65 protein-coding genes and 2 pseudogenes are annotated in these 89180 nt (G+C 60.4%); 25 read left to right on the forward strand and 42 right to left on the reverse strand.

What is annotated here, in order from left to right:
* Positions 1–1155 (forward strand): prenyltransferase/squalene oxidase repeat-containing protein (locus ACILSR_RS29290; protein WP_395753374.1); only part of this gene is annotated, 1155 nt, incomplete at its 5' end.
* Between the two features lie 144 nt (positions 1156–1299).
* On the opposite strand, the gene ACILSR_RS29295 is transcribed toward ACILSR_RS29290, so the two are convergent.
* Genes ACILSR_RS29295 through ACILSR_RS29305 form a run of 3 tightly spaced genes read right to left on the reverse strand, consistent with a single transcriptional unit; the run spans position 1300 to position 3660 of the window.
* The gene (locus ACILSR_RS29295; RefSeq protein WP_395753375.1) at positions 1300–2184 is read right to left on the reverse strand and encodes an N-acetylmuramoyl-L-alanine amidase-like domain-containing protein; all 885 of its coding nucleotides are present in this window, start codon (positions 2182–2184) and stop codon (positions 1300–1302) included.
* A 7-nt stretch (positions 2185–2191) separates the two neighbouring features.
* Positions 2192–2815 (reverse strand): TPM domain-containing protein, encoded by a 624-nt coding sequence (locus ACILSR_RS29300; RefSeq protein ID WP_395753376.1) that lies wholly within the window; start codon positions 2813–2815, stop codon positions 2192–2194.
* A gap of 38 nt (positions 2816–2853) precedes the next feature.
* Positions 2854–3660, reverse strand: coding sequence for an SDR family NAD(P)-dependent oxidoreductase (locus tag ACILSR_RS29305; protein ID WP_395753377.1), 807 nt, complete (start codon positions 3658–3660; stop codon positions 2854–2856).
* Positions 3661–3687: 27 nt separating this feature from the next.
* Between ACILSR_RS29305 and ACILSR_RS29310 the strand changes: the two genes are divergently transcribed.
* The gene (locus ACILSR_RS29310; protein ID WP_395753378.1) at positions 3688–4041 is read left to right on the forward strand and encodes a cupin domain-containing protein; all 354 of its coding nucleotides are present in this window, start codon (positions 3688–3690) and stop codon (positions 4039–4041) included.
* Between the two features lie 63 nt (positions 4042–4104).
* On the opposite strand, the pseudogene ACILSR_RS29315 reads toward ACILSR_RS29310, so the two are convergent.
* From ACILSR_RS29315 to ACILSR_RS29340, 6 genes and pseudogenes are all read right to left on the reverse strand, one after another.
* A pseudogene (locus tag ACILSR_RS29315) lies at positions 4105–5412 on the reverse strand (sulfatase).
* Between the two features lie 148 nt (positions 5413–5560).
* Complete coding sequence (locus ACILSR_RS29320) at positions 5561–6004, reverse strand: hypothetical protein (protein WP_395753379.1); 444 nt, start codon at positions 6002–6004, stop codon at positions 5561–5563.
* A gap of 133 nt (positions 6005–6137) precedes the next feature.
* Positions 6138–7838: a sulfatase gene (locus ACILSR_RS29325; RefSeq protein ID WP_395753380.1), complete on the reverse strand. Its 1701-nt coding sequence runs from the start codon at positions 7836–7838 to the stop codon at positions 6138–6140.
* Positions 7839–8007: 169 nt separating this feature from the next.
* Complete coding sequence (locus ACILSR_RS29330; RefSeq protein ID WP_395753381.1) at positions 8008–8430, reverse strand: hypothetical protein; 423 nt, start codon at positions 8428–8430, stop codon at positions 8008–8010.
* A gap of 64 nt (positions 8431–8494) precedes the next feature.
* A complete protein-coding gene (locus ACILSR_RS29335) occupies positions 8495–10378 on the reverse strand; it encodes a bifunctional serine/threonine-protein kinase/formylglycine-generating enzyme family protein (RefSeq protein WP_395753382.1) in 1884 nt (627 codons plus the stop codon).
* On the reverse strand, positions 10375–11085 hold the full coding sequence (locus ACILSR_RS29340) for an RNA polymerase sigma factor (RefSeq protein WP_395753383.1): 711 nt from the start codon (positions 11083–11085) through the stop codon (positions 10375–10377). The genes ACILSR_RS29335 and ACILSR_RS29340 overlap by 4 nt, the downstream gene beginning before the upstream one ends.
* Before the next feature lie 105 nt (positions 11086–11190).
* Between ACILSR_RS29340 and ACILSR_RS29345 the strand changes: the two genes are divergently transcribed.
* The 6 genes from ACILSR_RS29345 to ACILSR_RS29370 all read left to right on the forward strand — a co-directional run bounded on the left by ACILSR_RS29345 (position 11191) and on the right by ACILSR_RS29370 (position 21063).
* Entirely contained in the window at positions 11191–14019 is a 2829-nt protein-coding gene (locus ACILSR_RS29345; protein ID WP_395753384.1) for a choice-of-anchor D domain-containing protein, read from the forward strand.
* A gap of 116 nt (positions 14020–14135) precedes the next feature.
* A complete protein-coding gene (locus ACILSR_RS29350) occupies positions 14136–14633 on the forward strand; it encodes a fused DSP-PTPase phosphatase/NAD kinase-like protein (RefSeq protein WP_395753385.1) in 498 nt (165 codons plus the stop codon).
* Positions 14634–14727: 94 nt separating this feature from the next.
* Positions 14728–17157 carry a DUF1592 domain-containing protein gene (locus ACILSR_RS29355; RefSeq protein ID WP_395753386.1) on the forward strand — a complete coding sequence of 810 codons (2430 nt, stop codon included), beginning with the start codon at positions 14728–14730 and terminating at the stop codon, positions 17155–17157.
* A 20-nt stretch (positions 17158–17177) separates the two neighbouring features.
* A complete protein-coding gene (locus tag ACILSR_RS29360; RefSeq protein ID WP_395753387.1) occupies positions 17178–18554 on the forward strand; it encodes a DUF1552 domain-containing protein in 1377 nt (458 codons plus the stop codon).
* Positions 18551–19804 (forward strand): hypothetical protein, encoded by a 1254-nt coding sequence (locus tag ACILSR_RS29365; protein WP_395753388.1) that lies wholly within the window; start codon positions 18551–18553, stop codon positions 19802–19804. The genes ACILSR_RS29360 and ACILSR_RS29365 overlap by 4 nt, the downstream gene beginning before the upstream one ends.
* The gene (locus tag ACILSR_RS29370; protein WP_395753389.1) at positions 19804–21063 is read left to right on the forward strand and encodes a hypothetical protein; all 1260 of its coding nucleotides are present in this window, start codon (positions 19804–19806) and stop codon (positions 21061–21063) included. Before ACILSR_RS29365 ends, ACILSR_RS29370 begins: the two co-directional genes overlap by 1 nt.
* A 97-nt stretch (positions 21064–21160) precedes the next feature.
* On the opposite strand, the gene ACILSR_RS29375 is transcribed toward ACILSR_RS29370, so the two are convergent.
* Positions 21161–22597 (reverse strand): Gfo/Idh/MocA family oxidoreductase, encoded by a 1437-nt coding sequence (locus tag ACILSR_RS29375; protein WP_395753390.1) that lies wholly within the window; start codon positions 22595–22597, stop codon positions 21161–21163.
* 119 nt (positions 22598–22716) lie between these two features.
* Between ACILSR_RS29375 and ACILSR_RS29380 the strand changes: the two genes are divergently transcribed.
* A complete protein-coding gene (locus ACILSR_RS29380) occupies positions 22717–24549 on the forward strand; it encodes a sialidase family protein (RefSeq protein ID WP_395753391.1) in 1833 nt (610 codons plus the stop codon).
* Positions 24550–24624: 75 nt separating this feature from the next.
* Here the strand turns inward: ACILSR_RS29380 and ACILSR_RS29385 are convergent, their stop codons facing one another.
* Positions 24625–24819: a hypothetical protein gene (locus ACILSR_RS29385; protein ID WP_395753392.1), complete on the reverse strand. Its 195-nt coding sequence runs from the start codon at positions 24817–24819 to the stop codon at positions 24625–24627.
* Positions 24820–24955: 136 nt separating this feature from the next.
* Here ACILSR_RS29385 and ACILSR_RS29390 point away from each other — a divergent pair, with 136 nt between their 5' ends.
* Together ACILSR_RS29390 and ACILSR_RS29395 are read left to right on the forward strand one after the other, a co-directional pair.
* The gene (locus ACILSR_RS29390) at positions 24956–26392 is read left to right on the forward strand and encodes a PLP-dependent aminotransferase family protein (RefSeq protein WP_395753393.1); all 1437 of its coding nucleotides are present in this window, start codon (positions 24956–24958) and stop codon (positions 26390–26392) included.
* Positions 26393–26478: 86 nt separating this feature from the next.
* Positions 26479–26736, forward strand: coding sequence for a hypothetical protein (locus ACILSR_RS29395; RefSeq protein WP_395753394.1), 258 nt, complete (start codon positions 26479–26481; stop codon positions 26734–26736).
* 29 nt (positions 26737–26765) lie between these two features.
* On the opposite strand, the gene ACILSR_RS29400 is transcribed toward ACILSR_RS29395, so the two are convergent.
* Together ACILSR_RS29400 and ACILSR_RS29405 are read right to left on the reverse strand one after the other, a co-directional pair.
* A complete protein-coding gene (locus tag ACILSR_RS29400; RefSeq protein ID WP_395753395.1) occupies positions 26766–27215 on the reverse strand; it encodes a hypothetical protein in 450 nt (149 codons plus the stop codon).
* Between the two features lie 142 nt (positions 27216–27357).
* The gene (locus ACILSR_RS29405; protein WP_395753396.1) at positions 27358–29094 is read right to left on the reverse strand and encodes an ABC transporter ATP-binding protein; all 1737 of its coding nucleotides are present in this window, start codon (positions 29092–29094) and stop codon (positions 27358–27360) included.
* A gap of 70 nt (positions 29095–29164) precedes the next feature.
* On the opposite strand from ACILSR_RS29405, the gene ACILSR_RS29410 reads away from it, so the two are divergent.
* On the forward strand, positions 29165–29938 hold the full coding sequence (locus tag ACILSR_RS29410; protein ID WP_395753397.1) for an RDD family protein: 774 nt from the start codon (positions 29165–29167) through the stop codon (positions 29936–29938).
* A gap of 5 nt (positions 29939–29943) precedes the next feature.
* Here ACILSR_RS29410 and ACILSR_RS29415 read toward each other — a convergent pair whose 3' ends face one another.
* Together ACILSR_RS29415 and ACILSR_RS29420 are read right to left on the reverse strand one after the other, a co-directional pair.
* Complete coding sequence (locus ACILSR_RS29415; RefSeq protein WP_395753398.1) at positions 29944–30294, reverse strand: hypothetical protein; 351 nt, start codon at positions 30292–30294, stop codon at positions 29944–29946.
* 78 nt (positions 30295–30372) lie between these two features.
* The gene (locus ACILSR_RS29420; protein WP_395753399.1) at positions 30373–31935 is read right to left on the reverse strand and encodes a glucose-6-phosphate isomerase; all 1563 of its coding nucleotides are present in this window, start codon (positions 31933–31935) and stop codon (positions 30373–30375) included.
* A gap of 85 nt (positions 31936–32020) precedes the next feature.
* Here ACILSR_RS29420 and ACILSR_RS29425 point away from each other — a divergent pair, with 85 nt between their 5' ends.
* Complete coding sequence (locus ACILSR_RS29425; protein WP_395753400.1) at positions 32021–32392, forward strand: Dabb family protein; 372 nt, start codon at positions 32021–32023, stop codon at positions 32390–32392.
* Between the two features lie 5 nt (positions 32393–32397).
* Here the strand turns inward: ACILSR_RS29425 and ACILSR_RS29430 are convergent, their stop codons facing one another.
* The 6 genes from ACILSR_RS29430 to ACILSR_RS29455 form a co-directional block, all read right to left on the reverse strand.
* Positions 32398–33144, reverse strand: a complete 747-nt coding sequence (locus tag ACILSR_RS29430; protein ID WP_395753401.1) for a HesA/MoeB/ThiF family protein — start codon at positions 33142–33144, stop codon at positions 32398–32400.
* Between the two features lie 384 nt (positions 33145–33528).
* On the reverse strand, positions 33529–34365 hold the full coding sequence (gene ispE, locus ACILSR_RS29435; RefSeq protein ID WP_395753402.1) for a 4-(cytidine 5'-diphospho)-2-C-methyl-D-erythritol kinase: 837 nt from the start codon (positions 34363–34365) through the stop codon (positions 33529–33531).
* A gap of 5 nt (positions 34366–34370) precedes the next feature.
* Entirely contained in the window at positions 34371–35036 is a 666-nt protein-coding gene (locus ACILSR_RS29440; protein WP_395753403.1) for a polyphenol oxidase family protein, read from the reverse strand.
* An 80-nt stretch (positions 35037–35116) separates the two neighbouring features.
* Positions 35117–35563 (reverse strand): MarR family transcriptional regulator, encoded by a 447-nt coding sequence (locus tag ACILSR_RS29445; protein WP_395753404.1) that lies wholly within the window; start codon positions 35561–35563, stop codon positions 35117–35119.
* Between the two features lie 232 nt (positions 35564–35795).
* A complete protein-coding gene (locus ACILSR_RS29450) occupies positions 35796–37331 on the reverse strand; it encodes an MFS transporter (protein WP_395753405.1) in 1536 nt (511 codons plus the stop codon).
* Between the two features lie 124 nt (positions 37332–37455).
* Positions 37456–39177 carry an SUMF1/EgtB/PvdO family nonheme iron enzyme gene (locus tag ACILSR_RS29455; protein WP_395753406.1) on the reverse strand — a complete coding sequence of 574 codons (1722 nt, stop codon included), beginning with the start codon at positions 39175–39177 and terminating at the stop codon, positions 37456–37458.
* Positions 39178–39277: 100 nt separating this feature from the next.
* Here ACILSR_RS29455 and ACILSR_RS29460 point away from each other — a divergent pair.
* Positions 39278–40156 (forward strand): annotated as a pseudogene (locus tag ACILSR_RS29460) (YhcG family protein); the annotation flags it as partial.
* 38 nt (positions 40157–40194) lie between these two features.
* Here the strand turns inward: ACILSR_RS29460 and ACILSR_RS29465 are convergent.
* From ACILSR_RS29465 to ACILSR_RS29495, 7 genes are all read right to left on the reverse strand, one after another.
* Positions 40195–41172, reverse strand: coding sequence for a tRNA dihydrouridine synthase (locus ACILSR_RS29465; protein ID WP_395753407.1), 978 nt, complete (start codon positions 41170–41172; stop codon positions 40195–40197).
* Between the two features lie 894 nt (positions 41173–42066).
* Positions 42067–42957 (reverse strand): hypothetical protein, encoded by an 891-nt coding sequence (locus tag ACILSR_RS29470; protein WP_395753408.1) that lies wholly within the window; start codon positions 42955–42957, stop codon positions 42067–42069.
* A gap of 29 nt (positions 42958–42986) precedes the next feature.
* A complete protein-coding gene (locus tag ACILSR_RS29475) occupies positions 42987–45938 on the reverse strand; it encodes a kelch repeat-containing protein (RefSeq protein ID WP_395753409.1) in 2952 nt (983 codons plus the stop codon).
* A gap of 231 nt (positions 45939–46169) precedes the next feature.
* On the reverse strand, positions 46170–47288 hold the full coding sequence (locus ACILSR_RS29480) for an iron-containing alcohol dehydrogenase (protein ID WP_395753410.1): 1119 nt from the start codon (positions 47286–47288) through the stop codon (positions 46170–46172).
* 70 nt (positions 47289–47358) lie between these two features.
* On the reverse strand, positions 47359–47685 hold the full coding sequence (locus ACILSR_RS29485; RefSeq protein ID WP_395753438.1) for a hypothetical protein: 327 nt from the start codon (positions 47683–47685) through the stop codon (positions 47359–47361).
* Positions 47606–48682 (reverse strand): aldehyde dehydrogenase family protein, encoded by a 1077-nt coding sequence (locus ACILSR_RS29490; protein ID WP_395753411.1) that lies wholly within the window; start codon positions 48680–48682, stop codon positions 47606–47608. The genes ACILSR_RS29485 and ACILSR_RS29490 overlap by 80 nt, the downstream gene beginning before the upstream one ends.
* A gap of 86 nt (positions 48683–48768) precedes the next feature.
* Positions 48769–49773, reverse strand: a complete 1005-nt coding sequence (locus ACILSR_RS29495; RefSeq protein ID WP_395753412.1) for a lysophospholipid acyltransferase family protein — start codon at positions 49771–49773, stop codon at positions 48769–48771.
* Between the two features lie 179 nt (positions 49774–49952).
* Between ACILSR_RS29495 and ACILSR_RS29500 the strand changes: the two genes are divergently transcribed.
* From ACILSR_RS29500 to leuS, 4 genes are all read left to right on the forward strand, one after another.
* Entirely contained in the window at positions 49953–50954 is a 1002-nt protein-coding gene (locus tag ACILSR_RS29500; protein ID WP_395753413.1) for a M28 family peptidase, read from the forward strand.
* A 327-nt stretch (positions 50955–51281) separates the two neighbouring features.
* Positions 51282–51956, forward strand: a complete 675-nt coding sequence (locus ACILSR_RS29505; RefSeq protein WP_395753414.1) for a transposase — start codon at positions 51282–51284, stop codon at positions 51954–51956.
* A gap of 350 nt (positions 51957–52306) precedes the next feature.
* Positions 52307–52774, forward strand: coding sequence for a hypothetical protein (locus ACILSR_RS29510; protein ID WP_395753415.1), 468 nt, complete (start codon positions 52307–52309; stop codon positions 52772–52774).
* A 57-nt stretch (positions 52775–52831) separates the two neighbouring features.
* Positions 52832–55525, forward strand: a complete 2694-nt coding sequence (leuS, locus tag ACILSR_RS29515) for a leucine--tRNA ligase (protein ID WP_395753416.1) — start codon at positions 52832–52834, stop codon at positions 55523–55525.
* 259 nt (positions 55526–55784) lie between these two features.
* Here the strand turns inward: leuS and ACILSR_RS29520 are convergent, their stop codons facing one another.
* Positions 55785–56270 (reverse strand): hypothetical protein, encoded by a 486-nt coding sequence (locus ACILSR_RS29520; RefSeq protein ID WP_395753417.1) that lies wholly within the window; start codon positions 56268–56270, stop codon positions 55785–55787.
* A gap of 181 nt (positions 56271–56451) precedes the next feature.
* Between ACILSR_RS29520 and ACILSR_RS29525 the strand changes: the two genes are divergently transcribed.
* The 3 genes from ACILSR_RS29525 to ACILSR_RS29535 all read left to right on the forward strand — a co-directional run bounded on the left by ACILSR_RS29525 (position 56452) and on the right by ACILSR_RS29535 (position 61345).
* On the forward strand, positions 56452–57432 hold the full coding sequence (locus tag ACILSR_RS29525) for a glycosyltransferase family 4 protein (RefSeq protein WP_395753418.1): 981 nt from the start codon (positions 56452–56454) through the stop codon (positions 57430–57432).
* Positions 57433–57442: 10 nt separating this feature from the next.
* Positions 57443–59614 carry a 1,4-alpha-glucan branching protein GlgB gene (gene glgB, locus ACILSR_RS29530; protein ID WP_395753419.1) on the forward strand — a complete coding sequence of 724 codons (2172 nt, stop codon included), beginning with the start codon at positions 57443–57445 and terminating at the stop codon, positions 59612–59614.
* A 126-nt stretch (positions 59615–59740) separates the two neighbouring features.
* Positions 59741–61345 carry a hypothetical protein gene (locus tag ACILSR_RS29535; protein ID WP_395753420.1) on the forward strand — a complete coding sequence of 535 codons (1605 nt, stop codon included), beginning with the start codon at positions 59741–59743 and terminating at the stop codon, positions 61343–61345.
* Between the two features lie 28 nt (positions 61346–61373).
* Here the strand turns inward: ACILSR_RS29535 and ACILSR_RS29540 are convergent, their stop codons facing one another.
* Positions 61374–63167: a serine/threonine-protein kinase gene (locus ACILSR_RS29540; protein ID WP_395753421.1), complete on the reverse strand. Its 1794-nt coding sequence runs from the start codon at positions 63165–63167 to the stop codon at positions 61374–61376.
* 250 nt (positions 63168–63417) lie between these two features.
* Between ACILSR_RS29540 and ACILSR_RS29545 the strand changes: the two genes are divergently transcribed.
* Complete coding sequence (locus tag ACILSR_RS29545) at positions 63418–63969, forward strand: glutathione peroxidase (protein WP_395753422.1); 552 nt, start codon at positions 63418–63420, stop codon at positions 63967–63969.
* A gap of 113 nt (positions 63970–64082) precedes the next feature.
* On the opposite strand, the gene ACILSR_RS29550 is transcribed toward ACILSR_RS29545, so the two are convergent.
* The 7 genes from ACILSR_RS29550 to ACILSR_RS29580 form a co-directional block, all read right to left on the reverse strand.
* Positions 64083–65324 (reverse strand): PDZ domain-containing protein, encoded by a 1242-nt coding sequence (locus ACILSR_RS29550; RefSeq protein ID WP_395753423.1) that lies wholly within the window; start codon positions 65322–65324, stop codon positions 64083–64085.
* A 39-nt stretch (positions 65325–65363) separates the two neighbouring features.
* On the reverse strand, positions 65364–65828 hold the full coding sequence (locus ACILSR_RS29555; protein WP_395753424.1) for a hypothetical protein: 465 nt from the start codon (positions 65826–65828) through the stop codon (positions 65364–65366).
* Positions 65825–66400 (reverse strand): RNA polymerase sigma factor, encoded by a 576-nt coding sequence (locus ACILSR_RS29560; protein ID WP_395753425.1) that lies wholly within the window; start codon positions 66398–66400, stop codon positions 65825–65827. The genes ACILSR_RS29555 and ACILSR_RS29560 overlap by 4 nt, the downstream gene beginning before the upstream one ends.
* A 105-nt stretch (positions 66401–66505) precedes the next feature.
* A complete protein-coding gene (gene lgt, locus ACILSR_RS29565) occupies positions 66506–67462 on the reverse strand; it encodes a prolipoprotein diacylglyceryl transferase (protein WP_395753426.1) in 957 nt (318 codons plus the stop codon).
* Positions 67463–67571: 109 nt separating this feature from the next.
* A complete protein-coding gene (locus ACILSR_RS29570; protein WP_395753427.1) occupies positions 67572–68441 on the reverse strand; it encodes a D-hexose-6-phosphate mutarotase in 870 nt (289 codons plus the stop codon).
* 10 nt (positions 68442–68451) lie between these two features.
* Positions 68452–68838 carry a cytidine deaminase gene (locus ACILSR_RS29575; RefSeq protein ID WP_395753428.1) on the reverse strand — a complete coding sequence of 129 codons (387 nt, stop codon included), beginning with the start codon at positions 68836–68838 and terminating at the stop codon, positions 68452–68454.
* Between the two features lie 56 nt (positions 68839–68894).
* A complete protein-coding gene (locus tag ACILSR_RS29580; protein ID WP_395753429.1) occupies positions 68895–71480 on the reverse strand; it encodes a CehA/McbA family metallohydrolase in 2586 nt (861 codons plus the stop codon).
* Positions 71481–71556: 76 nt separating this feature from the next.
* On the opposite strand from ACILSR_RS29580, the gene ACILSR_RS29585 reads away from it, so the two are divergent.
* A complete protein-coding gene (locus ACILSR_RS29585; protein WP_395753430.1) occupies positions 71557–72537 on the forward strand; it encodes a heparan-alpha-glucosaminide N-acetyltransferase domain-containing protein in 981 nt (326 codons plus the stop codon).
* A 240-nt stretch (positions 72538–72777) separates the two neighbouring features.
* On the opposite strand, the gene ACILSR_RS29590 is transcribed toward ACILSR_RS29585, so the two are convergent.
* Positions 72778–75888, reverse strand: coding sequence for a PVC-type heme-binding CxxCH protein (locus tag ACILSR_RS29590; RefSeq protein WP_395753431.1), 3111 nt, complete (start codon positions 75886–75888; stop codon positions 72778–72780).
* Between the two features lie 110 nt (positions 75889–75998).
* On the opposite strand from ACILSR_RS29590, the gene ACILSR_RS29595 reads away from it, so the two are divergent.
* The gene (locus tag ACILSR_RS29595; protein ID WP_395753432.1) at positions 75999–76514 is read left to right on the forward strand and encodes a hypothetical protein; all 516 of its coding nucleotides are present in this window, start codon (positions 75999–76001) and stop codon (positions 76512–76514) included.
* Positions 76515–76554: 40 nt separating this feature from the next.
* Here ACILSR_RS29595 and ACILSR_RS29600 read toward each other — a convergent pair whose 3' ends face one another.
* From ACILSR_RS29600 to ACILSR_RS29615, 4 genes are all read right to left on the reverse strand, one after another.
* Complete coding sequence (locus ACILSR_RS29600) at positions 76555–78735, reverse strand: CHASE2 domain-containing protein (protein ID WP_395753433.1); 2181 nt, start codon at positions 78733–78735, stop codon at positions 76555–76557.
* Between the two features lie 109 nt (positions 78736–78844).
* A complete protein-coding gene (locus ACILSR_RS29605) occupies positions 78845–80599 on the reverse strand; it encodes a ShlB/FhaC/HecB family hemolysin secretion/activation protein (RefSeq protein WP_395753434.1) in 1755 nt (584 codons plus the stop codon).
* Between the two features lie 34 nt (positions 80600–80633).
* Entirely contained in the window at positions 80634–85844 is a 5211-nt protein-coding gene (locus ACILSR_RS29610) for a beta strand repeat-containing protein (RefSeq protein WP_395753435.1), read from the reverse strand.
* A gap of 96 nt (positions 85845–85940) precedes the next feature.
* Positions 85941–86897: a FecR domain-containing protein gene (locus ACILSR_RS29615; RefSeq protein WP_395753436.1), complete on the reverse strand. Its 957-nt coding sequence runs from the start codon at positions 86895–86897 to the stop codon at positions 85941–85943.
* 554 nt (positions 86898–87451) lie between these two features.
* On the opposite strand from ACILSR_RS29615, the gene ACILSR_RS29620 reads away from it, so the two are divergent.
* Complete coding sequence (locus ACILSR_RS29620) at positions 87452–89014, forward strand: ArnT family glycosyltransferase (RefSeq protein ID WP_395753437.1); 1563 nt, start codon at positions 87452–87454, stop codon at positions 89012–89014.
* Positions 89015–89180 lie beyond the last annotated feature (166 nt).

Genomic DNA, 89180 nt, shown 5'->3' on the forward strand with positions numbered 1-89180 from the left:
GGCACCGGTGGTGCCGGTGGCGGCTTTGGCAAAGGCATGGGCATGGGCGCAGCCAACGGCTTCGTGACCCTGCCACCGTCCATGCGCAGCCGCTGCTCCACTCAGGAGCGCTTGGAAAAGCTGCGTCAAAATGGCGGCTCACCTGAGTGCGAGGCTGCGGTCTCCGCTTCTCTCGAATGGCTGAAGACCAAGCAGAATCCCGATGGATCCTGGGGGCGCAACAGCAAGTGCGCCTTCACCGGTCTGGCCCTCCTTTGCTATCTTGGCCGTTGTGAGACTCCCGAGTCCCCCTTCTATGGCGACAACGTCACCAAGGGCATCATGTTCCTTTTGGAAGCACAAAAGAAGAACAAGAACAAGCTTTTCAGCCAGGCTGAAAAAGGAAACGCGCCCGTCTATGAGCACGGCATTGCCACCTATGCGCTCGGTGAAATGTACACCCTGGCCCGTCTGGGCAGCAAGAGCCTCCCCGGCATGCGCGAGGCCTTTGAGCAGGGCGTGAAGATCATCATCGACAATCAGCAGGACAGCGGCAGCTGGGTTTACGACACCGAAACCGGGTTCTATGCCGGCAAGAAGAGCCGTGAAGATCTTTCCGTCGCTGGCTGGCAGTTCCAGGCCCTGAAAGCGGCCAAAAATACCGGTCTCAAAATCGATGGACTTCACACGGCCATCACCAAGATGACCAAGTACCTCGAAGACAAGCAGACGAAGGACGGTGGCTTTGGCGTCGCCAATCGTGACGCCCATTACAATCAGTGGAGTCTCTCCGGCGTTGGTATCCTTGGACTGCAAACCATGGCCAAAGGCAAAACCACCCCGATCAAAAAAGGCATCGGTTTCCTGCGCGACTTCATCACCGCCGAGCCGCTGGACTGGAACAAGAACTGCAACCTCTACTGCTGGTACTATTACACACAGGCCTTCTTCCAGCAGGGTGGAGATGACTGGAAGTTCTACAATCAGCAGTTCCTGCCGCAGATCCTCTCCGCCCAGCAGCCTGATGGCTCCTTCAAACGTGGCCGCCCCAACTGGCCCGCCGGTGACGCCGCTGACGAAATCTACCGCCAGTGCCTCTGCACCCTCCAGCTCGAGGTCTTCTACCGCTACCTCAAAGTCGGCGATCGCGAGGAAGCGAACTTCTTTGATAAGTAAGGGAGGGACGCAGACTGCTCCCCCTGTGGGCATTTGAACTTAGTTAGCCGGAAGACCATTGACCCTTTTCCGTATTGATGGCACCAGGCGTGTCTTTCTCCGAAGGCTTGGCGGAGATCAACCCATCAATACCTAACAAGGCGCTCACCGCGGTCTTCCCACGATGATTCCTGCGTGGCTCTTCACTGAATAAAGGTACTCATGGATGGTCTTGTCCACGACCACCTTTTTGTAGGTCGCTGAGGCATGCATAAAATGGCAGGTGCCGTCGGTGGTCCTTAGGGCGAGGCCTACGTGGGAGCAGAACACGTGGGGGCGGTTTGTCACGATGCCGATGATGTCGCCGCTCTGGATCCGGGGTTCACTGGCCGCCACCTGATCTTTGGGGATGAAATCAAAAGGGACACGTTCGAGACGGGATTCGATCTGACGCATCGCCGGGACTAGGCTAGGATCGGCGCGCAGGTAGCGATACAGCTTCGGATTCAGTGACATCTCATCATTGCTGCGTCCCGTCAGCCGCACAACAGGCCCCACATCACGCGTCACATTGCGAATGTTCCCACGTGCCGCGTTGTCCGTGTACCATTCGTCCAGGTAGTGAATGCGATCGAGATAGCCACCGCGGCAGACACCGCCACGATAGCGTGTCTCCTCGATCTCACGCAGCAGATCGGACGGCCCATAGGCGCTCTGGCGCCTGCCGATCATACGCGCCAGCCCCAGCGATACCTCGAAAAACGTCCAGCAGTCCAGTCCCATCAGATTCACGGAAGGGGACTCAACGCGATCATCGATCTCAAGCGTCCAGCCGACGTACTTGATGCCGCGCAGGGCCTGACCAAACTGCGCCACGCGTGCTCCCATGGGCAGCGCCGCCCAGTTTTCCGCTACAGCGCGGGCCACGATCTGCTGAAATTTTTCCACGCCTTTAAAGGTCACCGCCTGCGGCAAATACTCTGCGGCTCGCAGCAGTGCCGAGCCACCGCCCAGCAAGCCCAAATGTAACAAATGACGACGCGTCAGCATGGCACTATCAATACAGGTTTTCCGCCATTCCTAAAGCATCTTCTCCTGTCGCGCAGGCATTCAGCCACTGGGATTCCGGCACCAAACCAAATTGTTTGGGAACCAGGCGGCACATCTCCACGAGCTGCCGGTCCAGCTCTCGTGCAAAGGATTCGATGGCTTGAGCAAAGCGCCTGCGCCGCAGCGGCTGCTCCGCGGCCTGCAGGCAGGATTGAAGGTGAACTTCCTGCAGGAAGGGTTCCAGCCCGTAACCGACCATGGTGATCGCCTGGTCGGTGCTGGTGTCCACAAGCAGCATCACGAGGTGGTTTGCGCCGCCCTTTTCCACGGCGCTCGACAAACTTCCGCGGTTGAAAAGCCAGAAGGCATAGGGCAGCAGCGGTGCCTGGTGGGGCACGTCCATCAACACAACTGCGATGCTGAGCTGTGGAAAGCGACGCTCCACTTCCTCGATCACATGCACCGCGCGTCTCTGTGCAAACGCCCCCAACACGCCAGCGGTGTCTGCAATGGGACCTTGCAGTGACGGCGCAATCCCAAAGGTGCGGTCCGCCAGCTCAAGGGAAAAACCACACTGCCGGCAGGCAGCGTCAGTCTCGATGGAAGGGGCTCGACAGGCAGGGCAACGCACTCAGCAGTGTACAACGCAAGGCACCCTCTGCGCAACGATCATTCCTTGGCAGCACGCCGCTTGAGCAGCCAGCGCAGCATTCTGCGCGGCACCATGCGAAACAACCGGCCAGCAATCGAAACACCGAAGCCGGGAAACACACAAGGGCGCCCATGCTGCAGCGCCGAGAGCGCCTCGTGCACCACCTGCTCAGGCGGAATGCGGAGCAGGCCCTGCCCTTCGCGGTTGGTGTCGGTGCCATCGGCCCGCTTGGCTGACTTGCTGAAATTGGTCGGAGTGGGCCCGGGACACACACAGCTCACGGTGATGCGCTTTGGCGCCAGTTCGATCGACAGTGCTTCCGAAAAACTCGTGACATAGGCCTTTGACGCAGCGTACACCGCGAGGTCGGGCATCGGCAGCGTGCTGGCCAGCGAACTGACGTTCACAATGCCTGCAGGTGCCTCCATGCGCGGCAGCAGCGCATGTGTCAGCATCGTCAGCGCGGTGACGTTCAGCTCGATCTGTGTGCGAGTTTTGTCTGCCGAGGAACTGGCAAAGCTGCCGTAGTCTCCCAAGCCGGCGTTGTTGATGAGCAGGTTGGGGTTCACGCCATTGGCGGAGAGAAAGGAGCACACGGCAGCGCGGCCTCCATCGGTGGCCAAGTCCGCCACACAGCAGAGAATGCGGGCTTTATTGGCGGAGAGCTCCGTCTTCACGGACTCCAGAGCCTCGCCCCTTCGTGCCACCAGCACCAGCAGCTCGGCCTGCGGTGCCAGCTGGCGCGCAAACTCAGCTCCCAGGCCGGAGGACGCGCCAGTGATCACCGCACGGCAGTTTTCGACAGAAAATCCATTCGCCATCATAGGCCGCAGCAGTAACACAGTCCACGCATGACCATCAACCAGCTTTCCGAGCAGAATCCATTCACCACCAAGGACGGCAGCACCATCCGCAGCATCCTGGACCGCACCAATGCGCCCGTGCAAAACCAGAGCCTGGCCGAAGCCGTGGTGCCGGTAGGTCGCCCGACTGAACGCCACTACCACAAGCTCAGCGAGGAGTTCTATTTCATCCTCGAAGGGCAGGGGGCCATGGAGATCGATGGTGAGACCCGCCCAGTAACCCCCGGTGACGCCATCCTCATCCCACCCGGCGCATGGCACCAGATCACCGCCAGCCAGACGCTCCGCTTTCTCTGCTGCTGCGCACCCCCGTATTCGCATGAGGATACCTTTTTCTCGTGAGCGCTTTGAGCATCGATTGAATCGTGGGACAAAGATCCAGGGTGAAGAGGTTATGCCTCTACCCTATTGGAATTTCGGTTTCGCGGTGCTCGCCGCCGGCGTGTCATCTTCGGTTTCGCCGCCCCAGAGCGGGCGTTTGTTTTGGGTGTTCCATTCGTCCCACAGTTTTTGGAGGGCTTTGACTTTGTCGGGGTGTTCGGCGGAGAGGTCGTGTTTTTCGGCGAGATCGCTGGCGAGATTGTAGAGGCCTGTGGTGTAAACCGGTGGCTTCGAAATCTGCTCCATGGTCTTGACCAGTTTCCAGTCGCCCTGACGGATGGCGTATTGGTCGCCGTAGCGCCAGAAAAGGGTGCGCTGAAGTGAGTCGGCTTTGCCGGTGAGATGGGGCAGCAGGTTTACGCCATCGAGCTTCGCATCGGCGGGAATGCTGATGTTCGCTGCGGCCAATGCAGTGGGGAGAATGTCGAGCGAGATGATCACCGTATCCTCCACGCGTCCGGCAGGCAGCGTGCCTTTCCATTGCATCGCGAAGGGCATTCGGATGCCGCCTTCACGCAGGGTGCTCTTGTAACCGCTCAGGGGTGTGTTGTTGGACCCGCTGCCGAAGGGGGCGCCGTTGTCGCTGTGGAAGATGATGAGCGTGCGCTCCTCCTATCCGGAATCACGCAGTGCTTTGAGGACGCGGCCCACGCTTTCATCGAGCAGAGAAATCATCGCCGCGTTCTTCCGGCGTTTGGCATCGGCGATTCCGGTGAAGAGTTTCTCGGAATCGGGAGGTGTCTGCAGCGGCGCATGCGGAGTGAGATAGGCCAAATAGAGATACCACGGCGAGGTCTTGTGCTCGTTGATGTAGTCGGCGGCTTCGCGGCCCATCGCCAAGTCCACATAGGAGTCGTTGGCCATCTCGCGCGTGCCGTTTCGGAAGACGATCAGAGGCGGAAGTTTGTTCTGACCAGGATGAATCAGGTCGAGATCGAAGCCGCGTGCGTTGGGTGCGAATTTCGGCAATGTCGGATTGCCGAGATGCCATTTGCCAATGTGCGCGGTCGCATAGCCGGCATCTTTGAACCAATTGGCCGAGGTCTTTTGATCGACCGGCAGCCCGAAGGACGAACGGTCGGCCAGCGGATGATTGAACTCATGACCGAAGCGCGTCTGATAGCGTCCCGTCAGCAATCCCGCGCGGCTGGGGCTGCACACCGGTGCGGAGACATAGCCGTTAGTAAAACGCACGCCCTTCTGCGCGATTGAATCTAGATTCGGCGTTAGCACATCCTGGCAACCTTGGAATCCTGTGTCTGCGAATCCGAGATCATCGGCGAGGAGATAAAGGATGTTGGGTCTGGTGGGCGCGGAATCAGCGGCACGCAGTTTCGGTGGAAGCGCCTAGAGCGCGACAGCGAGGAAGGTGGCGGTTTTCATGGGATGGATCGTTGCTAAACATTCAAAGCGTAAATCAAGATTCGCGCGTGTCGGAAGAACTGCCGATCTTGCCCCAACCTAGTTCCGGAGAAGCGCTCTACAGACTTAGGATTCGGCATTTGGGGGGGGCGAGGAGCATCACGTTCCGGCGAACGTCCGGCTCCCCAGGCGCGCACCCAGTCCACTCGGCTCCAGGCAGCAGTGACTTGTCCCACGCCGCCGCACCGCTGCGATGCACCAGTTTGTCGGATTTGAAATTCTCTGCGCCCGGGAAAGCCCACTGCGACTTGCGTGCCGGATGCGGGCGGAAACCAGGCGTGTCGCCGACTCGGCCCATGTTGCGGAGGAATAGTTCTCGTGCGGGATAACGCAGCGCGAGTTCGGTCTCGATGCGGCTGTAATCGACATCGAGCGCGGCCAGGCCGTTGCCGAGAAGCACGATGCGTTCGCCCTTCGCTGGCGGGGCGGCTGCTTGCGCCCGCTGTTTGGTCGTCGTGGCAGGCTCGTCGATGAAAGCGTGCGCGGCGGAGGCGGCGTTCATGTCCGGTCAGGTCGCCTTCGCGGCCTCAGAGGTGGCCGGCGCGCAGACCACGAGGGATGAGAGGACCAGGAAGGTGGCGAGGAGACGTTTCGTCATGAAAAGAATCGTGAAGCCTGCAGATGTGATGGACGGCTTACTTCGCCATTTTCCGCTGTTGTTTGCGCAGCTCTCTGGGTGACAGCGGCTTCGGTGGCTGTGGTGGCGGATAGGGCGTGCCGAACTCGCCAAAGGGCTGTTCGAGCGGTGCGAGCTGCTGTTTGAGCTTTGCCTTCATGTCCGCGAGCACGGCGGCATTGGCGGGGTCGGATGCGACGTTCTTGGTGTCCTGCGGAGCGAGTCCGCCGCCCAATTCGAACAACTGATCGGCGTCGAACTGAAAGGCGAAGTCGTCGATGGACTTCATGTAGTTGTTGCCCTGCGTGTGCCAGCGCCACGAGTTGCGGGCGAACTTCCATTGCTCAGGCGTGAGCGTCTCCTTGAACTTCTCGAAGAACTGCTCCGCCTTCGGGCTCATGTGAGGGAAATTCCCAGTGCGATCCACTTCGTCGATCTTTGCTTGCACGTCGGGCGGGTAGCGAAGAGCCACGAATTTCCACTGATCGGTCACGACGGCCTTTGTGTGTCCGTTTTCCAGCAGCAGCGCGTCGCGCCATGGCGCTTTGTCGTCGGCGAGCACGGGCAGGATGCTCCGGCCATCCAATTTCATGCCTTGGGGTGGTGTGATGCCACAGACTTCGAAAATCGTCGGTGCGAAGTCGGTGTTCGCCACGATTCGATCACAGACGGAGCCCGCCTTGAAACGCTGCGGCCACATCATCAGCAACGGAACGCGTGTGCCGCCCTCGTAGAGGGTTTCCTTGCCGCGCTGGTTGTTGTCGGAAAAGACGACAACAAGGGTGTTGTCGAGCAGTTTGAGTTCTTCAAGGCGGTTTACCACCGCTCCGATGCCGCAGTCGAGCCAGTGCATGCCGAACTGCTGTGCCGTTTCCGCACCGGCGGCTTTGGCTGTGTTGTAGATTTCCTTGCGTGAGGGTATCGGCACCTTTGGTGCTTCGGGCAGCAGCCCGCCCTCGGTCACGCGGCCATACTTTGAGTAGTCTTCGAGCAGGAGCTGCGGTTTGACGGGCAGGTGCAGCAGATGTGTGGAGAGATAGAGATAGAACGGCTTCTCCTTGCTCTCATCTATGAAATCCAGCGCGCCCTTCACCTCCACTTCCATGTTGTGACCGTAGTTCGTGCCGGAGAGTTCGACGCCCTTGAGCTGTGATTTGCGGAAATCAATCGGCGCCGCGACGAAATCAAAGCCCCGCTGTTTGATGCGCTCCGTCAGCCACGCACTCCGTTTCTTCAGCCACGCATCCGTCTCAGGATTGAAAACATCGCCGTCTTTGCCGGGGAAGCGGTCGTAATTTTCCGCCTCAAGATGATACTTGCCGACGAAGCCGGTGCGGTAGCCGGCCTGGCGCAGCACATTCGGCACGTTGGGCAGGTCGGCCTCCAGCGTGATGTGGCTGCCGCCCTCGTCGTCATCGGCCGCGGCGTCATCAGCGGCCGCTTCGTGCGCACGTGATGCGTAACGCCCACTGAGACAGGTGTAGCGGCTGGGTATGCACAGCGGCGTCACGGCATAGGCACGGGTGAACTTCACTCCACGCTCTGCGATGCGGTCCATGTGCGGTGTGAGGCTGGTGCCGCCGTAGCACTTGCCCATGTGAACGAAGTCCACGTTGTCGATGATGATAAAGACGACGTTCGGGTGCGCGTTCGCCGCGATGGACGGTTGTCGGATGGCGAGTGTCAAAAGACAGGTGAGGATGAGAAACAGTGGTTTCATTGAGGTCGAAATGATTGGTTGCTCCAAAGATTGACGATGCTGGTAATATCCCGCGGGAAAGACGATGTGCTTGCTCTTTCCTGGGCCGTCGGAATATTTGATAACCAGCTGTGCGGCCGATGCGGAGACCGTGAGGGAGGCAAAAACCGGGGGGCGAGGAGATGTCTCGTCATGATAAGAATTGTGAAGTGTGCTGATTGGATGGACGCATTACTTCGCGATCTTGCGTTATTGTTAGGGTGACACCGGCTTCGGTGTCGGCGCAGGAGGCTGCGTCGAACATGAAGGGGAAATCTGTGAGGTCCCTCAAGACTCCCGTGCCCAGCTTGTGCCAGCGCAGCGAGTTGCTCACGAGCTTCATCAGCTCGGGTGGGAATGTTTCCCTGAACCCGGTGATGATCTTCTTCTTGTCCGTCGTCAGCGGCGGATAGGTCCCGGTGTGGTCGGCTTTCTCGATCTCGGCCTGCCTCTCGGGCGAGTATCGTAACGCAACGTATTTCATCTTGTCGGTCACAATTGCGCGGGGCAGGCCGTTTTCCATTAGCCGGCTCGTAAAGGCTGGCTTTGTCACTCCTGTTTCTAATTCGCTCATTGGTGTTGAATGCTCGGCTTGACCTTCAAAAAAGGAGCCGAAACCAATCGGCTCTTGCAGAATCTTACTTCTTTGTCGTCGCGGGCTTCATGGAGAGATCGAGGACGACGCGAAAGCCGTAGTTCGCTTGGGCGCGGCCAGGACGGGCGCCCAAATGAAAGTCGGGCCTGGCCTGGCGAGCCTGGCCGGTGGCCCACGACCCACCCCGAAGGCCGTAAAGCACGAGGCTGCCTTCGCCGACGCTGTCAGGTGCCGGTGTGTCCACCCATTCAGCGACGTTGCCGAACAGGTCGTAAAGGCCGAGCGAGTTTGGTTTGAAGCTGCCAACGGGCGCGGTGCGTGGGAAGGGATCGCGCCGGTCAAAACGCGGCGTGTCAGAAGGCCAGTCATCGAGGTCGGCGACCTCGATGCCAGCGAAGTTGGCCTGCGCGGTGGCGTCTTCGCGCTGCCAGTTCGTTGTATCGAAGGTGGCGATGAAATTCCACTCAGCCTCGCGGGGCAGGCGATAGGCCTGCTGAGTGTTGAGGCGACCCTCCTGGCGCTCCTTCCACGTGAGCCATGCGCAGAATAGACGCGCTTCGACAAGGTCGATGCCGGTGACGGGATGATCCGGCGTCTGTGCAAAGCCAGGCGCGTCCCAGGTGGAGAGTTTTTCGTTCCGCAGGTCCATCTGCTCGCGTCCGGTTTTAAAGCCGCGCATCTGCTTGCGTTGACTGTTGAGGCCGATGCGCCACTCTGGCAGCACGGCGTTTTCGGCTTTGCTGAAAGCAATGTAGTCGCGCAGCCGCGTTTCATACATGCTGACGAGCAGTGGTTGATTTGGCAAAGGCACGAACTTCATGCCGAGGCTGTTCTCCCAAGGCTTTTCTTTGGCTGCGGAGACTGGCTGGGCGAAAAGGGGCTTCACCGCCTCAAAGTGGCGGGAGAGCACGAACCATGCGCCGAGAGCTCCGCCGAGCACCAGCACACCCAAAGCGGCCGTGAACGCGAAAACGAGTCTCGAGCGCTTTTTCCGCGAAGCATGAGCGGCGGCGACTTTTCGTACGTGAACGGCCAGGTCAGCGACGGAGGCTGTGCGGCGTTGCGGATCATCGGCGAGAGCTTCGGCGAGGATGCTGTCGATGCGTTTGTCGATGCCGATACGCTGAGAAAGCGGTGTGTACCGCCCCATTGGCACCGCACCGCAGAGCAGTTCATAAAGCAGAACACCAAGCGCATAGACATCGCTGCGCTGATCGGCCACACCGGCCTGGCGTGTGACCTCCGGGGCGATGTAGTAGGGGGTGCCAAAAGTGTCCCGCGTTTGGGTGAAGCCATACCAGCGCGAATCGTCCACGAGCGTCTTCGCGAGGCCGAAGTCGGCGATTTTGACTGTTCCATCGCTGCCAACGAGGATGTTCGCAGGCTTGATGTCACGATGCACGACACCGTGCTCGTGCGCATGGGCGATGCCAGCGCAGACCTTGTCGTAAATTTCGAAAGCTTTCGTTATTTCCAGGCGCTGCGCTTTGAGTAATCGACGGAGGTCGCAGCCGTCGATGAACTCGCTGGCGAAAAAGTGCCGCCCATCTGCGGTGATGCCCTGGTCCAAAACGCAAATGACATTCTCATGGCTGAGCAGAGAAATGGCGCTGACTTCATTTTCAAACCGTGCCGTGACTTCCGGATCGCGTGTCAAACGGCCTGCGACCACCTTGATGGCGACGATTCGATCATCGCTCAGCCTGCTGGCTCGATACACCTCGCCCATGCCACCTCCGCCGATGAGCTCACGGACCTCGTATCCTTCGATCTGCAAGGCGACTGCATCTTTTTCCGAGGGAGAGGCTTCTTCGAGCAGATCGAGCAGGCCGTTTCGCATGCTGCGAGCCACGCAGGCCGGGCAGAGACCGTTCACAAGTAGAGCGGGGTCCAGCGATGAGCCGCAGTTGGGACAGGCGGCGCTCATGTGGTTTCGCCAAGCACGGAGAGAAGATAGCGCAGCTCTGTTTCGACATCGCCACCGGTTTCCAGAGTAGCGGCGACCTCGGAGCGCAGTTCATCGGCGAGGCGTTTCCTCGCGCGGTGTATTTCCAGCTTTACATGCCCTTCTGTCATGCCCAAGGCAGCCCCAAGCTCGGCGTAAGGTTTCATTTTTTCCGGATTTGCCAGTCCAGCCTTCAGCGCCTCGAACAGCGGGGCACGTCCACGTTCCTCGAAGTGTGCCGCCATGCGGTCCATCGAACGACGGAGCACCGACCAGGCCCAGCGGCGGTCAAACCAGGAATCCGCACGCTCCGGTGCCGCAGGCACGTCAAAGTGCTCCATCTCGTCCATCGACACGATGGTCTGTCCACCACCGCGTTTTTTCCTGGCTGCATCCCGTCGCTCATTGGAGAGGTGATTGCGCACGGACTGCATGATGTAGCTGCGCAGCCGCCCGCGTTCCCGTGCAACCTTGTGGAGATAGCCCCTGGAGATGAAATCCGCCAGGAAGTCCTGCGTGAAGTCGCGTGCCTCCTCTCTCGCGCACCCAAGCGCCCTCAGATAGGTGTAAATGGCAGGCCAGTAGGCTTTGCAAATCTCCTCGAGCGCGTCGCGTGATTCAGGCGTGTCTGCTTGCGCAGCAAGCACCCGAGTCCAGGCAGTGGCAGGAAAGGGAGCACGGGAAGGCATGATTGAAAGAAGGGGCAATATAGGCGGCCAGAGCCAAATGGCGATGAATTTGTAACCTGGCCGCTTCACCGGTGCTGCCTGCATTGCACCTCCTTGTCTCATCGCATGAAAATAGCTCTGCTTGCCCTTTCCTACCTGTTCCTGGTCTCATCGGCCCTCTCACAAATCCCGCAAAACTGGTCGCCGAACTTTGCGGCACCGGAAGTGAATGGTGAACTGCTTGCAGTCGTGGAATCGGCGGACGCCTATTATATTGGAGGTGTGTTCACCCGCATCGGCGGAGTGAGCACCAACGCCATTGCTCGCATCGACAAGGTCACGGGTGCGGCCTCGGCCTTGGGCACTGGGATGATGAACGGCTCATCCACCGGTAGTGTGTCCTCGCTCGCAGTTGTGGGTGCGGATGTGTATGCTGCGGGCACTTTCACCACCGCGGGCGGAGTGACGGCCTCGCGCATCGCAAAGTGGAATGGGGTGTCTTGGTCAGCGCTGGGCAGCGGGGTGAACGCCAGCGTGCGCAATCTGGAGGCGCAGGGCACGGACTTGATCGTGGTAGGCAGCTTCACCGGCGCTGGTGGCGTGACAGGCGCGAACCGGATTGCACGATGGAACGGCAGCGCGTGGTCGGTGATCGGCAGCACGGGTGCCAGCGCCACGGTGGATGGACTTCTGGTGGACGGGACGGACATCTACGTCGCGGGCGATTTCGGAACGATTGGCGGTGTCTCGGCCTCGCGTGCGGCGAAATGGGACGGCACCACCTGGTCTGCACTCGGCAGCGGGCTGAACGGCAGCGGCAACAGCATCGCGAAGCTCGGCAGCGACATTTACTTCGGCGGTTCCTTCAGCACAGCAGGCGGCGTTGCCTCGCCGCGCGTCGCGCGCTGGGATGGCAGCGCATGGTCATCGGCGTCGCTTCCGCTCACGGGCGCAGACGGCTTTGTGCTCTGTCTTGCTGCAGCAGGCGGCAATCTATATGCAGGGGGGCGCTACACGACGGCGGCAAACAGCAGCCAGGCGGGCAACCGCATCTCTCGTTGGAATGGCACAAGCTGGTCGGCCGTGGGCGATGACAGCGTGAATGATTATGTGAATCACCTCATCACCAGCGGCAGCAGCGTGATCGCCGTGGGACGATTCACGGGGCCGCAGAGCCACATCGCACGCTTCGATGGCACCGCCTGGCAGTCGATGCTTGATGGTCTCGGCAAAGGCCTGGATGCGGATGGCTATTCCATCGTCGAGCTGAACGGCAAAATCTACGTCAGCGGCGATTTCACCCATGCAGGCACTCTGGAGGTCAATCACGTGGCCTGCTACGACAAGGCCACCAACACCTGGTCGGCGCTGCCAGGCATCCCAGGCGGGAGCCTCGTTGTTCATAATGGTGAACTTTATGCCTGTTACTTCACCGATACACCCGCGCCCCCCTATCCCTGCACCATTGCAAAATGGACCGGAAGCACCTGGGTCACGGTGGGAAATCTGGAGGCCAGTTTGGCGGGCTATCCGGCGAGCATCGGCGGCGCACTCTACATTTACGGTGACATCTCGAGCGCCAACGGCACGCCCATCAATCATATCGCCAAATGGGACGGCACGACGTGGAGCGATGCGGGCAACGGCCTTGCCTTGAACAGTGATTCCTTCATACAGGCGATGTGCGCGGTGAACGGCCAGCTTTACGCCTCGGCCTTCATCTACATCAGCGACGCGGACAACCAGACGAGCACGGTCTTCCAATGGAGCGGCAGTGCGTGGACCACGCATAGCACTGACATCAAACCGCTGATCAACTGCATGACCGCCATGGGTAACGATCTCGTCGTCGGCGGCACCATCGCCTCCATCAACGGAGTCCCGGCGACCAACAACGTGCTGCGCTGGACCGGCACCAGTTGGAGCGCCCTTGGCACGGGTGTGGCCATTGATGGCGGAGTGACTGTGCTCAAATACACTCACGGCCTCCTTTTCGCCGGTTCCCAGAATAGCCTTGAACCTCTGCATGAGTGGAACGGCAGCACCTGGGAAGAGGTGGGCGGCGGCCCCGACTGGGATGTATGGGGCATGACGGTGCTAGGCGACGAGTTGTTTGTCACCGGCAGTTTCACCGAGGCAGGAACAATCATCTATACTGGCGAAGGATTGATCAATTATGCCACAAGCTCTAATTACATCGGCAGTTACCCGCTCACGCCCGAGATCGCCGTCGAGCAACCGGTGAACACGAACCTCGTCGATGGAAGCACGAGCATTGATTTCGGCAGTGTCGCCACTGGTGCGGGTGCGACGCTCACGTTCACGATTCGCAGTGCCGGGACGATTCCATTGCTGAACCTCAGCATTATCAAGGACGGTGCGGACAGCGGTGATTTCACCCTGGGCACGGTGCCCGCAGTGCTCGAAGACAACACCAGCACCACCTTTACCGTGGCCTTCGCTCCAAGCGCAACCGGAGTTCGGAATGCCGCCATCCACATCGCCAGCAGCGACGCGGATGAGAGTTCCTTCGACATCACTCTCACCGGCACAGGAACGGTCAGTCTGAGTGCCATCGAATCCTGGCGTCAGACATGGTTTGGCATTACCAGCAATACCGGGGCTGCTGCGGACGATGCCGACTCCGATCACGACGGCCTCGCTAATATGATGGAGTTCGCACTCGGCATGAATCCGACTGCGGCCGGGGCACCCAACTTTCAAACGACGCTCTCCGGCGGTGCCTTCGAGCTCACCTACAATCGCATGAAGACCGCCGTCACCGCCGGCTACACTTTCCATGTGACATGGACCGAAACTCTCAACGGTCTTGATTGGAGCGAAGCTGGCGTGATCGAGAGTGTGGTTGCTGACAGTGGGACCGTGCAGACCGTAAAGGCCACGATTCCTGCCGGATCAGCCGGACGACGCTTTGTGCGGCTGGAGGTGCGATGACATGTTCACTAGTTTTTAGAGGGGGGATGGCCACTCTGGATGCCTGGACATAAAATGGCAAAACCGGGTGTTGCTTCGTTCACAACGCCTATAGTTTGACGAAGAAACCGAACCACATGCATTCACCGATCCGTCCCTGGTACTGGCCCGAGCGTGGCCAGCCTGAACGCACCGAGCCTTTCACCTGGATTGTGGAGGGCGTGATCGCTGCGTCGTGGTGGCCGGATCCGTATGTGTTTGATCTGTATGACGAGCACGGCATCCGGGCGGTGGTGAACTGCTGCGAGTTTGACAACCGCAAGGATGTGCCACCGCAGTTTGCCTACCACCACATCCATGTGGAGGACTACGGGGTGCCGACGGATGAGCAGATGGAGCGCTTCATGACGCTGATGGAAGAGCACAAAGCAGCCCGCGAGCCCGTGGTGGTGCACTGCGTCGCGGGCTGCGGACGGACGGGGCAGTTCATCGTGGCCTGGTGCGCCAAAGCGGGTCTCATTCCCGCAGGCAGCGATCCGGTGCAGTGGATCCGCGCCCGCCGGAAGTGCTGCCTGGAAACCCGGGAGCAGACGGACTGCGCCAAGCGGTGGATGAACAAGTATCGGTCCAAATGAGGCGGGCATCAGGGCGTTGCCGCCGGAAAGTACCCCCGAAAACTCGTGGGTCGCGCATAAAGGCCGCGGCGGTGGCGTTTTATGGTCACCTTCCATGATGCGTTTCGTTTTCAGCCTTCCAGCCATTTTCATTGCCAGCCTCAGTCTTCGTGCGGCGGAGCCGTTTGACTCTTTTTTAGAGAAGCACTGCATCAGCTGTCACGGCCCCAAGAAGGAGAAGGGGGATTTGCGGATTGATCAGCTTTCGCGTGACTTCAAGCTGGGTGCGGACTCGCATCATTGGGCGGAGATGATCGAGCAGGTCAACTCGGGCGAGATGCCGCCGAAGAAAGAGAAGCAGCCGACGCAGGAGGAGATCGCAGCGTTTGTCGGGAGCCTCGATGCAAAGCTCAAGGAAGGGCGCGCGGCGCGCATGGCGGCGCGACCGGCGGTGGCGCATTATCGCCTGAGCCGGAAGGAGTACCAAAACACGGTGTATGATCTGCTGGGCGTGCGCTACGATCCGACGAAGCCAGGAGAGCTGAATGAGGACACGCGGTGGCATGGATTTGAGCGCATCGGATCTGAACTGACGCTTTCCCCCTCGCATGTGGATCGTTTTTACCGTGCCGCCGGTACGGTGCTGGACCGTGCTTTTCCATCCACGTCTGTTGCTGCGCGGAAAGTGCGCAAGTCGGCGGTGGAACTGCGCTACAACGGCGGAAAGGAGCAGCAGGCAGCGTTGGACAGGTTTGGCATCAAGCGGCCGCTGCGTTACCTGCTCTTCCCGGGCACAGTGCAGAATGCGCTCTCGCCCAACTGGTTTGGCAAGACTGGGCCGGAGGACAGCGGGCTGTATAAAGTGCGCATTCAGGCCAGCGGCATCCGTCCTCCCGGCGGCCAGCCTGCGCACATGAGCATTGGCAAGAGGACGGGTGAAGAGACGGTGGATGGCCTCATCGAGTTCGATCTTACGGCACCAGAAGACAGCCCGAAGGTTTATGAGTTTGAAGTGTTTCTGGAGATGCCTGCGTCGCTGGATTTTTGCATTGTGGCCACCGATGTGGTGGACCGCCGCAGCGGCGCGGCCTTCCGCAATGCGCTTTCCAGCCGAGGTGGCTACATTTTCACTCACAGCAGCGAGCCACTGCTGCTGAACCCGAATGCCCCACAGATGTTTGATGACAAGGGAAACGGCCTTTTCTCGACGGTGCTCCTCGATTGGATTGAATGGGAAGGGCCGCTGGAAACCGAGGCGGAAAAGTCCCGTCGCGCGGGGCTGGTGCCTGCCGATGACGCGACACACGAGGCGGTCGCGGAGCATCTGCAGCGCTTCGCGGAGAGCGCCTGGCGGAGGCCGGTCAAACAGGAGGAACTGGCGGAGTACCTGCAATCCTGCCGTGCTGAACGTGAGGCAGGCGAAAAGATGGCGGATGCCTATCGCGTGGCGATGCAGGGTGTGCTGACCTCAAGAAACTTCCTCTATCTGGTGGAAGGCGATCCGGTTGCCCGCGAACGTCTTACAGACTGGGAACTGGCGACCCGGCTGTCGTATTTTTTATGGAGCTCGATGCCAGATGATGCACTCTTTGCCACGGCCAAAGAAGGCAAGCTGCACGACGAGGGACTGAAGAATGAGGTGGAGCGAATGCTGAAGGACAGCCGGATCAACCGCTTCATCGATGATTTCTCCCGGCAGTGGTTGCAACTGCACCGCGTGGGCATGTTTCCCCCGGACAAGAAACTTTATCCGAACTACGATGCGTGGCTGGAGACCAGCATGCAGGAGGAGCCGGTGGAGTTCTTCCGCGAGATGCTGGTGAAGAATCTGCCCATGGCCGGTTTCCTCGACTCTGACTGGACCATGGCCAATCCCAGGCTCTGCGATTTCTATGGACTGCCGGAGCCCAAAGAGAGCAGTTTTCAGCGCGTTTCTCTCAAGCCCGAGGATCATCGCGGTGGACTGCTCACGATGGGCGCTTCGCTCGGTCTGACTTCGGACGGAACGCGCCATCGTCCGGTGCATCGAGGAGTCTGGCTCAGTGAGGTGATTCTCGGCAGGACACCGCCGCCACCCCCAGCCAATGTGCCCGCCATCGAGCCCAATGCGCCAACGAGCGCGAAGGCCACCCTCCGCGAAAAACTGGAAGCTCATCGCGACAATGCAAACTGCGCCTCCTGCCACGCGAAGATCGATCCCTTGGGAATCGCGTGGGACAACTACGATGCGATCGGCCAATGGCGCACGCGTGAGAAAGTCGCGGCGGGAACCGGTGAGGACCCGCTCGTCAATCCAAGCGGCGAAATGCCCGACGGTCGGCCCTTCAAGGATGCCAACGATTTCAAACGCCTCCTGATTGAGGACCACGACAAGTTTGTCCGAGCCTTCATCGAACACCTCTGCACGTACGGCCTCCGCCGGGTGCTCACCGTCGATGACCAGGACGACCTCAAGGCCATCGCGGCGGAAGCGAAAAAGTCCCAAGGCGGCGTCAAAGACATTGTCCGCGCCGTTGCCCTTTCCAACCTCATGCGCAAACGTTGAACAGCCCCACTCCAAATATTATGAGCAACTATCTATCTCAATCCTGGCTGATCGACCGCCGCCACGCTCTCAAGGCATTCGGCAGCTTCATCTCCCTGCCGTTTCTGGAGTGCATGATCCCGCTTCGCGCTGCCGAGAAGGCGATCGAAACACCAAAGCGCAGCGCTTTTATCTATCTGGCAAACGGTGTGCATTCGCTTAATTACCAGATCACGAAGCCTGGGAAGGACTATCAGTTTTCCCGTTCGCTCAAGCCGCTGGAGAAGCACCGCGATGTCATCACGCCGATCAGTGGTCTGCATCATCCGGGAAGCCTCAGTCATCACCACAATTGCATCAACATTTGGCTGACGGGTGGAAAGCTGGGGCCTTCGGATCGCAACACGATCTCGGTGGACCAGAAGATGGCGGAGATCACCGCGCAGCACACGCGCTATCCGTCGCTGGAAGTCGCGATCACCCAGGAATCGCTCGCCTGGACAGCGGACGGGGTGCGGCTGCCGGCCATGCGCCGCTGCAGTGAAATCTTTGCGTCCATGTTCGCAGAGCCGAAGGGCGGCATCGCAGCGCAGCGGCGGGCCCTGCGCCGGAAGGGCAGCGTGCTTGATGACAACCTCGCGGAAGTACGGCGGATGGAGAAGAAGATGGGCAACGAGGACAAAGGGCGCATGGAGCAATACCTCACCTCCGTGCGTGAGGCGGAAATCCGCACGCGCCGGGCCGATGCATGGCTGGACACGCCGCTGCCTGTCATTTCAGATGCTGATCGTACACGCACCAATCGCGACATCCCCGACACCAAGGCGGGTGATTATTTTCGCACAGTCTATGACCTTATGGTGCTGGCGTTTCAGACGGATGTGACGCGTGTGGCCACCTTCAGCCTGGGCGGGGAAGGGCAGGCGATTTCCATTCCTGAAATTGGGATCACGGAGTCGCGCCATCAGCTCAGTCATCATGGCGGTGATATGGGCTACATGGAGAAGCTCACCAACTACGACACCTTTGCCATTGAGCAGTACAGCTATTTCCTCACCCGGTTGGCGGAGACGAAGGATTTGAGCGGTCAGTCTTTGCTCGGCTCCACCATGTCTCTCTTCGGCAGCGGCATGTCCTACGGCCACAGTCATGGCAATGCAAACCTCCCGCTGGTGTTCGCCGGTGGCACGGATCTCGGCCTGAAGCATGGCAGCCATCTCGACTTCAACCTGGAGGCCGCTGGTTTCCAAGGCTACGCTCTCGGAACTGACGGCGGTCTTACCACCGCGCACTACCAGACCTGCAGCCGTCCGGTGAACACCGACGCGCACATGAGCAACCTGCTGCTCCTCATGGCCCAGCGCATGGGCGTGGAGACAGACACGTTTGGCGACAGCAACCGGGTGATCGCGCTATGATGAAATTCGTTTTTGGTTCTTTGTTCCTGGTTCTGGGTTTGTGTGTCAGCGCAGATGAGCCGTTTCGGCCTGAGGCGGGGAAATTTCCTGCTTTGGAAAAAGCGCTTACGTATCGGGGTGAACTGGTGTTTGTGGATCACGCGAACCGCCGGGGCAGCCTGCGGGTGCAGGGTGAGGGCGGCACTTATTTCCGCAATGCGCCGCATCCCTTCGCGATGCTGCCTTATGGCATCGTGAGTTATCACGGCGCACCGGCGGATCTGCGGGACGTGCCACTTGGCACGGTGATGCGGGTGCGCGCCTTTCTGCCGCCTGATCCGAAGATCTCGGCGGTGCCGGTGCTGCCGGTCGATAACAAGAACAAGATCGCGGGATACAGCGGCACGGGGGTCGCACCGGCTGAGAACCATGTGCTGCTGCTCGAAGACGAACCCAGCTATTGCCAGCACGAGGGGCTGGTCTGGAAGCTCAAGGAACTGGAGCTCAAGAACAATGAGGGGATGATCATCGCCAGCCTCGAACCGAAGGCCGGTGGCGATGGCAAGGCCAGCGAGGAAAAGCTGACGTTCGATGCAGGCACGCGTTTCTGGCGTGGGAAGGAATGCCTCATGCTCGCCGACTTGATCGCTGAAGGGACGTGGCCCAAGGAAGGAAAGAAATCGCTGGAGGGCCAGTCAGTGCTGCTTGGCATTACTTGGAAACCTACACCGGATGGTGTGTTCACCCGCTTCCACATCTCGGACGTCTGGCTGGATGATGTGTCCATGCAGCGAGCGGCCCAAATTCAAACCGAGACGCATAAGACCTTCATCCGCAGCCGCTGGATGCCCGCGTGGGTGGACAATGTGGAGTATGGCAAGTTTGGCCGCGCGACGGTGACTGCGACGTTGTTTGGCGGCATGGACCCGAGCCTTTACGCCGATTTTCAGAAAGGCGGCCAGGTGCTGATGAACGGTGCCGAAAACACCTTGAAGCATGCAGGCGGCGGTTACGGCCCTGCACACATGGCCTCCAAGGGCACCGTGCTTGACGTCACGAAGGCACCAGGAGAGCCTCCGCTGGGCAGCAGCGGCATTCAGGTCCGTTTTGAGACGGATCTCGTCATCGAAGGCATTCGTCCCACGCGAGTCGTTCGCGTGCGCCCGACGACGTGGCCGCAGGTGCAGGTGCCGCGGGAGGAATACCTGGGAGATGGCAATTTCAGCCACGAAGACCGCTTTCCAACTCCGGCAATCTTTCCCAAGTACTGATGATGAAGGCCGCCGTCCTCATGCTCACCGTCCTCGGAAGCCTGTGCGCCTTCGCCGCAGACGAGCCGTTTCGACCTGTGGCGGGAAAGTTTCCGCCTGTGGAAAAAGCGCACTCCTACCGGGGTGAACTGGTGTTTATGGATCATGCGAACCGCCGTGGCAGTCTGCGAGTGCAGGGAAACGGGGTGTTTCGACGGAATGATCCACAGCCCTTTGCCATGCTGCCTTATGGCATGATCTGCTATCATGGTGCGCCGGCGGATCTGCGGGATATTCCGCTTGGGACCGTGATGCACGTCCGGGCCTTTCTGCCTCCCGATCCAAAAATCTCCGCCGTGCCGGTGCTGCCGGTCAACAACAAGGAGAAAGACGCGAACCACCGGCGTGGCATTGGTGTGGCACCTGCCGAGAACCATGTGCTTCTTCTTGAGGACGAGCCCAGCCACTGCCTGCGCGAGAGCAAAGTGTGGAGGCTGAAGGAGGTGGTGCTCAAGAACAACGAAGGCATGATCACCGCCAGCTGTGAGCCGAAGTCAGGTGGTGAGAACAAGGACGACGAAGAAATGCTGAGCTTTGACGCCGCCACCCGCATCTGGCGTGGCCGCGAATGTCTGACGCCAGAAGAAATGGTCGCCGAGGGAGCCTGGCCTGCCAGCGGGAAGAAATCGCTCGGAGGGCAGGGCGCCTTGCTCGGGATCACGTGGAAGCCGACGGAGGGCGGTGTGTTCACCCGCTTCCACATTTCGGACATCTGGCTGGATGACGCCGCCATGCAACGTGCCGCGCATCAGCAGACGGAGGCACACAAGGCTTTCATTCGCAGCCGCTGGATGCCCGCTTGGGTGGATGCCGTCGAGTATGGCAAGTTCGGTCGTGCAACGGTGTCTGTAACACTGTTTGGCGGCATGGACGCCGCGCTCTACGCCGAATTTGAAAATGGCCGGCCGGTGTGGGTGAATGGAGTTGAAAACACTCTGAAACATACAGAAGGCGGCACTGCGGGGCCCACACAACTGGCGTCGAAAGGCACCGTTCGTGAGATTGCGAAGCTGCCTGGCGGGGTGCCGCTGGGAAGCAGCGGCATCCAGATCCGGTTTGAGACGGATCTGATCACAGAAGGGCTTCGGCCCACACGGATCGTTCGTATTCGTCCTGCAAACTGGCCGGACCTCCACCTGCCGCGGGAGGAGTACCTCGACAGTGGGAAATTCAGCCACGAAGACCGCTTTCCGACGCCTGCCATCTTTCCCACGTATTGATAGCTTGCAGACGCTCAGTCACCTTTCAGGTGCCCCTGGAGATGTTAATGCATCCTCTGGACTGCAATGGAGCAGCCCAGAGGAGCGGAGTGCATTATTATGCCAGCTTGTAGCAGTCAGCCCATTCGGCGCGGGGAGCTGGGCCTGAGAGGCGGGCGTTGGCGGCGTCGTTGTTGACAAAGCGCTTGGTGGCGGGGTCGAACTGCAGGTCGACGTTCAGATACTCGGCGATGGTGCCGAGATTCAGCACCTGGGTAAGCGCGCCTCCGACGCTGAAAGGAGACTCGGTTTTGCCATTGCCCATGCACGCCTGGATGAAGCTCTGGAAGTGATTGTACTTCGGCGGATGCAGGGCCATGGCGTCCTTGAATTCGACCATCTTGGTGCGTGGATACACGAGCGAGTGGCGGTCGTGGGAGCCGCGCTGCACGAGGTAGTCGCCCTGTTTGCGGTGCAGCAGGGAACCTGTCGCGCCGGGATTCGGGATGACGATTTTGCCATCGGGGCCGGGATCGCCGAACTTTTCCGGGATCTCGATTTTGGTGTCGCCACCGGCTTTCCAGTGGAGCTCCACGGCGGGAAGTTTATCGCCACGGGCGGGGAATTCAAAACGGATGTCGGAGCTCAGCGGATAGGCGATCTGGTTGTAGTCGGCGAGGGCGATGGGCGTGATGCGGGTGGGCAGGCCGAGCTTGAGGTGGTCGTGGACGAAGTCGATGATGTGCGCGCCCCAGTCACCAAACATGCCGCCGCCGTAGAGGTGGAAGCCGCGCCAGTTGAAGGGGTGGTACATCTTGCTGTAGGGTTTCACCTCCTGCGGGCCGCACCACAGGTCCCAGTTGAGAGATTCGGGCTTTGGCTCCTCGGGCGGATAACCTTTCACGAGCGCGCGCTCGGCGGCGTTCATGAACCAGAGCGAAGGGGACTTCCAGGCGTCGATCTTCACGATGTCATCGACGATGCCCGCGGCGAGCATCTGCTTGAACTGCTCCGCTCCGGCGGAGGTGTGGCCCTGGTTGCCCATCTGGGTGACCACCTTGAACTTCTTCTCCGCGCGCATGAGGATCTCCGCCTCTTCAAAGGTGTGCGTCAGCGGCTTTTCCACATACACATGCTTGCCGCGTGCCATGGCGTGGATGGCGGCGGTGAAGTGGGTGTGGTCAGGGGTGACCACGCTGACGGCGTCGATGTCGTTGCCCATTTTGTCGAGCATCTCGCGGAAGTCGCTGAAGCGCTTCGCTTCGGGGAAGGCCTTCAGATTCTTCTCTGTTTTCGCGGTGACGAAATCGACATCGGTAAACGCCACGGGGACGGCGGTGCCGCCTTCGGTGAGGCCGGGGATGACACTGCCGGCACGGCCGCCGACTCCGATGCAGCCCAGGTTGATGCGCTTGCTCGGCGGCAGTTTGGGATTGTCCGCCGCACGTGCGCTGGTCAGGTAGGCGGGAATGAAGTTGAAACCAAGGCCTGCGGCGACGGTTTGTTTGACGAAGCTGCGGCGGGTAGGGCTGGGGGAGTTTTTAGAAGTGTTCATGGTTCGGAAAAAGGACCAGACTGTCAGGCTAGCTGTCCGGCTGAAAAAATGCCAGCATGAAAAAGCATTCTCAAGCGCCGGATTGACATGCCAGCGCTAATCAACCAGCCGCCTTGCTCATGAAACACCTTCTGCCACAAGCCTTTCGCGTCTTATGCCTGTTTGAAGCCCTCACCTTCGTGGTGGCAGGAGCGGCCGAGCCTCCGCGCATGCTGTTTTTGGAGGATGCCGGTCACGATGCAACAGCGCCGAGCGGCACGCGCTCCGGCTTTGCCATTCTCCGCCGTGAAGATGGCAGCTTCTGCTTCTACAATCCATACGCGCTGAGCGCGGGCCCTCTGCTCCTGCCAGATGCAATAGGGGAGATGCACACGCTGAAACCCGCGCTGCCAGAGAGTCTGGCCAGATCAAAAGCTCTGGCGGACAGCGGGCTTCTCAACAATGCACAAACGCTGCTGTCTGCCGATGGTGTTGTCCGCAGCATCACGGTGAAGAAGGAAGCCATCACGAAGGAGGATGTGAAGAGCATCGGTCTGCCGATGTATCTCGACGTGTGGTATCAGCAGGGCAGCGCCGAGGCGGTGTCGCCGCCAGTGCGCACCTGGCACGGCTACAATGGCTCGCAGATGGAATATCAACGCCTGAGCAGCGGACGCCTGCTGGTGCCGCACGGCAGCTACCTTCCTCATGGGAAGGCGGTGCCGCCCGCAGGCCGCCACGAGACGGTGGTGGAATACTCGGACGACGGCGGGGCGACCTGGCGGATCAGCGCCTCGAAACTGACCTCGCCCTGCTATGCCGGATTTAATGGCGCGAACGAAGGCGCCTGCGAGCCATGCTTTGAAGAGCTGCGGGATGGCTCTGTCTGGATGCTGATGCGAACGCAGGCTGGCTGCCTTTACGAGTCCCTCTCCAAAGATGGCGGCACCACCTGGGCAGCGGCAGTACCTTCCCGCTTCCGGACCTCGACGGGGCCTGCCAACCTGCTTCGCCACCGCGATGGGAGACTGGTCTTGACGTGGAACAACTGCGAACTGCCACCCAAGCATGAAGGCGTGGGCGTCTATGGCGGGCGCGATGCGCTGCACATTGCCATCTCATCGGATGATGGCAGCACCTGGCAGGGATTTCGCGAGATCTACCTGGATCATCGGCGCAATGACAATCCTGCTGCTTCGGGAGATCGCGGCACGGCCTATCCGCTTGCCGCGTTCGACGAGCAGGGGCGGATCATCGTTCTGGCCGGGCAGGGGAAAGGCGGGCGCAATCCCATCGTGGTCGATCCAGAGTGGATCACCGAGACAAAGGCTGAAACCGACTTCCGCGATGGTCTGGCGCAGTGGAGCGTGTATCAGCACATCGGTCCGGCAAAGCGCTGGTGGCGTGCCCGGCGCATCGGTTGCGAGCTCATTGAAACACCGGGCGAAAAAGATAGTCGCAGCCTGCATGTGCGCCACGCCGCGTCTGCGGAAGAGCCCAGCCAGCCAGACACTGCGGTGTGGAATTTCCCCAATGGCTGGCGTGGCCAGCTCACCGCCCGCATTCGCCTGCCAGGCGGATCACAGGGCGCGGTGTTTTCACTCAATGACCGATTCTTTGACCCCTCCAATACGCTTGGCGAGGACGCGGCTGTCTTCCAGGCCCGTGTCATGCCAGACAACGTCAGGCCGGACGAGTGGCACACGCTTTCGCTGCGCTGGGACCTCGATCGTGGCCAGTGCGAGTTCCTGCTGGATGACGTGCTGGTCTCGGCTCTCCCGCTGCGCACGCGCACGCTGAATGGCGTGAGCTACCTGCGTATTCGCTCAGCCGCCGCCACGCCAGATCCGCATGGTGTCATCATCCGCCACGTGAAGGCCGAGATCTCCAGTCCCAACGCCCCCGCAGTCACACGGGAGCAAGTGGCCGCGTGGCAGGAGGAGTATGTCAAAACCATCGTTCCGAAATGGTGACGCTGCCGGTCTGCGCTTCAGTTTTTCACGAAGACCGATTTAAGCACGCGCAACACATCGGCGAAGTGCATGTCGTCAGAAAGATTGCTTCAGGCTGCCGTCAACGTAGCGATTGTCTGCCGTCACTTCGCTGTTGATGCGTATGCGGCGAGATGCCTGACGGCTGTTTTTGTAGTCAGCGTCTTCCATCAGCTGGCAGGCATCCACAATCACCAGCCGCTGGTCGGTGCCCGCAGCTCTTGCGGAAGCGAAGAGAACGTCCTTGATCATGCCGTTCACCTTGACTTGAGAATTAGGAATGCCTGTGAGGAGCCATCGGGCCGGACGGCGTGTGGTGCCAGTTTGCGGCAAAGCATTCGGTAAAAATCAATGGAACAGGCCTCCTCTGATTGAGATAGTCAGGAACATGCCCCCTTCAGCCCCGCGCTCAACTCAGACGCCGCTCTACAAACAGGTCGCCGACAAGGTGGCAAAGATGATTGCGGATGGCGCGTTGCGTCCTGGAGAGCGGACGCCGTCGTTGCGGGAAATCGGTGAGCAGCAGGGCGTCAGCATGAGCACCGCGGTGCAGGCGTTTGTGGAGCTGGAATCACGGGGGCTGGTGGAGCCACGGCACAAGTCTGGCTTTTTCGTCAAAGCACCGCCTCAAGTGTTGCCGGACCTGCCAGGTCCGCCGCGTGTCCCCATGTCCGGCAGTCTGGGGAACCGCCATGCGAGTCTGTTTGATGCGGTGGTCGCAGGAGGCGTCATCGCCCTGGGGGGCGCGGTGCCAAGTCCGGACATCCTTCCCACCGCGAAGCTGAACCGCATGCTGGCGGAAAAGGCGCGGCATGCCGGAGCACGTGGCGTGATGTATGACCTTCCGCCCGGCTCGGAAGTGCTGCGGCGTCAGATCAGCAAACGCATGATGAAAGGCGGCGCGGTCGTCGCTCCGGCCGAGATCATCACCACCTGCGGAGCCACGGAGGCGCTGATGCTTTGCCTGCGTGCGGTGACAAAACCGGGAGATGTGGTGGCGGTGGAAACTCCCACTTACTTCGGCATTCTGCATGTGCTTGAGGCACTGGAGCTGCGGGCTTTGGAAATACCCACGGATCCCCGTACCGGCCTGAGGCTGGATGTGCTGGAAGGAGCGTTAAAAAATCAGCAGGTGAATGCCTGCATTGCGCTGCCAGCTTTTAGCAATCCGCTCGGAGCTTCCATGCCCGACGAAGCGAAGCAGCGGCTGGTGGCCATGTTAAAGGAGAGGGAGATTCCCTTGATCGAGGATGATGTCTTTGGCGAGCTGCCTTTTGGACCCAAGCGTGCGCGCACCTGCAAGTCTTATGATGAGTCGGGGCTGGTGCTGTTTTGCAGTTCCTTTTCAAAAACACTGGCGCCGGGGTATCGCGTCGGCTGGGTGGTGCCTGGCCGGTATTACCATGCCGTGCGCATGGCAAAACTGACCCACACCATGGCGACGGCAACGCTCCCTGAACTCGCCATCGCCAGCTTTCTGTCTGAGGGCGGTTATGATCACTGGCTGCGGAGCGTGCGGTCGATTTACAAAGAGAACGTCTCGCGAATGCGGCGCGCGATCCTGGAGGAGTTTCCCACGGGGACAACGGTCACGACGCCCCAGGGAGGATTTTTGCTCTGGGTCACCATGCCTGCCATGGTCGATGCGCTCGAACTGTATGACCGGGCGCTGGCCAAAGGTGTCAGCATCGCGCCGGGGCAACTGTTTTCACTGGAGCGGAGTTACGCGAACTGCATACGCATATCCTGCGGAGATCAGTGGTCAGCGCGTATGGCGGGTGCCATTCGGACGCTGGGTAGTCTGGCGAAGAGGCAGGTGAAATAGGGATTCTGCTTCGAGCCATCTGTACTGGCTGCCATTTCGACCATCTGTATCTGGTGGCTTTTTGAGCTGAGGTGAATGTGTCCGGCATGAACCCCCAATTAACTCCTTTGTTTGCAGTGATGAGTCCCGAAGGTCTGCTTGGCCTGAAAGTGATCGGTGTGCTCGGATTGATCATCATCATTCCGGCCGGCGTGATCTTGTATCGGAACCAAGACCGCTGGTTTGGCCGCAGCAGCGATACTCCGAGCGAAACCAGCGGCAGTCTGGTCTATGGACTGGCGCAGACATGGCTCGTGTATGTGGGCCTGCTGCACCTCATGCTCTGGCTCGCGTTTGGCCTGTAAGGCACGAAGTGAAAAAGCAGCGGCGCAGACTAGCGCCGGTCGATGTCCCAGCCGCTGCGGCCGAACTCATAGGGTTCGTCGAAGCGGCCTTTGCCGGGAGTCCAGGTGGTAGGAAAGGCTTGCTTGACCTGCTCGTGGTATTTCGACGGATGATCGGGAAACTGGAAGGGGACGCCAGGGGTGGCACGAACCTCCCGGGCGGTGGTATTGAGCACCGTCGGCTTTACCTCCCATGTTTTGCCATTTGGGTAGTAGAACTGCTGCGTGGCTGGGTGATAGTAGGCCTCAAACTGCGTGTAATAGACGTAGTTTCCCGATTTTCCCATCCGCGGCGCAAACTGCGAAAGCCCGCCGGGATAGCCATAGCCAGGGACCGGAAGACCATACTGTGCATTGCAGGCCGCAAGAAGGAGCAAAAGAGAAAGCGCAGAGACGACGCGGGACGTGCGGGACGAACAGGTTCTGGGTGCGGTGTTCATGAGGAAGCTTTAGCGGGATTCCGAGGCTGGGCAATGAGGAGAGCGGCTTGTAATGAGGTTTCCACGTTGATCGCAGAGAACGGCGAGATGCAAACCATTCCAAAATGAATCACTGCAACACCTCGTGCTCAACAAAGCCGCTTCATGCCGCGTTCGCTCCCGCGGCGATCAGGGAGGTGCGGCAAAGTCGCGCATACATTCCTTCTTTGGCGATGAGTTCGTCGTGAGTGCCCTGCTCGAGGATGCAACCGCGATCGAGAACATAGATGCGGTCGGCATTGCGCACGGTGCTGAGGCGGTGGGCGATGACGAAGCTGGTGCGGTGGGCCATGAGATGCTCCAGGGCCTCCTGGATCTGGCGCTCGGTCTCGGTGTCCACACTGGCGGTCGCCTCATCGAGGAGGAGGATGGGAGGATTGCGCAGCAGTGCACGGGCGATGCTGATGCGCTGCTTTTCGCCAACGCTGAGCTTCACGCCACGCTCGCCCACGTGGGTGTCCAGCAGATTGGGCAGGCGTTTGACGAAGGCATCTGCGTTCGCGCTTTTCAGCGCCTCCCACAACTGCTCATCCGTGGCATCACGGCGGCCGATGACCAGGTTCTCACGGACGGTGCCGTTGAACAGGAAGCTCTCCTGAGTGACATAACCAATGTGGCGGCGCAGCCAGGCTTTGTTGAGTTCGTGCACCGGCGCGCCATCGATGGTGATAACGCCTTCATCATACTCGTAGAAGCGTGTGAGGAGATTGATCAGTGTGGATTTGCCGGCACCGGTGGGGCCGACCAGCGCGATGGTCTGGCCTGGATGCGCATCCAGGGAGACGCCATGCACGGTGGGAGTTTTTCCCGCGTAGCTGAAGCCGACGTTTTCATAGCGCACGTGACCGGAGATGCTGGCGAGTTCGCGCCCTCCTGTGGTGTCGGCCTCGGGTTCGGCATCGAGGATGTCAAAGACGCGCTCCCCGGCGGCGCGGCCGGTCTGCAGGATTTGATTGAGCTGGTGCAGGCTTTCGATGGGATCGTAGAAGAATTTCACCAGCAGCAGGAAGGCGGTGAGGTCGCCGGTCTGAATCTTGCCAGCCATGAGCTGACGTGCGCCCACCCACAGCACGATGACCATGCCGACGCTGGTGAGGAAATTCATGCCGGGACGGTAAATGGACCAGATGCGCATGACGTGGAGCGTGGCTTTGCGCAGGGCATCGCTGGCCATGTTGAAGCGGTTGTGCTCCTCCCGTTCCATGGCGTAGGCCTTGATCTGGCGCATGCCGGAGACGTTGTCCTGGAGCAGGGAGTTCATGGCGCTGCTGGCCTTGCGCACCTTGCGGTGGCGGTCACGCGAGGTGCGGGTGTAGATCAGCGCGCCCGCCATGAGAAAGGGCAGGGGAATGAGGGCGTAGAGAGTCAGCGTGACGTCCGCCTGCAGCATGAAAGCCCCGACAACGATGATCTGCAGAATGGAGATGAGGCCCTGCTCGATGCCATCAATGAGAACGCGCTCCACGGAGGGGATGTCTTCGGAGATCGTGGTCATGATGTCTCCGGAGGGACGGTTGTCAAACCAGCGGAGGGGGAGGGTTTGCAAACGCTGGTAGATGTCGCTGCGCAGATCGTAGATGACCTTCTGCTCAAAGGTGTTGTTGAGCTGGATGCGCAGGGAATTGAACAGGTGCTGGGCAAAGTAGGCGGCGAGCGCCCAGAGCGCAAGCGGGGTGAGGCGCTGCCATTGCTTTCCAGGCACCACGACGTCCAGGACTTCCCGGGTGATGTGCGGAAACACAATGACCATCAGGGTGCCGATGATGGCGCAGGCGATCTGGGCGGAGCCGAGCCAGGGGTAACGACGCAGGTAGGAAAAGACGCGGGCGATGGTTTTCAAATGGGAAGGGAGCTTGATGCGGGCTGGTTAGCAGCTATCTAGCATACGACTTACAGCAAACGGCATATTCATGAAATACCATCTGGCACGCGGCGAGGAACAGCTCGGCACATTCAATGATCTGGATGTGAGCGCCGGACTGAGGGACGGCCGGTTCAAACCCACGGATCTGTGCTGGGCGGAAGGCATGGCGGACTGGAAGCCCCTGAAAGATCACCTGCAGGAGCTGAGCCCGGAGATCATGAGCGTACCACCGCCACTCCCGGCGGCAGCGGGACTGGCGGCACTGCGCGCGGAGGTGCGGCAGGACCGGGCGCTGCGCCTGGAACTGGCCTCGCGGGGGCAGAGGCTGGCGGCAAAGCTGATCGACTGGACTCTGCTGTTTGTGCCGTTGGGCATCATCCTGACGATGTTTTTCACCCCGGCGTTTGTTGAAGAATATCAGAAGCTCCAGGACAATCCGAACGAGATGATGAACGCCATTCAACGGCGCTCCGAAGAGGTGCAGACGTCCGGCAATGTCATGCTGCCGGTGGTGAGCCTGATTTTTGACACCGCCTTGATCACAAACGTGGTCCTGCTAAGCCTGAGAGGTCAGACGATTGGCAAGCTCATCCTGGGGATTCAAGTCGTGCGCTTTCCGGAGGGATCTCCAGCCGGCTTCGTGAAGGCGGTCCTGCTAAGGGGCGTGATCTTTGGCATCCTCGTCTTTGCCGGAGTCGTGTCCTTCGGGGTTGTGGGAGTGGCACTGCTGCTGACTGATTCCCTGCTAATCTTCCGTCAGGACCGCCGCTGCCTGCATGACCTGATCGCGGACACTCTGGTCACAAAGCGCAACCGCTGATCAGATCAGTTGGCGATGCCCGGCTTGCTGTTGTGCTGGTGACGGTCGAACTCCCTGGCGTTTTCACGTTGCTCCTGCGACTGGTGGCGCTGCTTTTCACGGAAGGTGTAGGTGGCACCAAGCACAAAGCAGGAGACGTCCACCACCAGAATGGCCATGGCCACCACAATGCCGTAGCGCTTCAGAGCCTCGTCGATGACCTTGTTTTTGTTGACCGAAAAGGTCTCCGATTTGGAGAACATGGACTGAAACAGCCGCCTCCAGCCTCGTGGCTCCCGAGCAATGCTGAACGACCAGATGAACAGGGCGGTCAAAATGACGCAGGCGATTTGGTAGTGGATGGGAATTTCACGCATGAAGTTGATGCCGCGGACAGCAGGCTTCGCAGGTGCGATTTATAGAATGCCCTCGTTACGTGTGCAATCAGCGATTTGTCATGCCTCTGCGAATTGATCCTGCGCCGGACTGTCTCCCACGAGGACGATACGCGCCTGGCCGTTGGCTGCCAGGTGATTGAGCATGTGGAAGGCGTCTTCGGCGTCGATCCCCAGTTTGGAGGACACTTCTTCTGCAGAGCGGCCAATGCCGGTGAGGGCGGAACGCACCTGTGCGAGCTGCGTGAGGAAGTCGGTGGCGGCCTTTTTGCCTGCCTCCACTCCGGGCTGGTGGTAGGCGTTGATGTTGACCAGGCTGGCGTAGAAGCTGACCGCACGCTCAAACAGGGCAATGAGCACGCCAAGGCTGAAGGCATTGAGCTCCTGAATGTGGAGGGTGATGGACTCACGACCCTTCTCCGCCAGGGCCTTGCGGGTGCCGCGGAGGAAGCCCTGCAGGTAGTCACCGGTGGTGAAGCCTGGATCGACTTCGATGGAGGCGGTGTCACGTGACCTGCCCACTTCGATGAAGGTGGCGAAGAAGTTGTTCACGCCATCGCGGAGCTGCTGCACGTAGGCATGCTGGTCGGTGCTGCCCTTGTTGCCATAAACGGCGATGCCCTGATTCACCACGGCGCCGTCGAGATCGTGCTCCTTGCCCAGGCTCTCCATGACGAGCTGCTGCAAGTATTTGCTGAAAAGCACCAGACGGTCCTTGTATGGCAGCACCACCATGTCCTTCAGGCCCTTGCCTTTGCCGGCATGGTACCACATGAGAGCCAGCAGCATGGAAGCGTTTTCGATCGCGGGACGCTGACGGGTCTCCACATCCATAGCGGCGGCGCCAGCGAGGAACTGCAGCACGTCCACACCCTGCAAGGCTGCGGCCAGAGTGCCTACGGCGCTCATCAGGCTGGTGCGTCCGCCCACCCAGTCCCACATGGGGAAGCGCGCCAGCCAGCCCTGCGCGAGGGCGTGCTTGTCCAGCTCGCTGCCGACACCCGTGACGGCCACGGCATGCTTGGCAAAGTCGAGCCCGGCGGCTTTGTAGGCGGCTTCGGCTTCGAGCATGCCATTGCGGGTTTCCTTGGTGCCACCAGATTTGGAAATGACGATGGTGAGAGTCGTGGCCAGCTCCGCGCCGATCTGTGCGATGACGCGGTCGATGCCGTCGGGGTCGGTGTTGTCCAGGAACGAGATCGCCATGGGCGGGTTGGCCGGAGTGATGGCGTTCGCGACGAGCTGCGGGCCTAGCGCCGAACCGCCGATGCCGACAATAAGAGCGCGGGTGAATTTCTGGCCGGCGGGCGTGGGGATGGCACCGGAGTGAATGTTTGCGGCGAAGCGCAGCGTGGCGGAAAGCGTTTCGCTGATCTCATGCTGGAGCTCGGCAGTGGGGGCCAGCCGTGCATTACGCAGCCAGTAGTGGCCGACCATGCGCTTCTCGTCCGGATTGGCGATGGCTCCGGACTCCACTTCGATCATCGCCTTGTAGGCGGACTCAATGCGACCCGCCATGGTGGTGAAGATATCGTCCTCGAAAGCCATGCGGCTGATGTCGATGGAGAATCCCAGATTTGAGTAACGAACGAAGTATTTCTGAAAACGGTCCCAATGGCTCATGAATCATTTGGAGCATGCGTGATGCCACGACGCAACCTGTTTGAGCCGTTGACGAAAACAGCTCTCTGCGACACTCTCGCGGACCATGAAAGCCGCTCTTTTTGCCTTCGCCATCCTCCTCTCCGCCATGACCACCCTCGCCACCGCCGCAGACGCCCCCTACCGCCACGTTGTGTTCTTCAAATTCAAAGACAGCGCCACTCCGGCAGAAGTCCAGAACATCGAAAACGCCTTCATCGAGCTTGCCAAAAAGGTCAACACGGTCACGGCGTTTGAGTGGGGTACCAACGTGAGTCCCGAAGGGCTCAATGACGGCTTCACCCATTGCTTTCTGGTGACGTTCAAAGACAAGGCCGGTCTTGAGGTCTATCTGCCGCATCCTGAACATTCGGCATTTGTGGCCAAGCTGAAGCCCTTGCTCGACAAGGCCTGCGTACTTGATTTTGTGGCGAAATAAATCGCTCACGCACACACGGCGCAGTCGTGTCTCTTTGGCAGCCGCACTTTGCGGAATTGCATGGTGGAAAGGTCCATCGAAAGCAGTTCACCGCAAAGTGTCCGGCCGATGCCGGTGATCAGTTTGATGACCTCCATGGCACCGATGCACGCAGCGGTGCCTGAAACAGCGCCGAACACCGGGAACTGCCGTTTCCAAGCCGGGGGCACTTCGGGAACATAGCAGGCCAGGCAGCCTGTCTGGCCGGGCAGAAACGTCGTGACGCTGGCCTCCAGCGTGTGCATGGCGCACTCCACCATGGGCTTGCGCGCACGCATGGCGGCGGTGTTTAAAGCCAGGCGCTCCTGAAACATCGGCGCGGCGTCCACCACGATGTCTGCCTGGGCTACCAAAGCGGCCGCATTGGTTTCTGAAACGTTTTCGGCCACGCCAACGAGTTCAGCATGCGGATTGAGTTCCCGCAGGCGGCGCAGGATGGAGTCCATCCGTGGTTTGCCGATGTGGTCGTGCGTCTGCAGCAGCTGGCGGTTCAAATCGGACGGCTGCAGGTCGCCGCCGTGGGCCAGCACGAGCTTTCCCACGCCAGCCGCAGCGAGTTCCAAGGCGACCAAGCCTCCAAGACCGCCGACACGGGAGATCAGCACGGAGGCTGCCTTGAGCTTCTGCTGCCCTTCCTCCCCGACCCCGGGCACCCACATCTGCCATTCGTAAAGCGCTCGTTCATGGTCGGTTAGCGGTGGGAGATCTGGCATAGGGGCAGAGGTGAACGAAAGGGAGTGGATGGCTTGAGCAAAAATTATTTCATCTTTTTTCAACACTTCCGCCCATGCCCCTACTAACCCCAGTAACAGTTTATGCGGGGATTTCAGCCCTCCATAAGCTGGGTCTTGAGAGTGATTGGTTGTTAACTAAAACCCTGCTTCACCGCAGGACAAGTTGAGGTTGATCTAACCAGAGGCCGGGCGGAATCGGGAGCCGCCCGGCCTCAATCATTTCAGGGGGCTGCGCTGTCAAAAGTGGTCAAGAGGTCAAGGCGGCTGCGCCGTCAAGAGGTGACCCGATGGCCCAAGCTGCAAACGGTCTGCTTCCTGCCCCCTTGACCAGACTTGACGCGCGAAGCGCATCATGACCTTTTTTCACCCAATCATCGTGGACTGCACCCAGCAGGTTTCTCCGCACCACTCCCGTGCTTTCGCCGCCAGTTCCAGCGCCTGCGGGGGCGATTCCGTGATGGCAAACATGGTGCTGCCGGAGCCTGACATCAGCGCCGCGCGGACTTCCCCCTGCTCCAGGAGCCAGGATTTCAGCGTGGGGAGCAGCAGGTGCTTTTCAAAGACGGGCCGCTCCAGATCGTTGGACATGGCGCCCCAGGGGCAGAGCTGAGGCGCGTAGAGAATGCCCGGCAGCTCCTTCGAACCCGCCCACTGCTTGTAGGCCCAGGGAGTGGGAATGGGAAAGGGCGGTTTGATCAAGACCAGCGGCAGCTGCCAGGGAAATGCAACAGGCGTGACCTGCTCGCCGCGACCTGCGCCGTCGGCAGCGGGGGTGTCGAGGATGAAGCAGGGGATGTCGGAGCCAATCTGCCCACCGATCTCAATGAGTTCAGCCTGGGAGAGAGGGGAGCCCGCAAGCTCATTGGCCCCCTTCAGAATGGTGGCCGCATTGCTGCTGCCACCGCCCAGGCCAGCACCTGCGGGGATCTTTTTCTCCAGATGAATGCGCCAGGAGGATTGCCTGCCAGTCCGGTTTTCGAAAGCCCGCAAGGCACGCATGGCCAGATTGGACTCATCCAGCGGAACGGTGGGGTCGGAGCAGGTGAGGGCGACGTCGGTGCCTTTGCCACGGAGTTCCAGTTCGACGGTGTCTCCCAGCGCCAGCCGGCAGAGCCGGGTCTGCACCTCGTGGAAACCGTCCGGGCGCTTGCCGAGAATGCGGAGCCAGAGATTGATTTTGGCGGGAGAATGAAAGGTCATGGTGATCAGGCGGTGCGGCCGAGCAGCGCCAGCATGCGCCCGGTGCGGCCTTTCTCCATGCGGTAGGAATAAAAGCGGCGCAAATCCAAAGACGTGCAGAGGCCGGTATCGTGGATCTGCCCGGCAGGCACGCCGGCATTCAGGGCCTGCTGACGGATCTGCGCGGCGAAATCCACCTCGTAGGCAGGAGGGCGGATGCAGGGGCTCAACTGCACGCACAAGTCGGCGGGCTCCGTGCCGAAGTGCTGCTGCATCTTTTCGATCGCGTTCTTCGTGATGCCGGACTCAGAGCCTTTTTTGCCGGAATGAACGATGCCAAAGGCCCCGGTGCGCGGATCCGCGAGATAGACGGCACAACAATCCGCGACGTAAATGCCGATGACCAGGCCTGGAACATTGGAAATGATGCCGTCCGTTCCAGGGATGATTTCACTGGATGGTGCCGTCAGCACCGCGACTTCAGAGCCGTGGACTTGTTCGGCAATGGCCAGGGCTGTAGCGGAAAAGCCCATTTCTTCCGCTTGGGCGCGGTGCCAGTCCCAGAGGCGTGCCACGACCACGGAGCGCTCATCATCCACCGCGATGTCGGGATGGCGCAGGGTGAAGCGATGCGCAAAGCCCGGCAATGCCTCGAGGGCAGGGAAAGTCATCCACAGCGGTTGTTCGTTCATGGCATGGCTGTTCTGCCATGAAAAAACAAAGGCGCACGAAAAACGTGCGCCTTTGCAAAAAGAACTGGGGAGTGAACCGCTTACCGAACCACCGAAGTATCGAGCGAGCGATAGGCGTTCATGAAGCTGTCCGCGTCTGCGGAGGAGGTTTCGCTCATGGCGTCGGCGATCTGGTTCTGCAGTTCGTCGCGCAGGCGGCTGACGAGTTCGATGCCGCGGGAGGTGATGCGGACGAGCACTTTGCGGCGGTCATCCACGGCGTGGGTGCGCTCCATGAGGCCCAGCTTTTCGAGGCGGTCGACGAGACCGGTGGCAGCAGCGGTGGAGTGGCCCATCTTGCGCGCGATGTCCGTCATGGTCAGTTCCTTAGAAGTGGCCAGATAGCCAAGCAGGAAGAACTGAGCGAAAGAAATGTTATCTCGGTTCAGCTCGCGGGAGAGATTAAGCAAAAACTCGCGCTGACTGAACAGGATGAAATCTGCCAGTTTGGCGTGGTCCTTGGCTGGGGTTTTGGTTCCGTTAATCATGGGAGGTGGGTCCTAGAGCTATGGTTTCCGAGAAAATCTCGAACTTCGATTAATGTAACAAGTTCTAATGGTAGGATCAAGATAAAATCATAGAATCCATAAATTTTTACTCAACCGACAGCAAGAACTTCTTATTTGTGAGAGGTTAATATAAACTTATTATTAGCGATGAAAGACTCTTTGGCAAACAATCTTTCATTTAGGCCGCTGGATCAATTGCCGCAAATGGGGGCTACTGCAGGGAATGCCCTTTGGTTTCGGGTGCGAACCACACCAGAACCATGCCCACGACATAAATGCAGGAGAGCACGGAGTAGGCGTGCGCCTCGGCGTGCATGCCGCCTTCGGTCCCGCCGAAGAAGGAGGTCAGATTGGCCAGCTGCAGGGCGCCCACGGCGGCGATGAGGCGGCCGAAGTTGAAGCAGAAGCCCTGGCCGGTGGCGCGCACGCTGGTGGGGAAAAGCTCGGGGAAGTAGAGCGGGAAGAAGCCGTAGAACGAGGCCGTGATGCCGCCCAGCAGGAAGGCAGTGATGGTGAGGGACAGCGGCATGCTGTTTCCGGTAAAGGGCTTGTTGAACTGGAAGAAGGCCAGCGCCGAGGCCAGCGCGGCCACGCACAGCAGGGTATAGGTGATGCGGCGGCCCAGCTTGTCCGCGATGAACGGGGTGATGAGGGTGACGAGGATGGCCCCGAGCGCTGTGCTGATGACGATGTAGTCAATGATGGGCAGGCCCTTGGCGTCCACAGCCAGGCCGGAGGCCCAGCGTGCTGCCTGCTGCGCGGAGCCCCAGGTGCCCAGAAGAGCCACGGCGGCAAGGCCTGCACCGATGAGCAGATTTTTCATGATGACGCCGCGTTCCGCATCATTCACGCCACCGGCGGCATGTGAGCGCTGCATGTACTGGCGCACCGGGTGCAGGTAACCCCACAGTGCGATCACCAAACCCACGACAGTGATAACACCAGCCACAGCTCCTCCAAACTTGGCCATCGGAGACCAGGCGTAGATGATGCCGATGGCTGCGATGCAGGCGATGAGCACGCCGACGAGGTCCGTGGTGGCCCAGTGCGAGGTGCTGCCAGACTTCTTCTCCTCCTCCCACTTGTGGGACTCTGGCACGAAGACGAGGATGAAGAAATTGATCAGAGCAGGCAGGGCGCTGCTGACGGCGATGAAACGCCACGCGCGGTTGTGCAGCAGGTAATCCGTATTTTCAGGAGACAGGCCCATGGCGTGGATCCAGCCGGTGACGATCTCCAGACTGGCGTTGAGCTGCCAGCTGATGAGGCCGGTGAGGAGGAAGCCGATGTTGGACGCGGCACCGATCATGCCCGCAATCCACGCGCGGTTCTTGCCGCCCCAGATTTCATTCACCAGCGCCACACCCAGCGCCCACTCGCCGCCCATGCCCAGAGAGGCAATGAAGCGCAGTCCGGCGAAGTGCCAGGCCTCGGTCACGAAGGCGCACAGGCCGCTGAAGATGGCGTAGGTAAAGATGGCCAGCGTCATGGCCTTCACGCGGCCCAGTTTGTCCCCCAGCCAGCCAAACAGCACGCCGCCCGTGGCCGCACCGACGAGGAAGACGGAAATGATGACCGTGAACCATTCCACATGCTCCTTGGCAGGCGCTCCGGGCAGCAGGTCCTGAAGCGCGGGTTTGCCAATGAGCGGGAACAGACCCATTTCAAAACCATCGAAGAGCCAGCCGAGGAATGCAGCGATCAGGGCGGCCATGGCCCCGTTGTTGGAGGATTTGGTCTGAGACATGTGGGTGTTTGGGAGGAAGGGAGAGTGAGAGGGGAGCTTCAACGTCGGTAAAAGGGCTGACCGTGCAAAAAACAGGCCGCTGGAGTTCAGCGGCCTGTTGGGAGATCAGCAGAAGGACATGTGGTTATTCTTTGGCCACACCATTGTTCCAGGCCGCGTACATTTCTTCCACGGTGGGGATTTCAAGGGGGCGCACGATGCGGAAGCCGAGCCAGGTGGCGTCTGTCAGGTACCAAATGCTCTTCGGCAGCTGGGGGTCCTGCTGCTTCCACAGCGGGTCGGAAGCCTTGCGGGCGGCGCTGCGGAGGAGTTCGGCATCGTCATCATAGGTGCCGCCTTTGGCCACGTGCGGGTAGGGGGTCTTGGAGCGCACCCAGTCGTTGCCGAGGATGGCTGCAGCAGGGGTGGTGGGGGTGTACTGGTCCAGGCACCATTCGCAGACGTTGCCGTAGATGTCGTAAAGTCCCCAGGGATTCGGCTTCTTGGCGCCGACTTTGGAATACTGGAAGTTCGGGGCGTTGTCGAAATACCAGGCGTATTCCTTGAGCTGAGCTTTGTCATCGCCGAAGAAATAGGCGGTCTTCGTGCCGGCACGGGCGGCGTATTCCCACTCGGCTTCGGTGGGCAGGCGGTAGAACTGGCCGGTCTGGGCGCTGAGCCACTGGCAGTACTTGTTGGCGGCATGCTGCGTCATGCAGATGGCGGGCATGTGCTCGCGGCCCATGCCGAAGTCCATCGGCTGGTAGGGAGGCGTGGGTTGGGAGATGAGGTCTTCCGGCTTGTCGGTCGGATTCCAAACCTGGCGGGAGCCGTCCTTGTTGCGACCGATGCTGGTGAGCTGGAAGGGCTCGTATTCGTCCCAGGTCACTTCGTATTTGCCCATCCAGAAGGGCTTCATGGTCTTCTTCACCTGCGGGCCTTCGTCGTCGCCACGATTGGCCTCGCTCTCTGGGCTGCCCATGGTGAATTCACCGCTCTTGATCACCACCATGCTGAAGGGGATGCCGGTCTTTGGAATCTTCGAATCGTAGGGCTTCATCTCCGCCTCTTTCTTTTCCTTGGAGGTCTGCACGATGAAGGCGTGAATCTTCTTCACCAGTTCCATGTTGTCCGGGTTGTTCGAAGCCGGGCCCTTTTTCTCCTTGGCGGTGAGCTTGAGGTCATCCGGCCAGGGCGCACCCTGCTGGATCCAGAGTTTGAGGTAATTGATGTCCTCCTTGCTCAGTGGGCCGCCGCTCTTCTTCGGAGGCATCAAATCGTCGTCATCCGCCGCCAGGGTGGTGGAGTGGTAGATGGCGCTCTTCAGGTCAAAGGGCTTGATGTTCGGGGCGTTTTCGCCGGTGCTGAAGGCTTCCTTCTTGGTGGTGATGATCCAGTCGCCCTTGGCTTTGTCCGCATTGTGGCAGGACACGCAGTTCTGCTCCAGGATGGGCTGGATGTGCTTTTCAAACTTGATGCGCGGGGTCTGCTCCAGCACCACGCCAGCAGGCCACTCGGCGCCCTGCTCGATCCAGGTCTTGATCACCTCGATCTGGGACTTCTCCAGCGCGCCTTCCTTCTTCGGCGGCATGGCGGTGTCTTCGTCAGAGGCGAGCAGCAGCGTGGTGTAGATGGAGCTCTTCTTCAGATCACCGGGGGTGAGGCCGGGGCCGTTTTCGTTGCCCTTCTTGATGTCTTCCAGCGTGTGCATGCGGAAGTCGCCCTTGTCCTCTTTCTCGCCATGGCAATGGGTGCAGGCACCTTCGAGGAGGGGCTTGATCTGCGTGTTGAAATCAACCTTCTCCGCAGCGCCGAGAAGCGCGGGAGCCAGGGCCAGGACAGACAGGAGGGGTCGGGGTGAAAACATGGGTTGTCCGAATAGCATAGGCTTGGGAGGATGTCCAATACGAGGAAAGGTCTTGGAAAATACGGGTTCTCAAACTTTCCCCCCCCTAAATGATGCTGTGGGGGCGAAGGTGATTGAACGCCTCTCCCTGGATCTGCGTTCCGCCTTCCCGGAGGTGAAGGGGTTTTCTTCCCGCAACCTCAAATACATGCGTGCTTTCGCCGAGGCGTGGTCTAGCGAGGAATTTGTGCAGCAAGCTGCTGCACAATTACCGTGGTTTCATCTTTGCACCCTCATTGACAAGCTTAAAACGCCCGAAGAGCGCGAGTGGTATTTGCACAAAGCCGTCGAGCACAACTGGTCCCGCAGCATCCTGGTGATGCAAATCGAATCCCGTCTGCTGGAACGTACTGGAAGAGCTGTGACCAACTTTGCTCTCAGTCTGCCAAAACCGCAGTCTGATCTGGCGCGGGAATCTCTCAAAGATCCGTACCGTTTCGATTTTCTGAGGCTGACGGAGGAGGCGCAAGAACGGGAAATTGAAGGGGCACTGGTGAAGCACGTCACCAGCTTCCTACTGGAACTGGGCGCAGGCTTTGCCTTTGTAGGGCGGCAGGTGCTGCTGGATGTCGGCGGGGAGGAGTTCTTTCTGGACCTGTTGTTTTATCACCTCAAACTGCGCTGCTACGTGGTGATCGAGCTCAAGGCCGGAAAATTCAAGCCAGAGCACCTCGGACAGTTGAGCTTTTATCTGACGGCAGTGGATGCCCAGGTCAAGCACTCCACTGACGGGCCTACCATTGGCCTGCTGCTCTGCAAAAGCAAAAACCAGGTGGTGGCCGAATACGCGCTGCGTGATAAATCGCAACCGCTCGGCGTGGCAGAATATCAGTTGGTTGAGTCCCTGCCGCCTGAATTACGAACAAGTCTGCCGAGCATTGAGCAGATCGAGCGAGAACTGGCTGGCAGCGAACTGCCGGAGGAAGAGCCGCAGGACTGAATTGCGTCGTGTTTGTTTCCAATAGCCGTGCTCGCGATTTAAACCTCAAACGCCCTCGAGCACACCTCCATGATCCCCGCCCGCGTGGTGCAACGGCGCATTTGATTGAGGAAGGTTTCGGGATCGGCGAGGCCCCAGGCGAAGAAGTTGAGGTGCTTTTTAATGCGGTTCACCATGTCCAGCTCGCGGGTGTTGGGCAGGGTCACGCACTCGTACAATTCCTCCACGTAGCGCAGGCGGTCGGCGGGGGTGGGGTGGAAGACGGGTTCTCCGCGCACATGCTGGCGGATCTGGTCAAACATCCAGGGATTGCGGATGGCCCCACGCCCGAGCATGTGGCCGCGCACGCCGGTCTGCTGCGCCACGGCGGCGGCGTCGAGGTGGGAATTGATATTGCCATTGGCCAGCACGGGGCAGGGCAGGGCGGCGGTGGCCTGGCCGATGAGATCGTAGCGCACGCCTTCGCGATACATCTGCAGCACGGTGCGGCCATGGATGGTCACGAGATCCACGCCGTGCTTGGAAAAGAGCGGCACGAGGGCGTCGATGGTTTCGGTGTCGTCAAAACCGAGGCGGGTCTTTACGGTGAACTTGATGGAAACGGCCTCCCGCAAAGCGCCGAGAATGCCCTCGATGCGCGGCACGTCCCGCAGCAGCCCGCCGCCCGCGCATTTCTTGTACACCACCGGGGCCGGGCAGCCGAGATTCAGGTCCACGGCAGCGATGTTGTAATGCTGCAATTCTTTGGCACTGCGCACCAGCGAGGGGATGTCATTTCCAATCATCTGCGCGATCGCCGGCTTCCCGGTGGGATTGTGGATCAGCGAGGCGAGGATGGGCTTGTCCAGGTGCGAGTCTGTGTGCACGCGGAAGTACTCGGTATAATACACGTCCGCCCCGCCGTAGCGGGCCATGAGCCGCCAGAACTCCAGATCGGTGACATCCTGCATCGGCGCCAGCGCCAGCAGCGGCTCGGGCCGGGCGAGGAGTTGGTCGAGATGGGCGGTGGGGGGCACTGCCGTCTCTTAAACACGGATGCGGCGGATGTTCATGGGAAAAGGTGGGCAAGGGCGCATGCAAACCGTTCCACGAAAGAGGTTTTGGGGGTTTTGGGGGTTTTGGGGGTGATTTTTGGAAGGAGGACATTTTTTTTCGCGGGTGCGAGTTGCCCGCCCAGGCTTCGCGGAACTCGTGAAAACGCGCTGCCCAAAACCGGTTTTGATGGTTTCGGAGGTTTCGGAGGTGCATTTTGGAAGGAGGACATTTTTTGAGGAGGCAGGTTGGGGCGGCTGGCTTCCATTCCATGGCAGGATTTTCCTCCTTAAGTCCTGTTATGACCGAATAGGTCATGGTATTCCTTGGTTTGCCACGGGCCTGCTTTTTCTCCTGATAGCAAGGAGGGGGTGATGTGCCTGGATGAGCAAGGCGGTTTTTATCCTTTGAGGCTGGTACACCATGGGGCATGGGGTTGCATCATGGATGCCGGCCTCTCTTTGATACCAATAAAGTTAGACCACCTGAAAAAACACTCCTTCTAAAAAGAGGCATCAAAACCAACGAAACCCCTTCGGAATCGGGTCTCGGGAGCTTTTTTTGCGGCACTCCGCCAGGACGAGATGCTCTTGGGGAGGTGAACCATCTCAGACCACTCTCTGACTGCATGACACCAATGGGTGAACGAGGGAGCGTGAAGGATCAAGATGCTCCCTTTCTTTCATGTCGAAGCTTGGTCATCAATCGTCTGTCCTTATGCCCCCGCGAAAAAAGGACTCTCTTCCAAAAAGAACCCCCAAAACCCCCAAAACCTCCACGCCGGTACTGATGACCACCACGAAAAAAAGGGCTCTCTCCAAAAAGAACCCCCAAAACCCCCAAAACCTCCGAAGATGGGGGCGAGATGGCGGAACCGGTCACGGATAGCTGATCTGTACGCGGTAAAATTTGCGGGTCGAAACTCCGTCCGGATCGGTTACCGTGCGGGTCTGGCCGTTGTCCTGGATGGTGGCTCCGGTCAGGGGCAGCCAGTTTTGGAAGTTGGTGCTGTACTGCACGGTGTAGGTGCGGTCGGAAAGGCGGGGGCTGATGGTGATGGTGCGCCCGCCTGCGCCCCCTGACGTGGTGAGGAAGCGTGCGGCGTGGTCGGTGGGGTTCAGGCCGGCGGTGTATTTGAAGAGGTTGTTCTGCCCGGTGCCGCTCGCGTCCGCAGTGGCGGTGCCGAGGGGATTGTTGACGCCGAAGTATTGCGCCTGCCAGGTGTCGGGGATGCCATCGGCGGCGTAGATGCCGAGGTCATCCGTGCCGGTGTTGTTGATGGTGAAGCCGAGGGTGCCAGCGATGCCGCGAAAGCTGCCCTGCGCGGTGGCGGCGGTGGTTTGATAGACATTGCCAGCAGTCGCCAGGCCGCTGCTGCTGATGCTGGCCAGCGGCCCGCTGAGCACATTCCAGCTCAGATCGCTGCCCAGCAGGGAGGTCGTGGTGGCATCGTCCAGAGTAGCCGTGGCAGTGATCTGCTGAGTGGTGGCTTCATTGAGGGTGGTCTGGGTGGCGGCGAGCTGCACTGCCGTTACTTCCGTGAGCTGACCGATGTAGCCGCTTTTGAGCGTCTCTGCCGGAGAAGCAACGGAGGAGGTGCCGGAGATGCCGCCGAGGCTGCCATCGCCGCTGTAGCTGGCGCTGGTGACATGAACCCCGCCGCTACTGAGGGTGTCAGCTGTGATGGTGTAGCTGGCGCTTGTACGAGGCCCGGCATGGGCGCTGGTCATTGCTGCCAGGAGAAGGGCGAGAAGCGGGAGGTGTCGCATGATCTTGGAAGGGTGAGTGGTTAATTCAATCATGGCCTGCGATAGAGGTAGTAGGACTGGGGCGGAGTGTAGCGGTAGCCTTTGTCAGAAGGATTGCCAAAAAGCGGTCCACCGACGTTTGAAATCCCGCCCCACATCAGCATTTCGCTGCCGGTCCAGACGCTGGTGCCAAAGGTGGCGGCAGGTGCGCCGGAAGAGGTAAGGCTGCTCCAGGTGTCCGTGGCCGGGGTATAGATGCCGCCGGTGTAGCTGATCGTCCCTGTACCGCTCGCGGCCCAGAGGATGAGGGAACTGCCAGTCCAAACGGTGGACGCACTCTGGAGGGTCCCGGTGGGGCCTCCGGTGGCGGCGGGGGCCTGCCAGTAGTCTGCTGTGGGAGAGTAGAGATAAAAGCTGCCGCCGGAGCTGGTGCCGGCACCAGCTCCGGGCGCATAGGCGGCCAGTCCGGTGCCAACCCAGAGCGGGGGCACTGCCCAAGGTGTGGGAGTGTTCAGTGCCGTGGGTGCGGCCGTCATCGTCAGCCATGTGTCAGAGGCCGGATAGTACAGTCCGCCGTTCATGAGGGTGGAGCTGAAGACCATCATCTCTTTGCCGGACCAGGTGACGGACGGCACTGTGAGGCTAAATGAGGCGTTTGGCGCATTGGTGGTGGAGAGGCTGCTCCAGGTGTCAGAAACCGGATCGTAGCGGCCGCCATCGCTGACCTGCATGGAAAGACCGTCGGAAGTGCCACCCCATACGATCATTCGATTGGTGGGAGCACCCGCCCAGACCATGCCCGGCTGCGCGCGTGCGGAGGGGGCGGAAGCGGTACTCATCGGCGTCCAGGTATTGGTCTGCGGATTGTAGCGCGCTCCGGTGTTCAGCGTCGTCATCATAGGGGCGTTCCCATTCATCCCGCCCCAGACGATCATCTCCGTGCCCGTCCAGACCGCCGAATGTCCGAAACGGCCGGAGGGGGCATTGGTGGCGGGCAGGGGCGTCCACACACCGGTGGCGGGGGTGTAGCGCGCGCCGTCATTGAAGGTGAAGTCAATGCCATTGGCGGGGGCTGAAAAGTTGCCTGCCGTGCCACCCCAGACGATGAGATCCGTGCCGGTCCACACAGCGGTATGCCCCAAACGTGGTGCGGGAGAGCCATTGGCCAGCGCCGTCCAGGTGCCGGTGGCAGGCTGGTAGCTGCCGCCGTTTTTGAGGAACTTGGAGGTGGAGCCAAAGTCCGGTGTTTGCACGCCTGACCAGACGATGATGCGGTCGCTGGCGGCCGTCACCGTGGCCTCGGTTCGGTAGGCCGGGGCATTGCTGGCGCTCAGGCTCTGCCAGGTGTTTGCCACGGGATCATAGATGCCGCCGTCCTGGTAGAGGTTTGCCACCAAAGGAGGCGCGCCACCAGACATACTCTGCCCGCCCCACACGATCATCTTGCCACCCAGAATCACGGCTGAGTGGCCGGTGCGTGCCGCGGGTGCGCCTGCCGTGCTGACGCTCGCCCAGGTCGATGTGGTGGGATTGAAGCGGTAGCCGGCATTGCTGTAGTTTGTCGTGCCGTCATAGCCACCCCACAGGATCATTTCAGTTCCCGTCCAAGCCGTGGTGAAACCCGTGGAGGAGATAGCGGGATCTCCCGGCACACGCGGCAGCGTCTGCCAGGTATCCGTGGCAGGGGTGTATTTGCCGGCGGACGGCAGCGTGGAGTCTCCCACGGTCTGGCTGCCCCACAGGATCATTGAGGACCCGGTCCAGACTCCCGACCAGTAAATCGAAGGTCCCATTTCAGCCGGATTGGCCGCCATGCTGGACCAGGTGTTGGTGGCCAGATTGTAGCGCTTTCCCACGCCCCCGCCGCCTGGGTAGCTGGAGCCGAAGGTCAGGGGAGTCATGCTGCCACCCCAGATGAGGAGGTCCGTCCCCGTCCAGAAGGCCTGGGCGCGGCTGCGACCGTCTGCGAAGGGCATGGTGCCATTGGGGGCCATCGCCGTCCAGGTATCAGTAGCCGGGGTGTAAATGCCGCCGGTGGCCAGCACCGTCGGCGGTGTGCCGACAGCGCCTGAGCCTGCGGTGGTCTGCCCGCCCCAGACGATCATCTGCGTGCCCGTCCATACCGCATTGTGGTAGAAGCGCGGCTGAGGCGCTCCCACTGTGGAGATGGGGGTCCATGCGCCGGTGCTGGGATTGTAGCGCAGACCGCGATTGATGGCCTTGTAGGAGGGGGGCATGCCAATGGTGGGGGTATCAGGCACCACGCCGCCCCAGACCAGCAGCTCCGTGCCGGTCCACACGGCCGTGTGCCCGGCCACGGCGTCTCCGCTGGGCATCGGCGTCCAGCTTTCTCCCAAGGTCGTGCTGGAGGGATCCCGTACAAAACCCTGCGCGAGCAAGGCGGTGCTGGCAGGGTCATTGGAAGCCACGATGCCGCCGCTGGGTATGGCTCCCAGGCCGCTGGAGGAAAGGTTCGCCGCTGCAGCGCCTGGCGCCAGCTGCGTGCCGCCCACCGCGCCCGGCGCGATCATGCTGCTGGTGATGGCTCCATTGGGCACACCACCCGCCGTCATCGCATAGCCGACAGCCGCGATGCGCTGATCCGGCGTCAGAAGCTGGAAACCGTTGGTGCCATCATTGAACCACACCCGCAGGCGCACATCTGAATTGGTAAACACACTGGCTGGAACGGCGGTCATGTTTGCCAGCGTGGTGTCTCCCAATAGAACGGAGTAGAGTCCCTTGCTGACCGTCAGGCCCACCGCCGCCGCTGGCTGGCTGCCTGCGGTGCTGGTGCCGTCGTTGCTCCAGTAGGTGGTGCTGCCGGTTGCGTTCACCAGTGCAAATTTGAACTGTCCGGAACCATTGAAGTTCACCGAACCCACCGCCACGCGTCCCTGATAGCTGAGGAGACCGGGCACCTGCGCAGGGAGCACGCTGCTACCGACGGCAGCGAGGAGGCTCAAGTACAATGCCAGGACAGGAAGGCGGAAGGGTCTCATAATGAGTTGAGCTTTTAAGAGTTGAACCCAGCGGAAGCATCCACCACCGCAACTCCGCAGCCGTGGAAAAATCGAAACCGGTGATTCGACTATGCAAGCCGCGTCACCTGTGTCGAGGATTTTCTTAGCGTGTTTCTTGTGTGCGATTTAGCACCCGGTTTTCGCGCTGCGGGCATGTGGTCGATGTTGCGCTGCGCTTTCCACGACTACCTAAAGCCCGCGAGTGCTTTTTTACAAAGCCGCGCGGTACAGCTCCACGAAATCCTCCACACTCGGGACGCGTGGATTGAACTGGGCGGTCCACTGCTTGGCGGCCATTTCCGCGAGATCGCGCAGGTGCTCTTCCTTGGCGCCGTAGTCGCCGATGTTGCGGGGCATTTTGGCTTCCCACAGCAGTTCGCTCACACGGTCGGCGAGGTCGCCATCGAAGTAGCTTTTGTAGATGGCTGCGATTTCAGGATCGTGGGAATTGAAGCGGATGACGTGGGGCATCATCACGCCCACGGCTTCGCCATGTACCACGTGAAACTTGGCGGTGAGCGGATTGGCGCAGGAGTGCGCGGCGCCGAGCATGCTGTTCTCAATGGCGATGCCGGCATAGGCCGCGCCGAGCTGCATCATGCCGCGGGCCTCAATGTCCTTGGGATCGCGTAGCACCCGGCTGAAGCCGCTGTGGCAGAGGCGGAAGCCCTCGCGGGAGTAAAGGGAGGAAAACGCATTGCGCTTGTTGGTCACCGCAGTTTCCAGCGTGTGCGTCAGCGCATCCATGCCGGTGCAAACGGTGACGCGGTGCGGCTGGGAGACGGTGAGCTCCGCATCGAGAATGGCCACCTTTGCGGCGGCCTTGGGATCGCCGCAGGCCATCTTCACATGCGTTTCCGCATCGGAGATCAGCGCAAAGCTCTGGCACTCGCTGCCGGTGCCGGCGGTGGTGGGGATGGCGATGAGCGGCAGCATGGGCTTGGCGGCCTTGCCCACGCCCCAGTAGTCGTGCATGCGGCCGCCGTTGGTGAGGATGAAGTTGCAGCCCTTCGCGGTGTCCATGCTGCTGCCGCCACCGAGACCGATGAGGAAGTCCGCCTGAAACTCGCGCGCAGCCGCCACGCAGGCCGCCACGTCCTCCGTGCTGGGGTTTTCCCGCACCTCTCCAAACACACGCGCCTGCAGCCCAGCCTCCACGAGGAAGGAAACGGCGCGGGTGACGTAGCCCGCTTTTACAATGCCAGGATCGCTCACCACGAGAACGCGCCTGCCGCCGAGATCGCGTGCCAGCTCCCCCACACGCGCGAGCGTGCCGGTGCCGTAGATGAGCCGCGTGCGCGGCTGGTAGTCGAAGGAGGCGAGGGACATGAAGCGAGGGTGCGGAATTCGAATCTGATAGAGATGTCAGAACAGGCTGGCAGCCTGTATCACAATCAGATCACGCGCAGTCGATCGAACGGCGCTTGTACAGGAACTCGAACATGTTCCCTTCATGCGGCTGGTCCCAACTGATCTTCATGGTGCTGATCGGCCCGATGTTCAGGCGGTCGATGTCGCCGCACTCCAGCAGGTCGCTGATGAAGGCAGGGTCCTGAGTGATGGCGGTGACGATGAGAGAGTAGCCGATGCGGCCGAGGACTTCGCTCTGCGGGACTTCCAGCACGCTGGCGTAGGGGCAGAGGAACTCACGGTTGGCCAGCGGGTGCTTGTTGTCCGAGCACCAGATGATCGAAGGGCGCAGGAAGGTGCCGCCTTCCATTGGCAAAACCGGAGAGACGAGCGTTTTCGTCGTCGGATGAGGTGGGCTTCACCGGACCCAGGCGCTCGGCGAGCGCGGTGGCGATTTCCTTGCCATACTTCGGCACGATGACGGCCGAGGCATTGATGCAGGAACGGCCGCCGTTGTCGCTGATGGAGGCGACCATCACATCGAGGTAGTCCTTCCAGTTTTCGATCTTGTCCTCGCCGATGATGATCTTGCTCCAGCCGGGGCCATGCACCTGCACGGCGGGATTGCCCTCATACATCTTGGCCATGTTCACATCGCCAAAGACGAGGTTGCGGCCGCTGAGCTTGACGACTTCGCCGCTGCCTTCGTGGTCGGTGGGGTAGAAGCCGAACGCCTCAGGGGGAGCACCCGCGGCGATGAAAGCCTGGATGAGACGATACGGCGTCCATGGCTCCTCACGGCCTGGTTTGATGACCACGGGGATCTTGAGAGCGATGGCTGGCAGCCAGAGGGAATTCACCGCAGGTGAGTTGCTCGGCATCACCAGGCCGAGGGACTTGGTGGTGGGGAAATAGGACACCGGGCAGCCGGACTGCGTGCCAAAGCCGCGGTCGATCACGCTGAGATCCAGGCCACGGGTGAGGCCGTTGAGGATCACCTTCATGTTCGTCAGCGCGTAGTGCAGCTTGGTCATGTTTCGCTTCACCATGATGTGCGGCAGGCCGCTGGTGCGGGAAAGCGTGGCGATGTATTCCTGCGGGGTCTGCGTGTGGCCTTTGTCGCCCAGGGGCAGGGTGCCATTGAGGAAAAATTCACCTGCCTTGGCGGTGATCTCGATGAGCTGCTCCACGGTGAACTTCTTCAGCGCGGCGCGTGCCTCACCGATCCGCGCCAGATCTTTGCGAACGATGCCTGCATTTACCTGGCTGATTTCGGCGCAGACCTCGCCGGTTTTGTGATCTTTGACCTGGGCCTTGTCGAGCGACTCATAAGGGCGGCCTTTGCGAAGAGCGGGGAGATGGGGGATGGACATTGGCGGGTTGTTTTATGGAAGGCGTGAGGATTACGTGTGCCAGTCACGCGGGGCAATGGAAAAACTGGCATCTGCGGCCAAGTCTTTCAGGCGTCTGTGCGTGAGGCGGCTGGCGGGACATCTTCCGTCAGCAGTTCAGGAGGCACCATCTGCACCAGAGCCTTGGAATAATTGGAGTAGAATGGATAGGAAGGGTGGGGGATGCCTGGTTTTCCCACCGGCCGGTAGCGCCACTGCTTGTACATCCAGAGCCAGCATTCCGGGTGTTTGCGGATCTCCTGTTCAAAGATGTCCCAGATGCGCTGCGTCACCTCACGCGTGTCATCCTCCGGCTTGGGCTCGATGGCCTCAAACAGGTGGGCTTCGTAGCGGCCGTCAGGAAGCGGGCGGCACACGCCTGTGATGATCGAAAGGCCAAGCCGCTTGGCCAGCTCCACATGCAGAGTCGGCGCGGAGGTCCACAGCCCGTAGCACTGGATGGCCGCCGCCGCTCTGCCAGGAGAGATGCTCAGGTCCGTCAGCAGCCCCGCATGCCCCTTGCGCTTCAGCGCCTTCATGAGCTTGATCATGGCATTGTCCTGCGAGATGAAAGTGTGCCCGGACTGCTCCCGCAGCCTTTTGAAAAGATGAGTGATGGCGGGGTTTTTAAAATCCTGCGCCACCACGGTGAAGGGGAAGCCGCGAAATCCCCACACCTGGCTGACGAGCTCAAAGTTGCCAAAATGCGGTGTCACCCACACGGCACCATTCTGGCGCGCCCTTTCTTCAGAGGGCAGATCGGTGATGATATCAAAGTGCTGCCGCCAGTTGTCCGCGGTGAGGCTGGGGGACCAGAACAAATCCACGAAGGTACGGGCGAACACCTCGTAGGAACCGCGCGCGATGCGCCGCCTCTCAGCCGGGCTGTATTGATCGCCAAAGGCGCAGCGCAGATTGTCCAGCGCCGTGGTGCGCCCACGTGCGTCCAGCCAGAAGGCCAGCGTGCCGAGCACACGTGACAGCACCATGAGCACATGGCGTGGCAGCCGGGGCAGCAGCCAGACGGCCAGGTCCAGCAGTTGGATCTCAATAATGTATCGAAGCTTTTTCACGGGATGAATGGAACGGGGGACTGCGGGTGTTACGATGGTGGATGGCCGCGTTCAACTTGAATAGCAGTGCTGGCTGCGCCAGTCACGCGGCGGATTTTGCCATCCCCCATTCAGCGCAAAAATATCAGCCTCACTTCACGTGGCATTTGGTGTTTGCACAAAATGCGTTACGATGATGCATGCCATCCCCCAACCTCAGCAGCATTCTCAAGCGTCTCCTCAAACAGCCGACGGCTCCCTTTCATGAATACCATGTGCGTGCGGAGATCGAGGCCCTGCTCAAGGACTGCCCCCATGTGAAGCTGAAGCATGACAAGTTTGGCAACCTGCTGGCCACTTACAAAAACGGCAAAAGCAAGAGCAAGCCCACCTGGGTGCTGGGCGCACACATGGACCACCCGGCTTTCATCAAGCCTCCAGGCAGCACCAAGAAGGATGAATGGGATTTCCTCGGCGGCGTGGGAAAAATGGAAGTGGATGCCGGTGTGAAGCGCGGCCTGCGCAAAGTGAAGGGGCAGATCGCCACCTGGAATTTCCCGGTCAACATCACCAACACCCGCATCGAAGCCACCGCTTGCGACGACATCATCGGCTGCTCGGCCATTGTGATGACCTTTCTCGAACTCGCCCGCCTGAACATCCAGACGACCGTGCATGCGGCCTTCACCCGTGCGGAGGAGGTGGGCTGGCTCGGTGCCTGGCATCTCGCCCAGAACTGGCCCTTTGGCCCGGACAGCGTCTTCCTTTCTCTCGAAACCAGCCGCCCCGTCAATGGCGCTGTCATGGGCGGCGGTCCCATCCTGCGCGTGGGAGACCGTGTTTCCATTTTTGACAACGAGGCCATGGCCGTGCTCATCACCACCGCCAAAGAGCAGGGCATCCGCGTGCAGCGCTGCCTGCTGGACGCCGGGGCCTGCGAAGCCACCGCCACCCAGGCTTCGGGTGTCCGCAGCGTCGGCATCTCACTGCCTCTGGGCAACTACCACAACCTCAACGATGCGCGGCAGATCGTGCCTGAATTTGTGATGATGGACGATTTGAAGTCCATGATCGACCTTCTCAAAGCCCTCGTCGCCACCAAGCACGACGGCATCGGCGAACGCACCATCCGCGAACGCGTGGAATTGCGCATGCAGGAACACGAAGCGCATCTCAAGGCGGGATCGAAGCTCTTTAAGTAAGGGCCACCGGAGCACGGGCCTCCGAGCCCGCAGCACTCCGCGAAACGCCCGTAGCTCCGCGCTGTCCCAAGCTTCTCTCCCATTGCGGTTGCGATGCCAACAAGCCAGTGCCGGAGCGCGGGCCTCCGAGCCCGCAGCACTCCGCGAGGCGGACGGAGCGCCGCGTTGTCCCCCGCCGCTCCTCCATTCCGGTCGCCTTGCCCCTGCGCACCTTCCGCTGGGTGGGAAGGGGATTCTTCGTGTCTGCCACCTGCTGCGGGCTCGGAGGCCCGCGCTCCGGGTGCTGCTTCCACTTGCGCCCGCGTGGCGATATCGTTTGCTTTGGGAATGAGCGAAGATCCTCTTACGCGTCCGGACGGCGCTCCACACAATCCAGACGTGCGGCAGGTTGTCACCCGTCAACGACGCAGTTCGCAAAATCCCACGCGCGAGGAGCAGATTCTGGGATTTCGCGGCTGGAACGAACGGGGGTATATCCCTCATCGGGATGAACCGGGGCTGACACAGTTCGTTACCTTTCGGCTCGCCGACAGCTTTCCCGAAGAGTTGCGGGCAGAGTGGGGCAAGCTGCTCAAAATCGAGGACGATCGAGAACGCCGGACTCAGCTTGAAGCCTGGCTCGACCTCGGCCATGGCGCCTGTCATTTGCGTCACGAGCACCTGGCGCAAATGGTGTCTGCGTCGCTTCGAAAGTTTGATGGCGAGCGTTATGGACTGACCGCCTTCACCATCATGACCAACCATGTACATGTGCTGTTTGACGTGCATGATATCCCGATGTCCGACATCATTGGAAGCTGGAAGCAATACACTGCCACGCAGGCCAACAAATACCTCGGCCGCTCCGGCCCCTTCTGGCAGGCAGACTATTGGGACACGTACATGCGCGACGACGCTCACGAGGAGCGCACCATCCGCTACATCCGAAACAACCCTGTGAAGGCCGGACTTTTGGCCGACTGGCGTCAGTGGCCCTGGACATACATGCGCGATGATACCTGATAAGTCAGCACCGGAGCGCGGGCCTCCGAGCCCGCAGCACTCAGCGAGGCGGACGGAGTAACGCTCTGCACTAGACTGCTCTCTCAATTCGGTCTCGACGCCAACAAGTCAGCACCGGAGCGCGGGCCTCCGAGCCCGCAGCACTCCGCGAGGCGGACGGAGTGCCGCGTTGTCCCACGCCGCTCCTCCATTCCGGTCGCCTTGCCCCTGCGCACCTTCCGCTGGGTGTGAAGGGGATTCTTAGTGTCTGCAACCTGCTGCGGGCTCGGAGGCCCGCGCTCCGCAGCCTTCTAGCCCGCGCCACGCTTCCCCGCGTTTTCCATTGCCAGCCTACCGATTCGCCTGCTAGCATGCCATTCATGCACGCGAGCGATGACCTAAATTTGGCGGTCGATGCAAGTGAAGCGGAAGTCGGTGATGACCGATTCGATGGCTCGGACCTCTGCCCGGCTTGTCTGGCGGAGGTGTCAGTGGGCTGCAAGTTTTGCCCGGCCTGTGCTGCGCCGGTGGCTCCGCTGGCGGCCTGGACGCCCTTTGACCGCATTTTTGCGGAGGGCTATATTTACCGGCAGGCGGTGGCGGCACCGCGCAGGCTGCTGGTTTTTATGGGCGCGATGCTGGTGTTCTTTCCGTTGTTTGCCACGGGGACGGTGCTGTTTGCCTGGAGCGCTTTCGTGGCCAAAGAGTACAGTCTTGACCTGCTGGAAGGGGCCTTTATCACGCTGGTGGGAGCGCTGGGGATGTATCACGTCACCCTCAATTATCTGAACCGGCCGGCCTGTGGCACGGAATCGCCGTCGGAGGGCGGAGAGTCTTGAGGTGATGACGCAGGCAGCTTGACCTCGCCCACGCCCTCGCCTTCTTTCGCGCCCCCTATGAGCAGCGAGCAGCGCAAAGCGTTTCCATTTTCCGAATTTGAACCGAAGTGGCAGGACGTGTGGGAGGCCAAGAAGGCCTTCCGCACGCCAAACCCCGGCGATGCCGATTTCGATGCCTCGAAGCCGAAGTACTTCGTGCTCGACATGTTCCCATACCCCAGCGGCGCGGGCCTGCATGTGGGACATCCGGAAGGCTACACCGCCACGGACATCATCGGCCGTTTCAAAAAGATGTCCGGCTACAATGTGCTGCACCCCATGGGCTGGGACGCCTTTGGCCTGCCTGCGGAACAGTATGCCATCAAGACCGGCACGCACCCCCGCGTGACCACGGAGAAGAACGTGGCCAACTTCACCAAGCAGCTCAAGAGCCTCGGCTTCGCCTATGACTGGGACCGCGAGGTGAACACCACCGATCCCGGCTACTTCAAATGGACGCAGTGGATCTTCCTGAAGCTGTATAACTCGTATGTCGGCGACGATGGCAAAGCGCACCCGGTTTCCGAACTGGAGGCCAAGGGCCTGAGCCGCGAAGAGATCGACTCACGTCGTCTCGCTTACGTCTCCTCCGCGCCCGTGAACTGGTGCCCGGAACTGGGCACCGTGCTCGCCAATGAAGAAGTGGTGGACGGCAAAAGCGAAGTCGGCGGCTTCCCTGTGGAGCGCCGTCCGATGCGTCAGTGGATGCTGCGCATCACCGCGTATGCCCAGCGCCTCATCGATGAACTCGATGGCCTCGACTGGCCGGAGAGCATCAAGCTGCTGCAGCGCAATTGGATCGGCCGCAGCGAAGGCGCGCACGTGAAGTTTCAAATCGTGGGGCAGGGGAGCGATGTCACGGTCTTCACCACTCGCCCAGACACGCTGTTCGGAGCCACCTACATGGTCTTCGCGCCCGAGCACGCGCTGGTGGATCAGATCACCACGCCGGAGCAGAAGGCGGCGGTGGAGGCTTATCGCAAAACCGTTGCTTCAAAATCCGACCTGGAGCGCACCGAACTCGCGAAGGAAAAGAGCGGCGTCTTCACGGGCGCTTACGCGATCAATCCCGTCAACGGCAAGCAGATTCCGATCTGGATCGCCGACTACGTCCTCATGGGCTACGGCACCGGAGCTATCATGGCCGTGCCTGCGCATGACGAGCGTGACTTTGAATTTGCGCAGAAGTTTGGCATCAGCATGACGAGCGTCGTGCTGCCGCCGGAAAACTGGCTCAGAAAATATGTCATTGAGAGTCGGCAGCAGGAGTCCGTTGCCGAACTGGAGCGCATGTGGATTGAAGGAGCGATTGATGTCAGCAACCACGTCTTGTTGAGTGCCTATTACGATTATCCTGCTTTTTGCGACGCGGGTATGGCCATCAATTCATCCAACAAAGAACTTTCTCTCGATGGTCTGCCAATGGACCAGGCAAAAGCGAAAATCACCGCCTGGCTCGAAGAAAAAGGCCTCGGCAAAGGCACCACCAACTTCAAACTGCGCGACTGGCTCTTCAGCCGCCAGCGCTACTGGGGCGAGCCCTTCCCGATCGTGTGGGAAAACGGCAGCCACCGCAGCATTCCTGAAAGCGAGCTGCCGTTGATGCCGCCGGATCTGGAGGACTTCAGGCCCACCGGTACGCCAGAGCCTCCTCTCTCCAAAGCCACGGACTGGGTGCAGTACTCCGCCACCGCGAAGCGCGAACTGAACACCATGCCGCAATGGGCCGGCTCCTGCTGGTACTACCTGCGCTATTGCGATGCAAAGAACAGCGAGCGATTTGTCGGCGAAGCCGCTGAGAGCTACTGGATGGGCGGTGGCAAACCCGGCGGCGTGGATCTCTACGTCGGCGGCACCGAGCACGCGGTGCTGCACCTGCTGTATGCGCGTTTCTGGCACAAGGTGCTGTTTGATCTGGGTTTTGTCACCACGCCGGAGCCTTTCCAGCGTCTGGTGAACCAAGGCCTCATCCTGGGTGAAGACGGCCAGAAGATGTCCAAGTCCCGCGGCAACGTGGTGAATCCCGATGACGTCGTGCGCGAGTACGGCGCGGATGCGCTGCGCCTGTATGAGATGTTCATGGGCCCGCTGGAGCAGGTGAAACCCTGGAGCATGAAGGGCGTGGAAGGCGTGTATCGCTTCCTGGCCCGCGTGTGGCGTCTGGTCATGGAAGTGGATGACGAAGGCGTGTGGAGCGTCTCCGCCGCGCTGCAGGATGTGCCTGCCAACAAGCAGCTCACCAAGGCGCTGCATGAGACCATCAAGAAGTGCGGTGAGGACATTGAGAAGCTCAGCTTCAACACCGCCATCAGCACGATGATGATCTGCACCAACGCTTTCGTCGGCGCGGAGGTGAAACCCGCCTCTGCCATCGTCACCTTCCTGAAAGTGCTCAGCCCCTTTGCTCCGCATCTGGCGGAAGAACTGAATGCCCGCATCGCCAGCAAGTTCCCCGCACTGGCTGTTCAGGGCCTGCTCAGCGACGCCACCTGGCCGCAGTATGATCCCGCAGCACTCATTGAGGACGAAGTGGAAATCGTCTTCCAGGTGAACGGCAAGCTGCGCGACAAAGCCCGCGTGCCCATTCAGGCCACCAAGGAGGAGATCGAAAAGATCGCCCTCGCCAGCGCCCGCGTGCAGGAGTTCATGGAGGGCAAGCCGCCGAAGAAGATCATCGTTGTCCCCGGCAAGCTGGTGAACATCGTGGTGTGATATCACGCCCCATGGCAAACCGGTCTGCATGCCACTGGCAGCAGACCGGTTTTCGAACATGCGCGGCACTCCGGCCGTAGGTTGGACGTGTTTGGCGTCGAGAGCATTTCATCCTCCATCGCTTTCTCCGCCAAACCGCCCGACTGCGAGGACGTTCGTACGCCTCAGAGATTGCAACATGCTCGAAGACGGGCGCGCTTACGCCACGACCGTCTTACGTCCATGCCTAGGCCGCCCAGGCCACACTTTCTATCTTTCACTATCTCAGCTTCGGCAGGCCCACTCCCAGCGCGTTCAGCTCCGCACGCACGGCGTCCATGTCCTCCGGGGACACCATCAGCATGGTGTAGGCGCCGCTGGCATTGCAAACGATGAAGGCCGGCTGGAGGCCGGTTTTCGCCACGCTGTTGAGCTGGGCGTCCATGTCCTTTTCGTTGGTGTAGGAGAAGTGAGAACACGGCCCCTTCAGCTTGAGCTTGCTCGTGTAGATGCCGCGCGACTTTCCGCCGTCATATTCAAAGTAGATGATCTGCTCTCCCTTGCGCTGCATCGCCACCGTATGCGCGCTAAATTCTGCAAAGGGCATCCATGGGGAGAAAAGCTTCTCGCGCTCCTTGCTTTTGGAGCCTTCCACCTTGGAAGGGTAGGTCATGTGTACATCGTCCTTGTCTTTGGCCTGCGAGAGGGGCAGGAGCACAAGCCCCAGAGACAGGACAACCCAGACGAAAGAGGTCTTTGCGTTCATGGCGGGAAGTCATAAGTGATTTCACGGAATCTTGTCAAGCATCGTGGCGCTCTTTTGCATGGGGAGAATGGTCCCGCCCGACAAATCTCTTGGGTGTAAACCCTGCCTTAGAGCATGAGGCACAGGCGCTTAAGCACTCCAGCATTTGCGCTGGCGTGGCATCCGCGCTCCTTTAACCCTCATGCGCATCGCCTTGCTCCACTATTCGAAGCCGCCCGTCATCGGCGGCGTGGAGCGCGTGATCGGCGAGCAGGCAGCAGCCCTGCGAATGCTGGGGCACGAGGTGGAGATCCTCACACGCAAAGAATGGCGCGTGGAGGGATGGGATGCCGTGATCGTCCACAACGTCTTCACCATGCCCTTTGATCTGCCGTGGACGAAGGAACTGATCAAGCTGACCCGCTCGCGACCGGACATCCGCTGGATCAACTGGGTGCATGACGTGCGCTGGTCCAGCCAGGTGCCCAAGGCGGTGCATGTGGCGGTGTCCGAGTTTCGCCAGCAGGAATATGCCAGAGTGGCGAGGGAACCGGTGCGGATGATCCCCAACGGCTGCGACGCCGCCGCGGTGCTGGGCCTGACGGAGCGGGTGAAAGCACTGGAACTGGAAAAAGCCGGGCTCGTGCTGCTGCAACCCACGCGATTTGTGCGGCGGAAGAACATCGAGTGCGGCCTGCGCCTGCTCGCTGAAATACCCGAGGCAGTGTACCTCGTGACAGCCGCACCCGATCCGCACCAGAAAGACGGAGTGAAGTATTTTCGTGAGCTGAAACGGCTGGCCAGAGAACTCGGCGTGCATGAGCGCGTCTGTTTTCTGGGAGAGAAAGGAGTGCTGACGGACCATGATGTGCGCAGCCTCTACCGCATGGCGGACCTGCTGTTTTTCCCCAGCACGCAGGAGGGCTACGGGCTTCCTCTCATCGAGGCGGCGCTGCATGGCGTGCCCGTCTTCTGCTCGCACATTCCAGCGCACCGGGAGGTGGCGGTGGGAGCCACGTTTTTCAAGCTCACAGCGTCTCCCGTGGGCCTCGCGCGCAAGATCAGGGCGCATCCTGCCGTGCGGGCCCGACAGTTGCAACGGCAGATGATGGTACGGCTGGCGTGGCCGCGAATCGTTCAGGAGATGCTAGAGCCGTTGCTTTCTGGCGGAAACACTCCATGAATGGCTCTCAATGAGCCCCAATTCCCCCCAGTCCGAAATCGATGCCGTCATGGCCGCACGACATCCTGATGTATTTGCCTTTCTCGGAGGGCATGACCTCGGCCATGGGCGCCAGGTGGTGCGCACCGTGCAGCCCTACGCCAGAGAGATCACTGTGATCGTGGGCGATGAGCGCGTGGCCACCGGAAAGCTGCACAAGGACGGCTTCTTTGAATCCGTCACACCAGCGGGGACCTACGAACTGGAAATCACCACGCATGAGGGGGAAACCACCCGCCAGCGGGATCCCTATTCCTTTGGCCTGCAGCTCGGAGATCAGGACATGTATTATTTCCGCGAGGGCACACACCAGCGCCTGTGGGAGATCCTGGGAGCACGGCTGAAAACGGTGAACGGCGTGGCCGGCTGCCAGTTTGCCGTGTGGGCGCCTAACGCACAGCGCGTTTCTGTGGTGGGCGACTGGAACCGCTGGGACGGCCGCATGCATGTGATGCGCAACCGCATCGAGGCCGGCATTTGGGAAATCTTCATCCCCGGGATCACGGAGCAGGCGCATTACAAGTTTGAGCTGGTGGACAAGCACGGCCATCTGAGCCTGAAGAGCGACCCCTATGCTGTCTTTGCTCAGCACGGCACGCAGACTTCCAGCCTGGTGTTTGACCTGGACCGCTACCTCTGGTCTGACGGCGAGTGGATGCAGAAACGCGTGAAGCATGACCTCTACCACACCCCCATGAGCGTGTACGAGGTGCATTTCGGCTCATGGAAGCGCAAGTCTGAGCAGGGGAACCGCTGGCTCTCCTACAAGGAGCTGGCAGATGATCTCATCCCCTACGTGAAAGGTCTGGGCTTCACGCACATCGAGATCATGGGAATCGCCGAACATCCGTTTGACGGCTCCTGGGGCTACCAGGTGACGGGCTACTTTGCGCCGACGAGCCGGTTTGGGAATCCGGACGAGTTTCGTGAATTTGTGGACCGCTGCCATCAGGCCGGTCTGGGCGTCATTCTGGACTGGGTGCCCGGGCACTTCCCGAAGGATGCGCACGGCCTGGCCAAGTTTGACGGCACTGCCCTCTACGAGCATGAAGATCCACGTCTGGGCGAGCACCAGGACTGGGGCACTCTTATTTTCAACTACGGCCGCCACGAGGTGAAAAACTTCCTCATCTCCAATGCGCTCTACTGGCTGGATGAGTTCCACATCGACGGTCTGCGGGTGGATGCCGTGGCCTCCATGCTCTATCTTGATTACTCACGCGAGCCCGGCCAATGGGTGCCCAATCACTTGGGCGGGCGCGAGAACCTTGAGGCGATCGCCTTCATGCGCGAGCTGAACACCCTGTGCTACGCCAAGCACCCTGGCACCACCATCATCGCCGAGGAAAGCACGGCCTGGGCGGGCGTGTCGAAGCCTGTCAGCACCGGCGGTCTGGGCTTTGGCTTCAAGTGGAACATGGGCTGGATGAACGACAGCCTGCGCTACATGGCCGAGGATCCCATCCACCGGAAATACCATCATGGAGAAGCCACCTTCGCCATGATCTACGCCTTTGATGAGAACTTCATTCTTGTTCTCAGCCACGATGAAGTGGTTCATGGCAAGGGCTCCCTCATCAACAAAATGCCGGGAGACCGCTGGCAGAAGTTTGCGAACCTGCGCATGTTCCTGTCCTGGATGTGGATGCACCCAGGCAAGAAGCTCCTGTTCATGGGGGGCGAGTTTGGCCAGTGGAACGAATGGCGTCATGATGGCAGCCTGGACTGGCACCTCTTCCTCGGAGAAGAGCACAGCGGCCTGCAAAGCCTCGTCAAAGACCTGAACCACCTTTACACCAGCCGTCCGGCGCTCCACACCAAAGATCATGAGCCCGGCGGTTTCCACTGGCTGGATGCCAACGATGCCGACAACAGCATCTTCGCTTTCGTCCGCTCCGCGCCAGATGGAGACAAGGTGACGGTGATCGTCAATGCCACTCCTGTGAGCCGCATCGGCTACCGGGTGGGCGTGGCCGAGGCGGGCACCTACCGTGAACTCCTCAACAGTGACGCTCCCAGCTACGCGGGCTCAGGAGTGAGCGCTGGCGCAGGCTTCCAGGCTCAAAATGTCCCCTTTCAGGGGCAGCCTTGGAGCGTGGTCGTCGATCTCCCACCGCTCGGGACGCTCGTGCTGGGACGATGAAAGCGGGGCAGCGCGCATCTACGGCAGCCGGAACGACAGGGCACTCTCAAGTGCAGTCGCTTCGAGCTTGACCGTGTGATCATGGCCCCGCTAATATTATACTTAATACTTTCGTCCAAAGGTCTCATGACTTCCGATCTGCCAACCTATGCCGATGCACGCAAAGCACTGCGCTTTGCCTTCCGTCTGGCCCTTGCAGGGGGCTTGCTCCTGGCCGCTCCTCTGGCCAGTGCTCAGTCCGCCGACACAGACACTTCAAATCTGACAGCCACGACCGCCTCGACGGTTTCCGGTGCGACGATTTTGGTGAACAACACCTCGGGGGCGGCTCTTACCGGAATCACCATCGTGAATGGCGACTCACTCATCAGGTCGAGCGACAGTTTGACCTTCGGGACTTTGACGTTCGGGACTGCCACGACAACAGCAGCGGACAACACAACCAGCAACACGTCGCAGTTCGTTATCGATCCGCTGACAGTGACTGGGGGCACGATCTCACTGGCAAACACAACGACAAACACCACGCAGACTGTAACCGATCCTTTGACGCTCGGCAGCTCTCTGACCTTGACCAGTGGCAGCAGTTTGAGCATGACCACCGCCACCGCCGGGACTCTGCAGGTGGCCAGCGGACTGACGCTGAGCAGCGCCACCACCACCATCAGCAGTGGCACCCTTTCGCTGACCAATGCGGTGAATGGAGCACTCTCGGTCAACGGTGGTCTGTCCTCCGGCCAGCTGAATTTAACGAACACCTACGGCTCCTCTCTTGTAGTCAATGGCTCAACCATCGGTGCGATCAGCTCAAATACGCTTACCTTGAACAACGGCGGCATCGTGGACCTCACGAGCCTTTACTCTTCAGGCCTGAATTTGACGATCGGCGTCATCGGCAGCAATGCCAGCGTCCTCACGCTCGCAACCACGAGTTCGGGTGTTTCCATTGGCATCGGAGGATCATCCACAACCTCTAGCAGTGGCACCATCACCGTCTCGGCCTTGGGCAGTCTCCCAGCGGGCAACACCCCCAGCAGCGCCACCTTTACCACACCCGCGGTTTCTCTCATTGGTGTCGGCAGTCTTGGGAGCCAGAGCATCACTGAGCGTGGCGTGATCTACTCGCAGACTTCGGCGAACACCGCTCCCACCGTGGGTGATCCCGGAGTCGTCAAGGTGGTGCATACCGGCACGGCTGCCAGCGGCGGCAGTTTCAGTCTCACAGCTGCAGGGCTGGCGCCTAGCACGAGCTACACCTACCGCGTCTATGCCACGGACAGCACGGGCGCCACCTATCTCTCCCAGCCCTCCACTTTTACCACCCCCAGCGTCCTGCAAAACTGGCGGCAGACCTTCTTTGGCACCACCCAGGCGGCTGCTCAGGCAGCGGACAATGCAGATCCCGATGGCGACGGCGTGCCCAACCTGATGGAGTTTGCCACGGGAAAAAATCCCACCACCGCGCAGAATGCCGCAGCTTCGGCCACTACCGCGATCAATGCTGGCGTTCTGGAGTACACCTACACTCGCAGCCTGGATGCCGTGGCCTCTGGCACCACCTTCAGCGTGGAATGGAATGACAGCCTCAATCCCAGCCAGTGGAGCAGCACCGGAGTGACGGAAGCGGTTCTCTCAGACAACGGTCTCGTCCAGCAGGTCAAAGCCAGCATTCCTCTCGGTGCCACGGGCAGACGCTTCGTGCGGCTGAGTGTGCTGCCACCTGCGCAGTAAGACGGGTGCAGATGTTACCTGAGCGCGGCTAGTCCACCTTTACGGTGTTGAGCAGGTCCTCCGCATCACCTTCGGAAACCAGCACTTCCACATTGCGCAGGACGACGTTGTTGGGAGAGAGTTTGATGGCTCCTTCAGAAAGGGCGGAGTCCTCCACGGAATCAATGACCCTGCCATTCCAAACGGTGGTGATGCGATTGCCGATGGCCCACAGCTCCAGGCGGCAGGGAGGATCAAAGTTGATGCTGCTCTTCGGATAGCTGCTGAGGGTGCGTCGCTTCCCGCCTTCAAACTGAATCCACTGAATGCCACGAGAAGTGAGCAGGAGTCCGCCTGAGTTTTTCTCCGGAAGCGCCACCAGGTAATAGCCGCCTTGTTCGGGACTGTCTCTCACCGTAAGCAGCGGCCACTCCCGTGTACCAGGTCGAAGCTCGCAGCGGATGGCGCAGTCCTTCAGGCCCGCCCCCACCTGCAGCACCTGCGTGCCTTGGATCCAGCCATCCGGATCTTCCCAGTCCTGAAACACACGCTTCCACACATGACCGGGAGGCGCCTGCGGGAGAGGACGGGCAGGGGTGGTCTGCGATTGCGCCGCCGAACCGCCAAAATGGAAGCCTCCCTGATGAAAGGCCATGAATACGATGCCGAATCCCAGGCACGCAACGGCCAGGACGGTGACTGTGGAAATCTGCAGTGGCTTTCGCGGCGTGGAGATCTGAGGTTTCTTCGTGGCCTGGCGTCCTGCCGGGTTTTCCCTTTTCTTCTCCTCGATCAAGGGTGTTGCCACCCTTGCAGCCACCGGGTGGCTGACTTTGCGCTCTAGCGGGTGCGGAAGCTGCTCCTTCCGCACCTTCTCGACATCCGTCTTGATCTCAATGGCGCTGTTGTAGCGGAGTTCGCGGTCGGTCTGCATCGCTTTGTCCACGATGGCGTCAAAACGGCGGTCCACCTGCGGCAGCAGGCTGCTGGGCAGCAGGAAGCGCCCGCGCGGGATTTTTCCAGTGAGCATCTGGTAGAGCATCACCCCCACGGCATAAAGATCTGCACGCTGGTCGATCTTCATGCCCGGAATCCAGGACTCCGGCGCGATGAAATCAGGAGTTCCCATGGCCATGTGTGTGCCGGTGTGCAGCGTGGAATCCTTGTGCACCGACTTGGCCAGACCGAAATCCGCGACCTTCACGCGGCCGCGTTTGTCGATCATGATGTTGGAGGGCTTGATGTCGCGGTGAATGATGCCCTCCTCGTGCGCGAAGGCCAGCGCCTCGCACACTGCCACAATGATGTCGATCGCCCGCTGCGGCTCCAGCAACCCTTCGCTGGCGATGAGGTTGGCCACGTCTGTGCCTTCCACAAACTCCATGACGAAATAGAGCAGGCCATCCTCAGTCTCGCCCGCATCATAGACGGGCACGATGTTGGGGTGGGAAAGGCGTGCCATGGCCTCCGCTTCATGTTTGAAGCGTTCAGAAAACTGCAGATCTCGAACCTCGGCCTCGCGTGGCAGCACCTTGATGGCCACAGGACGTTTCAGGGTTCTCTGGAGGCCTTGGTACACCGCCCCCATGCCGCCACGGGCGATGAACCGGCTCACCTCATACTGCGGAAGAGTCTGCTGAAGGCTTGCGACGCTGGGCGGCACCCAGTCCCGCGAGGGGGCGGGAGTATCGTCGAACATTTGTGGAGCTGGAACGGGCGGCGCCACGGGAATGGTGGCATCCAGCGCTGGCTGGGAAGTCACCGCTGGTTTGGCCATAGCACGATTTTTCAGCGCGGCCAGCGGAGAAACCTTCTTGGCTTTGGCATCGTGAGAGTCAGGCATGATCGTCGTGCACAGCAGCGGTGGGCGATATAAGACGCGAATGCTGCTGTGGTCCAATTGCGATTGAAAAATGCCAGGAACGCAGGACGCGCCATTTTCAGGCCAGACAGGCTGCTGGTCTGGGGCAAGCCCGCCTGCAGGAACGATGGCGTCCCGTAAGCGATGCGGCGGATGGTCAGCTTTTGACCGCGCCGCCGGAAAAACAAAGTCGCCGCAACAGAGGCAGGGGCTGCGGCGTTGGTTTCGCCCCATGAAACTTCTCACTCTAGCCTCCACGCTTCTCCTTGCTGCCGCGCTCAGCGCAGCAGACGCCCCCAAATCCGTTTACGACGTGCCGCTGAAGGACATCGACGGCAAAGACACCTCCCTGAAGGAATTCAAGGGCAAGGTCATGCTGATCGTGAACGTCGCTTCCAAATGCGGCAACACACCGCAGTACAAGCAGCTCGAGGCGCTCAACCAGGAGTTCAAGAAGGACGGTCTGGCCGTGCTCGGCTTCCCCTGCAACGATTTCGGCGGCCAGGAGCCAGGGACGAATGAGCAGATCAAAGAGTTCTGCTCTGCCAAGTACAAGGTGACCTTTCCCATGTTTGACAAGGTGGCGGTCAAAGGCGCCAACAAGTCCGAACTCTACCAGGTGCTCAGCGGTCCAACCTCTCCCTTCCCAGGGGATGTGAAATGGAATTTCGGCAAGTTCCTCGTCGGCAAGGACGGCAAGATCCTGAAGCGTTTTGAACCCAAGGTGCAGCCGGATTCCCCCGAGGTGACCAGCGCCATCAAAGAAGCACTGGCAGCGAAGTAAGGTGCCCGAGCCGGGTGTTCCCGGCAATAGATAGACTCATACAAAACGGCGGCAGCTCAGTGAGCTGCCGCCGTTCTATTTTGTGAAGGGGGAGGCGACTGGTGCTGCTTTGACTATGCGGAAGTGGTCCTGCCTTTGCCAGCGGGAGCGACTGATTTCTGGGGCGCTCCGCCAGGTGCTGGATTGGGATTGCCAGGGACGTTCTGGCCCTGGCCGGGATTGATCTCAATGTGAATGCCGCTGGTGGCGCCGTTCATCATGCGCAGTTTGTCGCGGTATTCCTGCGGCACGGCATTGCGTTCAGCGTCGGTGGTGGCGGGCCAGCTCTGCTCCTTGCCGTTGTTCGGACGCACGGTGAAGGTCGTCTTGCCGTTTTCTGTCTTGAGCGTGTATTCGCCGGAATCGTCCCGCTGGGTGACGTTGGAACTCGACTGACTGAAGCTGAAATGCGAGCTGCTGCCCCCCGGCACCACGGTGACTCCGACCTGCGGCATGGGGATGTTGATCGGCGGCATCTGGTTGGCATTATTCGGCTGCTGGGGGCCTGCACCTGGCAGGTTCCACACGGGAGGCTGCGGCATGGGGCCATTCTGCCCGCCAGATTTGGACCAGTCCTGCAGGCGCTGCTGGTAGTCGCGCATCTGCTCCTGGAAGCGCTTTACGTGCTCGCGCATCGCATTGCCCTGGTGCTGCATGCCTTGCTGATCGCGGCCATGGAACATTTCGCCGTGAGGGACGGGGTTGCCATTGGGCGGGGGCATGTGGCCATTGAACGCGTGCTGCGGCTGGTGCTGGCGCGGATCATTGGGCTCGATCATGTGCTCACCCAGGGTGACCGGCACTTTCGTTTCCCTGCCTGCGGTAAAAACCGACATCTGCACCATGTCGCCTTTTTTCCGGGCATGTACCAGGGCCATCAATTGTGCCATGTTCACAAGCTGCTGGTCCTCGAATTTCACCAGCACATCGTATTTTTTCAATCCTGCGGCCTCGGCGGGGGAGCCGGGGACCACTTCATCAACCATCAGGCCAAACCCTTCCGGGAGAGCCAGCTGGGCGCGGAGTTCCGGCGGGACTTCGCTGGTGAGCACTCCGAGGTAGGCCACCGGCTTCTGCGCCTGCTGCGGCATGCCCTGGTTGTCGTGGCCTTGATGGCGGCCGGAACGTGACGTCGAGGTATGCGACTCTTTTGTCGCCGTGCCGTTGGAGCTGCCGGTGGCGGCAGCCGCGCCAGAGGCGCTGGCCTCTCCTGAAGCGGCGGCGTTTTTCTGTGCTTCTGTTTTGGTCTCAGCCTGCTGGGCACACAACGGTGCCGCACTGAGACAGGCGATCATAAGCGTATGTGGGAGTTTCATGGCAGGACAGACGGGGAGGGTTGGTGTGGCTTGGCTCGGTTATCTAAACGAAGCGGGAAGGAAAAGCTGAGGCTGGCTGTGGCTGTCCAGGGACGTCTCCGCGGCGTAGCGGGGATCCACCCAGGTCTGAAGCTCGCGGGAGATCACGAGCGCACGCTTCTCGTTGCTGCGGTTGCGGCTGTGATAGACCCCGCTGTCCTGGGCTTCATCGAGCTCGTGGGTGGTGGTGACAGGGGGCGTTACAGCTGCCAGGGAGGTGGCATTGCCCTGCTGCTGGGGCATGTAGCTCATGATGGCGATGGCCGCAGCCGCACCCATGGCGGCCCAGGTTGCGGATGTGATCCAGCGCGGCGTGCGTCTAGCAGCCGGCCGGGTGCTGAGCCAGCTCATGTCGAGCTTCAGTTCTTCATCGACACGGTGCCGGAGGGCAGGGGACACCGCCGCGGGCGAGAGGCCCCGCAGGAGGTTTTCGAGTTGAGCTTCGTTCAGATCGTCGTTGTTCATGAGAGTGCCTGGGTGGGTGTTGAAAAGGGGATGATGTTGATGGCCGGGGCTGCGGAACTGCCGAGCAGATCCACCTTGAGGTGGGCGAGCTTTTTATGCAGCGCCTGCAAGGCATAGCGGTAGCGGCCGGCAATGGTGTTGATGGAATCTCCGGTCATGGCGGCGATTTCATTGAAAGTGAGGTCGCCCCAGAGCTTGAGCGTGACGACTTCCCGCTGATCCTCTGGCAGGGAATGGAGCGCCTTGTCGACAATAGCGGCGGCTTCCTTCTGTTCAGGCAGGGGGTCAAAGGTGGGGGTGTTCTCACCTGCCACCGCGATCTCCGACTTGGCTTCCCGGTTCATCCGGCGGTGGTCGGAGCGGCGCTGATCCAGCGCGATGGTGCGCACGGCGGCATACAGCAGCGGAATGTGGGCGGAGTCTCCCTCTGGAAAACGCCGCCACCAGCGCACAAACGCCTGCTGCACCACGTCTTCCGCATCGGCCTTCGAGTCCACGAGCTGACGTGCATACAGCACCAGCTGCGGTGCTAGCTGCTCAAAGGTTCGTTTCCAGTCAAAGGCGGATTCCATGCGGACGAGGGGGGAGGGGACGGGCAGGGACGGCTGAAGATGCACTCTTCAACCTGCCTAACGCCGCCGGGCTTATTTTTTTGGGTGTAAAAAACAAAAAAAGTTTCAGCTCTGGGCTGCCGCCGCAGGGCCGGGGGGGCTTTTGCCCCATTTCAGACCATACGCTATAAACAGCCCCCCCACAACGAACATGAAGGTGGAGAAGAACTGCCCCTTGGTCAGTCCCATGATCATGGCCGAGCCGCTGTCCGGCTCCCTCACAAACTCCAGCGCGATGCGGGCGATGGCATACAGGAAGAAGAACAGGCCGGTGATGATGCCCTGGCGCAGGCGGGGGAAGCGCAGGCGGATGAAGATCAGGATGGCGCTGAGAAAGAGGCCCTCTCCCAAGGCTTCATAAAGCTGGGAGGGGTAGCGCGGGTGGAGGACCTGCTCCAAGGCAGCCCGACCACCGTGGCCATCCTCAAAGTAGGCAATAATGTCTGGGCTGTGCTGCAGCTGCTGGCGCTGGATTTCATAAAACAGCTCCTTCGAACCACCTTGCTCGATGAAGTCCTCATGCGTCAGCTCCGTGGGAAACTTCATCGCCCATTGGCTGGTGGTCACGCGGCCAAACAGCTCGCCATTGATGAAGTTGGCGATACGCCCCAGAAAAATTCCCAATGGCGCCCCGCAGACAATGGAATCGCCAATCCCGGCCCACGAGATCTTGTGCTTCCAGGCATACCAACCGCAGAAGAGTGTCACTCCGGCGATACCGCCATGGCTGGCCATGCCCCCCTGCCAGACCATGAGCAAAGTCCAAGGGGCATGGATGAACGTGTCAAAATTGTACAACAGCATGTACCCCACCCGCCCCCCGAGCACGAGGCCAAAGACCGATACCATGGTGATGAAATCCGCCACAGCATCCGCCTTGATCTCCGAGAGTCCACGTTGAGCGAGAAAATACATCACCCTGTAGGTAAGGTAAAAGCCCAGCACGTACGCCAGTCCATACCAGCGCAGGGGCGTATGAAATATAAACGGACTCAGGTCGTGCAGGTAAGTGGCGAAAAACATGGCGGCTAGGCATGAACGGGAGAGGCATCAGCACAAGGGGCAAAAGCGTGGCGTGCCCCCATGCGGATTCGTCACCCGGATGAATACGAATGGTTCTTCTTGCGGGTGCTCAGAGCTTGCGCACTTCGATGCGCTGCATCAGCAGGTGCTCGTGGCCGGGTTCGATGGTGATGATGTCTTCCCCAGCATTGGCGGCCTCGATGCAGAGGAATTCGGGATAGGCCTCATCGGGAAGATCGGCGAGCCGCTTGGATTTTTCGATCCAAGGATTCCACACGACCGTGGCCAGGCTGCCGGCTTTTTCGATGACGAGTTCACGCTTCCACAGCGGATCATGCACGATGACGGTGGCGTCGGAGATGTACATGCGGTCCACTTCCTGATCGATCACAATGGTTCCCTGCTGCGGGCGCTTTTCGGGAGACAGACGGCCTTCCACATAATGAGTGCCGTGCAGACCGTGGACGGCTATTTTGGTGACGTCCTCCACGTTGAGGTAGGTGTGAAGTGCGCCGGTCATGCTCCAGGGGCTGCTGCCGGTATTGGTGACCTGCAGCGTGACCTGCAATGAAGCTCCGAGGTGTACGTGCAGGCGCAGGGAGAATGAGTGGGGCCAGAGGGCCTTGGATTCCGCGGAATCGGAGAGCTTGAGCACGATGTCCACCCCTGCGGTGGTTTCACGGGCCACATCCACCTCCCACATCTGGGTGCGCACGAAACCGTGCGCGGGCTTGCTGCTGTCTGTGGGATGCGGGCCAAACCAAGGCCAGCAGATGGGGATGCCGCCACGGATGGGTTTCCCGGGCTCCAGCACCGCCGCGGCGCTCATGTAAAGAACGGGGTCGTGCCCGTCAGGAATCCAGTCGGTCACATGCGCCCCGTTCAAGGCGATGCGGCCCATCACGGCAGGATGCTCGATGACGAGGATGGGGTAGCCGGCGGGTTCTTCAATGAGGGTAACGGAAGGAGGAAGTGTCATGCGCGGGCATTCATAACCTGAAGCTCGCTGGCAGCAACTCCGCCATTGTCAGGCAGACTGGTTTTCCATCCCGCAGGAACCATACCGGCGTCTCTGCCGCCGCGAATTCGGCGATCACCTGCCGGCAGGCTCCGCAGGGCGGGAACTCCGCTCCCAGCGCAACCACCGCCAGTTCCGCAATCTTCATTCCAGGGCCTTCCTCCGCCACGGCATGGAAGATGGTGCCGCGCTCGGCGCAGATGGTCAGTCCATAGCTGGCATTCTCGACATTGCAGCCGGTATAGATGCGACCCTGAGACGTAATGAGGGCACAGCCGACCTGGTACTTTGAGTAGGGGGCATAGGCCTTGGCGGCAGCGGTCGTGGCGTGGGAGAGGAGTTCGGTGAATGCGGGCATGCAATCCCCATTCAAACCATTCAGCCGACGTTGTCGCGGTCGATTTTCCCCAGCCTTCAGTCCTTCTTTTTCTTTTTCCCCACGGTCTTGTGCTCGACCTCGGATTTTGGCGCGGCCGCTTTCGGCTCGTCTTTGATCACGCCCGCGCGCATCAGTTTCTCCTTCGCCTCGTCCACCTTGAGTCCGCCAGCGGGGAGTTCGAAGCCGAGAGTATCGCCATTGGGGGTGAAGCCGTGGCCGTCGGCGTCCACGTAGATGGGGTTGTTGTAGGCGCAGGGACGCATTTTGGCGTAGTCGCTGGTGCCGTAGCAGGTCTGTTGATTTCCGTCTTCGTCAATGGCCACCACGATGAGATGCGCATCGTGCTCAAGCGGCACATGGATCTTTTCGTCAAATTTCAACACGCCATCCTTGAACATCTGCGGGTGCGTGGCGCGGGTGAAGTTCAGCTTGGGATCGGGGCGGCTGTTGACCAGCACCTGCACGCGGTCGATGTCCATCCAGTCGGTGCACTGCACGCGCACCTTCAGGTCGATCCCGCCGGTGGCGCGGTCATCGTCTCCGGCGATCTTGCCGTTCTGCGTGGTCACTTCCAGGAAGGGGCCGGTGCTCAGCACCAGGTGGCCGGCCTTGGCATGCGGGGCCAGTTCCGCCCAGTCGATCTTGGCGGGTTCATCTGTGCTGCTAGGCAGGTAGCAGCGCCAGCAGCCCACGCCATTGCCATACACCGAATGGGCATCCGCCACGCCCACGGCGGTGACGCGCAATCCTTGATTCAAAAGCTGGCGCCACACGAACTCGCGCACAGGATTGACCTTCATGGCCAGCGAGCCCGCCGGGCGGCTCAGGCGGAAAGGGGAGTCCGCCAGGATGTCCGTGCCGGGTCCGTTTTCAGACTCCGCGCCATCGATCATGCTGCCCACGCCGACGAAGCCACCGTCCTGGATGCCGTCGCTGTCGCGGTCGATGAACATATTGGAGAGATCGGGGTGGTTGAACTGGATCCAGCGGTCAGCGCGCTCGCCCTGCCAGCGGCGCAGGGTCAGCACAGTGACGCGCGGGTCGTCATTCCAGTCTGGCGCGCCACCGTTTTGCTTGAGCGGATCAGGCTCAAAGGGAAAGGCGTTCACGTGCTGGCGGCTGCCGGTGAGTTCGATGCCTTTGACGGTCTTGATGTACGGCTCAAGCCCGAGAGCCTTGATGGTCGGCTCCCAGTCGTAGAAGCGGTTATGCTCTGTGGTGGGGGTGAACTCAAGATTTTCTGCCGCGATGTTGATCAGACGTCCGTCGGTGTCGCAAACATTGTCGCCACTGGGCGTGCTGTGATTGTGGAAGTCCGCGCTGATCCAGCCCTTCGTGTCCACCACGCGCTTGAGCGTGCCTTTGAAGACATGCTCCTTGCCAGCTTCAACGGTGACTTCCTGCTCGAGATGGGAGTACTCCGGCCCACGCACCACTACGACGCCATACTTTCCTGGCGGCAGCTGCTGCGTGAACTGGCCGTTCTCGCTCATGTACTGATCCACGCAGCCGTGCGCACGCCACTTGGGCCCGAGGTTGAGCTTCGGCGCGTCTTTGTTCAGCGGAGCGAAGTGCGCCTTGCACGGGATGGGCTTGCCGGATTCGTCGGTGATGTCAAAGCGGATGCGTGCGGCCGAAGCGGCATAAATTTTGGGAGTTACCATCCCGTCTGCGGTCACAGCGAAAGCGAGCTTGCTTGCCTCGCGCCCAAGGTCCTCCACAATGATCTCAGTCTGGCCCGCAGGCAGCTTGAGGTTGAACTTGCCTTCGGCATCGGGATAAGCGGAGATCGTTTTTTTCTCGCCATCAGGCACCAGGATCGTTGCCGTTGAAATGCCCTTCTCGCCTTTGTCCAAGATCTGCCCCGCGACGGTGCCTTGCTTTACGCCCTTCACCGCGCGCACCTCCCCCACGGCCTGCGCCGGCGACGTGCCCACTGCGAAGAAACGTGAGATCACGACTTCCTGCTGCGCTTTCAGCTCAAGGGTGTCCTCCAGCTTTTCAATGCCTGTGAGGTTCAGCGTGCCCAGCGCGTAACCGCATTTGTGTGCGGGATTGATGGCATCCGTCCAAAAAATGCCATCCGTGGTGCTGCCGGTGGAGTCAAAGCGGGTGAAGTCGGACTTGGTAAAAGTCTTCTGCGGCTTGTCGGTTTCATTGCGCAGCGTGGTGGTGATGAAGATGCCCTGCACACCATCTTTGACGCGGTATTCATGGCGCTTGAAAATGCCTCCATTCTTTGCGGCGGTGGTCACGGACTCCACAGCAGCGCTGCCTTCCTCCTGAGTGCTGACGACCTTCACAAAGCTCACCGGCCCATGCCCGCAGGGACCGTAAACCACGAGTTGGTCGTTGTTCGCGCCACGCAGGGTTAAATCATAGAGGCAGCCGGGAGTCACGCCGTCCTCGCCGTAGAAGGTGCTCATGTTCGCCTTGCGGTTTGGCGAATTTTGCGAGATCACGGCCTCCACTTTGTCGCTGCGCAGAACGAAGTCTCCGAGGATGCCGTCCGCCTCCTTGCCTTTGGGCAGCTCGGTTTCGCGACCAAGCGCGGCTTCAAATACTTCGGCGGCAGGCACAGAGCTTGCGATGAGGAGGGAAAGCAGGATGGCTGACTTCATGATTTGGAAAGAGCAGTAACAAACGCTGGCCTGTGCGCCTTCTTGTGAATGGAAACAATTTAGTTTATCTCGCCGCGTGCCCCCTCCCACCCAACGACTCCTCTGGCTCGATCTCTTTCGTGGTCTGGCTGTGCTGGGCATGGTGTGGACACATGCGGCCAACACCTTTCTCGACGCGCGCCAGCAGGGCACACCGTGGTATCATGAGCTGACCTACTACCACGGGCTGATCGCACCGGCGTTCTTCTGGATTGCGGGTTTCGTGCGGGAGCACACTGCTGCGGGAAAAAACAAGCCCGCGCTGCCTGCATTGAAAAGGCTGCTGTTGGTGCTGCTCATCGGATACCTGATGTATGTTCCATGGCAGGACATGCTGAATGCGCAGGCCTGGCGTGCGGCATGCACGGTCAATGTACTGCACTGCCTGGCCGTAAGTGGCATGCTCATGCTGCTCGCGGAGCGCTGCGGGCGCTGGCGTCATGCGGCGGTAGGAGTGCTGCTGCTGTTTTTTGTGGGCCTGGAAAAATCCGCGGAGAACTGGCGCACTGGCTTTTTGGTTATCGACCAGTATTTGAATCGCAGCCAGGGCTCTCTCTTTGCGCTCTTTCCGTGGGTGGGCTTTGGTCTTGCGGGTTTCCTGACTCGGGGACTGTGGGACGGCAGTGTCGATCGCCGCGCAACTTTTGTGTTTGGGCTCGGTGCACTGCTGGCCTTTGCTCAGCCCTGGTCTCCCTGGCCAGGTGGTCCACCCGAGTTCTTTCTGGAGCGCCTCGGCTGGGTGATGATGGCCGCCGTCCTGGTGGCCTGCGTGGCGGAGCGCGTGAGCGCAGCCACTGGCTGGCTGAGACTCGCGGGCAGGGAATCGCTGCTGCTCTATGTTGTGCATTTGCTGCTCATCCATGCCGTGCCGCTGCCGCGTCAGTCTTTGCAGGTTATGATCGGCATGACACAGCCTTTGCCTCAAGTTGCCGTTATTTTCGCCACGCTGTTTGCCGCCTCCCTCTTCCTGGGCTGGCTGAACGAAAAGCGCAAGCTCATCCGGAAAAAGCACTCGTGAGCTTCAGCTCTCCCCGGAAAACCACCGGAACAAAGGAACTTCCGAACACAACGCAGAGCGCCGTCAAAAACAGTCGGGGCCGCATCTGAAACATGCGCATCCGCATTGACGCCCCAGAGCCCAGGAGGACGGTGAGGGATCAACTTGATCCCCCTCCTGCCGGGCCACGGTTTCAAACAATGCTCAGAGTTGACAGGAGAGTTGTTCCAGAGCGGTATAGCCAGCGAGTACTTTGCTTGATCAGAGACTCTTCAAATACGCCACGATGTCGCTGATGGACTGTGGGGTGAGGCCGAGCTGCTGGGGCTGATACATGAGTGAGCGTTCCATCTTCTTCATGCTGGATATGCGCTCCTTGGGAACGGTCTGCACGAGGCCGCCCATGCATTTGATCATCACAGGATCGCCGCTGGAAAGCACCATGCCGGTGATGGTGAGACCGTCCTTGGTTTTGATCTCGCTGCCTTCGTAGCCATGCGAAATGTCAGCCGAGGGATGAGCAATGGCCTGGGCGATGACTTCGCTCGGCTGCTGCTTGCCGAAGGTGCTGAGATCAGGGCCGAACTCAACGCCGCCCTGGCCCACCTTGTGGCAGGTGAAGCACACGGCGACGGCGGTCTGGCCACGTTTCACATCTCCGGGTAGTTTGGCAATATCCGCTCCGCTGGGAAGCTTGGGCGCGTCCTTCACCTCGGGCGGCATTTCCACGGCCACCAGCTTCACCTTCGCGGGATCGTACAACCCGAGCGCCTTCATGCCGCTCTCCACATCATAATCCTTCCAGTCATTGCCCTTGCGGTTGAGCAGCCACCACTTGGCGAGTTCCTTCATGGGGAAGTCCTTGGTGTTCGCGAGTTCGATCATCGCGCCTGCGGCTTCACGGCTTTTCACAAACGCGAGGCCGGTGAGCATGAGCTTGCGCTGGTCTTCGGTGAGAGCGCTGTCGAGGGTGCGGTCCTTGAAGGCTTCCACCGCTTCAGGCGGGTGCAGACGCCAGGCGATCCAGGCCTGGGCATCGGTCCACGCAGAGGGCTTGTCTTTGACGGCGGCAGCATAGAGTTCGGCTTCCTTGCCTTTAGCGCCGAGGCCGAGGGCTTCGAGGTAGGCGCGGTCTTTTCCGTCGAATTGCTTTGCCAGCGTTACCAGCAGCAGCAGGCTTTTCGCTGCGGGCACTTCACGCAGGCTCAATGCGACTTCGCGACGCACGGCGGCGTCGGGATCAGAGACCATAAGCAGCGCTTCGCACAGGATGTCCTTACTGACGCGACGCAGGGCGCGGTAAGCGACGAGGCGCTGCATGGCGGACTTTGAACTGAGCCAAGTCGATACTTGGCCGCTGCCCTCGGTGCCCATCTGTGCGAGCAGCCACGCAGCACGTGCGGCGATGTAAGCATTATCATCTTTGAGCAAGGCGGCCACGGCAGGCACAGCTTTCGCGCTTTGGGCATTGAGTGCGGTGAAGCCGCTGTAACGCACGTTCGGCGCGGGGCTTTTAAGTGCGGCGAGCTGGCCTTCAGTCGTGTCCAGCTTGAGCGCGGGCACCTTGGACACAAAGCCTTTTGGCGCGATGCGGTAGATCGTTCCGGTGTAGCGCTCATCCAGTGTGCCGTGGCCGCCCACGCGTGCGTCGAACCAGTCGGCCACGTAGATCGCGCCATCGGGGCCCACGGTCACATCGCTGGGGCGGAAGCGGGTTTTGAGTTCGCCGGAGGGCTTGCCGCCGAGGAAGTCGGAACCGGCGAATTCCTTTTCCTTGTTGGAGGTCATGAAGTCAAAGCGCTCCATCTTCCAGCCTGCGCCATCGGGTTTGGGGAGGTAGCCAAAGACGACGTTCTTGCCGGCTTCGCAGGCGAGAAGGAGGCCGTTCCACTTGGCATCGAGGGCGCCGTTTTCATAGAAGGCCACGCCAGTGGGGGAGCCGCCGCCATAGACATCGCCAGCGGGCATGGTGCCAGGATCTTCCTGCCGCCATTCAGCTGTCGGTGTGTCCTGCCCGGGGCGCTTGTCCGCACCCCAGGAGCGCAGGCCGTCGGCAGAGGCAAAACCTGCATTGCCACCTTCCATCATAGGGGACACGCGGCAGGCGGGCGGGTCGTCGTTGTCGCTTTGGAACACATCGCCAAAAGAGGTGACGGTTTGCTCGAAGCTGTTGCGGAAGTTGTGGCCGATGATGGTGACGTTCGTGCCATCCGGATTCATGCGCGCCGCGAAGCCGCCGATCCAAACATGGCCGTCATCGCTCTTCTGGCCGGCGATGTCCTGCATCATGTAAGGGCTGCCCATGCGGAAGGTCTTGCCGGAATGATCCGTGAATTTTGCGCCGGTGTTGCCCTGGTTCCAATACCACTGGCCGTCCGGGCCTGCGGTCACGCTGTGAAGGCTGTGGTCATGCTGGCGCCCGCCGAAGCCGGTGAGCAGCACCTCGCGCTTGTCCACGGCGGGATCGAATTTGCCATCGCCATTCTCATCGGTATAGACAATCATGTCCGGCGGCTGGGAGACGACGATCTTGTTTCCGAATACGGCGACACCGAGCGGCGAGGCGAGGGCGGGTTCCTGTACGAATACCGTGCTCTTGTTTGCCTTGCCGGAGCCGGTTGTGTCTTCGAGCACGACGATGCGATCGCCCTCCTTCTGGCGGCTGCCTTTGCTGCGGTAGTTCACACCTTCCGCCACCCAGAGACGGCCTTGGGCATCGAAGTCGATATTGGTCGGATTGTGCAAATCGGGAGAGGTGGCCCACACGGTGACTTCGAGGCCTTCTGGCACGGAGAAAAGATCGGCCGGCACGATGGTCTTGCCATCATCCACGATGGGTGGCGCTGGCTTCGGAGCATTGGGTGGGGCTTCGGTATAGACCTGGAATTTGACGGACGCATTGCTGGCCTTACCGCCGCGCTCCATGCCGCCGTCGTCAATGGCTGCCTGCGCGGTGAAGCGTGCGGCACCCGGAGGCAGATCAAAAACAATGACAGAACGCGCATGAGTGCCGATGCCGCTTGTGTATTTCTTTCCGTCCACGAGCAGCGAGTCCGCCATTGCGGACTTTCCCACGCGAGTGTTTCCCGAGCCCTGGCTGGCGGCTTTCCATTTAAGCTTGGTCAGATCCTGGGCGCTGCCATCTGCCATGATGAGCTTTGGCTCCAGCCAGTCTGCCCAGTCACAGCTGATGCCATCTTCATCGGAGACCACGAGGTAGAGTTCCTTCGCTCCTTTGAGCGGTGCATCCACCTGGATAAGACGCGGCGTGCTGGCGGTGGTGAGCTTCGGACTTTCGAAGACAGGCGTTGCAGCCGTGGCGCAGGTGGCAAAGGAAATGAGCGCGAGATGGATCAGAGGGCGGGTCTTCATGGGGAAAGCTCGGGTGGGGGAGCGTGACCTTTCCAGAGGGTGCCCGAGCTCTCAACTACTTTGCATGAGTTGGCTTGCGGTGCGGCAAAGCTTCTCCACATTTCGGCATTATGAAATCTCTCCTGCTTTTGCTTCCCCTCCTGCTGCTGTCCGCCTGCCAGACCACATCTGAAGAGTACAGCGTCAGCAGCGTGGCCGAGGCAAAGGCGTTTGCGCGCAGGGCGGTGGAGGTGGGCTACATCCACGCTGGAGGTGAGCAGGCGCTGATCGCTGAGAAGTCCGTCGGCCGGCCGCTGGAGGGCAAATGGAGCCCGCAAAAGATCGACAGCTATCTGAATCAGTACGCGCAAGCCCATCCGCGCCTGATGGAGATTAACAAAGCGGCCACCACGGGCAAGATCAACGAGAAGGAGCGCGTCATCCTGGTGAATGTGCTGCGCGGCCAGGAGGAGCGCATGGCCGAAGCCCGGCTGGCCGAGCAGCAGGAGGCTACCGCCGAGCTCAATCAATCGGCCATGATGATGAATCAAAGCTCCTCCTACCGGCAGAATTCCGCCCTGATGCAAAGCACGCCGACCTCTGGCTATTCCGGCTACGGCACCGGCTTTGGCGGAAGGTCGTATTGAAGAGTCAATCGCGCGCTCGTCGCAGCGCCACGAGTGCGCATCACTTCGTCTTCATCACATAGACGCCGTCCCAGTCTGGACCGGGCGGCTGCTCTTTCATGGCTGCGCAGCGTTCGAGGAGGAGTTTCGAGGGATTGTAGTAGGAGTGGATCTCCAGCTTGTCGGAGCGTTCGAAAAACTCCCGGGCCTCGTCCCACTTTTGGGCGAGGTAGGCATCGATGCCCTGCTGGAAGAGCGAAAGGCATTCCTTGGTTTTCATGGACAGCTCGCTTTTAAAATCCACAACCTCGTACATCTCGGCGGGGGTGCTGCGTCCTTTGACGACGGTGCGCTCCATGAAACGGAAGGCAATGTCGTCCTTGTGCTGCTCGGCGAGAGCCTTGGTCTCGCCCGTGGTCATGATGAAGACGCCATAGCTCTTGGCTCCGCTCTCGCTGCGGGCGGCCAGATTCACAGTGTCTCCCATCATGGTGTAGCTGAAGCGCTGACTGGAGCCCATATTGCCGACGACGGCCGGGCCTGAGTTCAGGCCGATGCGGGTCTGCATTTCAAATACGATGTCCGGCCATCCGCTCTCCTTCCTCCATTTTTCGCGCAGCTCCAGCTGGCGCTTCTGGATGAGCAGCGCGGAACGGCATCCGAAATAAGCATGCCCTTTCAACGAAATCGGTGCGTTGAACATGGCCACGATGGCATCGCCGATGTACTTGTCCACCAATGCGCCGTTGGCTAGCAGGATGTCCGTCATGCTGGTGAGGTAATCATTCATGAGCGTGACGAGCTGCTCCGGCGTGAGCTTTTCAGAAAAGGAGGAGAAGCCGGCGATGTCGCTGAAGAAGGCGGTGATCTCGGTCTCGTGACCGCCGAGTCTGGGGTCTTCGCCTGCGGCAACCAATTGATCGACCAGCTTCGGAGAAAGATAGGTGCCAAACATGCCTTTGATGCGGCTCTTGGCGCGCAGTTCAAGGACGAGACGGTGGAGGATGGAGCCGCCCTCCACGATGATGAAGCCTAGGACGGGCCAGGCAAGCGGCAGGTGGAGGCTCTCGATGCGAAAAAAATGAAAGGAGGCGTAAACATACGCGCCAGCCAGAAGCGCTGGCACCAGCACCGCCATCCAGATACGGCCAAAGCGCACAGGGATGATGGTGAGCAGAGCCATGAGAGCCCAAAGACCGATGAGCTGCCAGAAATCGGGTTTCTTGATGTAGTCGTTGCCGAGGATGTTGCTGAGTGCATTGGCATGTGTCGTCACAAGCCCGACCAGCGGTCCGTGAGGTGTGGGGCCGAGGTCGGAGAGGCCCGCGGCTGTCTGGCCAACGAAGAGAATCTGATCTTTGACGGGTGGATACTTGGCGGGCCATTCTGTGCCTTGGTGCTCTTCCAGACGGTCTTTTAGGAAAGTGTAAGGAATGGCGGTGAAGGTGCTGGGATGACGGTAATTGATGGTCATCTGCCCCTTGGCATCGATGGGGATGGTCCAGATTTTTTTGGTGCCTTGAACGCGAATGCTGTCACCGAGCTTCACGGTGACGGCGTCGGTCTCCACGCCTTCATAGGAGAGCAGCGACTGCAGCACGAGGCTGGGGAAGACGCGTGTACCAAAGCGTATGACCAGAGGGATCTGTCGGCGCACTCCATCGGCGGCCGGTGGTGAATTCACAAATCCCACGTGGGAGCTCTTGCCAATGCTTGGCACGGGCAGCAGGCCGCTATCGTGACCGATGAGGCGGGAGGCGTCGCCGTGAAACTGAGCGATGGCTTTGGTCTTGCCCGCATTCTCGGCGGTGAACTTCGGCGTGTTTTCCAACGTTTCTACAAAAGCCCCCGTAATGGTCGTGGGGGTCTGCGACAGAGCATCGCCAAAATTTTTATCTTGGTCAGGATCAGGACTGGACTCAGTAAAGAGGAGATCAAAAGCGACAACGGCAGGTGGGCGAATCGCGAGAAAATCCAGCAGCTCCGCATGCACATTGCGGGACCAGGGCCAGCGGCCGAATTTGGCCAGCGAGCTTTCATCAATTTCCACCATAAGCACCTGCGGAGCCGCCGGGGGATCTGACCAGGCACGATTCTGGAAGCGCCAGTCGAGCGTGAGATTCTCGAGATCCTGGCCGAGACGGGTTTCATTGAAACCGAGCGCAAGCAGCAGCACCAGCGGGACCAGTAGCAGTTCGAAGCGCAGGCTGTGGAGTTTGCTTTTTCGGGTGCGTTGGGTCATGCTCTTGATCTGGCGCGGTGGGGAGTTTGGAGTGATGCGGGCACTCCTGCCTGCACAGCGAATGTCCTGGACGGATCGTGTGCGGGCAGGAGTGCCCGCATCACCGGGTTCAATACTTCACATTCATCCCAAAGTGCAAGCGGCCGGAGGGGGCGTTGGGCAGGCCGGTGTGCTGCAAGGTCCAGCCGTAGGCGAGGCGGAGATCGAGGTTGTTATTGAGGCTGTAGCGGAGGCCCAGACCCGTGCTTTGCAGGCTGAGGTTGGGTTCGGAGGCAAAATTGCCGACGCTCTGCAGGTAGGCGATGTCGTAAAAGGCGAAGGTGTTGATGTTGTCCGCTTTTTGGCCGCGCAGCTTGAGCATGTGCAGAAGGGGAAAATTCAGCTCCATGTTGGCAATGATACCGCGGTCCCCGCGCGCGGAGCTTTCATTGAAGCCGCGCACGGTCTGATAACCACCGGCGAGCATCTGTTCGGTGGGCAGCAGGCGGGCGTCCGTGTACTGCCCGGCGGTGTGCAGCAGTGCGGAGAATCCAAGAGGCAGGCGGACAAGACGGTCCAGCTCCGCCTTGGCATACCAGTATTTGGCCTGCGAGGCGGCACGGAGGCTGTCAAAAGCGGCGTAGTTATTGTGGCCGAGGACATTGCCGGGGCTGTAAATGGCGGACATGCCGACGCGAGTGTAACCCAATGGATCTGTGACGGTCAGATTGTAGCCGGCGCGAAGCTGAAACACCTCGGCGGTGGTTTGGGAAAAGGTGGAACCGCCAAAGATGATGTCTGAGGACGTGCTCTTGTAGTCGAGCGCCACCGTGGCCTTGTGCGTCATCTTGCTCCAGGCGCTGGCAAGGGGGATGGTGTAGGCGGCGGAGAGCTGGCGGTTTTTTCCATTCACGCCGAGCATGCCGGCTGCCTGGCCGGACTGCGTGGCGCTGTCCACATACACACCGAGAAGCTGCAGCCGGTGACGCCAGGGGAAGGGCATGTCCCACACGAGGGCGTGAGCCTTGAGGTGGTCGAGTTCCTGATTGCCTGTGAAGTTATAGCTCAGAGACTGCTCGGTGCCAAAAAGCTGATACATGCTGACGCCGCCGGATACTTGATTGAGGCCGGTGGAGCGCAGGCCGGAGTTTGCATATCCCAGATAGGCTTTGACCGGGTTGGTCTCCGTGGTTTTCAAGACGACGTCGCTGGCTCCTTCCTGTTTGCCGCGTTCGTAGATGACGTTGACGTTGCGGATGGGGTTCTCATTGAGCCACGCGACGTCTCCGGCGATCTTCCGTGTGTCGATGCGCTCTCCGGGCTGCACGCGGATCTGGCCTGCCATGTAGTTTGGGTCCGAGCGTTTTGCACCTTCCACTTTCACCGCACCGAGCACCGCCTCGCGCACGATCACGCTTACGTGGCCCCGCGTGATGTCCTGCTCTGGGAGATAGGCGTCAACCAGTGGAAAGTCGGTCTCCTGATAGGCCTTGTTGATCTTCTTCACCATGCGGTTGAGGAAGGCCATGCTCATTTGCTGGCCTACAAACTCCTGCTGCAGGGAGTCCACAAGGCTTGCAGGAAGGTGCAGCGCAGGATCCACAGTCAGGCCGCGCTGCACATCTTTCGCAGCGCCTTTGGCTGGCTTTTTGGCTACAAGGTGAAGGCCTTGGAGGCGAACACCGAGGGGTTTTGTGTCGCCTTCACCGGAATCACCTGCGGCCTTTTTCGGAGCGGTGCCGGCGTCGTCCTGCACATAGGGCTTGGCGCGGGGAGCCAGCACTTTGTCGCTCAGCGTTCCGGCCCCGGTGGCAGACGGAAACTCCTGGGCGATGCTGCTGAGCGGCAGACCGAGGGCGGCCAGCGCTATCAGCAGGATCTGCATGGAAGAGAATGAGTGCATAGAGGAAAGGAGAAAATCAGCGCAATGCGTGGTCGAGCTCCGCCAAACTCTCGGCAGCGATGGCGTTCTGCAGTTTGAGGGTGACAAAGGGACCGGCGGGCACTCCATCGAGGGAGAGGCCCACCATGCCGTCCCATGAAACCACCAGGGAGCCGCCTTCTTCTCCGAGCGCGAGGGCGAGGCCGAGTGCGCCGGGGGCGGAGAGCAGTGCGCGGATGGCGGCCTGTACTTCGGGCGGTGCGGCGGTGCCGGAGGCGTCCATGAGCGCGAGGCCGTTTACATCACTGATGCGGTACTCTCCGATGCCGCCAAGAGCGTGCGCCAGCTCTCCAAAGGCACCCGCCGAAATGCTGGCGCTGAGAACGCTCTCGATGGTGGCAGGAACCGGCCTGTCATTGACCTCCATGGTGATGCTGCCGGAGAGGAACTCCAGACGCGCAGTGCCATCACCACCCAGCGATTGGAACATCAGGCTAAAGGCCTGCGGGCTGGCGCCCTGGGCGAGGAACTGCTGGACATTGAGCGAGGGAAGGGGATCTCCCAGCGTGATGGACTGAGCGCCTGCCTGCACCGTGAGCGGCACTTCCCCTCGGCCGATCGCGCCGATGGCCAGCTCGCTTTGCGCCAGCAGGCTGATGCCCGAAGCGAGCTGCGAGGTGGAGGCTGTGCTGGGCGCGCCTGATCCGGGATCAATGCCAAGCAGGCCGCCCGCATTTTGCAGGCGCACCGTGCCATCGCCACCCAGGCTCATGTTTAGCTCGCGCTCGGCCGTGGCGGAGGTGGAAGAGTTCAGGCTGGACTGCGTGCCGAGGCTGGCGGGGCCGCCGCCGTTCATGGAGCCGGCGCCACCACCACCAACCGTCTGTCCCAGGAATGCCGCTGCAGAAGTCGCACCTGCGAGACCCGCGCCACTGGCCAGCGCACCTGCGGCAGCCTGGATTCCGATGCCGCCCGCTCCAGAGATGGAGGTGGAGTTGAAATTGTTTGTCTGCGAGCCGTTTGAGCCTCCAGGGCCACTGCCCGGTGTGAAGTTTTGCAGGAAAATGTTCGTCACTGGAGAAATGACAGTGCTGGTGGAAAAACCGACGGTGGTGATGGTGCCGAAGCCGGGCTTGGTCAGCGGTGTTGTCACCACCTTGACTCCATCCACAAAAAGCTGGTCATTGCCGCCGCCGCCGCTGAGGTTCTGTGCAAAGGTGTAAAAGCTGGTGGCTGTGTTGTCATTGCCACTGCCAAGGTTAAGCCCGAGGGTGTTCACTCCCTGAAAGGCATACCTGCGGTCCGCCACGCTGACCAGCGAAGCGCCGATGGTGTAGGTCTGCCCCGCCTGCAGATCGCTGTCATTGATCAGAACGACAGCCTGCGGATTGCCCAGGCCATCGACGGTGCCAGATAGCGTGGCCTGATTGGAAAAAACGAACTGATTGCTGCCACCGCTGCTGCCGGTGAGGTTTTCGACGGAGCTGAAATGCAGCGTGCCAAGGGTGCCGGCATTGTTTGCGGTGATCTGAAACACATTGCCACCCGCAGCGCCGATGAGAGTGTCTGCATGACTGGAGCCGATGAGGTTCTCGATGCTGGTGAAACTCGCTGCGCTGATGCTCACGCCGCTGGCGGCTGCGGCAAAAGAGACCGTGTCCGTGCCGCCTGCCCCGTTGACGGACAATGTCGCTGGCGCCTGCGCCAGGAGGATCGTGTCATTCCCGCCGCGTCCGGTGACGGATATGGAAGAGGCAGCCACATGCGTGAGGTCCATGTTTCCACCTGCCGTGAGCTGAAAGCTGCGTGTGGCTATGTCCGACGCTCCCACGAGTGAAGCCGCGGTGATAACCACCGAATGAAACGCCACCGGATGACCCACCGCGCCCTGCAAGGCCACGTCTCCCGCAAGTCCAGCATTGATGGTGAGATCGGGGCCGCTGCTGTTGTCCACGAAGGTGTGGTTCAAGATGCCGCCGAGGGTGATGCCTGCACCATTGATCACGGCACCGCCGTTCGTGCTGTCCAGCAGGGCGCTGGCGGCCAGAGTAACCGGGCTGCTGATGAGGATCCCTCCACCAGCGGTGGTGATGCCGGCAAACAGCACGGTGTTGGAGCCGTTCAGCGTCACCGGACCGCCGAGATCGATAAGCTGCTCGCTGACCGTGATCTCGCCCAGCGTGAGGATGGTCAAAGGCGCACGCCATGTCGCAGCGCGGATCTCGACCGCGCCTGAGGTCGGTGCGCCAATAGTGATGTGGCTGAGGGTTGGCGAGATGGCGCCAATTCCGGCCGAATTGATGAGCAGGGAGCCGGCTGCTCCATCTCCCAGCCCAATGGCGGTTCCAGAGGTGACCGTCCGGATGTACAAATTGCCCGTGCCACCGATCGTGGCCGCGCCTGAGATGCTGATGGTGTCTGTGTTAATGATGGTGGCGCCATTGCCTGAGAGGGCTGTGCCAGCTCCTAGGTCCACACCCGTGTTCTGCGTTCCAGTGCCGGTGCCGCTGCCCGTGATGGTCACTGCAGCGGCAGCGCTGGTGATGGCACTGCCTGCATCCTGCAGAGACACGCCGTAATTGCCGCTGCCACCACCGCCCGCCACCCCGAGCAGGGAAAGGCTGCCCGCAAGAGTGGACGTGGCGGTTGACTGAATGGTGGAGCCGTTTCGCAGGAGGATGCCCGTATTGCCATCTCCGCTGTCGCCACCGTGTCCGTTCAGCTCGATCGCCCCTTTGCCACTGGTGGTGAGCGTGGCGCGGTCCAGAAGAATGCCGGCAAAGTTTCCTCCGGTAAGGTGAAGCAGATCCTGGTTCGCATTGATCACCATTTTGCCATCCACCACGGAGAGCACCGCGCCGGAGTTCACATTCACCTCCCGCATGGCGGTGAGGTAGAGCGTGCCGTCTCCAATGTTGGAAACACGGCTGCCATTCACTTCAATGCCAAAGCCTTGCAAAGTGATCACGCCGCCCTGGGAAGAGAGATCTTTGTTGATGCGGATGTGGTCCGTGTTTGTGGTGATGATGCTCACATCCCGCAGCGCGCTCAGGCCGCTGTCCGCACCAATGCTGCCAATGGTGAGACCAAGCGAGTTCACCAGCTGCAGCGAGCCAATGGAGCCGCTGGTGGCGAGCGTCTGCACGGCATTGTCCGGAGCAGTGAGATAAAAATCCCCGCCGCCTGCGAGCACAAGGCCCCACGAGGAAAGGGTGCCGTGGCCCACCATGCTGCCGCCTGCATTGCGCAGGGTGATGACGCCAAATCCACCTGCATTCAGCGCGCCGCAGCTGTCCAGCAGCAGCGCCACTGCGTTGGTTGCGCCGTCATTCAATCCGGAGAGAGAGATGCTGCCGCTGTCCGTGATGATCTGCCCGCCGATGTAAAGAGCCTGGTCGGCGGCATCGAAGGAGGCGGCATTTTGCCCGGCGGTGAGGGTCACGTTGCCCGAATGCGTGAGAATCTGTGCTCCTGCCAGAATCTCCACTGCGCGACCGGCGGTGATGTCCACACTGCCGCTGCCCAGGGCCTGAATAAGACTGTCGTTCGCTCCGCTCTGCGTCGTCATGATGAAATCGCGGTCGGCACGAATGGTCAGCGAAGCGCTGGAACTCCACTGGATGGCGCCTTGCAGCGTGATGTTTCCCACGCCTCCTCCTGCAGTGCTGTTGGTCTGGATGATGAGATTGCCACTGCTGGCGTCCAGCCACTGCGAGATGTCGCAGGCTCTCAGCGTGTTTGCCTGGGCGGGATTGGTGATGGTATTTCCTGCCACGCTGTCGGAAATCAGGATGTCATTGGGATCGAGCAGCAGCGTGCCCGCGCGGCCCTGCGGAGCACTGAGGTCGATGTGGCCGGTAAGCGATTCGATAATGAGCGACTGCTTCCCGGAAATCTCCGCCAGGCCGCCATTACCGCCAGCGGCTCCTCCGCGTGCCTGCACCGCCCCCAGGAAGTTCAGCGTATCGCTGGCAAAAGCCACCACTGTGCCGCCATTGCCGCTGCGGGTGGCATTGGCTGAAAGGACCGCTCCTTGCTGAATTTGCACCTGCGTGGAATTCGCGAGGCTCGGGTCCAGCCCCTGCGCACCGCCGCCGGCAAAGATGCTGCCGCCGCCCGTGGCTCCGCTGGCGCTGATGAGCGCCTCACCACCGAGCGTGAGCGATGCGCCGCCAAGACGAATGACGCCGCCCCCGCCATTCGCAGAATCCGCATGGATGTTGCCTTCGATGATGGTGCTGAGCATCTGCTCAGCACCCTGCGGCGTGGCATTGATGTCGATCTGCCCGCCTGCGGTCCCACCATCGGCGGTGATGGGGATGGCACGTCGTACGGTCACCTCGCCGCCGCTCACGGCGATGCTGCCGCCTTTGCCCGTGGTGCCGTTGGCATCCACCCGCCCGCCGCTGAGCGTGACTCTGCCCTTGCTGCCTGCACTGATTCTGATCTGCCCGCCATTTCCCCCAGGTCCCCGTGCCACAAGTGTGCCACGATTTTCAACAGCCCCGCCGTTTGCACTCAGGATGATACGTCCCCCCTGACGCGTGACGGCCGTGGCGGCAACACGGCCAGTATTCCGAATGGCCAGCGCATAGATATTTCCGCCGTGCGCCTTCAGTTCCGCCACATTCGCCTCGATGAGGCCGCTGTTGTTCACTCCCGTGCGGCGCTGCGGGCCTGCGGCATTGCGCACGATCACGCGTTCATCTCCCACAGCGCGGATGAGCACATCCGTCCCGGCCGCGAGGCCCACGGTGCCGTTCGGCGCGCGGATGCTGCCGGAGTTGTTCACTTGATAACCGATCAGAAACACATCGCCGCCGGATTTGATGGAGCCCGCGTTTGTCACGCCCGCCGAGCTGCTACCAGAAAATACCATGTCGCCCCCGGCCATAAAGCTGCGGTTTCCCAGATCCAGCGTGGAGGCCGTAAGCCCCGCCACGTCCACCACGGAGCCCTGACCAAAGACGATGCCACTAGCGTTGATGAGGAACACCTGGCCGTTCGAGGTGAGCGTGCCATCCAGCAGGGAAGGTCCCCCGTTCAGCACACGGTTCAGTGTGGCGGAGGTCACGTCCGGCACGATGAACTGCGTCTTCTCTCCACTTCCGATGTTGAAGGTGCCCCAGTCGATGACAGCCCGGTCTGTCTGCTGATGAATAGTCGTCAATCCTGGCACACTGCTCTGGATCTGCGCGTCCCCCAGAACGACGACACCGCCGGTGGGGTTCGCGGAGATTCGAGCCACTGATGCCAGAAGCAAAATCCATAACGCGCCACCCTGAACGAGGGCGCGAGCAGTCCTAAAGTTTGGACATCCCAAGGCCATTCCGTGAGTGCGGTATTATTGCTGAGGCTTGGTAGCGGCAGGGGCAGCAGACGCCGTTTCCAGCGGGACGATCACGACTTCGCCGTCCTTTGTCTGCACGTAGCCTTTGCCGTTTTCGACCGAAACAGAATAGAAGGCGCCTTTTGCAACGGCTATGCCGCTGGGCGTCTTGATCTTGAAATCCATCTTGCCCGAGCTTTCCGGCTTCACCAGTGCGCCCACGGTACCGTTCTTCAGGTCCAGCAGCACTTTGGGCGCTTCCTTGGATTCCACGATCTCTGCCACCACTGCCTCTGAGTCCGGCCCCAGCCGAATCGCGGAAGTCGTGGTCATGGTCACCGTGGCATGGGAGTCTGCGCCGGTCTTCAGCGTGCTGCCCACCTCGACGATGTCGCCCTCTTTCAAAACGTGCTCGGCTTTTCCTGGAGGTGTTTCGGTGACCTTGCCGCTGATGATCGTCACCTTGCCCATTTGCGGTGCCATTTTCTTCACGTTGGCCGGAGTCACATCCACCTTGCCATGCTCCACTTTGACGAAGCCCTTCCCGTCTTCCACAGCGACCGCAAACATCGTGCCGCGCGCTGCTGCGATTCCGCTCGGAGTCTTCACCTTGAAGTCCATCGTGGACTGTGCCTGCGGCTGAATCAGCGCACCCAGGCTGCCGGACTGGAGATCCACCAAAACTTTCGGAGCGGTATCAGAGTCCACCAGTTCAGTAAACACCGCCTGTGAATTCTCAGCGATGCGAACCGCCGACTGCTTCGTTGTCTTGATGACTGCACGTGATGCCGAGCCGGTCTTCACCGTCGAGCCGATAGGCACCGCATCTCCCACTTTCAAAGCCACCTCAGAGCCCCCGCCGAGCGGTACCAGAGTCACCTTGCCAACAGCCACCGCGACCGTGCCGGTGGAGTCTGCAGCCAGCCCGTGCACCGTAAGGGCAAAGACCATGATGGCGACAAGGAGTTTCATCGGATGGAACGTGTAATGATGCATAAGGAAGTCAAAAGGTTAAATACCCGCAGTGCAGCAATGAATCGCTATTTTGCGGCATTCTCAAGATTTACTATAGCATCTATTAAGGGATATGCGCTTGTAAGAACCTCGTAAGGTATTCGGGAGAATCGTGCGGAAATCCCCGGGGGGGATGGCAACCTAACGCGGGGAACACGCTGCCCAGCACCCAAAGGGATGCCGCACAGATACCTTCTGGGGATCTGCCGAGTCGGTCATGAGCAGTCATTCTGGTAACGTATGGCATCAAAACACATCTTGCGGCGCAGGGGCTTCGAGAGCTTTCGTACTCCCAGGCGAAGGCATTCCCATGGATCCATTCGATTGCTCAGGTTGGTTAGCGTGTTTTCTCTCAGCATCGCTTGCTGAATGCTTACAAGGCAGAAGAAATCTTCCCTTCCGTAATTCTTTGCTTTACATGCGGCCATGCAAAGTGCTTTGAGAAGCACTTTCGGATGTCCAACAGTCAATCCTCTCCCAAATCGGGCTCAGCCGTTGCAGCCGGGCTCGTAGTGCTAGTAATCTCCATCGTTTTCACCCTGTCGTTTGCATTTGGCGCGGGAGGCTTTTCCTCAGATCTCGGGGGCGATCCCGATGAAGCGGCGCATGCGGTCACATCGTTGATGCTGCATGACTATCTGGACGGCGGTCTTGGCCAGCACCCGATGCGCTTCGCCAAAGATTACTACGCTGATTTTCCGCGTGTCGCCCTGGGGCACTATCCGCCGCTGTATTACGTCATAGCCGCTCCGCTGCTGCTTTTGCACAACAGTGTGGGCACGCTGCTGGTTTTTCAGGCGCTGACTCTGTCCCTGCTTGCTTTCATCACCCATCTTCTGGCCTCGCGTTTTCTGAAGCCGCTGCTCGCCGCAATCGTCAGTCTCTCGGTGGTTCTGCTGCCGATCGGATTGAAACTGACTCTGTATGTAATGTCTGATATTCTGCTGGCGGTTTTCTGCCTCTGGGCATCGCTGCTGTGGGCATGGTATCTGCGGGCCCCCTCAGTGAGACGTGCGCTGGTTTGGGGGTGTGTGGCAACAGCGGCCATTCTGACGAAAGGATCCGGCATGGGTTTGTGCCTGGTTCCGCCGGTGGCCACACTGCTTTCCGGAAAGTGGCGGCTCATCTTTAAGTGGTCGTGGTGGAGCGCGGCCCTCCCCGTGGCTTTGTTCGCAGGACCCTGGATGCTCTATTCCACCGGGATCTCGAAAGAGGGAATGACCCAGCTCACGCCATGGCAGTATTTCCTGCAGGCCGTTCCATTTCATCTTGCCGCCATGCCGGCAGTCTTCGGCTGGCCGTTCACGATTCTCTCCGCAGTTGGAATCGTGCGCGCCTTCATGGCCGGAAAACGCGGAGGCAATCTTCTGCCGGAATCTGCCTCTCTCGCAGGGATGGCGCTCGGCACGACCCTCGTGCTTCTGCTGGTGCCTGTGGGGCTGAGCACCCGATACATGCTCACCTTGGCCCCTGTGGTGCTGATTGCCGCCGCCTACGGTTTGGAAGGTCTCCCATGGTCAAAGCCAGGTTCTTCGAGTGGCAAAAGTGTTTTATTCACCGCTTTGATCGCCGTCTTCCTCTTCAACACCGGTTTGCCGGTGAAGGAAGTACATGGGTTTGGCCAGGCGGTTGAGAAGCTGGGGCTGCCGAATAAGGGTGAAAGCAAGCAGAACTGGCTGATCGCCTCCGACCCGCGTGGCGAGGGTGCCGTGATTGCTGCAGGGGCCTTCGGATGTCCGCAACGGTCTCCATCTCTGCTCCGCATTTATCGTGGCAGCAAAGAGCTCGCCTCGAGTGACTGGATGGGACGTGATTACCGGTCACAGTTTGCGGATGAATCCGCCATTCTCAAGCACCTCGACGAACTGCAGATCACCCGTGTGCTTGTGGACCTGTCCGTGCCCGAGACCAAACGCACGAAGCACGAACAGCTCCTCCAGGCAGCCATGCAGTCAGCCCCCAGTGTTTGGGCGCTCGACTTTGACCAGCCAATCACTCGGCAGCCTGGGGCCACAGGGAAATTGTCCGCCTACAAAAGGCTCCTGCCAGTGGTGCAGGACAAAGCCCCGAATTAGGCCGGCTTCCTTGCCGTTACCCGGAGCTAGACCAGTTCTCGAAAAGATTGTCATTTTGACCGGCGAGCGCAGCGGCCCCAGTGGCAAGGCGGGAGCGCCGCCTGCTATTTGAAAATAACAGGCAAGCGACCAACGCAGCCAATGGGGCCGCTCCGCCGCCCGGGCA

Origin of the sequence: Prosthecobacter sp. (assembly GCF_044222565.1) — a bacterium.
GTDB lineage: Bacteria > Verrucomicrobiota > Verrucomicrobiia > Verrucomicrobiales > Verrucomicrobiaceae > Prosthecobacter.

What these genes read in the sequence shown, in the direction of transcription:
- ACILSR_RS29340 (WP_395753383.1), bottom strand. Translation starts at nt 11,085, where the DNA reads ATGCCTTCCCGTGCTCCCTTTCCTGCCACTGCCTGGACTCGGGTGCTT.
- ACILSR_RS29360 (WP_395753387.1), top strand. Translation starts at nt 17,178, where the DNA reads ATGAGCAACTATCTATCTCAATCCTGGCTGATCGACCGCCGCCACGCT.
- ACILSR_RS29450 (WP_395753405.1), bottom strand. Translation starts at nt 37,331, where the DNA reads ATGTCTCAGACCAAATCCTCCAACAACGGGGCCATGGCCGCCCTGATC.
- ACILSR_RS29355 (WP_395753386.1), top strand. Translation starts at nt 14,728, where the DNA reads ATGATGCGTTTCGTTTTCAGCCTTCCAGCCATTTTCATTGCCAGCCTC.
- ACILSR_RS29445 (WP_395753404.1), bottom strand. Translation starts at nt 35,563, where the DNA reads ATGATTAACGGAACCAAAACCCCAGCCAAGGACCACGCCAAACTGGCA.
- ACILSR_RS29305 (WP_395753377.1), bottom strand. Translation starts at nt 3,660, where the DNA reads ATGATGGCGAATGGATTTTCTGTCGAAAACTGCCGTGCGGTGATCACT.
- ACILSR_RS29535 (WP_395753420.1), top strand. Translation starts at nt 59,741, where the DNA reads ATGACTTCCGATCTGCCAACCTATGCCGATGCACGCAAAGCACTGCGC.
- ACILSR_RS29425 (WP_395753400.1), top strand. Translation starts at nt 32,021, where the DNA reads ATGAAAGCCGCTCTTTTTGCCTTCGCCATCCTCCTCTCCGCCATGACC.
- ACILSR_RS29500 (WP_395753413.1), top strand. Translation starts at nt 49,953, where the DNA reads ATGCCATCCCCCAACCTCAGCAGCATTCTCAAGCGTCTCCTCAAACAG.
- ACILSR_RS29365 (WP_395753388.1), top strand. Translation starts at nt 18,551, where the DNA reads ATGATGAAATTCGTTTTTGGTTCTTTGTTCCTGGTTCTGGGTTTGTGT.
- ACILSR_RS29375 (WP_395753390.1), bottom strand. Translation starts at nt 22,597, where the DNA reads ATGAACACTTCTAAAAACTCCCCCAGCCCTACCCGCCGCAGCTTCGTC.
- ACILSR_RS29320 (WP_395753379.1), bottom strand. Translation starts at nt 6,004, where the DNA reads ATGAACGCCGCCTCCGCCGCGCACGCTTTCATCGACGAGCCTGCCACG.
- ACILSR_RS29470 (WP_395753408.1), bottom strand. Translation starts at nt 42,957, where the DNA reads ATGCGACACCTCCCGCTTCTCGCCCTTCTCCTGGCAGCAATGACCAGC.
- ACILSR_RS29560 (WP_395753425.1), bottom strand. Translation starts at nt 66,400, where the DNA reads ATGGAATCCGCCTTTGACTGGAAACGAACCTTTGAGCAGCTAGCACCG.
- ACILSR_RS29400 (WP_395753395.1), bottom strand. Translation starts at nt 27,215, where the DNA reads ATGAACACCGCACCCAGAACCTGTTCGTCCCGCACGTCCCGCGTCGTC.
- ACILSR_RS29475 (WP_395753409.1), bottom strand. Translation starts at nt 45,938, where the DNA reads ATGAGACCCTTCCGCCTTCCTGTCCTGGCATTGTACTTGAGCCTCCTC.
- ACILSR_RS29580 (WP_395753429.1), bottom strand. Translation starts at nt 71,480, where the DNA reads ATGAAGTCAGCCATCCTGCTTTCCCTCCTCATCGCAAGCTCTGTGCCT.
- ACILSR_RS29430 (WP_395753401.1), bottom strand. Translation starts at nt 33,144, where the DNA reads ATGCCAGATCTCCCACCGCTAACCGACCATGAACGAGCGCTTTACGAA.
- ACILSR_RS29545 (WP_395753422.1), top strand. Translation starts at nt 63,418, where the DNA reads ATGAAACTTCTCACTCTAGCCTCCACGCTTCTCCTTGCTGCCGCGCTC.
- ACILSR_RS29525 (WP_395753418.1), top strand. Translation starts at nt 56,452, where the DNA reads ATGCGCATCGCCTTGCTCCACTATTCGAAGCCGCCCGTCATCGGCGGC.
- lgt (WP_395753426.1), bottom strand. Translation starts at nt 67,462, where the DNA reads ATGTTTTTCGCCACTTACCTGCACGACCTGAGTCCGTTTATATTTCAT.
- ACILSR_RS29295 (WP_395753375.1), bottom strand. Translation starts at nt 2,184, where the DNA reads ATGCTGACGCGTCGTCATTTGTTACATTTGGGCTTGCTGGGCGGTGGC.
- leuS (WP_395753416.1), top strand. Translation starts at nt 52,832, where the DNA reads ATGAGCAGCGAGCAGCGCAAAGCGTTTCCATTTTCCGAATTTGAACCG.
- ACILSR_RS29605 (WP_395753434.1), bottom strand. Translation starts at nt 80,599, where the DNA reads ATGCAGATCCTGCTGATAGCGCTGGCCGCCCTCGGTCTGCCGCTCAGC.
- ACILSR_RS29325 (WP_395753380.1), bottom strand. Translation starts at nt 7,838, where the DNA reads ATGAAACCACTGTTTCTCATCCTCACCTGTCTTTTGACACTCGCCATC.
- ACILSR_RS29575 (WP_395753428.1), bottom strand. Translation starts at nt 68,838, where the DNA reads ATGCCCGCATTCACCGAACTCCTCTCCCACGCCACGACCGCTGCCGCC.
- ACILSR_RS29410 (WP_395753397.1), top strand. Translation starts at nt 29,165, where the DNA reads ATGAAATACCATCTGGCACGCGGCGAGGAACAGCTCGGCACATTCAAT.
- ACILSR_RS29595 (WP_395753432.1), top strand. Translation starts at nt 75,999, where the DNA reads ATGAAATCTCTCCTGCTTTTGCTTCCCCTCCTGCTGCTGTCCGCCTGC.
- ACILSR_RS29505 (WP_395753414.1), top strand. Translation starts at nt 51,282, where the DNA reads ATGAGCGAAGATCCTCTTACGCGTCCGGACGGCGCTCCACACAATCCA.
- ACILSR_RS29415 (WP_395753398.1), bottom strand. Translation starts at nt 30,294, where the DNA reads ATGCGTGAAATTCCCATCCACTACCAAATCGCCTGCGTCATTTTGACC.
- ACILSR_RS29555 (WP_395753424.1), bottom strand. Translation starts at nt 65,828, where the DNA reads ATGAACAACGACGATCTGAACGAAGCTCAACTCGAAAACCTCCTGCGG.
- ACILSR_RS29615 (WP_395753436.1), bottom strand. Translation starts at nt 86,897, where the DNA reads ATGAAACTCCTTGTCGCCATCATGGTCTTTGCCCTTACGGTGCACGGG.
- ACILSR_RS29600 (WP_395753433.1), bottom strand. Translation starts at nt 78,735, where the DNA reads ATGACCCAACGCACCCGAAAAAGCAAACTCCACAGCCTGCGCTTCGAA.
- ACILSR_RS29480 (WP_395753410.1), bottom strand. Translation starts at nt 47,288, where the DNA reads ATGTCCCTCGCCTCCTTCGACTACCAGCCGCGCACGCGGCTCATCTAC.
- ACILSR_RS29540 (WP_395753421.1), bottom strand. Translation starts at nt 63,167, where the DNA reads ATGCCTGACTCTCACGATGCCAAAGCCAAGAAGGTTTCTCCGCTGGCC.
- ACILSR_RS29370 (WP_395753389.1), top strand. Translation starts at nt 19,804, where the DNA reads ATGATGAAGGCCGCCGTCCTCATGCTCACCGTCCTCGGAAGCCTGTGC.
- ACILSR_RS29520 (WP_395753417.1), bottom strand. Translation starts at nt 56,270, where the DNA reads ATGAACGCAAAGACCTCTTTCGTCTGGGTTGTCCTGTCTCTGGGGCTT.
- glgB (WP_395753419.1), top strand. Translation starts at nt 57,443, where the DNA reads ATGAGCCCCAATTCCCCCCAGTCCGAAATCGATGCCGTCATGGCCGCA.
- ACILSR_RS29550 (WP_395753423.1), bottom strand. Translation starts at nt 65,324, where the DNA reads ATGAAACTCCCACATACGCTTATGATCGCCTGTCTCAGTGCGGCACCG.
- ACILSR_RS29490 (WP_395753411.1), bottom strand. Translation starts at nt 48,682, where the DNA reads ATGTCCATCCCCCATCTCCCCGCTCTTCGCAAAGGCCGCCCTTATGAG.
- ACILSR_RS29390 (WP_395753393.1), top strand. Translation starts at nt 24,956, where the DNA reads ATGCCCCCTTCAGCCCCGCGCTCAACTCAGACGCCGCTCTACAAACAG.
- ACILSR_RS29510 (WP_395753415.1), top strand. Translation starts at nt 52,307, where the DNA reads ATGCCATTCATGCACGCGAGCGATGACCTAAATTTGGCGGTCGATGCA.
- ACILSR_RS29350 (WP_395753385.1), top strand. Translation starts at nt 14,136, where the DNA reads ATGCATTCACCGATCCGTCCCTGGTACTGGCCCGAGCGTGGCCAGCCT.
- ACILSR_RS29455 (WP_395753406.1), bottom strand. Translation starts at nt 39,177, where the DNA reads ATGTTTTCACCCCGACCCCTCCTGTCTGTCCTGGCCCTGGCTCCCGCG.
- ACILSR_RS29385 (WP_395753392.1), bottom strand. Translation starts at nt 24,819, where the DNA reads ATGATCAAGGACGTTCTCTTCGCTTCCGCAAGAGCTGCGGGCACCGAC.
- ACILSR_RS29310 (WP_395753378.1), top strand. Translation starts at nt 3,688, where the DNA reads ATGACCATCAACCAGCTTTCCGAGCAGAATCCATTCACCACCAAGGAC.
- ACILSR_RS29335 (WP_395753382.1), bottom strand. Translation starts at nt 10,378, where the DNA reads ATGAGCGCCGCCTGTCCCAACTGCGGCTCATCGCTGGACCCCGCTCTA.
- ACILSR_RS29395 (WP_395753394.1), top strand. Translation starts at nt 26,479, where the DNA reads ATGAACCCCCAATTAACTCCTTTGTTTGCAGTGATGAGTCCCGAAGGT.
- ACILSR_RS29570 (WP_395753427.1), bottom strand. Translation starts at nt 68,441, where the DNA reads ATGACACTTCCTCCTTCCGTTACCCTCATTGAAGAACCCGCCGGCTAC.
- ACILSR_RS29380 (WP_395753391.1), top strand. Translation starts at nt 22,717, where the DNA reads ATGAAACACCTTCTGCCACAAGCCTTTCGCGTCTTATGCCTGTTTGAA.
- ispE (WP_395753402.1), bottom strand. Translation starts at nt 34,365, where the DNA reads ATGACCTTTCATTCTCCCGCCAAAATCAATCTCTGGCTCCGCATTCTC.
- ACILSR_RS29330 (WP_395753381.1), bottom strand. Translation starts at nt 8,430, where the DNA reads ATGAGCGAATTAGAAACAGGAGTGACAAAGCCAGCCTTTACGAGCCGG.
- ACILSR_RS29345 (WP_395753384.1), top strand. Translation starts at nt 11,191, where the DNA reads ATGAAAATAGCTCTGCTTGCCCTTTCCTACCTGTTCCTGGTCTCATCG.
- ACILSR_RS29590 (WP_395753431.1), bottom strand. Translation starts at nt 75,888, where the DNA reads ATGAAGACCCGCCCTCTGATCCATCTCGCGCTCATTTCCTTTGCCACC.
- ACILSR_RS29420 (WP_395753399.1), bottom strand. Translation starts at nt 31,935, where the DNA reads ATGAGCCATTGGGACCGTTTTCAGAAATACTTCGTTCGTTACTCAAAT.
- ACILSR_RS29440 (WP_395753403.1), bottom strand. Translation starts at nt 35,036, where the DNA reads ATGAACGAACAACCGCTGTGGATGACTTTCCCTGCCCTCGAGGCATTG.